Annotated in this window: 89 protein-coding genes and 6 tRNA genes (1 of these 95 running past the window's edge); 56 read left to right on the plus strand and 39 right to left on the minus strand. The window is 44.0% G+C overall.

All coding sequences use genetic code 11. The features are described from left to right. Window positions 1-110: 110 nt before the first annotated feature. Entirely contained in the window at window positions 111-374 is a 264-nt protein-coding gene (locus FAM09_RS25940) for a hypothetical protein (RefSeq protein WP_136580088.1), read from the minus strand. A 61-nt stretch (window positions 375-435) separates the two neighbouring features. Here FAM09_RS25940 and FAM09_RS25945 point away from each other — a divergent pair, with 61 nt between their 5' ends. Further along, complete coding sequence (locus FAM09_RS25945; protein ID WP_136580089.1) at window positions 436-1,857, plus strand: glycoside hydrolase family 125 protein; 1,422 nt, start codon at window positions 436-438, stop codon at window positions 1,855-1,857. Window positions 1,858-2,064: 207 nt separating this feature from the next. On the opposite strand, the gene FAM09_RS25950 is transcribed toward FAM09_RS25945, so the two are convergent. Then, window positions 2,065-4,710 carry an alpha-L-rhamnosidase gene (locus FAM09_RS25950; protein ID WP_136580090.1) on the minus strand — a complete coding sequence of 882 codons (2,646 nt, stop codon included), beginning with the start codon at window positions 4,708-4,710 and terminating at the stop codon, window positions 2,065-2,067. Window positions 4,711-5,023: 313 nt separating this feature from the next. Between FAM09_RS25950 and FAM09_RS25955 the strand changes: the two genes are divergently transcribed. After that, complete coding sequence (locus tag FAM09_RS25955) at window positions 5,024-6,058, plus strand: DUF6528 family protein (RefSeq protein WP_136580091.1); 1,035 nt, start codon at window positions 5,024-5,026, stop codon at window positions 6,056-6,058. Between the two features lie 58 nt (window positions 6,059-6,116). Here the strand turns inward: FAM09_RS25955 and FAM09_RS25960 are convergent, their stop codons facing one another. Continuing rightward, window positions 6,117-6,890 carry a response regulator transcription factor gene (locus FAM09_RS25960; RefSeq protein ID WP_136580092.1) on the minus strand — a complete coding sequence of 258 codons (774 nt, stop codon included), beginning with the start codon at window positions 6,888-6,890 and terminating at the stop codon, window positions 6,117-6,119. Between the two features lie 5 nt (window positions 6,891-6,895). Further along, entirely contained in the window at window positions 6,896-10,036 is a 3,141-nt protein-coding gene (locus FAM09_RS25965) for a ligand-binding sensor domain-containing protein (protein WP_136580093.1), read from the minus strand. Between the two features lie 199 nt (window positions 10,037-10,235). On the opposite strand from FAM09_RS25965, the gene FAM09_RS25970 reads away from it, so the two are divergent. The 5 genes from FAM09_RS25970 to FAM09_RS25990 all read left to right on the plus strand — a co-directional run bounded on the left by FAM09_RS25970 (window position 10,236) and on the right by FAM09_RS25990 (window position 20,421). After that, window positions 10,236-13,385, plus strand: coding sequence for a SusC/RagA family TonB-linked outer membrane protein (locus FAM09_RS25970; RefSeq protein ID WP_136580094.1), 3,150 nt, complete (start codon window positions 10,236-10,238; stop codon window positions 13,383-13,385). A gap of 24 nt (window positions 13,386-13,409) precedes the next feature. Next, on the plus strand, window positions 13,410-15,305 hold the full coding sequence (locus FAM09_RS25975) for a RagB/SusD family nutrient uptake outer membrane protein (protein WP_136580095.1): 1,896 nt from the start codon (window positions 13,410-13,412) through the stop codon (window positions 15,303-15,305). Window positions 15,306-15,516: 211 nt separating this feature from the next. Then, window positions 15,517-16,212 carry a DUF3823 domain-containing protein gene (locus tag FAM09_RS25980; RefSeq protein WP_208025661.1) on the plus strand — a complete coding sequence of 232 codons (696 nt, stop codon included), beginning with the start codon at window positions 15,517-15,519 and terminating at the stop codon, window positions 16,210-16,212. Window positions 16,213-16,398: 186 nt separating this feature from the next. Next, complete coding sequence (locus FAM09_RS25985; protein WP_136580097.1) at window positions 16,399-18,246, plus strand: glycoside hydrolase family 2 protein; 1,848 nt, start codon at window positions 16,399-16,401, stop codon at window positions 18,244-18,246. Window positions 18,247-18,369: 123 nt separating this feature from the next. Next, window positions 18,370-20,421: a beta-L-arabinofuranosidase domain-containing protein gene (locus FAM09_RS25990; protein ID WP_136580098.1), complete on the plus strand. Its 2,052-nt coding sequence runs from the start codon at window positions 18,370-18,372 to the stop codon at window positions 20,419-20,421. A gap of 20 nt (window positions 20,422-20,441) precedes the next feature. Here the strand turns inward: FAM09_RS25990 and FAM09_RS25995 are convergent, their stop codons facing one another. Beyond that, window positions 20,442-21,569, minus strand: coding sequence for a multinuclear nonheme iron-dependent oxidase (locus FAM09_RS25995; protein ID WP_136580099.1), 1,128 nt, complete (start codon window positions 21,567-21,569; stop codon window positions 20,442-20,444). An 8-nt stretch (window positions 21,570-21,577) separates the two neighbouring features. Continuing rightward, window positions 21,578-21,760 (minus strand): chryseobasin-related MNIO class RiPP peptide, encoded by a 183-nt coding sequence (locus FAM09_RS26000; protein ID WP_136580100.1) that lies wholly within the window; start codon window positions 21,758-21,760, stop codon window positions 21,578-21,580. Between the two features lie 214 nt (window positions 21,761-21,974). Here FAM09_RS26000 and FAM09_RS26005 point away from each other — a divergent pair, with 214 nt between their 5' ends. Beyond that, window positions 21,975-23,396 (plus strand): polysaccharide lyase 6 family protein, encoded by a 1,422-nt coding sequence (locus FAM09_RS26005; protein ID WP_136580101.1) that lies wholly within the window; start codon window positions 21,975-21,977, stop codon window positions 23,394-23,396. Between the two features lie 185 nt (window positions 23,397-23,581). On the opposite strand, the gene FAM09_RS26010 is transcribed toward FAM09_RS26005, so the two are convergent. The 5 genes from FAM09_RS26010 to FAM09_RS26025 all read right to left on the minus strand — a co-directional run bounded on the left by FAM09_RS26010 (window position 23,582) and on the right by FAM09_RS26025 (window position 26,720). Then, window positions 23,582-24,241 (minus strand): DUF6266 family protein, encoded by a 660-nt coding sequence (locus FAM09_RS26010; RefSeq protein ID WP_136580102.1) that lies wholly within the window; start codon window positions 24,239-24,241, stop codon window positions 23,582-23,584. A gap of 198 nt (window positions 24,242-24,439) precedes the next feature. After that, the gene (locus tag FAM09_RS26015; protein ID WP_136580103.1) at window positions 24,440-25,075 is read right to left on the minus strand and encodes a DUF6266 family protein; all 636 of its coding nucleotides are present in this window, start codon (window positions 25,073-25,075) and stop codon (window positions 24,440-24,442) included. A gap of 459 nt (window positions 25,076-25,534) precedes the next feature. After that, complete coding sequence (locus tag FAM09_RS26020) at window positions 25,535-26,095, minus strand: hypothetical protein (protein ID WP_136580104.1); 561 nt, start codon at window positions 26,093-26,095, stop codon at window positions 25,535-25,537. A 12-nt stretch (window positions 26,096-26,107) separates the two neighbouring features. Further along, window positions 26,108-26,260: a hypothetical protein gene (locus tag FAM09_RS30810; RefSeq protein WP_153825476.1), complete on the minus strand. Its 153-nt coding sequence runs from the start codon at window positions 26,258-26,260 to the stop codon at window positions 26,108-26,110. A gap of 91 nt (window positions 26,261-26,351) precedes the next feature. Continuing rightward, complete coding sequence (locus tag FAM09_RS26025) at window positions 26,352-26,720, minus strand: hypothetical protein (protein WP_136580105.1); 369 nt, start codon at window positions 26,718-26,720, stop codon at window positions 26,352-26,354. Between the two features lie 298 nt (window positions 26,721-27,018). On the opposite strand from FAM09_RS26025, the gene FAM09_RS30815 reads away from it, so the two are divergent. The 10 genes from FAM09_RS30815 to FAM09_RS26070 all read left to right on the plus strand — a co-directional run bounded on the left by FAM09_RS30815 (window position 27,019) and on the right by FAM09_RS26070 (window position 41,918). Further along, window positions 27,019-27,177, plus strand: a complete 159-nt coding sequence (locus FAM09_RS30815; protein ID WP_153825477.1) for a hypothetical protein — start codon at window positions 27,019-27,021, stop codon at window positions 27,175-27,177. Between the two features lie 749 nt (window positions 27,178-27,926). After that, entirely contained in the window at window positions 27,927-28,517 is a 591-nt protein-coding gene (locus FAM09_RS26030) for an RNA polymerase sigma factor (RefSeq protein WP_136580106.1), read from the plus strand. A 182-nt stretch (window positions 28,518-28,699) separates the two neighbouring features. After that, window positions 28,700-29,980, plus strand: coding sequence for a FecR family protein (locus FAM09_RS26035; protein WP_166437274.1), 1,281 nt, complete (start codon window positions 28,700-28,702; stop codon window positions 29,978-29,980). Window positions 29,981-30,367: 387 nt separating this feature from the next. Further along, on the plus strand, window positions 30,368-33,703 hold the full coding sequence (locus FAM09_RS26040) for a SusC/RagA family TonB-linked outer membrane protein (RefSeq protein WP_166437275.1): 3,336 nt from the start codon (window positions 30,368-30,370) through the stop codon (window positions 33,701-33,703). 31 nt (window positions 33,704-33,734) lie between these two features. Next, window positions 33,735-35,261 carry a RagB/SusD family nutrient uptake outer membrane protein gene (locus FAM09_RS26045; protein ID WP_136580109.1) on the plus strand — a complete coding sequence of 509 codons (1,527 nt, stop codon included), beginning with the start codon at window positions 33,735-33,737 and terminating at the stop codon, window positions 35,259-35,261. A 566-nt stretch (window positions 35,262-35,827) separates the two neighbouring features. Beyond that, entirely contained in the window at window positions 35,828-37,597 is a 1,770-nt protein-coding gene (locus tag FAM09_RS26050; RefSeq protein ID WP_136580110.1) for a thioredoxin family protein, read from the plus strand. A 185-nt stretch (window positions 37,598-37,782) separates the two neighbouring features. After that, a complete protein-coding gene (gene tnpA / locus FAM09_RS26055) occupies window positions 37,783-37,974 on the plus strand; it encodes an IS66 family insertion sequence element accessory protein TnpA (RefSeq protein WP_136580111.1) in 192 nt (63 codons plus the stop codon). A 69-nt stretch (window positions 37,975-38,043) separates the two neighbouring features. Further along, on the plus strand, window positions 38,044-38,280 hold the full coding sequence (locus FAM09_RS31620; protein ID WP_136580112.1) for an IS66 family transposase: 237 nt from the start codon (window positions 38,044-38,046) through the stop codon (window positions 38,278-38,280). Continuing rightward, window positions 38,250-38,405, plus strand: a complete 156-nt coding sequence (locus FAM09_RS31625) for a transposase domain-containing protein (protein WP_166437276.1) — start codon at window positions 38,250-38,252, stop codon at window positions 38,403-38,405. The genes FAM09_RS31620 and FAM09_RS31625 overlap by 31 nt, the downstream gene beginning before the upstream one ends. Window positions 38,406-39,119: 714 nt before the next feature. Further along, window positions 39,120-41,918, plus strand: coding sequence for an alpha/beta hydrolase family protein (locus FAM09_RS26070; protein ID WP_166437277.1), 2,799 nt, complete (start codon window positions 39,120-39,122; stop codon window positions 41,916-41,918). 390 nt (window positions 41,919-42,308) lie between these two features. On the opposite strand, the gene FAM09_RS26075 is transcribed toward FAM09_RS26070, so the two are convergent. The 9 genes from FAM09_RS26075 to FAM09_RS26115 form a co-directional block, all read right to left on the minus strand. Continuing rightward, entirely contained in the window at window positions 42,309-42,584 is a 276-nt protein-coding gene (locus FAM09_RS26075) for a hypothetical protein (protein WP_136580114.1), read from the minus strand. Window positions 42,585-42,767: 183 nt separating this feature from the next. Continuing rightward, entirely contained in the window at window positions 42,768-43,265 is a 498-nt protein-coding gene (locus tag FAM09_RS26080; protein ID WP_136580115.1) for a TlpA family protein disulfide reductase, read from the minus strand. A gap of 15 nt (window positions 43,266-43,280) precedes the next feature. Further along, window positions 43,281-44,825, minus strand: a complete 1,545-nt coding sequence (locus FAM09_RS26085) for a hypothetical protein (RefSeq protein WP_136580116.1) — start codon at window positions 44,823-44,825, stop codon at window positions 43,281-43,283. A 155-nt stretch (window positions 44,826-44,980) separates the two neighbouring features. After that, complete coding sequence (locus tag FAM09_RS26090) at window positions 44,981-46,522, minus strand: hypothetical protein (protein ID WP_136580117.1); 1,542 nt, start codon at window positions 46,520-46,522, stop codon at window positions 44,981-44,983. Between the two features lie 53 nt (window positions 46,523-46,575). Continuing rightward, on the minus strand, window positions 46,576-47,043 hold the full coding sequence (locus FAM09_RS26095) for a MauE/DoxX family redox-associated membrane protein (RefSeq protein WP_136580118.1): 468 nt from the start codon (window positions 47,041-47,043) through the stop codon (window positions 46,576-46,578). A gap of 57 nt (window positions 47,044-47,100) precedes the next feature. Next, the gene (locus FAM09_RS26100) at window positions 47,101-47,961 is read right to left on the minus strand and encodes a glycosyltransferase family 2 protein (protein WP_136580119.1); all 861 of its coding nucleotides are present in this window, start codon (window positions 47,959-47,961) and stop codon (window positions 47,101-47,103) included. Between the two features lie 80 nt (window positions 47,962-48,041). Beyond that, window positions 48,042-48,443, minus strand: a complete 402-nt coding sequence (locus FAM09_RS26105; RefSeq protein ID WP_136580120.1) for a helix-turn-helix domain-containing protein — start codon at window positions 48,441-48,443, stop codon at window positions 48,042-48,044. 622 nt (window positions 48,444-49,065) lie between these two features. After that, a complete protein-coding gene (locus FAM09_RS26110; protein WP_136580121.1) occupies window positions 49,066-49,449 on the minus strand; it encodes a helix-turn-helix domain-containing protein in 384 nt (127 codons plus the stop codon). 62 nt (window positions 49,450-49,511) lie between these two features. Next, window positions 49,512-49,922 (minus strand): helix-turn-helix domain-containing protein, encoded by a 411-nt coding sequence (locus FAM09_RS26115; RefSeq protein WP_136580122.1) that lies wholly within the window; start codon window positions 49,920-49,922, stop codon window positions 49,512-49,514. 607 nt (window positions 49,923-50,529) lie between these two features. On the opposite strand from FAM09_RS26115, the gene FAM09_RS26120 reads away from it, so the two are divergent. Then, window positions 50,530-52,800: a PA14 domain-containing protein gene (locus FAM09_RS26120; protein WP_166437278.1), complete on the plus strand. Its 2,271-nt coding sequence runs from the start codon at window positions 50,530-50,532 to the stop codon at window positions 52,798-52,800. Between the two features lie 4 nt (window positions 52,801-52,804). Here the strand turns inward: FAM09_RS26120 and FAM09_RS26125 are convergent, their stop codons facing one another. Together FAM09_RS26125 and FAM09_RS26130 are read right to left on the minus strand one after the other, a co-directional pair. Continuing rightward, window positions 52,805-53,746: an alpha/beta hydrolase gene (locus tag FAM09_RS26125; RefSeq protein WP_136580124.1), complete on the minus strand. Its 942-nt coding sequence runs from the start codon at window positions 53,744-53,746 to the stop codon at window positions 52,805-52,807. A gap of 464 nt (window positions 53,747-54,210) precedes the next feature. Further along, window positions 54,211-54,281, minus strand: a tRNA-Gln gene (locus FAM09_RS26130). Window positions 54,282-54,441: 160 nt separating this feature from the next. Here FAM09_RS26130 and FAM09_RS26135 point away from each other — a divergent pair. Next, window positions 54,442-55,746 (plus strand): aminotransferase class V-fold PLP-dependent enzyme, encoded by a 1,305-nt coding sequence (locus FAM09_RS26135; RefSeq protein ID WP_136580125.1) that lies wholly within the window; start codon window positions 54,442-54,444, stop codon window positions 55,744-55,746. A 164-nt stretch (window positions 55,747-55,910) separates the two neighbouring features. Here the strand turns inward: FAM09_RS26135 and tyrS are convergent, their stop codons facing one another. After that, on the minus strand, window positions 55,911-57,155 hold the full coding sequence (gene tyrS / locus FAM09_RS26140; RefSeq protein ID WP_243751785.1) for a tyrosine--tRNA ligase: 1,245 nt from the start codon (window positions 57,153-57,155) through the stop codon (window positions 55,911-55,913). A 357-nt stretch (window positions 57,156-57,512) separates the two neighbouring features. Here tyrS and FAM09_RS26145 point away from each other — a divergent pair, with 357 nt between their 5' ends. The 4 genes from FAM09_RS26145 (at window position 57,513) to FAM09_RS26160 (ending at window position 66,657) form a co-directional block, all read left to right on the plus strand. Then, window positions 57,513-58,622 carry a putative type IX sorting system protein PorV2 gene (locus FAM09_RS26145; protein WP_136580127.1) on the plus strand — a complete coding sequence of 370 codons (1,110 nt, stop codon included), beginning with the start codon at window positions 57,513-57,515 and terminating at the stop codon, window positions 58,620-58,622. A 36-nt stretch (window positions 58,623-58,658) separates the two neighbouring features. After that, complete coding sequence (gene porU2 / locus FAM09_RS26150; RefSeq protein ID WP_136580128.1) at window positions 58,659-63,764, plus strand: putative type IX secretion system sortase PorU2; 5,106 nt, start codon at window positions 58,659-58,661, stop codon at window positions 63,762-63,764. 48 nt (window positions 63,765-63,812) lie between these two features. Then, the gene (locus tag FAM09_RS26155; RefSeq protein ID WP_136580129.1) at window positions 63,813-65,348 is read left to right on the plus strand and encodes a ZIP family transporter; all 1,536 of its coding nucleotides are present in this window, start codon (window positions 63,813-63,815) and stop codon (window positions 65,346-65,348) included. Between the two features lie 172 nt (window positions 65,349-65,520). Then, window positions 65,521-66,657: a radical SAM protein gene (locus FAM09_RS26160; RefSeq protein ID WP_243751786.1), complete on the plus strand. Its 1,137-nt coding sequence runs from the start codon at window positions 65,521-65,523 to the stop codon at window positions 66,655-66,657. A gap of 3 nt (window positions 66,658-66,660) precedes the next feature. Here the strand turns inward: FAM09_RS26160 and FAM09_RS26165 are convergent, their stop codons facing one another. Then, entirely contained in the window at window positions 66,661-67,707 is a 1,047-nt protein-coding gene (locus FAM09_RS26165) for a Gfo/Idh/MocA family protein (protein ID WP_136580131.1), read from the minus strand. Window positions 67,708-67,720: 13 nt separating this feature from the next. Further along, window positions 67,721-68,317, minus strand: coding sequence for a riboflavin synthase (locus FAM09_RS26170; protein WP_136580132.1), 597 nt, complete (start codon window positions 68,315-68,317; stop codon window positions 67,721-67,723). A gap of 95 nt (window positions 68,318-68,412) precedes the next feature. Here FAM09_RS26170 and rpsU point away from each other — a divergent pair, with 95 nt between their 5' ends. The 11 genes from rpsU to nusG all read left to right on the plus strand — a co-directional run bounded on the left by rpsU (window position 68,413) and on the right by nusG (window position 73,974). After that, on the plus strand, window positions 68,413-68,610 hold the full coding sequence (rpsU, locus tag FAM09_RS26175; RefSeq protein WP_081169111.1) for a 30S ribosomal protein S21: 198 nt from the start codon (window positions 68,413-68,415) through the stop codon (window positions 68,608-68,610). A 99-nt stretch (window positions 68,611-68,709) separates the two neighbouring features. Continuing rightward, window positions 68,710-69,606 (plus strand): tyrosine-type recombinase/integrase, encoded by an 897-nt coding sequence (locus FAM09_RS26180; RefSeq protein ID WP_136580133.1) that lies wholly within the window; start codon window positions 68,710-68,712, stop codon window positions 69,604-69,606. A 292-nt stretch (window positions 69,607-69,898) separates the two neighbouring features. Continuing rightward, window positions 69,899-70,198: an HPF/RaiA family ribosome-associated protein gene (locus FAM09_RS26185; RefSeq protein ID WP_136580134.1), complete on the plus strand. Its 300-nt coding sequence runs from the start codon at window positions 69,899-69,901 to the stop codon at window positions 70,196-70,198. A 644-nt stretch (window positions 70,199-70,842) separates the two neighbouring features. After that, window positions 70,843-70,915, plus strand: a tRNA-Thr gene (locus tag FAM09_RS26190). Between the two features lie 45 nt (window positions 70,916-70,960). After that, a tRNA-Tyr gene (locus tag FAM09_RS26195) sits at window positions 70,961-71,043 on the plus strand. 96 nt (window positions 71,044-71,139) lie between these two features. Further along, window positions 71,140-71,212, plus strand: a tRNA-Gly gene (locus FAM09_RS26200). 40 nt (window positions 71,213-71,252) lie between these two features. Then, window positions 71,253-71,324 (plus strand) — tRNA-Thr (locus FAM09_RS26205). Window positions 71,325-71,634: 310 nt separating this feature from the next. Continuing rightward, the gene (tuf, locus tag FAM09_RS26210) at window positions 71,635-72,822 is read left to right on the plus strand and encodes an elongation factor Tu (RefSeq protein WP_136580135.1); all 1,188 of its coding nucleotides are present in this window, start codon (window positions 71,635-71,637) and stop codon (window positions 72,820-72,822) included. Between the two features lie 193 nt (window positions 72,823-73,015). Next, window positions 73,016-73,086 (plus strand) — tRNA-Trp (locus FAM09_RS26215). Window positions 73,087-73,213: 127 nt separating this feature from the next. Beyond that, window positions 73,214-73,405 (plus strand): preprotein translocase subunit SecE, encoded by a 192-nt coding sequence (gene secE, locus FAM09_RS26220; protein ID WP_136580136.1) that lies wholly within the window; start codon window positions 73,214-73,216, stop codon window positions 73,403-73,405. Beyond that, complete coding sequence (gene nusG / locus FAM09_RS26225; RefSeq protein ID WP_243751787.1) at window positions 73,405-73,974, plus strand: transcription termination/antitermination protein NusG; 570 nt, start codon at window positions 73,405-73,407, stop codon at window positions 73,972-73,974. Before secE ends, nusG begins: the two co-directional genes overlap by 1 nt. A gap of 216 nt (window positions 73,975-74,190) precedes the next feature. Here nusG and FAM09_RS26230 read toward each other — a convergent pair whose 3' ends face one another. Beyond that, entirely contained in the window at window positions 74,191-74,769 is a 579-nt protein-coding gene (locus FAM09_RS26230) for a hypothetical protein (RefSeq protein ID WP_136580137.1), read from the minus strand. A gap of 501 nt (window positions 74,770-75,270) precedes the next feature. Next, window positions 75,271-75,588: a hypothetical protein gene (locus FAM09_RS26235; protein ID WP_136580138.1), complete on the minus strand. Its 318-nt coding sequence runs from the start codon at window positions 75,586-75,588 to the stop codon at window positions 75,271-75,273. 177 nt (window positions 75,589-75,765) lie between these two features. Here FAM09_RS26235 and rplK point away from each other — a divergent pair, with 177 nt between their 5' ends. From rplK to FAM09_RS26295, 12 genes are all read left to right on the plus strand, one after another. Further along, window positions 75,766-76,209, plus strand: coding sequence for a 50S ribosomal protein L11 (rplK, locus tag FAM09_RS26240; RefSeq protein ID WP_014221090.1), 444 nt, complete (start codon window positions 75,766-75,768; stop codon window positions 76,207-76,209). Window positions 76,210-76,254: 45 nt separating this feature from the next. Next, on the plus strand, window positions 76,255-76,950 hold the full coding sequence (gene rplA, locus FAM09_RS26245; RefSeq protein WP_136580139.1) for a 50S ribosomal protein L1: 696 nt from the start codon (window positions 76,255-76,257) through the stop codon (window positions 76,948-76,950). 68 nt (window positions 76,951-77,018) lie between these two features. Then, window positions 77,019-77,561 carry a 50S ribosomal protein L10 gene (gene rplJ / locus FAM09_RS26250; protein WP_136580140.1) on the plus strand — a complete coding sequence of 181 codons (543 nt, stop codon included), beginning with the start codon at window positions 77,019-77,021 and terminating at the stop codon, window positions 77,559-77,561. A 176-nt stretch (window positions 77,562-77,737) separates the two neighbouring features. Next, window positions 77,738-78,115, plus strand: a complete 378-nt coding sequence (gene rplL / locus FAM09_RS26255) for a 50S ribosomal protein L7/L12 (protein WP_136580141.1) — start codon at window positions 77,738-77,740, stop codon at window positions 78,113-78,115. 131 nt (window positions 78,116-78,246) lie between these two features. Next, entirely contained in the window at window positions 78,247-79,281 is a 1,035-nt protein-coding gene (locus FAM09_RS26260; protein ID WP_136580142.1) for a LacI family DNA-binding transcriptional regulator, read from the plus strand. 426 nt (window positions 79,282-79,707) lie between these two features. Beyond that, window positions 79,708-83,511, plus strand: a complete 3,804-nt coding sequence (rpoB, locus tag FAM09_RS26265) for a DNA-directed RNA polymerase subunit beta (protein ID WP_136580143.1) — start codon at window positions 79,708-79,710, stop codon at window positions 83,509-83,511. 170 nt (window positions 83,512-83,681) lie between these two features. Next, window positions 83,682-87,974 (plus strand): DNA-directed RNA polymerase subunit beta', encoded by a 4,293-nt coding sequence (gene rpoC, locus FAM09_RS26270; protein WP_136580144.1) that lies wholly within the window; start codon window positions 83,682-83,684, stop codon window positions 87,972-87,974. Between the two features lie 132 nt (window positions 87,975-88,106). Next, window positions 88,107-88,700: an OmpH family outer membrane protein gene (locus FAM09_RS26275; RefSeq protein ID WP_136580145.1), complete on the plus strand. Its 594-nt coding sequence runs from the start codon at window positions 88,107-88,109 to the stop codon at window positions 88,698-88,700. Window positions 88,701-88,980: 280 nt separating this feature from the next. Beyond that, window positions 88,981-90,414 carry an APC family permease gene (locus tag FAM09_RS26280; RefSeq protein ID WP_136580146.1) on the plus strand — a complete coding sequence of 478 codons (1,434 nt, stop codon included), beginning with the start codon at window positions 88,981-88,983 and terminating at the stop codon, window positions 90,412-90,414. 125 nt (window positions 90,415-90,539) lie between these two features. Then, window positions 90,540-91,535, plus strand: a complete 996-nt coding sequence (locus FAM09_RS26285) for a bifunctional heptose 7-phosphate kinase/heptose 1-phosphate adenyltransferase (protein ID WP_136580147.1) — start codon at window positions 90,540-90,542, stop codon at window positions 91,533-91,535. A gap of 144 nt (window positions 91,536-91,679) precedes the next feature. After that, window positions 91,680-92,537, plus strand: a complete 858-nt coding sequence (locus FAM09_RS26290; protein ID WP_136580148.1) for a fructosamine kinase family protein — start codon at window positions 91,680-91,682, stop codon at window positions 92,535-92,537. 213 nt (window positions 92,538-92,750) lie between these two features. Continuing rightward, window positions 92,751-93,662, plus strand: coding sequence for a ribonuclease Z (locus FAM09_RS26295; protein ID WP_136580149.1), 912 nt, complete (start codon window positions 92,751-92,753; stop codon window positions 93,660-93,662). 110 nt (window positions 93,663-93,772) lie between these two features. Here FAM09_RS26295 and dapA read toward each other — a convergent pair whose 3' ends face one another. Both dapA and FAM09_RS26305 read right to left on the minus strand, forming a co-directional pair. After that, window positions 93,773-94,657 (minus strand): 4-hydroxy-tetrahydrodipicolinate synthase, encoded by an 885-nt coding sequence (gene dapA / locus FAM09_RS26300; RefSeq protein WP_136580150.1) that lies wholly within the window; start codon window positions 94,655-94,657, stop codon window positions 93,773-93,775. 287 nt (window positions 94,658-94,944) lie between these two features. Next, on the minus strand, window positions 94,945-95,922 hold the full coding sequence (locus FAM09_RS26305; RefSeq protein ID WP_136580151.1) for an acetyl-CoA carboxylase carboxyltransferase subunit alpha: 978 nt from the start codon (window positions 95,920-95,922) through the stop codon (window positions 94,945-94,947). A gap of 397 nt (window positions 95,923-96,319) precedes the next feature. On the opposite strand from FAM09_RS26305, the gene FAM09_RS26310 reads away from it, so the two are divergent. Further along, window positions 96,320-96,799: a CinA family protein gene (locus FAM09_RS26310; RefSeq protein ID WP_136580152.1), complete on the plus strand. Its 480-nt coding sequence runs from the start codon at window positions 96,320-96,322 to the stop codon at window positions 96,797-96,799. A gap of 43 nt (window positions 96,800-96,842) precedes the next feature. Here the strand turns inward: FAM09_RS26310 and FAM09_RS26315 are convergent, their stop codons facing one another. Next, the gene (locus tag FAM09_RS26315; protein ID WP_136580153.1) at window positions 96,843-97,088 is read right to left on the minus strand and encodes a hypothetical protein; all 246 of its coding nucleotides are present in this window, start codon (window positions 97,086-97,088) and stop codon (window positions 96,843-96,845) included. Between the two features lie 149 nt (window positions 97,089-97,237). Next, window positions 97,238-99,292 carry a DNA ligase D gene (ligD, locus tag FAM09_RS26320; RefSeq protein ID WP_136580154.1) on the minus strand — a complete coding sequence of 685 codons (2,055 nt, stop codon included), beginning with the start codon at window positions 99,290-99,292 and terminating at the stop codon, window positions 97,238-97,240. 58 nt (window positions 99,293-99,350) lie between these two features. On the opposite strand from ligD, the gene FAM09_RS26325 reads away from it, so the two are divergent. Then, window positions 99,351-99,548, plus strand: a complete 198-nt coding sequence (locus FAM09_RS26325; RefSeq protein WP_136580155.1) for a KTSC domain-containing protein — start codon at window positions 99,351-99,353, stop codon at window positions 99,546-99,548. Window positions 99,549-99,558: 10 nt separating this feature from the next. Here the strand turns inward: FAM09_RS26325 and FAM09_RS26330 are convergent, their stop codons facing one another. After that, window positions 99,559-101,172, minus strand: a complete 1,614-nt coding sequence (locus FAM09_RS26330) for a Na+/H+ antiporter (RefSeq protein ID WP_136580156.1) — start codon at window positions 101,170-101,172, stop codon at window positions 99,559-99,561. A gap of 133 nt (window positions 101,173-101,305) precedes the next feature. Then, a complete protein-coding gene (locus FAM09_RS30820) occupies window positions 101,306-101,479 on the minus strand; it encodes a hypothetical protein (protein ID WP_153825478.1) in 174 nt (57 codons plus the stop codon). 399 nt (window positions 101,480-101,878) lie between these two features. Between FAM09_RS30820 and FAM09_RS26335 the strand changes: the two genes are divergently transcribed. Together FAM09_RS26335 and FAM09_RS26340 are read left to right on the plus strand one after the other, a co-directional pair. Beyond that, window positions 101,879-102,637, plus strand: coding sequence for a TerC family protein (locus FAM09_RS26335; RefSeq protein ID WP_136580157.1), 759 nt, complete (start codon window positions 101,879-101,881; stop codon window positions 102,635-102,637). A 121-nt stretch (window positions 102,638-102,758) separates the two neighbouring features. Beyond that, window positions 102,759-104,291 (plus strand): DUF1565 domain-containing protein, encoded by a 1,533-nt coding sequence (locus FAM09_RS26340; protein WP_166437279.1) that lies wholly within the window; start codon window positions 102,759-102,761, stop codon window positions 104,289-104,291. Window positions 104,292-104,385: 94 nt separating this feature from the next. Here the strand turns inward: FAM09_RS26340 and FAM09_RS26345 are convergent, their stop codons facing one another. Next, the gene (locus FAM09_RS26345; RefSeq protein ID WP_136580159.1) at window positions 104,386-104,799 is read right to left on the minus strand and encodes a winged helix-turn-helix transcriptional regulator; all 414 of its coding nucleotides are present in this window, start codon (window positions 104,797-104,799) and stop codon (window positions 104,386-104,388) included. Window positions 104,800-104,951: 152 nt separating this feature from the next. On the opposite strand from FAM09_RS26345, the gene FAM09_RS26350 reads away from it, so the two are divergent. Next, window positions 104,952-105,614 carry a DUF2306 domain-containing protein gene (locus tag FAM09_RS26350; protein WP_136580160.1) on the plus strand — a complete coding sequence of 221 codons (663 nt, stop codon included), beginning with the start codon at window positions 104,952-104,954 and terminating at the stop codon, window positions 105,612-105,614. Window positions 105,615-105,789: 175 nt separating this feature from the next. Beyond that, window positions 105,790-107,403: an alpha-amylase family glycosyl hydrolase gene (locus FAM09_RS26355; RefSeq protein WP_136580161.1), complete on the plus strand. Its 1,614-nt coding sequence runs from the start codon at window positions 105,790-105,792 to the stop codon at window positions 107,401-107,403. Here FAM09_RS26355 and treZ read toward each other — a convergent pair. Beyond that, complete coding sequence (gene treZ / locus FAM09_RS26360) at window positions 107,395-109,254, minus strand: malto-oligosyltrehalose trehalohydrolase (protein ID WP_136580162.1); 1,860 nt, start codon at window positions 109,252-109,254, stop codon at window positions 107,395-107,397. The genes FAM09_RS26355 and treZ overlap by 9 nt on opposite strands. A 122-nt stretch (window positions 109,255-109,376) precedes the next feature. Here treZ and FAM09_RS26365 point away from each other — a divergent pair, with 122 nt between their 5' ends. Together FAM09_RS26365 and FAM09_RS26370 are read left to right on the plus strand one after the other, a co-directional pair. Continuing rightward, window positions 109,377-110,168 carry a helix-turn-helix domain-containing protein gene (locus FAM09_RS26365; RefSeq protein ID WP_136580163.1) on the plus strand — a complete coding sequence of 264 codons (792 nt, stop codon included), beginning with the start codon at window positions 109,377-109,379 and terminating at the stop codon, window positions 110,166-110,168. Window positions 110,169-110,262: 94 nt separating this feature from the next. Further along, on the plus strand, window positions 110,263-111,102 hold the full coding sequence (locus tag FAM09_RS26370) for an NmrA family NAD(P)-binding protein (protein ID WP_136580164.1): 840 nt from the start codon (window positions 110,263-110,265) through the stop codon (window positions 111,100-111,102). 67 nt (window positions 111,103-111,169) lie between these two features. On the opposite strand, the gene FAM09_RS26375 is transcribed toward FAM09_RS26370, so the two are convergent. From FAM09_RS26375 to FAM09_RS26385, 3 genes are all read right to left on the minus strand, one after another. Beyond that, window positions 111,170-111,493: a hypothetical protein gene (locus FAM09_RS26375; protein WP_136580165.1), complete on the minus strand. Its 324-nt coding sequence runs from the start codon at window positions 111,491-111,493 to the stop codon at window positions 111,170-111,172. Window positions 111,494-111,612: 119 nt separating this feature from the next. Next, entirely contained in the window at window positions 111,613-113,748 is a 2,136-nt protein-coding gene (locus tag FAM09_RS26380) for a xanthine dehydrogenase family protein molybdopterin-binding subunit (protein WP_136580166.1), read from the minus strand. Window positions 113,749-113,919: 171 nt separating this feature from the next. Next, the gene (locus FAM09_RS26385) at window positions 113,920-114,294 is read right to left on the minus strand and encodes a DUF2784 domain-containing protein (protein WP_136580167.1); all 375 of its coding nucleotides are present in this window, start codon (window positions 114,292-114,294) and stop codon (window positions 113,920-113,922) included. A 110-nt stretch (window positions 114,295-114,404) separates the two neighbouring features. On the opposite strand from FAM09_RS26385, the gene FAM09_RS26390 reads away from it, so the two are divergent. After that, the gene (locus tag FAM09_RS26390) at window positions 114,405-114,980 is read left to right on the plus strand and encodes a DUF4256 domain-containing protein (RefSeq protein ID WP_136580168.1); all 576 of its coding nucleotides are present in this window, start codon (window positions 114,405-114,407) and stop codon (window positions 114,978-114,980) included. A 19-nt stretch (window positions 114,981-114,999) separates the two neighbouring features. Here the strand turns inward: FAM09_RS26390 and FAM09_RS26395 are convergent, their stop codons facing one another. Further along, window positions 115,000-115,343 carry the end of a DsbA family protein gene (locus FAM09_RS26395; protein WP_243751788.1) on the minus strand. 352 nt of this gene lie beyond the right edge of the window, so only the last 344 of its 696 coding nucleotides appear in the window; its start codon lies beyond the right edge, outside the window; its stop codon occupies window positions 115,000-115,002.

A 115,343-nucleotide genomic window follows, 5' to 3' on the forward strand; every position in this document is an offset into this window, starting at 1 on the left:
ACAACAATGCGGGAGAGTAGGTAGCTGCCATATTTATTGAAAAAGCCTTTCAACTTGTGTTGAGAGGCTTTTTTGTTTTTAGGAATACAGGGGAAGCTGCAAGCCATAAGCTATAAGCCGTAAGCCGTAAGCCGTAAGCTGCAAGCCGGCGCGGCAACGCTTACTCGTTGCCTTGTTGTCTTTTTGCCTTCAGTATTGCTTGCAGCTTGAAGCTTGTAGCTTGCAGCGTGTAGCTCACGCTGCTTTACTCGTTGCCTTGTTGCCTTTTTGCCTTCTGTATTGCTTGCAGCTTGAAGCTTGTAGCTTGCAGCTTGAAGCTTGAAGCCTGCAGCCTGAAGCCTGAAGCCTGCAGCGTACAATTCTTCATTGAACATTCGATATTCAGTATTCAATTACTTGCTAAATACATAGCTTTACTTCCAAACATATGCTCATATGAAAAGAAGGAGCTTTATTCAAAACACTACTTTAGCCGGCGCCGGTTTACTGCTTGGTAACCTGCGCGGCTTCTCAGCAGAAGATCAATTTGAACAATTCCCCGTGGTACGCACCCCGGCCGATAAACGGAACTTCACCAGCGAAGCCGTAGAAAAAGCGATCAAAGAATTTCAGGCCAATGTGAAACAACCCGAATTAGCCTGGTTATTTGAAAACTGTTTCCCCAATACACTCGACACCACCGTATTTCACACCACACAGCATGGCCGGCCCGACACCTACGTGATCACCGGTGATATCGACGCCATGTGGTTGCGCGACAGCAGCGCCCAGGTGTGGCCTTACCTCGCGTTTATGTTGCAGGATAAACCGCTGCAACAACTGGTTGCCGGCGTTATCAACAAGCAAACGGCCTTTATCTTAAAAGATCCCTATGCCAATGCGTTTTATAATGATCCCGAGAAAAAGAGCGAATGGGAGAAAGACCATACCGACATGAAACCCGGTGTGCATGAACGCAAGTGGGAGATCGATTCGCTGTGCTATCCTATCCGCCTGGCATACCGCTACTGGAAGTTGAGCGGCGACACCACGCCGTTCGATGCACAATGGCAACAGGCAATCAAGTCTATTCATACCGTCTTTCGCGATCAGCAACGCAAGAACGGGAATGGAGCATATAAATTTGAACGCACCACCCCGAAGGCTACCGATACCTTGCCAATGAACGGCTATGGGTACCCGGTAAAACCGGTTGGCCTCATCTGCTCGGCATTCCGGCCAAGTGATGATGCCACCGTATATTCATTCCTTATTCCATCCAACTTCTTTGCAGTAATAAGTTTGCGGCAGGCGGCTGAAATGTTTACGGCAATTGTAAAAGATACCACCACCGCCGCGCAATTAAATGCACTGGCCAGTGAAGTGGAGAAAGCCCTGCAGCAATACGCTACGGTCAATCACCCAACGTTTGGAAAAATATATGCCTATGAAGTGAACGGCTTTGGCAGTTATAACCTCATGGATGATGCCAATGTGCCCAGTCTGCTCGGCATGCCGTACCTCGGTTCGGTAAAAGCCACTGATCCGGTGTATCTGAATACGCGCCGCTTTGTATTGTCGAAGGAGAATCCTTTCTTCTTTAAAGGCGCGGCCGGTGAAGGCATTGGCGGCCCGCACGTTGGGCAGGATATGATCTGGCCCATGGGCATCATTATGCGCGGGCTTACCAGCACCAGCGATGCAGAGATCAAAAGCTGTATTCAATCATTGCAGAAAACCCATGCCGGAACAGGTTTCATGCATGAGTCTTTTCATAAAGATGATCCAAAGAAATTCAGCCGTTCCTGGTTCGCCTGGGCGAATACGTTGTTTGGAGAGTTTTTGTGGAAAGCGTATAAAATGAATAAGCTAATGTGATAATATGCTAATGTGCTAATGGAATACAGCTGCAAGCTGCACGCTGCACGCGAATACAAGCTGAAAGCTTAAGGCTGAAGGCCTAAAGCGGAAAGCGGAGTGCGGCAGATAAAAGCCGAAAGCGATTATATTTTGCTTTCGGCTTTGCTTTTATGCCTCGTTGCCTTTATGACCTGGCGCCAGCCCCTACTCGCCACTAGCCACTAGCTATCTGCTTCTACTTACATCAAATGAATATCTCCCCGATACCAGTTCATGCACTTTATTACCCAATGTAAGCGTAGCGGTAGAATTAGGGGGTACTACAACGGTATAAACTATTTTTCTGCCGCTTCTTTTCCACGACGACACAATTGTGCCATAGGGCGATTCATGCGTAACTTCCACCTGGTTCAAACTTTTTATAAAATACGGTTGTAATAAAATGTGTTTAAAACCGGCACTGCCGGCATCCGGTTTAATACCGCCCAATGCTTTGTACAACCAGGCGCCAATTTCGCCAAACATAATATGGTTCATTGAAATATCATTTGCGGCATCTATCTTCCAGTTCTCATACAGTGTAGTGGCGCCATTTACGATCCACCAGCCCCAGGAAGGATAGGTTTCACGCGCCGCTAATGTATACGCCAATTCCGCATAACCATTTTCACTCAATGCATTCAGGATCGATTTGGTGCCCAATAAGCCTACGTCCAGGTGATTGCTGTCGGCCTGTACGCGCTTCGCCAGGTTGGCCGCTACTTTCGATACCAACGTATCCGGTACCACGCCCCAGCATAAAGGAAAACTTAATTCGGTTTGTACGCCATTGCCATAAATGCCTGTTGCTGCATTCAGGTATTTGTTGTTGATCGCGTTCCTGATCTTTGTTGCTAATGCTGCATATTTTTCAGCATCTGCCTTTCGGCCAAACATACCCGCTGCTTTCGCTAATATCCTGGCATCTGTAAAATAGTAAATGGAAGACGTAAGCTCAACCGGTGATTTTGATTTCACCGGCACCCAGTCGCCCAGTCCCCACGTAGTTAAGCCGGTGGGGTAGAGCTGGTCGATGTGATCAACATAGCGTTTAATGTTTTCATAACAACGGGATAACAACGTGGTATCACCATAGAACAAATAAATGTTCCAGGGAATAATGGCAATGGTGCTGGTCCAGTCGGGACCATTGGCCCATTCATAACCCCAGCCACTGGTGGGAATAATAGCCGGCAACACGCCGTTGGCCTGTTGTTCATCCTGGTGATCGGCCAGCCATTTTTCATACACGGTAATTCCGTCAAAACTGTACAGGCCCGTCTCCACGGCTATATGCGCGTCGCCCGTCCAGCCATTCTTTTCCCGTTGCGGACAATCGGTAGGATATCCATACAGGTTCGACAGATACGAATTATTCGTCGCGCGCCAGATCTTATTAATAGTAGGGTTAGAAGTAGTGAATTGTCCAACCGGCGGTACATCGCTGTGCATAAAATAGCCTGTCAAACTTTCTTTGGTTAATGTCACCGGTGCGCTGGAGGTTACTTCTACATATTGAAACCCTTTGTAATTAAAGCGGGGCTCAAAGCTTTCATTCTCTTTACCACTGGTAATAAAAATATCTGTACCAAATGGATCGGCTGTTCCTACCGGCCGGTAGTGCACATCGATGTTCGACAAGTCAACATGTCCATCAGGCCGTAAGCGCTCGCCATGCTTTAATCGCAGCACCGTACCCGCTGGTGCTTTTACGGTAATGTTACTTACTCCGGCAATATTCCGGCCCAGGTCAAATACATAACACGTATCATTAAATACACGTATTGATTGTGCAGGGATGGTTTCAACGGCACGCACCGGTTGCATTACCTGTGCCACTATATTGGTAGAAGGCGCAGACCGGTAGATCACTTCTTTCCATTTTTTATCATCAAAGCCGGGTTCACTCCAACCCGGTTGTTCCAGTCGCGCATCATAATGTTCGCCGGTATAAATGCTGTTGAAGATGACCGGGCTTAATGCTGTTTTCCAGTCTTTACCACTGGTGATCGTTTCCACACTGCCGTCCTCGTACGTTATGCGCACATCCATACAAAACGTTGGCCGGTTGCGCCAGGGTGCTTCATGAAAATACCATACGGCGGTTGACTGATGATTGTACCACCCATTGCCCAACAATACGCCAATGGCGTTTTTACCGTTTTGCAATTGGCTGGTGATATCGTGCGTTACATACAACGTACGGCGGTCGAACCGGGTGTACATAGGGTCGAGGCGGTGATCGCCGATCTTCTTTCCATTAAAATATAATTCATATAATCCGGCCACTGCAATGTAAGCGCGGGCCGATCGTATCTTCTTACTAATGGTAAACGTCTTTCTGAAATAGGGCGCTTGTTTAATGGCAATGTCGCGACTGTCGCTGATCCAAGCGCCTTGCCAGCCATGTGCGCCCCCTGGCGGATTCATCATGCCGGTCTCAAAACTATTGACCGTTGCCAGTGGTGATGGCTGGTTATTGTGGTCCCACACCTGTACCGTATAATAATACCGCGTGAACGGTTGCAGAGGTTCACCCTGGTAAGTTGTCAATTGCGCCGCAGATGCTACCTGTCCGGTTTGCCAGCTGTTACCTGTGCCTTTACTAACGGCCAATGAGTCGGCGCCAACGATGAGTTGCCAGGCGGTTTGTTTAGCACCGTTGCGGGTATCCTGCAGCTTCCACGATAACCGGGGATGCGCCACATCGATACCTAATGGACCTTTTAAATATTCGCATTGCAGATCCACGGGGATACAATGTTGTTGTGCAAAGGAGGTAACAGGCAGCAGTAATAAAATAATATATTTCAAACGGATGGCTGATTGCATGATGCTGTTATGTGGTTTTAAGCGAAATATAGTGAATTAGCAAATACCAGGTAGTAAGCAGATTTAAGCCCTGCTAGCTACTTGCCACTAGCTACTAGCTTTTCACAAACCTGTATTGCCAATTTCTGCATGCCACGTTTTTAAACCACACTGTGTGGCTTTTACTATTATTAAATTATTTACTACTGCGTAACAAATCCAGCCGTAACAACATCCCTTATGTGCAAATCTTTGGCATGAAATTTCGCTATGGGTAAGCGCATTTTAAATAGTATGCAGTGCATAACACCTTATTATGACTAAACTATTATTCATGAGAAAAAGCATTTCCGTATCACTGTTCCTTTCCCTGTTCTTTGCATTAGGATGCACCCGGGAAATGTCACAGACACCTGCTACCGATGATGGTACCGGATTACTCACTACAGAAGCGCTTGCCGTTGAGGAAGCTACAGCCAAAGAAATGATCATCTGCGATCAGAAGAATGGCCGGATCGTAATGGTTGATGTTGCCAACAGTAATAAAATAACCTGGGAATGGAAACCCACCGCATCTTATGCTGCTATACGTTCAGGTGCGCAGGGCTGGTTCAGCAACATCAGCGAAGCCAAACCCATTTACAGTGGCAAATATATACTGGCCACTGCATCAGGCGGTGGTGTGGCCATCATCAATGTATCTACTAAAAAAGCCATCTGGTACGATTATGCCGGTGGCAATACCCACTCTGCAGAAGTGTTGCCCAATGGTAATGTGGTTACGGCATCTACAACCGGCGGTTACCTGTTGATCTTCACCGTTGATTCACATATCAATGATGACAGTAAACAAGGCGGCAAGGTCTCCTTCGAAGATGTGCACAACGTGGTATGGGATAAAACCAATAAACTGTTATGGGCAGCCGGTAAAGATAAATTGAAAGCATTCAGCTATAACAATAGTTGCGGTAGTCCGGCCCTCACTTTGAAAAAGACGTATACCATGCCGCAGGGCAATGCGCATGACCTGTTCCCGGTGCATGGCAGTACCACTGAGCTCTGGTTATCGAACAGCAACCATGTTTATAAATTCAATGTATCTACCGGTACGTTTACACTCATTAAAAATTCAGCAGGCGCTAATATCACTAAAGTAAAATCCATCAGCAGTGGCCCCAGTGGTTATACTACTATTATAGATGCGGCCAATGGCAAAGGTGGTGAAAGCTGGCGTACCGATGTGATCACCGATCTCAATGGCGCTACCGTTTTCAAGAACACCAGCTTCGGCATGTACAAAGCACGCTGGCGGCTCGTCAACTCTTTCAGCTATCCCGGTGGCGATAGCTTTCACGAGTGCACACACTAGGTTATAGGTGTATGAAAGATAAAGGCCTGGCGCGTAATAGTGCCGGGCCTTTCTTTTATTACAACTCTTTATGCTTTTGAACGGCATAATCCGTTGGCGTTACCCCAAACTGCTTATGAAAATTACGGGCGAAATTGCTTTGCGAACTAAAGCCGGTCATGGCGGCAATCTCATACATTTTGTAATCGCCGGCGGCCAGCAGCCCGGCGGCTTTTTTTAATCGCGTAATGTTTATCAGTTCGATGGGCGTAAGGTCGCTGATCGCTTTTATTTTTCTGTACAGTGTAACCCGGCTCATATTCATATGCCGCGCCAGTTGCTCCACATCCAGCTCCACTTCTTCTATGTGCTCCATAATGGTATTGTGCAGAGAGGCTAAGAAATGTTCATCCGATCGCGTGTGTGCCATACTATTGATGTGCACGAGTGGTGAACTGGCAAAATATTCCCGCAGCGTATTGCGGTTGGCAAGCAGGCTGGCAATCTGCGCCTGCAAATGTTCTTTCGAAAAAGGCTTTTCAATATAGGCATCGGCGCCCAGCTCCAGTCCCTGCACTTTTGCCTGGATGGTGTTCTTCGCCGTTAACATAATGATGGGGATATGCGAATGCTCTACATTCGATTTAATGATCCTGCATAATTCAAACCCGTCCATGTCCGGCATCATCACATCGCTGATGATCAACTGCACGGCATTCAACTCCAATGCCTGTAAGGCTTCCTTTCCATGCTGCGTTTTCAGCACGGTGTATTTCGGTTGCAGGATCCTTTCCAGGAAATCAAGTATTTCTTCTTCATCGTCTACTAATAATATTTTTGGTAACGTGGTCATGGTAGTTATTTCTTTTTGGCTGTTGGTTGTAATGGTAAACAAAGCACGAACGTATTCATGGCAACAGGGCTGTCTTTTACAAACAGACTGCCCTGGTGTAACTGCGTCAGCGAACGGGCCAGGGTTAAACCGATGCCTGTTCCTTTTTGTTTGGTATTTTCTTTAATGCGGTAGAACGGTTCAAAGATGCGCTCCCGCATGGCAGTGGGTATGAGCGCGCCATCGTTGGTGATGGCTATCGTAAATGTCGTATCCTCTTTCTGCACGGGAAATAATTGCGCCGTTACCTGTTGATCGGCATATTTCACTGCATTGCTTATCAGGTTGCTGAGTATCTTGTTTAAAGCGTCTTCATCTACGAGCGCAATAACCGGCGTTTCTGGTAACACCAGGTTATACTGCAGGTTCCGCTTTTTAGCCAGCGGTTGAAAACTGGTATACACGTCTTGCAACAGGTCGGTGATGTTTACCTTGGTAAAATCCAGGCTAAACCCTTTCGCTTCTGTTTGCCGGAAATCAAGGATCTGCGTGATCAGCGTCATCAACCGGTTCGTATTTCTTTCCATCGTGTTCACATCAGCGGCAATGTCGGGTAGTTCATTGATCTTTTCTATCAGGTTCTCTACCGGTCCCTTTATCAACGTAAGCGGCGTTCTTATTTCGTGGGCTACATTGGTGAAGAACTCAAACTTGGCTTCGTAAATTTCTTTCTCTTTTTTAACCTGCGATCGCTTGAGATAAGCCTGGGTCAATGAATACACGATAGCCATTACCACCGCCGCATACACCAGCCAGGCCCACCAGGTATTCCAGAAGGGTGGGGTAATGGTGATCAGCAATTGTTTCTCCTGGCTCCAACGGCCATTGGTAGCTGCGGTTAACCGGAATGTATATTGTCCCGGCGCCAGGTTGGTAAAATACACTTTACGGTTCGTCGGCAAATAGGTCCAGTTCTTATCCAACCCTTCCATCGTGTATTTGTATTCGGTTATTTCCGGACTGGTATAACTCAATGCCGCGAAATCTATGCTGAAAGATGATTCATCATATGGCAATGTAATTTCATTGGTGTATAAAATGGATTGCTGTAAGGTCGAATGCTCCTTTTGTATCAACAGTTCTTTGTTGTGCACCTGGAAGCCGGTAATATATACCGGTGGAAGATAATGGCTGGACTCAAAATCTTCAGGCCGGAAAGCGATCATACCCTTGATGGTGCCGAAATACAATTTGCCTGTAGCATCCTTGTAACCACTGTTGTAATTGAACTGATCGTACAGCAAACCGTTGGCGGTGGTGTACAGGACCATTTGCTGCGTAGCGGGATCTAATTTTACCAAACCTTTCGATGTAGTGATCCACAGCCGCCGGTTATTATCTTCTACCACCTTGAACACAAAATTACTGGGCAGACCGTTTTGCATGGTATAGCGCGTAAACTTTTGCCGGCTTGCATCCACCTTACACAAGCCACCACCTTCAGTGGCGATCCATAAGTTTTCCCGGCTGTCTTCACAAACCGCATTGATATCGTTGATGGATAAGTTATTGGTGTCTTGCAGATTGTTCCGAAACCGGCCCCAATGCCGGGTCAGCGGATCATAATATAACAGTCCTTTACCATGCGTTCCTGTCCAGATAATGCCTGCATGATCTTCTGCGAGGCAACTGATAAATGCCCCGGCGGGCGTTTCGTGTAACCACTCAAAATCAGCGGTTGCTTTTCGATAGCGATACAAGCCACCACCGCTGCCCGCATAAATTTCGCCGCGACTGCTTTGCAGCAGGGTCACAATAAAATCATTCCGGAACGTATTGTCGCGGATGTCGCTGCCATAATGTTTAATTACTTTCCCGGTTTGCCGGTCCAGGATGTCGAGTCCATGATCGAGCGTGCCGATCCATACTTCATTGCCCAGGATCAGCAGGCCATGAATATTGTGGTAAGCAATGCCTGTGGGCGTACCCGTTGGTTTAAAATGCGTAAAGGCGCCCGTACGTATATTCAACTTATTAAGCCCGGCGTCTTCCGTACCGATCCACAAATGGCCATCGGCGTCCTCGCTCATTTCACGAACGGCACTGCCGCTGATGGTTTGGGTAGTGCGATCGGGATAATACTTCGTGAATGGCGTGTAAGGTTTGGGATAATAATTCACGCCGCCGAAATACGTACCGGCCCAAAGGCCGCCTTCCCGGTCTTTACAAAGCGTATAGACCGCATTATCCGCTAAAGAATATGGATCTGAGAATTTCTTCTTCAGGTTCGTGAATTGCCGCGTAATGGTATTATAAATAAAGATGCCCGACTCGGTGGCAAACCAGTATTCATTGTCGGTGTATTGTAAAATATCCCGCACGTAGATCGTTGTTTTATCGGCGCTGTAGATAATCAGGTCGGTGTAGGTATTTGTAGAGATATTATACAACTTAATGCCCTGGCAGGTAGTGCCGATAAAGATCGCGTCTTTTCCTGCAGGGTAGATCTTTTTTATAAAGCAGGTAGGCAGGTGTGGTGAATGCGAAAAGACATCCTGCCCTTTGAAGGTTTGCGTAACCGTATCAAACCGTTTCACATAACCATCCATGGTGCCAAACCACATGTCTCCTGTTCCGCTCATACAAAGCGCCGTGGCATGAATGGTGCTATCTGGCGGAAATGTCGTCAACCGGCGTGTACTAAAATTGTATCTACAAACGGTATTGATGGAGCGGAACCACAGTTGTCCTTTTTGGTCCATTTGAATGTCGTTGATCTCCGGTAGTGAATCAATAAAACGAACCAACCGTTCCTTAGCATAATCAAATTGATAGAGCCCATCCTGCGTTCCTACCCATAAACGACCGCCGGGATCAGCAAACAGGCAGTAGATAAAATCATTTTTCAGCGGGCGATTGTTCTCGTTAGCCGATTTAAATAATTTAAACCGGTAACCATCAAACCGGTTCAACCCTTCCTTGGTGCCAAACCATAAAAAGCCTTTGTTATCCTGGATGCTGCAATACACCGTATTGTTCGACAAGCCATTCTCTACCTGGTAATGTTTAAAATAGTACGACTGACCACTGGCCATACTAACGTACAATGGTAGAACCAAAAATAGCAGGCATCGTAAAAGGCGTAAATGGCGTAATGAGCAGTTCATCCGGTTTTATATTATCCGTGTCACGGTTATCCGAAGTAATTTAAGCAAGAATGGTTCACGAAAAAACAAAATGTAACAAATTGAACAAATTCTGAAACGCAGGGAATAAATGGAGTGCGCAAGAAGAATTTATTTCATGGCACGATTCACAACAAAGGGATTCACCCTTTGAAGCCATCCTAAACTAACATTGATTGCCATGAAGCCATTAACCAAAAAATTACTGCGTAAACTTCTTTTATTCAAGTTTTTTTATTGCATTTTATTCGTGCAGGCAGCGGCGCAGCCAAAAGCTGGCATGGTGGTGTCGGGTCTCGTAAAAGACAGCGCCGGCGTACCTGTTGCCAATGCCACCATTTTGGAAAAGGGTACGAAGAATGCGACTACCACCAACAACGATGGCGCGTTCAACATCAAAGTATCGAATGACCAGGCCGTGCTCGTCATTTCTTCCGTTGGCTTTGCGAACCAGGAAATACCGCTGAACAACCAGTCTTATTTAAATATTTCTTTACAAAAGCTACGGCACGACCTTGGCGAAGTGGTTGTGATCGGGTATGGCACGCAAAAAAAAACATCTTTAATTGGCGCAATTGCCGTGGTCACCGATCGTGATATTGGCATGGTGCACGGTGGCGCTACCGTTAGCACCAGCCTGGCAGGTAAATTATCGGGCGTATCGTTCCGCATGCCCGATGGACGACCGGGCGCCAGCGCCAATATACAGGTGCGCAACATGGGCGATGCCTTGTTTGTAATTGACGGCATCCAGCAGGATGCGGGGCAGTTCAACAACCTGGCGCCAAATGATATTGAAAGCATTACTGTTTTGAAAGACGCCTCGGCGGCGGTATATGGGGTACGGGCCGCGAATGGCGTTATTGTCGTAACCACCAGGCGCGGCAAACTGGCTACGCGCAATGCAGTAAATGTAGATGCGTATACCGGGTACCAGAACTGGTCGCGCTTTACCAAGGTACTTAACAACAGTTACGATTATATGCGCTATCGCGCCGAAGCCGAGATCAACCGGTACGGCAGCACCACCATTACACCGGAAGAACTGGAGAAATACAAAGCGGGCACCGAACCCGGCTACCAGAGTTTTGACTGGAAGGATTTTATTATTCAAAAGAACGCGCCGCAGCATTCGATGAACGTGAATGTCACCGGCGGATCAGATAAGATCAATTATTATTTATCGGGCACGCACCTGTATCAGAACTCCGTACTGGGCCGCGAGTTTAAATTCAACCGCACCAATATCCAATCGAATGTAAGCGCGAAGATCCGGGACCGGTTGAAAGTGGGCGTGAACATCAACGGGCGTATCGAGAGTCGCGACAATCCTGGCGTACCGGGGTTTGATGACTACTGGCTGGCGCGCTTTGCCGTCCTGCGCAATACGCCATTAGAGCGGCCATATGCCAATGACAACCCCGCGTACCTCAATGATATCAAACACAACGAAACCAACTGGGCTTACCTGAACAATAAGAATGCCGGTAAGTACCGCAACGACTGGCGTGTGCTGCAAACCAATTTCAATGCAGAGTACCAGGTGCCGTATGTAGAGGGCTTAACCATCAGCGGCGTGTACTCGTATTATTTAGCCGACTATATCCTTAATAACCACGAGTACACCTACAACACGTATACCTATAATCCCACCGATCAAACGTATAAAGCAACCGGTGGCAGCACCAATCCCTGGCGCGAACGCGAGCAAACTAAAGTGATCAACATTACACAGCAATTAAAACTCAACTACAGTCGTACGTTCGGACTGCACTCCGTAGGCGCGCTGGTGGTGAATGAACGCATCAGGAACCAACGCTTGCGCAACTGGATCCATTCTGTGCCAAGCACCAATGCGCTTACGCTTATTTATTTCAATACGGCCGATACGTACCAGGACAGCGACGATCGCGAAGCGCGTATCGGGTATATCGGCCGGCTCACGTATAGCTATAACAACAAATATTTCCTGGAAGTATCTGCCCGCCGCGATGCGTCGTATTTGTTTGCACCGGGCAGGCGCGTGGGGTATTTTCCATCGGTGTTTGCCGGTTGGCGCATTACGGAAGAACCGTTCATGCAAAAATGGTTGGGCGGAAACAATCCATTGACAGATCTTAAAATTCGCGGTTCGTATGGTGTATTGGGTGATGATGGCACGCAACTCGGTTTGCCGGCGTTCTCTTATGTGGAAGGCTACAACTACAACCAGGGTATAGCCATCTTAAGTGGTGTGGCTATTGTGGGATCGAGAGACCGGGGCGTGCCCATCACCAATATTTCCTGGTTGAAAAGCAAGATCACCGATCTTGGTTTTGATTTCAGTTTACTGAATGGAAAGATCACCGGTACCTTCGATTACTTCTATCGCAAGCGGACGGGACTGCGCGGCCGTAAATCGAATGTGTTAGTGCCCAATGAAATTGGTTATGGCCTGCCCGATGAGAACATCAACAGCGATGCGCAGTTTGGCGAAGAAGGATCGATAGCGTATAACGGCACATTCAGGAAACTGAAGTTCATGATCAGCGGCAACCTGTCGTATTCCCGTTCAAAATTTATTTCTTCCTACAATCCCGTGTTCTTTAATTCGTGGGACCAGTATCGTTATTCAGGCGAGAACCGGTTCACGAAGATCAATTGGGGGTATGACGTGACCGGTCAGTTTACTTCACAGGAGCAGATCGATAATTACCCGGTGAATATCGACGGGCAGGGAAACCGTACTTTGTTGCCCGGTGATCTTATTTACAAAGACGTCAACGGCGACTTAAAGATCGACGGCTACGACGAACGGCCGATCGGCTATGGCGCCGGCACGCAGCCCAATATCAACTACGGCATCAGCATTGCGCTGGCGTATGAGAACTTCGATTTCCGGGCCGACTTCTCCGGTGCGGCCGGTTATACCTGGTTCCAGAATTACGAAACCAAATGGCCATTTCAAAATGATGGCAACCTGAACACCATCTTCCTCGATCGCTGGCGTCGCGAAAATCCCTTCGATCCCAAGAGCGGGTGGATCCCCGGCAAGTATCCGGCGTTGCGGTTCAACCAGGGCGGACACAGCAATTACAATCGCACGTCTACTTTCTGGGCGCATAATATCAAATACCTGCGGGCGCGCACGCTGGAGTTGGGTTATTCGCTACCAAGAAAGCTCATCAGCAAAGTGAAGATGGAAAGAGCGCGCTTCTATGTGAACGCCTACAACCTGTTCTCCATCGATAATGTAAAAGAATACAATATCGATCCAGAGATCAATGACGAGAATGGACTGCAATTTCCGCAGAACAAATTTTTGAACGTTGGTGTAAACCTTTCTTTTTAACCGCACCGGATTTTAATACATACCATGAAAAAGATATTACCCATCCTATTCGCCATCGCGCTGTTGTATACAGCCGGTTGCACCAAAGACAGCGATTTTCTGAATGTACAACCTACGTCGATCCTCACCAATGAGCAGGCATTTTCCGATCCGGCACAGGTGCTATCGATCCTCGCAGACTTGTATAACCGCCAGCTCGACTTTTCCGGCCTCGACAATGGCTGGGCGTCATTTGCGGATTTTAGCGAAAGCTTCCCTTCCGAGAATGGCAGCGCCCACATTGTGCAACGCAATGAGTGGGGCTTCGATGCCTGGAATACCTGGGACTATGGTTACATCCGTGATCTGAATTTATTTATAGAACGCGCTACAGTAGCTAAGGCATTGTCGGATGCAGATAAAACACGCTTTCTTGCAGAAGCCCGCTTCCTGCGCGCCAGCTATTATTTTGAAATGGTAAAACGCATGGGTGGTGTGCCGTTGATCACGGAGTCGTTGTTGTACGACTTCAGCGGCGATCCCACGTACCTGCAACATCCCCGCGCCAAAGAACACGAGATCTATGATTTTGTGATCAGCGAAGCAGAAGCGGTGAAGAATAATTTGCCGGAGAATCCCAATGAAAAGAGCCGGGTAACCAAAGGCGCGGCGCTGGCAATGATAACAAGAGCGGCCTTGTACGCCGGTTCTATTGCAAAGTATGGCGCCACCACACCACAAGTAACCCTGCCAGGGTTGGAAGTAAGCATACCCGCATCCATGGCAACCGGTTATTATACAAAAGCACTGAATGCCGCGAAGGAGCTCATCAGTGGCAGCGCCGGCTCATATGCTTTATACAATAAGAAGCCCGAACTGGCGGAGAACTTTGCTTCCATCTTTCTAGATAAAGGCAATAATCCCGAAAGCATTTGGGTAGAAGATTTTAAACTGAAGAGTGGTCGCGTGCAGGGTTTCACCGTATCTACCCAACCGCGCTATGGCGCCGAAGAAGAGGAGGGCGGTCGTATCAATCCTTCGCTGAACCTGGTGGAGTCGTTCGAGAAATTAGATAATACCTATGCGCCTGTTCCCATAACGGATGCGGCGGGCAATCCTATATTCTATAACAACCTGTCGGAAATTTTTGCCGGGCGTGATGCCCGGTTGCATGGAACAGTTATACTGCCTGGTTCTTCCTTTAAGGGCCGGCCGGTAGACATTTGGGCCGGTTACCAGTTGGCAGATGGCAACATCATTACCGGGGATGATCGCGGCGCGCAAAAGACATTGCCCGGACAAACGGCGCCCGTACAGGTTGTTGGTTTTGACGGACCTGTCAGCTCCAAAGAGTTCACGGCGCAGTCGGGATTTTATTTACGCAAGTATGTTGATCCCACCCCGGGCGCCGGCTCGCGCGGTACCAATAGTGAAGTGCCCTTCATCAGGTACCGCTATGCCGAAGTATTGTTGAACGCCGCCGAAGCGGCTTTTGAATTAGGGCAAGCCGACGCAGCAGCCGGGTACATGAACCCCGTTCGTGCCCGCGCCGGGTTAACCATTCCCCTAACGGCCGCGGACATTTCTTTTGATCGCATTGTACATGAACGCCGGGTAGAGCTTGCCTTTGAAGGCCACATCTTATTTGATATGAAGCGGTGGCGACTGGCGCACATCGTGTGGGATGGAAACAAAATGACGGTGGCCGATCTGCTCGGTAATATCGGTTCCGCTACCAAGCGCAATACGCAGCCTTATGGCTTATGGCCGTACCGGTTGCATGATGCCGCCAGCGTTAACAATGGCAAGTGGGTGTTCAGGATCGTATTACCGGCGCTGGTCACCGGCGCCAACCGCTTCCGCCTGGGGAATTATTATTCTTTCATTGATGATAATATACGGGCTAATAATCCGAAGATTGTTAGGCAACCGAATCAGTAGTAGGCAGCTATAAGCTATAAGCTGTAAGCAGAAAGCAGAAAGGCTGCAAGCTATAAGCTGTAAGCTGTAAGCAGAAAGCAGAAAGGCTGCAAGCTGCAAGCTATAAGCTGTAAGCAGAAAGGCAGAAAGTTGTAAGCTTAAAATTGTATTTGCTTATAGCTTAAAGCTTAAGGCTTACGGCTCACATTCATAATTCACAAAATAAATGCTTATGACAATAGATCGTATAATATTGATAGTGGTCGTTATCACAACTATCTCTTGTAAAAAAGATAACTATGACTCTCCGAATGCTCATCTTCACGGTCATGTCGTATACAAAGGCGAGGCCATTGAACTGGAGTATGACCAGGTGAGGTTTGAGCTGTATCAGTATGGATTTGGAAAAACGGGACCTATCTCCGCCGTATTTGCACCCGATGGTTCGTATTCAATGCTGTTGTTTAACGGCGAGTATAAATTCATCATCCCTAACGGACAGGGACCATTCAAATGGAAACAAACACCGCAGGGCGCACCGGATACTACGGTCATTACCATGAACGGAAGCCAGGAACTCGATATAGAAGTAACGCCGTATTATATGATCCGTAATCCGCAGGTGACTGCCTCCGGGGCTACCGTATCAGGCGTGTTCAAAATAGAAAAGATCATCACCGATGCCTCGGCCAAAGACATTGAAAGCGTGAGCCTGTACATCAATAAAACCCAGTTTGTATCAGGCGCCGATAATGTGGCGGTGAAAACGTTAAACGGTAAAGACATCGCCGATCTAAATAACGTACATTTAAATGTAACCGTTCCCAATCTTAACCAGACTTATTTATATGCACGGGTTGGGTTGAAGATAGCTGGAATAGAGGATAGGATGTTTTCTCCCGTAACTAAATATCCCTTTAGGAAATGAAAAATTAAAAACAGAGAAATGAAGAATGAGAAAGTAAATACACAGGGAAATGAAAAATTAAAAACAGAGAAATGAAGAATGAAAAAGTGAATGCACAATAATAGGGGTATTTACTTTTTCATTTTTCATTCTTCATTCTTCATTTCACATTCTTCATTTCTCATTTCAAAAAAACAAATCTAGTATATGAAGAGATCGTTTTTGTTTTATGTTGCAAGTGTAGTAGCAATGCATTCTTTTGCCCAGCCTTCCTGGAAACCAGCCGGGGACAAGATCATGACCAGCTTTGCGGCAAAGGTAGATCCCCAACAGGTATTACCCGAATATCCGCGACCTCAGTTGGTGCGCAATACCTGGCTTAACCTGAACGGACTTTGGCAGTATGCCGTGTTACCCGCTTCCACGCAAACCATTCCAACAACATATGAAGGTAATATCCTCGTGCCGTTTGCCATTGAAAGCGCGCTCAGTGGTGTTGCTAAAACAGTAGGGAAAGACAATGCGCTGTGGTACCAGCGCAGTGTTACCATGCCGGCCACCTTTAAAAATAAACGCGTGCTGCTGCACTTCGGTGCGGTAGATTGGTTGTGCGATGTATATGTAAATGGAAAGAAAGTGGGCATGCACCAGGGCGGGTACGATCCGTTCTCGATGGATATTACTGCAGCTTTAAACAAATCTGGTAACCAACAATTGGCGGTGCGCGTGTGGGACCCAAGTGATGAAGGTCCGCAGCCCCGCGGCAAACAGGTGAACAAACCCAACAGTATCTGGTATACGCCGGTGACCGGTATCTGGCAAACGGTGTGGCTGGAAGCGGTGCCGCAATCTTATATCAGCGATCTCAAACAAACGCCGGATCTCGACAAAAGCGTTGTGCAGGTAACAGCACAGGTAGAAAATGCACAGCCTGGTGACCAGGTAGTTGTTTCAGCATGGAAGGGTACGGAAAAGATCGCCGAACAAACCGTTGCACCCGGTGCGGAAGTGGCGCTCTCCATTCCCAATGCTGAGTTATGGTCGCCCAAACATCCTTTCCTGTATGATCTGAAAGTATCGCTGTTGCAAAAGAATAAAAAGACCGATGAGGTGAGCAGTTATTTTGCCATGCGCAAGATCTCGGTAGGGATGGATAACAACGGTATTCAACGCATGTTACTGAACAATGAATTTGTATTTCAGTATGGTCCGCTCGACCAGGGGTGGTGGCCTGATGGCTTGTACACCGCGCCCACCGATGAAGCGCTGAAATATGATATAGAACAAACAAAGGCCATGGGCTTTAATATGATCCGCAAGCATGTAAAGGTAGAACCCGCGCGCTGGTACACGTATTGCGATCGGTTAGGTATGTTGGTATGGCAGGATATGCCCAGCGGCGATCTTGGCAACCGGTGGGAATCCCGGCCCGGTGTGTATGGACATGCCAGCGATAAAAACCGTACGGCGGAATCTGAATCTATTTACCGCAACGAATGGCGCGCCATTATGCAAAAGCTGTATCATTTCCCCAGTATCATAGTGTGGGTGCCATTCAATGAAGGATGGGGGCAATTCAAAACAAAAGACATTGTGCAGGTGACGCAGCAGCAGGACCCTTCGCGCCTGGTGAACAGCGCCAGCGGCGGCAATTTTGAACCGGTAGGGCATATCATGGACCTGCATAACTATCCCGATCCGCTCATGCCCGACCCGGCGTTGTTCGGTTCTAAACAAGTGCTGGTGCTCGGCGAGTTTGGCGGTTTAGGTTTACCGCTGGAAGGTCATACCTGGCAGCAAAAGAACAACTGGGGATACCAGAGCTTTAAGAGTAATGAAGAGTTATTGAAACGGTATGAAGAATTTGTAAACCGCATTCCGCGACTTATCAAAAGCGGTTTGTCGGCTGCGGTATATACCCAAACCACCGATGTGGAAGTGGAGACGAATGGATTGATGACGTATGATCGTAAAGTGATTAAGATGCCGGTAGAGCGTTTGCATTCGGTGCATGGGAAGTTGTATGAACCAAATGAGGTGGTGATAACGCCGTGAGAGGTGAGTGGTGAATAGTGAGTTGTGAGTGGTGAGTTTCTGGCCGGCTTGGCGTGATGTTAAAATTTTCGCGAGGTTTCTACTCACCACTGACAACTCTCAAAAAGCAATCATAGAATGCTAATGAAACAGATACGACTACTAACCTTACTAATAATAAGCTTCCTGCCGGTAACGGCGCAACAAATGGCTGTTGCTACGAAAGACCATTTAAAAAGGAATCAAACAAACAGCTACTACATTGGTAACAAATCTCCATTAAAACCTTCTCCTTTTATCAAACTACCCGTCACTGCTTTCAGACCCAAAGGGTGGTTGCTTAATTTTCTTAAGCTGCAACGCGATGGGCTTACCGGTAACCTCGGCAAGATCAGCGCGTGGCTGGCAAAGACCGACAACGCCTGGCTTACCAAAGATGGCAAAGGAAAATGGGGGTGGGAAGAATTACCCTATTGGTTGAAAGGCTATGCGCACATCGGGTATTTGCTGAATGATCAGGCGATGATCCATGAATCGAACTGGTGGATCAATGCCGTGCTCAACAACCAACGGGCGGATGGCGATTTCGGTCCGGTCGTATTGCGCAATGGCAAGCGCGACCTGTGGACCAACATGCCAATGTTATGGTGCTTGCAATCGTACTATGAATATTCGAACGATGCGCGGGTGCTGGGCTTTCTAACCAATTATTTCAAATGGCAAAATGCTTTGCCGGATAGTATGTTTTTAGAAGACTATTGGGAGAACAGTCGCGGTGGAGATAATATGTACAGCGTGTATTGGTTGTACAATCGTACCGGCGAAGCCTGGCTGCTGGACTTCGCCACGAAAATAGACCGTAATACCGCCAATTGGCGACAAAAAGACAATTTACCGAACTGGCATAACGTAAACGTAGCGCAATGTTACCGCGAGCCGGCTACATATTATATGCAAAGCCACCATCCGGCCGACCTGGAAGCCACGTATAATAATTTCAAACTGATACGCGACCTCTATGGACAAGTGCCCGGCGGTTTGTTTGGCTCAGACGAAAATGCGCGCAAGGGATATGATGATCCGCGGCAGGCGGTGGAAACCTGTGGTATGGTAGAGCAAATGACCAGCGATCACTTGTTGTTGCTGTTTACCGGTGATGCTATGTGGGCCGATAATTGCGAAGACGTAGCTTTCAACATGTTTCCCGCGGCGTTCATGCCCGATTACCGGAGTCTGCGCTATTTAACCGCGCCCAATATGGTGGTGAGCGATAGCAGGAACCATGCGCCGGGTATTGCCAATGAAGGACCGTTCCTGATGATGAATCCGTTCAGCAGCAGGTGTTGTCAGCACAATCATTCAGCGGGCTGGGCGTATTATGTAGCGAACAGTTGGATGGCTACACCCGATAACGGACTGGCGGCGCAACTGTATACGGCCGGCGACATAACCGCCAAAGTAGGCGATGGAACGGAAGTTACATTATCCAGCGAAACGCATTATCCGTTTGAAGAAACGATCGACATCACGGTAAAAACCCCACGCGCAGTGCATTTCCCTTTGTATTTACGCATTCCCGGCTGGTGTACAAAAGCGACGATAACCGTAAACGGAAAACCAATAGCGACGAAAACGACACCCGGTACGTATGTGCCTGTAACACGCACCTGGGCTAACGGCGATAAAATAAAACTGCAACTGCCCATGCAGTTGCAACTGCGGCAATGGACGCGTAACAAAAACAGTGTAAGCATCAATTACGGACCGCTCACATTCTCTTTACAAATAAAAGAAGAGTACAAGCGGCGGGATAGTAAAGAAACCGCCATATATGATTCACGCTGGCAGGAGAATGCCGATGTAACCGCCTGGCCATCGTATGAGATCTTTGCCGCATCTCCCTGGAATTATGCATTGCAGGTTGATCCGAAGCAGCTCAGTAAATCATTTACAGTGAAGAAAAAGCCGTGGCCGGAGGATGACAATCCATTCACCAATGCCACTGCGCCGATAGAACTTATTGCCACTGGTAAACAAATTCCCGGCTGGACGATCGATCAGTACGGCCTATGTGCGGTGTTGCCGCAAAGTCCGGTAGCGGCGAGTGGCGCACTGACAACACTTACCTTAGTGCCGATGGGCGGGGCGAGGCTGAGGATTTCAGCGTTTCCGGTAGTGAAATCCCTAAATCCCTAAATCTCTAAATCTTCTTCTTCCTACTCTCCCTTCCACTTCCGCGCAATCTGCATGGCCGTCTCCAGCATGGCAGGGTTCCAGTTCTCGATGTTCCAGACGGAGTTGGCGAGGGAGGAACGGCGCAAAACTGTCACGGCTTCATTGTAGGGAATGTCTGATTCAAGTATGCGTGACAGTTCGCGCTGTTGTTGAAACAGGAATTCATCTTCGGGTGGTGGGTTGGTATTTAATACATGTAGCGGTAAGAAATTATTTTGACTATTACCATGGCGCGATTTATTCTTCTGCTGCAGGACCTTTTCCATTTGCAGGAAATCATTATAGAACTGTTGCCGGCTGGCAGGCGTTTTCAATCCGCTCCCCACTTGTTCAAGCACCACGTATTTGCACTCCGCACAACGATCAATAGCCATCTCCAATAAGGAGAACACTTCGGCAGGCACCGCATCATCATGTGTGTCTCTGCGAATGCGACGGTCCCGATCACACGCTACCGGTTCCCAACTGCCACCGGAGATATGGATCTCGCGCACTTTATGTAATGGATATAATGCCAGTAACTCATTCGCATCGATCCCGAAATTTTCCAACTGGCAGTACACATTATGCAGGTCAAGGATGATGAAACCATTTACCGGTTCAATCAAATCATGTAAAAAATAGCCATGCCGTTTCACATCATCGCTCGTATAGGCGAAGGCGAGATTTTCCAACCCCACCGGGCATTGCGCTGCATCCTGGATGCGGCGCAGGCGATCGCGGCCAATGCGCAACGTGGTAGCCGAGTAAGGGATGGTGAGCGGCGCGCCTGCATGGAAATCTTTCCCGGTCATGAAACCAAAATGTTCAGTGACCTGTTCCAATGGAAATCGCTTTGTGGTGGCACGCAATGTTTCCAGCCATTGCGCCTGTTCGGGCAACCATTTACCGGAAAAAAGCGAAAAGAACACGCCGTGGCCGGTGAGCCTTTTCGCCTGGCTATAGGCGTGTAATAATTCTTCAAACCAGGGTGGCAAGACGTTCCGATTGAACAAGACGTCGAACGACCACTCAATGGCCTGTACCCGTTCTTCGGCGAACAACGGATAACAGGCGTTGAGTATATCTGAGTCAAGATTACAGGCGGCTGTAGCAAGTAGTGTAGTCATGCAAAATTTTAACCTTGTCCGCAGGCCGGGCAGTTATATGGAACGGTGGGCGGTTTAGGCTTACCCTTGCCTTCTTCCTCTTTTTCCTTCTCTTCTTTGGAAGGACCATCCTTATCTTTCGTGCAGGACTCAAGCCCCTGCAACGTGATGCCGGTGAGAAGGGCCGCAAGAAGTGTTTTTGACAGTTTCATGGTGCGTGCTTTGGTTTTTGGTTGCATGTTTGACCAGCGATGTGAGGGGAACGTTGCATGGGTTATCATGTAGAATTAGTAAACTGTATTGCTTTCGGCTTATAGCTTATAGCTTTCAGCTGTATTTCCTGCCAAGAAAGCTCAATAAATAGTAAAAGCCCACTACCAGGGGTCACAAGACAATATTATATTTGCCAAAACGCTGATATCCGTTATGAAAGTTATTGTACGCCCCTTGCACACATTGGCCGGCATTATGTTACTTATCCTGACCGGCACGCAAACCACTTCTGCCAAAACTATTGTTGTAAAAACCATTGGCGCTTTGCAAAAAGCGGTGAATGAAGTCAATGCCGGCGACACGGTGTTGGTGACCAATGGCCTGTATACCACCGGAACGGATATTACCATTACGCGCGAAGGCACAGCGGAGAAACCCATTACCATAATGGCGGAAACTAATGGCCAGGTAGAGATGACCGGCCTTGGTGGCTTCAGCATCATGAGCCCCGCAAAGTATATTGTGATCACCGGGTTTAAATTTACGCACGCCGCATCGAGGGCACGCACCGGAACAGGTACCAGCTTTTGTCGCTGGACGCACAATACTTTCGAGAATGAAGCCGACGGTGAGGACCTGGCCATTGCCGGTAGCGATCACCAGATTGATTATAATACATTCAAAAATAAAAACGCCATGGGCCGCTTCCTGGCTATTCGTGGCGATGGCAAACAGATCGCCGAGCGTATATGGGTCCATCACAATTATTTTTACAATCATACCAACCAGGGCGGGAAGAACGGCGCTGAAGCATTGCAGTTTGGACTGAGCGGATTCAGTATGTCGAAAAGCAACAGCATAGTAGAGTATAATTTGTTCGAAGAGTGCGAAGGGGAGAATGAGCTGATCTCCATAAAGGCATCGGCGGTGACGCTGCGATATAATACCATTCGAAATTGCAAAGCGCAGTTCACGTTGCGGCATGGCAACTTCAGCCAGGTGTATGGCAACTATTTCAACAATACGCCCGGACTGCGCATCTTTGGCGACGATCACTTAATTTATAGTAATTATTTTGAGGCTTGCCCGGTAGGCATTAACATAGGTAATGGCGACGGCGAAGTAGCGGATGGAGCAGCATTGACTTGTCACGACCGGCCCGACCGCGTACTGATCGCTTTCAATACCATCATCAATTGCAAAGGCGGAATTACACTGGGCGCACGCGACAAGGGAATGGGCGCAACAAGCATTACTGTAGCCAACAACATCATCAAAGGCGGCGTTACGGCTGTTACCATTGCCGGTCCTTATACCAACCCGGTGTGGGAAGGGAATATTATTTTCGGAGCAGAAAACAAAGGCGATGTGCCCGAGGGCACCTTCACGATGACCGATCCCAAACTGGGCCGCGATGCGAGCCAGGCGATACATTTGTTGAAGGGAAGCCCGGCCATCGATGTGGTTGTTTTGCCCAAGGGCAAGAAAGTGGAGAATAAATGGGCCGCTATCGCTACTGACATGGACGGACAAACGAGAACAATGCCGCTCGATGCAGGCGCCGATGAAGTAAGCACAGCCCCGGCAAAAGCAAAATTGCTGAACCCGGCGGATGTGGGGGTGGATGGGAAGTGAAATGAGAAATGAAGAATTAAGAATGGAGAATGAGAAAGGAAAGGCAAGAGTGAATATCGAATATTGAATGTTCAATGTAGAAGGTAGAGGACGTCTGGGTGCTTTAAAACAAGAAGGGACTGCACGAAAACAGTCCCCTGGTTTGTAGCTTTTATGTCGCATAAAACAATAAGGTAGGAGCGAACCTAAGTAACATATAATGCTCCTGTGTAATCTGATAATTTTACAGCGCCGGTATAAGTGCTTTTCGAGATCTGTTTGCCATCGGCTGATATAAAGCTTAACCATGTTTGTACGGTGTGGCCATGGAATTGAGGTACTTCCAGAATAGCTTCTTCATCCTGCCGCCTGGCTCCCCAGGTAGTATAAATACATTTGTTCAATGCTTCGCAATAAGCTACCAAAATCGCTTTATCGCTACCTTGTCCTGTACGTGAACATTTATAGTGCTCCCAGGTAAAATGAATGGTGCTCAGGGATGCTTTCACGTGCACCAATATTCCGCCCGGTAAATTGCCCTGGCTTACCAATACTTTGCTGTAATCGATGTTGAATTCGGGGCCGGTACAGGATAAGCCATTTTTGAAGATGTCTGCCATGACGAAGCTGATGTCATTAGCCCTTTTAACAAAACGGGTGCTGGTAACCAGGAATGGGAAAAGGCTAAGTACAAACTCCGACAATTTTACAAACATGGTTTGTTGTGCAAACTGCAGGGTGGTAAGGTTTCGGATATTATTCGCCAGGTGCTTGCTGAACAGGTAATAAGGATTGTCTTTGTTGCTTTCTTCAAATGTGCTGTTGAATAGATCAGCGGATGATGCGTTAATAATTGCGTGTAACATAAATTGTGTTTAAAAGTTGTTTAATAAGATTGTTAAATCAGCCGTTACCGGCTTTTTTAAATGCTACCCCGAAAATCCACGGGGTAGCATTTGGTTTTAATTGGGCGTTTTGCCCTTCCCGATAGGAACCGGGATTATTTGGCCGTAAATAATTACGGCTTATTGTCTTCCCCCGATACAGCCCGGGCGTTGTTCCGGTTAGGTAATGGTTACCGAACCGGTATACACACTGGTGGCCATCAATTTTCCGTTGGCCGACATGAACGTGAGCCAGGTATGTACCACTTTGCCCTTGAATTTGGGCACATTGAGCTCAGCACTTTTGTCTTCGCGGGTTGCTACTGGTTTAAACACTGTTCGGTTAAGCTCCGGACAGTAAGCAACCAGTATGGCCAGGTCTGTGGGCTTTTCCCTGCCGTTTTCCTCAGTGCCAGTCCAGGTAAACTGAACGGTACCGGTCTTTGGCGAAGAAACTGCCGGCTCTTCTACATTGGGTAATCTACCCTTACTCACTACTACACGATCATAAGCGATCTTGAAATCGGGATTCGTACCGTCGATGGCGTTTTTCACGATATGCGACAAACCGTAGTTCGCGCCCGTCATTCTAACAGCCTGGTCCTTGAATCCAAGCAAGAGCAGATCATGCATGCTTAGTGCGAAGTCAGAGGCTGTTTTAAATTTAGCCTGCTGTTCTTCCTGTTTAGGTGTTTTGGCTTTTTTGCTTTTTTTAGGTGTGCTCTTTACAACAGCAACACCATTCCAGCTACTACCAACCACCTTTCCTACTTTTCCTGAGTAATCGCCCAGGATTCCGTTTGTTTGCTTTCCCATAATTGAAACGTTTTAAAATGTGAATGAATAATTGTGAATGCACTTAGCACATGTTCATAACCGGTATTTGATCATTTGCCTTGTGCGATACAAATGTAAGGTCAATGAAATATAAAAAACAACAGTGATGAATATCCCACAGCCGTAAATGGTACGATTGAGCCGAAATGGTTCATAATAGCCGAAATTGTACAAAACAGCCGTTTTTGTTCAGTTCAGATGCAGTACTTATAGTATGAGGGCTGGAAGTATAGTATGTTCTTGTAGAAAGTAAGTGTTTATTATAAGAGGAAATGGGAGGGTGGAAATAGTCACGTATTTCGAATGTGACTTACTGAATTCTTCGGATTTTGTTCGGATCTTCCCAAGTGATACACTGGGTTTTCTTCGGGAATTTGCGAAGAAGATCCGAACACATCCCATAGCAGACCCAAAGCAGACCCGAAGAAAGTTGTTAATTTACCTGAGGTATGGAATGATCTCTTCTTTAGGAATATTTTTGTGCTTACAAAACTCACCTACTGTAAGGAGATGGTGTTTTTCTTTTCCCAGCAGTTTAAGAATTTTTGAGTGAACACGACGTGCATTACGAGGGGTAAGGTGCATGAATTTTTCCAGATCACATGGTTTTATAATACCGCGATAATCCGGCGCCGGTTTGCTAGCCCTCAGTATTCCTTTCGGGTTATTCAGCTTATATAATCTGAGTGCTTCCTTTTTCTTTGCACCACGTAGTTTTCTTTTATCCGGCTTATCCTTTTCTAATCGCTCCAACTTGATCTTTTCAAAATATTTACCATTGGGCAGTTTTGCTTTTCGGGGTTTTACTTTTGGCGGCGCTGGTTTGGCTTTTGTGCGGTGATAGCGTACAAACCGGCCTGGCTTAATAATGGCAAGCTTAGGATCCTTGTTTCTGCGATGGCGGAGTTTACACTGGTCCCTTGGATCAGGTGGTGGCGTAGTAAGATCAGGCGGCCACCTCCTTACAGTAGTTGTAATTTTAAGTGGAAGGAAGGTCATTGGCAGCGCTTTTTAATTTGCATGAATAGATTGTTGTCGGGCGAAAAGCAATGCGTTACTCCATAATCTTTGTTTAATGCGTTGCTTTTTATGGATGGAGATCGTACTGCGTTTCTTTTTCATGCTGGTGCGCATCAGCACTTTTTTCTTTTTGAATGTTGACATGGTAGAATGGTTTGAAATAATGATTAGAGAATATGGATAAAGCCAGCCACGCTTATCTGTATTGACAAGGAAATTGGATGGTGGCTGACGGTTATTTATGGATTAGTTTGTCTGCTCTTTGCTGAAATTCATAGGCTTCCATGTGGAAGAAATATTCCTGGATAGATTCCTCATCCATTTTATGATATTTACAAATGTCCTTAACAGTAATAACGTTAAGGGCGGGCCTTTTATATTCCTGTTGTATTGTTCTGATCAGTTTAAGGGCAGTGGTGCGATGGATGCGAAACATATGCGCCAGCTCATCTATGGTAACTGTTTTATGCGGCTGGAATATGTCTAGCTCGTAAAAGTAACAGAATACATCAGGCACCGTTTTGTCGCCGAGACCGAGATAGTTAACAGCGCGGGAAACCTTGATAGCGTAAGCGGGTTTCTTTTTCTTGTTGAACCTGGACATATGATTAGTTTAAGGGTCTTTTCCATTGCATATACGTTGGAAAAGATGATCAGGTTATAAAAGATAGGAGCAAGGTTATAACCTACTAATCAAAACCGGAAAGTGAAAGGTGGTGTTCATGGGGTGGTATAACGGGTAGCAATAGGATTGCAAGATATGTTTTTAGGCGAAAGTTGAAAATAGTTAAATAAAAGTTTTGGCTGACCGTTAAGGTTTGAAGAGAATTTTTTGATTTAAATCAATTGGTAATAAGTAAAAGCTGACTTGAGTTTAAATCAAGGGTGCATATATTTGTGTAATGAAGCAAACAGAAAATAAATCAACAGAATTCGTCAAGGTCTCGAAGGCGGGGCTTATAGCTTTGATTGCTTCACAAATAAAAGGGAAAATCCTTTTCCCCAAAAAAATGGAAGAGGCAAAAAAAATGCTTGACCATGCCCGTTTTGTAAAAAAGTAAAAGACTTATTACTGATAAATTATCTGGCGCTCTATTGGGTGCCTTTTTTATTATTGGGAGTTTCAGGTACCCGCCCTCTGCATTTAAGAAGTTACTAAATTCACTGAGACGTTTTTTCATCTCCAAGAAACGTTTATGTATTTCCCCACTCGCTACTAGCTACTCACTACTAGCTGTTCTTCTAACTATTCGCTTGCCCCTAACCACTAGCTTTTCCACTTTCCCTTTAGTTAATTCTACATACTTTTTGTTTAAATAGTATACAATTGCTCTGATCCCGACCTTAAAGTCTTCTATCCCTTTTAGTTATCTTTTGCACAAAACCCGCAAATGATGGCTAAATTTTGCATTTTTGACAGCAATCAAGTATTTTGAGTGCTGGTATGAGTAGTGTTATACTCACCTCGTATTGTGTTTTTTACCTTATCTCCTTGTCCGAAAATCCCAAACGCATTTTCAAGCATCATAATATCTTCCCCTGATCGGTTCCTGCCTGCCGGCGAATGCTGTGCAGGGTAGGCGAAGTGCAGGGTGAAGCCCGAACACAAAGGCTCTGGGCGTTCTGCCGATGCGGAACGCAAAAAGTAAGTTGTACAACCATTGAGATTCCCGAACCAAACGCAACTTACTTATGATAACAACCTCCCGCTTTAAAAACGGGGATGGTTGTAAGAGCCGTTTTGTGCAGACCCACCAACAGATTGTGAGATAAACAGAGATATGAAACAACACAATCAACGGCGTTCCCGATGAAGCAACTGACTGATGAACTGCTTAACGAATTTAGCCAGGGCAGCCCGCATGCATTTCAAACTATATTCGATAGTTTCAGGATGCGTATTTTTTATTTTGTAAAGAAACTCATTGATGATCGCCTTATTGCAGAAGAAATTACATCCGACACATTTGTAAAACTGTATCGCTTACATGACCGGTTCAATACACTTAATAATATACAGGCCTTCCTATTTATTACTGCAAGAAATGCTTCGCTAGATTATTTAAAATACCGGCAACGGCAACGACTGAACCTGGCTGAGTTGCAGGCGCATGAAGAACAGGAGATCGACTTTCCGCTGTTTGCCGAAACCAATATTCAGGCAGATGTACTACAATTTATATATGAAGAAATAGAGAAGTTACCCCAGCGTAGCAAGACTATTTTTAAGCTGTTTTATATAGAAGGGGTGCCGGTACGCGACATCGCCAACATGATGAAGATCAGTCCGCAGACCGTGGCCAACCAAAAGCACACCGCCCTTAAATTATTGCGAATGAAAGTGTTGGACAGGCCCGGCTTGTTGTTGTGGCTGTTGTTTTTAGCAGGGGAGAAGCGTTGAATAAAAGAAAGTAAGATCCCAGTATAATTTTTTTGTTAATTCTTTGGTATAAGTGATTGTTCATGTCGTTTCAATATATATGTGTACCCGGTTAAACAGACACGATGTATGTCCGGGCCAGCGAATCGGAGCGCCAGAAATGTCAGCGGTGCCCTTTATCATTAATTAATGCCATTAACCTGATGCCTCAAGAAAGCCACATAACCCGGTTAATAATAAAACATCTGCAGGAAACGATCACGGCAGATGAAACGCTCGACCTGCAGCAATGGATTGCGGAAGATGAGCAGAACCGGAGACAGTTTGAAGCGTTGACCACGAATGAAACGTTGCGGAATGAGTTGCTGGCATATAGTGAAAGCGAGCAACGAATTAAAGCGCAGGTATATGCGCAGTTACCGGAAGTGCAGAACGTGCTTAATGCGCCACCCAAAAGGATCTGGATGCGATATGCATCCGTAGCTGCGGCGATCCTGGTGCTTGTGGTTACCAGTATCTGGTATTGGTTACCGAAGGAAGCCGCAAAAACAACTACAACAACAGAACAAACGCCGGTGGCCGCCAATATCCCGGCCGGTGGAAACAAAGCTACATTGACGTTAGCAGATGGAACAGTGATAGATCTGGATAAAGCAGCGAATGGAGAGATTGCAAAACAAGGTAAATCATCGGTGACTAAAAGAGAAGACGGGCAACTGGAGTATCAATCGGTCCCGAAAGCTTTCGGGAGCAATCGTGAATCGTCAATTACGTATAATGTTTTAAGTACCCCAAGAGGCGGACAGTACCAATTATTATTACCCGATGGAAGTAAGGTTTGGTTGAATGCCGCTTCGAGTATTAAGTATCCGACGGCGTTTAGTGGAAGTGAGCGAAGGGTAGAAGTAACCGGCGAAACCTATTTTGAAATAACGAAAAACCCTGGTAAGCCATTTAAGGTAAATATACTTCCCTCTGCTGAGGGAGGCGGCCGTGGGGGAGAAATACTTGTTACGGGAACAAGTTTTAATGTAAATGCATACGGAGATGAGCAGCCTATTGTGGCCACGTTATTAGAAGGGAAAATAACAATCTCGGAAATTGCGATAATGGGAACGCAATCGGGTGGCTCAGCAGTGAATAACCACAAACCTCAAACCACAAACCACAAACAATTGCTTCCTGGTGAAGAAGCCCAAATAAAAGACAAAGCAGGCATTGTGATCAGAAAGAATGTAGATACGGAATCTGCTGTTGCCTGGATGAAAGGCTTCTTTGATTTTCACAATGCCGGCATAAAGACGGTGATGAAACAAGTGAGCCGTTGGTATAACGTAGATGTTCAGTATACAGGAGCCGTACCGGCACAGACCTTTGAAGGTTCGTTAGACCGGAACATACCCTTGAATGAATTGCTTGCCTCGCTACAACAAATGGGAACAACAAAATTCCAGATAGAAGGAAGGACCATCAAAGTAAAATAGATAAGACTATTGAAATAAATCTTGCCTATGCTATCCCGACCGGGATACTACGTTGTTTGCCTGCGCTAATCAACCATAGATCATTAAACCCTTACAAACTATAATATAGGAACCTCTTCCAGGTTAACCGGCTTCATGCTGTCTGTAATGTAATGGTATATCATTATTAGGAAGCGGGCCAAGGGTTGGAAACTGAGACTTTACAGAAATAACCGGATTCTGATTGCGGCAGAACCCGGTTGTTAGGAGGTTAACTTTTTAAATGCGCGAAACATTTTTATTAACCAACAACTGACCAAAGGTATGAAATTAACTGCTAATCCGGCTTCAGGGTCTTCGACTGCTCAAAAGCGGGTTCGAAGCTTTGGGGCACAACTACTGCGCGTTATGAAGTTAACCACTATCATAATTCTAGCTGCCTGTTTGCACACCAGTGCGAATGGGATCGCCCAGCAAACGGTAACGTTCTCCGGCAGGGAGGTGAGCCTGGAGAATGTATTTACGGCGATAAAGAAGCAAACGAACTACCGGTTCTTTTTTAATACCGACATGCTACAGCGTGCCACCAAAATATCAATTGAGGTAAAGAATGCGTCCATCGATCAGGTGATGAACCTGGTGCTCAAAGATCAGCCATTGACCTTTGCTATCAAGGGCCGCACCATCTTCATTATGAAGAAGCCCGAAGAAGAAAAAAAGACCAGTCAGAATGTGGATATGACCGGCGACCCGGTGACGGTGAGTGGAAAGGTGACGGATGACCAGGGACAACCCCTCGTTGGCGCAAATGTGAAAGTAAAAGGTAGTAACACGGGTGTTACTACCGACAACCAGGGCCGCTTTACATTAACCAACGTTGACCCCAATGCGACGTTGGAAATTTCATTCGTTGGCCATGAAACACAACTCCTTTCGGTGAAAGGGAAAACTTTGTTTACGGTAGCGTTGGGGCAGAAAATTAGCACTTTAGATGAAACAATTGTGATTGCTTATGGAACTACATCTCGACGATTTACAACAGGTAATGTAGCTACAGTAAAATCTATTGATATAGAAAAACAACCGGTGCAAAACCCTTTGTTAGCGTTGCAAGGAAGGATTCCGGGATTATTTATAACGCAAGAAACTGGTGTCCCAGGAGGGGCCGTAACTGTTAGGGTGCAAGGTAGAAATAGTATAGTAAGTCGTAATTCACCGTTATATGTTGTTGATGGAGTTCCTTTTTTTTCACAATTGCCTGTTATGGGTAATGATGTTGTGCTTGGAAATTCACCTGATGGGTTAGGGGCGAGTCCATTGTCATTTATTAACCCTTCTGATATTGAAAGTATTGATGTTTTAAAAGATGCTGATGCAACAGCTATTTACGGATCAAGAGCTGCAAATGGTGCTATTCTGATTACTACTAAGAAAGGTAAAGTAGGTAAAACGAAATCAACATTTAATGTTCAGCATGGATTTGGTAAAGTGACTAGACTTAATGAAATGTTAGATAGAAGACAATATCTTGACATGCGTTATGAAGCTATTAGAAATGACGGGATTGATTTAAATAAAATATTACGGACAAATGCTCGTTATTATGATTTAAAAGTGTGGGATACGACAAGATATACTGATTGGCAAAAATTACTAATTGGCGGGACTTCAAATTACACAAATGTAAGTGTTGGCATTTCAGGAGGAACAGAATCTGTTCAATTTCTTATTGGCTCCACTTATAACAAGTCAACTACAGTGTTTCCAGGTGGGTTTTCTGATCAACGATTATCTACTCATTTTAATATAAAAAGCACATCAGCTAATAAAAAATTTCATCTTGAATTTACTGGTAACTATATGTATGATGATAACCGATTGCCAAGTACAGATATGACATCTTCCGCAAATACTTTGGAACCGGTTGCGCCAAACGTTTACAAGGATGATGGGACATTAAATTGGGCGCCAGATTCTTTGGGGTCTTCAACATGGGATAATCCATTCGTTAGTATAGTTTACCGCAATTTTTATGCTAAAACAAATAACCTTATTAGTAACTTAGGGTTAAATTATGAACTAATCGACGGCCTTTTCCTTAAAGCAAGTATAGGATACAATTCATTGCAAGTAAATAATTTTTCTGGTACTCCATTAATGTCAATAATGCCAGAACGAAGAGTCAATTCGGTTAGTAGTGCAACATATGGTAATTCAACCAATAACACTTGGATAGTTGAACCTCAAATTCTTTACAATAGAACTTTAGGCAGAGCAAAACTTGAAGGAATAATTGGGTCAACTATACAGCAATCAAAATCGACAGGGAGAGTATTGAACGGGCAGAACTATCCCAATGATGAAGTATTACAAGACTTCAAAGCAGCATTAACACTCCAAGCAGGACCTTCAACTGTATCGCAATACAAGTATAATGCACTGTTTGGTAATGTCAACTTTAAATGGGATGAAAAATACATTATAAATATGGTTGCCAGAAGGGATGGTAGTTCACGCTTTGGCATTAATAACAGATTCCAAACTTTTGGGAGTATAGGGGCTGCTTGGATTTTTGGAAGTGAGAAATTTATTGAAAAGACCTTTCCTTTTTTAAGCTTTGGTAAAATTAAGGGTAGCTACGGAACAACTGGAAATGATGGAATTGGCGATTATTCCTATTTAAGTCTTTATAGTTATCTTACTTCAGGCATACCATATCAAAATTCGGCTTCATTAAATTCTGGAAATCTTTCTAATCCCTACGTGCAATGGGAGGAGACCCGAAAATTTTCATTGGGAATTGATTTGGGATTTTTAAACGATAGAATTTTAATTAATGCTGCATTTGCTAAAAATAGATCTTCCAATCAATTGCTAGAATATAACTTACCTATTATTACTGGCCGATCCTCAATAATTGAGAATTTCCCAGCAACTATTCAAAACATAAACTGGGAGTTTTCTCTTAATAGCACAAATATTAAAACTGCAGCAGTAAAATGGACTTCTGCCTTTAATTTAACTATTCCACGCAATAAGGTGGCTTCTTTTCCTGGAATAGAAAATACTACTTATGCTTCAGGCTCTGCTGGAGTAATTATTGGAGAGCCTTTAGGGATAGTTAAGAGATATTTATTCAATGGAGTTGATCCTTTAACTGGTAATTATCTTTTTATTAATAATAACGGAGATATTACAGCGTCTCCAACTTCCGCAGATAGAATTTCTTTAAAGTCAAATGCTCCAAAATTTTATGGCGGATTAGAGAATATAATTAATATTAAAAACTTTGAAATTAGTTTTTTATTTCAATTTGTAAAACAGGAAGCTCGGAATGCTTTTTATAGTAATGGTATATCAGCTTATGGGCCTGGTGTATTTGTATCTGGGTATAGTAATCAACCTATTACTGTCCTTGATAGATGGCAAAAATCTGGCGATGAGGTAACTGTAGCGAAGTTTAAATCTAGTTTAACTGCTAATTCAGTGTCGCTTGCATATGTACAAGGAAGTACTGCTGGATTTACTGATGCATCATTTGTTCGGCTCAAAAATATTAATCTGCTTTGGTCATTTCCAAAACAGTGGTTAAGGAAAGTCAATGTTGATAATGCGCGAATGTATTTACAGGCGCAGAATTTACTAACAATAACCAATTTTGCCGGACAGGATCCAGAAAATATAGGTTCGGCTGTATTGCCTCCTCTTAGGTTGGTAACAGTCGGAATGTTTATCGGTTTGTAAAAAGAGATTTATTACTAGGAAAAAAATACTTATGCGCAGATATATTACAATGCTTCAATCAAATACCAATATGACAAGATTGTTGATGATGGTCTTGTTTGGTTGCCTTGCAGTTTTCGAAACGGGTTGTAAAAAGCTTGTTGAAATTGATGCACCTGTAACAAGTGTTAATGAGGAAAATGTTTATAAAAGCGACAAAGAAGCAACGGCTGTTTTAACTGGTTTATATAGAGGTATAGGGGCTAGTGGTTCAATTTTCACCGGGAAAACTGGAATTTCTCTACTTTCAGGTTTGTCTGCGGATGAATTATCGCTTTTTAGTGGGTCAACAGATAATACGTTGTTAGCATATTACAAAAATAAGTTGAATGGACTTGATGTTAATCAGCAGGGCGCACAAGCATGGGAGGCATTGTACACCAGGATTTATACATGTAATGCTGCCATCAAAGGAATAAGTGAATCAAATACAATTACCGAAAGGACAAAGCAACAATTGTTGGGAGAGGCAAAATTTTTGAGAGCTTTTTTTTATTTCTATTTGGTTAATTTATTCGGTGATATCCCTATGGTTTTAACCACTGATTATAAGGTAAATTCTTTATTATCCCGGTCATCAAAAAATGAAATATATGATCAAATTATAGTGGATTTAGGTGAGGCTGAATCAACTTTGAGTGATGATTTTTGGGATGCAAATTTACAGCCTTATACAGGTGTAAAAGAAAGGGTGAGACCTACAAAATGGGCTGCTGCAGCTTTGTTGGCAAGGGTTTATTTATTTAAAGGAGATTATAATAATGCAGAAAGTAAAGCTACGTCCGTTATAAACAATACTAGTTATTTTTCTTTACAAAGTTTAAAAAATGTATTTCTTAAGAATAGCCAGGAAGCTATTTGGCAAGTGCAACCAACACGATTGTACTATAACACTGAGGACGCAATTGCATTTGTGATTCCTTCAACTGGGTTTAGTACCAATTCTCCAGTCTATTTGCCACTGCAGTTACTAAATGAGTTTGAACAGGGGGATGAAAGAGTAAAAATTGGGAATTGGGTATCAAAAACTAATTTAGCTGGAACGGATTACTATTACCCCTCTAAGTACAAAGTAAATACTCAAAATACAGCTGTGGTTCTACCTTCCAATTTAACAGAATACCTTATGGTACTTCGTCTTGCTGAACAGTACTTAATACGAGCAGAGGCAAGGGCAAAGTTAAATAATATTCAAGGGGCAGTGAGTGATATTAATGTTGTTCGGAAAAGAGCAAGATCCAATCCTTCAGTGGCTTTGCCAAATCCTTTACCTGATTTATCAACATCCTTATCTCAAGCAGAAGTGGTGAAAGCTGTTATGCATGAAAGACAAGTAGAATTGTTCACGGAGTTTGGTCATCGTTGGCTAGATTTAAAAAGGTCAAATTCGATTGACGAAGTAATGGGAAAGGTGACGCTCTTAAAAGGGACTAATTGGGAGTCATATCAACAATTGTATCCTCTTCCATTTTCAGATTTGCAAAGAAATCAAAATCTCACTCAAAATCCGGGGTATTGATTTTAAAGTATCGAAAATTATATGAGGGTGTTACGAAGTTATAAGTATAATTAATAGCGCTTATGGCCTTTTTATTATTATGGTAGTTTGATGATTCAATCATGGTGATTTTTGTTAATGGATTAATCATCACTACCTGAGTTGGAGATAACATTTGTTTTTATGAACAATCCAGCTAGTGACTGGTGTCAATATACGAGCTTCCGTCATCGAATTGCTAACAGATGCAATAAAATGAATTCATTGCTTGTCCATTATTACCATAATATTTAAGTAATGTGTGGAGCCCATAGTTCTTGGATTTGAAATAAAATTATCTTCAAATATAACAGACCATATTATCTGAAATTGGTCGGATATTATAATAGTAGTCCATTTTCCTAAAATATCTGATCAAGCAGAATAATGATAAGGTAGTGATTGATTAACAGAAAATCTTTCAGTAGTTAGTAATATTGTCCTAATCTGTTTATTAATTGTTCTTTTATTAAAAGCGTGACCAAACTATAAAAAGAGCAAGGTGTTTTGATATTAATTTTTTATGGACGTTAAAATTGATGTTTTAAATGGCACAAAGGTTTTTGATTTGGCTAATAATATTTGGCTGGCTATTAGTTTGCCCTGCATTTAATTTTGCTCAAACCATATCTAATGATGGAAACGAAGGTTTATCCTTCAATGGTATTCGTTGGACAATTGCAGACTCATGGGATAAGGTTATAGAAAAAGCCTCAAAAGACAATAAATTCATATTTGTGGATTGTTATGCTACTTGGTGCGGTCCTTGCAAAAAAATGGATAAAGAGGTTCTCATAAAAGAGAATGTCGTAAATTTAATGAACAACAAGTTTATTTGCCTTAAACTTCAACTAGACAAAACAAGTAAGGATGATGAAAATGTGAAGAAGTGGTATCTCGAGAGTGAGAGACTTAGCAAACAATATCAAATCATTTCGTTTCCAACTTATCTTTTTTTTTCTCCTAAGGGTAAACTGGTACATAGGGGCACCGGTTTTAATGCTGAAGCAAGTTTTCTTTCATTGGCCAAAGCTGCGTTAAATCCTGAACATCAGTTTTATACACTTATTGAAGATTATAAGAAAGGGAAGATCAATTATGATGCAATTCCTTACTTGCTTACCGTCGCGCAAAAATCAGGTAATAGGGTACTTGTTGAGTCGCTTAAAGGTGATTACAATAAGCACCTCAATAGCTTGCCAAAGGAAAAGTTATATACAATAAGTAACATTGAATATCTCAATGCTAATTTGAAAAGTACAGGATCCCCCTTTTTTCAATTATTTTATCCTGATGGGAAAAAGGTTAATGAAATAATGAAACAAAGTGGCTATGCTCGGCGTACTGTTGATAGTGTAATATCAAGGGAGTTTATTTATCCTGTTTTGAGGTTTACTCCTGAAAATAAAGAACCAGATTGGAATATGATGAGTAGAACTATTGCGCAAAAGTTTGGGAAGTCATATGCGGAAAGGACTATTTTATGGGCTAAAGCTAAACGGGTGGATAGAGAGCTTTATAGGAATGATTTTCTATTTTTGAAATATTTTTTACAACTTGTAAAAATTGGAGGGTTTGATACTTCTTTCTATCGTTCAGATGTTTGGTTAAATGTAGTTGCATTTGAAAAAATATTTAAGAAAAGCAATGATTATTTTCAAATAGATGCTGCCATAAAATGGATGTCAGGTGTTGTTCGCCGTAACCCCACTGAATCATATTATATCGATACATATATTAGATTATTATATAAGGCTGGCAGGAAAGAAGAAGCTGTCCTAACATTGAAGCAATATGAAAACTACGCAATTAAAACAAAGAATAGTGGAATGTTATCTTTAACCAAAAATTTAATAACTGCGATTGATGATGATAAGCCAATTTGGCCGCCTACAGATTTTTCCGGAATATGGATATTGAAAGATATCAGGAAATTGAATGGGTATGAAATTTCAGACGCGATTTTAGCTGATTTAATATCGATTTCTCAAGATGGTACAAGTAAATTAAAGATTGAAAGGAAGATGAAGAAAAATAATCAAATTGTCACAACAACTGAAGAATTTTTAGAGGACAAGTCTGTTGAAGAATTTACAGCTCTTAAGCGAAGAAAAGTTTCCCAGATAAAATGGGCTTCGGATTTGAAAAGTCTTGTTCAAAGGAGTGTTTATTTTGAACCAGATTCAAATAATGAAGAATATACTACTAATGATGAATGGCATCTTGAGCAGAATGGGACAGTTTTACTTATATATAGAACTCGCACCTTTAAATCAGGTGTTATAAAAAAATGGGTATCTACATATTATAAGTTGTAAAAATTGACTTACTTATTAGGAGTTGCAGATTCACTCCACGCTATTGCTAATACTTGTATAACCCTGTACGGTCACCTCTATCTTGAAAGAAGCATAGCTCTTTGAAAAGTAAACGCCCAAGCAACTACAAGTCCAAATAATTGGCTATTAAAGAATAGCTTTGCTCTTTGACATATTGGTTAATTATGGAACAAATTCAGAAAGTGGCTGGTGGCAAGTCAATTGTGCGCCGGTCAGAAGAAGAGATACAACGGTTCCTGAATGAACAGGAGCAAAGCGGGCTCACGGTAAAGGAGTATTGCGAGATGTATGATATAGTGGAGCAGACATTCTATGGCTGGGTAAATCGCTACCGGAGTAAGGGTGTGATGGATTAGCGGCCCTTATCTTAGCCGCCTGGGTGCGAGAAGAAATTCCCAGGTTAACCACCACCCTTCGAAGTCCGATTGGCAAAGCGATGGCATATTTTTTCTGAGCGGGAAAAGCAACTCGGCATGTACCTGCATGATGGCATGTTGCTTATGGATACTAATCTTATCGAGAGCACCATCCGGCCGATAGCGCTTGGCCGAAACAACTTCATGTTTGCCGGATCCCACAGCTTGTCCCGCTCCGCGGGAATGCTGCTCAAAACGTCGCCATTATATATTCTTTGTTTGCTACTTGCAAAATTCACGATGTAAATGTCTATGAGTGGCTTAAGTATGTGCTCACAGCCATGCCTACGTTCCCATCAAGCGGATCAAAGAACTGCTGCCGCAGAATTGTTCCCAGCTGTGCAGACGAGAAACTCATCAATGAACCATAGTTACCAATATTAAAAAATTAAACTGCAGAGCTTTTGGGCAATGCCCAGCAACCCTGTAGTTCAGAATTATCTGGATTAAAAATAAATATTTAACCAAATATAGCCGGCCAATATAGCTTAATACCTGTAGTTGGCCGGGTGATTACCTTTCTTGCTGTGTTATTTGGCTACTCGATTCGTTTAAGTTCTATGTGAAAGAAATAAAAGATGTCATCGAAAGTGTTGCAATGTGGGATTTTTCTCTAGCTCTTGATAGTGGGCGAAGGTTAGAGGTAGATCATTTAACTGGAATAACATTATCAAGACTGAAAATCTATCAGGAATAGCCGCCGTTATGAAGTGAATAACAGTGTTGTAATGATATTTATGAAATTGACTACTGCGACAATGCGTCGTTAAGAGTTGTTCGTTCCTTGCTTATTAATATTAAAAAGGGTAGTATAAGTGAAATATAATTCTAATGGATCTTTATTTAGTTTACAGATTCATGTAACCAATAAGTATTCAAAGCATACATGACGGCTTCTCTTGATTATCACATACTGCTTTCATTTATATGATTTTTATTTTCGAAATAATTATCAGGTGCTCGAGTATATTGCCCATTGTATTTTTATTATGCTATAATATTTATCCGAAGTGAAGGCTATTATTTCGTAACTTAAAGATAGACATACCATTACTTAAATATTAAGACTCATTTTAATGTTAGTTATGAAATACTTAATTATTTGTTTGCCTTTTGTGTGCCAGTTTCTGGTAGGTTATTCTCAATCAATTGCCGTTGACAACGTATCTTCAGAAAAATTCACAACAATACCATATTCTATTCTCGATAGCTCTGCTATAGAAAATTGGTATGGATTTTATTCCGATGAGGATGTTCGCATTAGTTCTAATGGTAAATTCTTTTCGTATTCAATATCAAATAAGCCCAAAAAAAGGAAAACGCTTGTTGTTGGAACTGTGGTTGGTGGATGGAAAAAAGAGGTTATCGGTGGATCAGCGATATGTTTTTATGAGAATAATAAGAAGTATGTATACGTAATAAAGGATAGCCTCTACTTTTTAGATCTTACAAATAAAAACGTGGAAGTAATCGGTATAAAAAAGTGGATTCAACCCAAAAATTCTATAGGGAAATGGCTGGCTTGGCAAACAAGCGACGAAAAGGATGAATTGGTAGTAAGAAACTTAATAGATGAGCATGAGTTCAAGTTAGGACATTCTAATTTTTGTAGTTTTGACGAAGAGGGAACGGTGCTTTGGTATACAGTAATTTCAAAGGAGGGGGCACAGGTTGTTACCTCAGTAATGAGAATAAAGCTAGATAATGGAAATGCTACAAGGGTATGGCAAAATACTAATAGTGAACAGAAACTACTAGGTTGTGTGCTGGACGGTTCTGGTAAAAGAATTGCAATCAATATATCTGAGAAAGGAGATGGGAATTCTATATGGTATTACACCGAAGGAATGCCGAATGCTCTTCCAATTGCAAATCAAAAATCGCCTGGAATAAGCGGTGGATTACAATTGGCAACTGCTTTCGATTTTAGTCCGGACGGTCATTATGTTTTTATAAATTTAGAGAAGCCAAAAATAGGCCGCATGCCTGATAGTCTAAGTAAGCTAAATATATGGAGTTATAGAGATACGGTATTACAAAGTAAACAACTGCAGAGACCTTTTGATAATGACTTGGAATCTCCTATATTGAAATCTGTTATTTCAGTTAATGGAGATAGTGTGATTCAACTCAAACAAGGGTTTGGAGATTTAGTAGATGCATTTCCAACTAGTATTTCACGTTTTGTTGTAATAAAGAAAGATGCGAATGGGGATCGATTGTGGCAAGCAAGAGAGAATCCTGCTTCATTCTGGCTAGTGTCACTACAGGACGGAAAGAGAAGTTTGCTGCCTATTAAAGGGGCGAATAGTAAAACTTGGTTCTCTCCTGATGGTATTTATTTATTGTATTACGATTCAGAAAAGCAAGGCAACTATTTTAGTTATGAGTTAGCTACCGGAAAAACGATTAATTTAACTGGTATGTTACCTTCTTTTCTTTTTTCAAAAGAAGAAGATAATTATTATCCAGCTGGATATGTTTTTCCTTTTCCTTCTCCTGTAGGATTGGCTGGTTGGCTTAAGGACAAGTCTGCTGTTCTTGTTTATGATAATTTTGACATTTGGCAATTAGATTTACAAGGGCAAAAAAAGCCTATAAATCTTACAAATGGTTATGGACGCCAAAGAAGAATTAAACTGCGTTTGACAATTAGCGCTCAAGAGACACTTATATGCTTAAATGATGAGAAGCCGTTGCTACTTACAGCTTTTAATATGCAAAGTAAAGAAAACGGTTTTTACAGAAAGAAAATTGGAGTTAAGGGAGACCCTGAACTTCTTACAATGGGGCCATATACATATTTTCACTCTGATTTAGCTGTATATCAGTTCCCTCTTCATAAAGATCCAGGTATGGTACCTTTAAAAGCAGCAAAGGCTGATGTTTGGATTATTAAGAGGGGTAGTGCTACAAATGCACCTAATTATTTTTTAACCAGAGATTTTAAAAGCTTCAAACAACTGACAAATATTCAACCTCAGATAAGGTATAACTGGCTAACAGCTGAATTAATAAGCTGGTCTCAACCAGATACTATAATTGGTCAAGGTATATTATATAAGCCTAGAAATTTTGACTCAACAAAGAAATATCCAGTTATTATTTCTTTTTATGCCTTACCTTTTTCTCAATGGTTAAATCAGTTTCCTGTTCCTCACTATACCAACGACGGATTTATTGATATACCATGGTTTGTAAGCCGTGGGTATTTAGTTTTAATTGCTGATGTTATCTTCAGGCAAGGCAAAATGACGGAATGCGGCTACAATACATTAGTATCAGGAGCTGAGTACCTTTCTAAATTTCCATTTGTGGATGCAAATCGAATTGGTATAAGCACTCATAGTCGTGGCGGGCAAATAGCTTATTATACGGTTACACACAGTAGTTTATTTGCTGCTGCTTTTGTTGGTGCCGGTGCTAGTGATATGGTAAGTTCTGCATTGGAGTTGTCTGGCGGAATTAAAAAGACAAATTCTAGGTTCTCAACTTCAGAGACCTATTACGGAGGTAATATTTGGCAGCGAAGGGAAAGGTATCTTTCTGAATCTGCGGTACTAAATGCTGATAAAATTACAACCCCTTTGCTCATATTTCATTGCATGAACGATATGACAATGCCTTGGGAACAGGGTATGGAAATGTATTTAGCTTGCTGGAGATTGAACAAAAAGTGTTGGTTACTAGAATATGATGGAGCTGGAGCAAACCATAGTGTTGCAGGAAAAGATGCAAAAGATTTAACAATACGAACTACTCAGTTTTTTGACCACTACTTGAAAGGACTTCCTGCTCCAAAGTGGATAACGAGTGGAGTAAGAGCATCTCGTAAAGGATTTGAAACTGGATATGAGTCAGTAGAATCAAGTATTAATCCGTAAAGCTCTTGAATAAAAAGCATGTAGTCGGTTTAAGTTGCAATCTTAATTTAACTATGTGGACGATATTCCATGTTCAGCATTTTTTATGTAGGTCATTTTGACAGATCTCTATTCTTAGAAATATTTTATTTTGAATTAATCTAAATGAACAACTGTTAATATAAACAATCGATAAGTTAAAACAGTAAATTGCAGATTATCGAGAATATGGTTTTCATTGGAATATAAATTCATTTAGATTATTCTAAAACAAGGTTAATCATGAGTAGTAGTGCATGTTAAGTGATCATAAATTAATTGACTGGGCCTAAGCGGTTCAAAAGGAAAGGGAGCCGCAGTTAAAGCAGCTCCCTTAGTATGTATTTTAATTCTTACAATCCTAGCTTCTTCTTATTCATCTTCTAAGGTTGTAGAAACTAAGCAGCTTGTCTGAGAACAATCAGACAGAGCATCAACAGCTTCTCCATTGATTGATGTAGAAGTGTATGAAGTTGTAACATTCCGATTAAAGAATACTGGTATTGGAGTATCATCACAAGTTGTTATAGCTGCATCCAATGTTCTGTAGCAAGTAAATGTTCCATAATTTTTTGCTTTAAAAGCAAGTGCGCCCGCAACTACTGCAATAACTCCAATAGAGAGCAACATGATTTTTGCTTTTTTCATAATGAAAGGTGCTTTTTTAATCAAAAAGCTAAACTTTTGTATTTAAATGATTGCCTACTTTTTTATACTGGTTTTCGGCTATTCCAGGTTTTCACAAAGGACGATGAGTGTAATGCCAGTTCCTATGTACACTAAGAACAACAATAACTCATTCTGCCGGGCCAAGGCAGGTGCGCGCAAACATTATTCAAAGGCAATATCTTTAATTAGATTGGTGCTAATCTTTCCCATCATTACTTGTTTAAGCAATCCGTTTTTACCATAAATTGCAATGCATGGTACACCTGATGAATTATAGTATTTATTAAAATATCCTTCATAATCACGTCCAATCGTTATGTTTGGGTATTTTGTGAGTTGATATTTGTTAGAAATTTTTTTTAAATCATCTATAGGAAAGGCTGAGAGAAAAATAAATTGAATTTCTGTAAGTCGTTTATTCTCATCAATAATATCTTTCATCATAGCATTGCAAAAAGGACAGTACGGACTAATGTCGATTAGTACAACCGGTTTTCCGTTTGAAAAATCTTTTGCGTTAATATTAGTTATGCTATCTGTTAACATTAAATTGAGTGATGGAATAGGTTTGCCTTCATGCCCGGAATTCAAACGAGGTTCTTTACCATAACAACTAGCCAGAAAGCAAATAATGATGATTATATGAATATAGGTTTTCATAAAAAAGTGTATTTATTACGACATTATTTGGTTTACATTGTTAACAACATTATCAGTCGTGGCATCAGTATTTGTATGTTGTATTATTATCATTTTTTGAATTATGTAACTAATGAAAGTAACTGAGCAAACGAGACTAATAATTATTTGAAATAATTCATAACGTAATTCAATAGGAGCCGAAAGTATACTGAACAATGAATTGCTTAGCCAAATGATAAGAATATACTTTATTATTTTTCTGCAGGTTGGGCTACATTTTTTTAATCCTGCCAATGCAACAAAAGCAAGTAGGCTTGTAATATAAAGAATATTGATGACAGGTGTGATCAGTGTAAAAATATTTGCAACAATAATGTATTTACTATCTGTATTTTTCTTTATAAACTTGTTTTTCCATCCAAACCACTTCATTGCTATTGGCTCTACTGTATACCCTCCCATATTATATATGCCCATAAAATAGCTCGGCGGTAAATAAAAATTTTTGATATTGGACCATATGAAATTTTTACAAAATTGGGTAGGATGCTGCATTATTAAGTATTGACCATATTTTGCATATAGAGGAGCCATTGATGCCCACTTTTTAAGGAAAGAAGTACTATCTTTTGGCCATTGTTGCTCCATAAAAATTCGCAATGGTGATTTATAATCCCACATGTAATAAATGCCCACTTCCTGGTCAGGTCGTAATGTCAAATGACGTAGAGAATCCATATGATGATTTACTATGTTATGTACTTTTCTAAACTTTACAGGGATCTTTTTTTCACTTATAGGGTCTGCAAAGGCGTATCCGTAAAGTGCATTGGCTGCAATTTGCCATCCTCCAAATGCTGAGTATTGTACAGTTTGCGTTTTTACAAAGTATTCGTACTGCGTTCGGCTAATAAAAGACAATAGTAAAGTAAACATGACTCCAATTCCTAGCCACTTGTGTATTTTAGAGGCATTACTAAATATTATTACAATAGCACTTATTACAGGGTAAAATAATGCGTTATGGCGAACTGTAAAGGCGATCAATACAATTGTCGTGTGGAGTAGGATTAATTTTATACTGGGTTGATGAATAATCCAAAGTAACTGAGTTAGCCATAGCAAGCTAAGTGTTAAAAACAAATTGTCACTAGATATTGAATTTGCTATTTGTGGTAATAAAGGGTTTGTTAAAGAGATAAAAAGCAATATGCGGAAAAGCCATGTTCCTGGTGAAATTAAATAACGAAAAGTAAATAAAAAATACAGTAAGCTTAATTGCAACAATATGTATTGTATAAGAACGAGTATGAGATGTGATTTACTGAAGCAGCTTACAAATCGTAAGAATTTTGAGTATCCTATTGGCCATATCCCAATATAGCTGTTAAAATATGCGGTTTCAAGGTAATTATAGGAGTCTGGCGGCATAAAATTCGGATAAGGATATTTGAATTTTAGCCAAGTAAAGGAAATAAGTATTAGCGTTATAGAAAGGATAAATATTCGTTTATTCTCTTTATTCAGCAAAAGCCATTGTCTAAAATCTAAAGGTGATATGGTTCTTTCGAAAAGCATACTTGAACACTAGTTTAATTATCCTTTATTGCTATTTTTATTCGAACATCTTACCCTGTAATTTGAATCAAATTCAGCGAACAATTGAGTTTGTATGACTAATATTACGTGGTTAATTGTTAGTAACGATTGAATTAATGGCATTAATTATGAATTTATTGTGCAATGGTTAAATCTTTGTTTTCAAAATTTAATTGTAGAACATCTGGTTTCAAAGCTGATTTCCATAACCAATCTAGTAATAAGCAAGTAAACATAGTAGTAAGGGTGATAGGAAATGATTGGAATCGTAATGCTGCTGAAGATGCAAAAATTGTAAAAAAAGCGTTAAGTACCCAAATGGTTGTACCTAATAAAACACCTTTTTGTAACATTGGTGCATTTTTCCATCCTTTAAGCATTGAATAAAATATGAGCAAGAAAAACATTATAGCATTAATGATACCAGAGAAGATTGGATAGAAGTCGAGTGTAATTGTTTGTTTATTTTTAAATCTAGTTACTACTTTTCGACTTGAATAATCAAACCATTCTTTTGCTATCGGAGCTACACTGTCCTTTCCTGAATTGTAGTTTTCCAGAAATTCAACAGGTGGTGCATAATATTTTAAACTATTAGGCCATATGAAATTTTCCATAAAATGAAGAGGATATTGGCGAATGATGTACAAACCATAAGATTTATAAAACGGACCCATACTAGCCCATTTTTTTAATTCGCTAGCTTTTTTGTTGTTATTAAATAAGCTATCACGATATTTAAACATAGGTAAACCCGGACTCCACATATAGTATGTGCTAGCTTTTACAGCTTCGATTGGAAACTTTTGTGTGTCACGTGTGGAGTCGAAATATGCGCGTAACATATTGTCAAAAGCAACGAATTCTTTTTTTACAGGCTTACGTTTTAAGCTGTCGACATATCGATAAGCATACATAGCATTATTGGTAAGTTGCCAACCGCTAAAAGGCGAGTATTGCCAATAGCCAGTTAATTTTTTATATTTAAAACTAGTATAACCAATAAACAAACCGCAAAAGAGTAAGCTAGCTACTGCTCCAATTAATCTTTTGTGCAAGTGTAGTGGTGATAGTGTGAATGCCGCAATAGACAAAAATGGATAAATTAGTGCATTATAGCGAATCGTAAAAACAACAAATAGCAAAACTGTGTGCCAAACTATTATTTTTGTTGAAGGCTTGTGAATAATCCATAGTAGAGAAGTAAACCAAACAAGGCTGAGGGCTGTAAAGATGCAATCACTACTTACTAAATTGGCGAGATGTAAGAAAAGCGGATTAAATGTCATGAATGTTAAAAGTAGATATTGTAGTACTCGGCTAGGCGAATAAAAATAGTATATAGAAAAAAGCATACAGAGAGCTCCAAAATGAATCAATAAATACTGAAAGGCTGTAAGGAAAATATCGGATTTTGTAAGAACACTTAATAATCTTAAAAAATTAGAATAACCTACCATGTATGTATTAATTGCCAAGTTTTTAGAGGCAGCATTGAGATATGAAAATGAATCCCCGTGGATATAACTGGCGTAAGGATAGAAATATTTAAATATCCCAAACTGAATAACTATGGCTATTGCAACAAACCATAATGTAGTCCGGTTTTTTTTATTCTTAATCAAAAATTCTTTAAACGATACTTCTTGTGAAGCCCAAGTAGTTCCTTGATTCATCTCGTTAAATTGAATGTCAATAAAAATTCTTTTTAGCCTTCTTTTTATTCTACTTATGAATGAGAAATGCTGTAATTTATTTCGACAGCCCAGCCTTTGTTAAATTCTTTTTTTTCCTTTTTGAGAAGGTAGATTGCCCATCCATTGAGGAGAATAGATGCACTGTTGAATATGATATGTTGCTCCCAAGAAAGCTGTTCCATTATCCCCCCACAACTACAAGGCATCTCCGGCGCAATAATAAACATCGCAATAATATAGACAGTGAATAATGTCATGATCCCAAACGAAGCATACAACCCTTTCAATCGCCACCTGGGAATAACAAGCATTAATACGATGGCGAATTCTACAATTGGTAACATGATAGCTACAGGCTTTGCAGCCCACGATAAAATAGGAGAATCAGCCAATTGCTCCTTAAACACACTATAATCCATTATCTTGGCAATGCCGGTGTAGAGGAAAAGAATTATATTAAGCACAGTAATTATCTCAATGATAGTTGTACGCTTGATCATTGCTAACCAATTTAAAATTGTGAGAATAGTAAATGAGAACAGTCTTTTGATAGAATATTATCCAACTGTTTGTGCTGGTACTTTTATATCTGTTTGTTTGCGGAATAGCTGATTATTAAACAACCCATACTTCAGTATACAATAGATCGCCCGCACGCCATCCTTCCACCCGATTTTCTTTCCCTCGGCAAAAGTTCTTCCGTAGTAACTGATACCTACTTCATAGATCCGGATGCCGGGTACCATGGAGATCTTGGCAGTTACTTCCGGTTCAAACCCGAAGCGTTTCTCGTGTAAGTAAATGCGTTGAATAATGGAGGTGCGGAATAACTTATAACCTGTTTCCATATCCGTTAGGTTCAGGTTGCTGAACATGTTCGACAGGAAGGTGAGGAACCGGTTACCGATAGAATGCCAGAAGAACAGGATGCGGTGTGGATTGCCGCCCATAAATCGCGAGCCGTATACCACATCTGCCGAGCCAAGCACTATTGGTTTTAACAAAGTGTTGTATTCGCCCGGGTCATATTCCAGGTCGGCATCCTGTACCAACAGGTAATCACCGGTTGCCTGGGCAATTCCTGTATGGATAGCCGCACCCTTTCCCTGGTTTATTTCATGCCTGATGTATTGAAAGTAGTTAATGGTTAACGGCGTAGCATTGGCAAAATATCGCTGTATCACTTCTTCCGACCCATCCTTCGAACAGTCATTCACAATGATCACTTCCTTCTCTATATTCCCGATCAGCTTCACCTCGTTTATCTTGTCTAACACGATCGCAATCGTCTTCTCTTCATTATACACAGGAATAATAATCGATAATCGCTGTATAGGCGCCTTTGATGTGGTGTTACCTGTTCCGTTTTGTGCGGTGATTTCAGCGGCCAATTTGTTTTCGATCAAAATGCTGCTCATAAGGATAAGTTGAAAAAGTGTGTGAGATGTCTTACTGAACTGTATGCAAGTTAATTCATAGAAAGTAGCGAGTTGGTTTCCTAATGTGGCGAATCGGAACTTTGCATTATCTCCTGCAAAAGCGAATTGATGTCATGCTTCGATATGTTATTACGCCATTCCTTAGGCGTAGTACCCGTCAGCTTCTTGAAGCTCTTGTTGAAATTGGTTTTGTCTAACCCTATCTTGTCTGCTATCAGTTTGATCGGGTAATCTGTTTCTGCCAGGAACAATTTCGATTTTTCAATTCGTACCAGCGTAAGGTATTCATGCAAGGTCCTTTGGGTTACCTGCTTGAAGCCAAGCTTTAGTTTTTTTTCATTCGTACAAACAAAACGGGCCAGGTCCTTTTGGGTATAATGCCTGTGATATTCTTTCTCAAGAATATTTTTTACAGCCACTATCTTTTCCAGGTCCTCTCTTTTTAAATTAATAGGTTGCATTTGGAAAGGTTTATTTATGTTAATGTTACTCAAGATGCCTACGGTGTAGGGAAAGGGTCCCGGCTTGCTGATGAAGGTTTGTAGCGACCTGTCTTTTTAACTAATAGAAATTAGTTAAGCAGATGAACACCACCCGCCGGGCCCTATGTTGGGTATGAAAGTCCTTAGTTTATATAAACGCTGTGTATAATTAGCTGGCGTAGGAGTTGTAATTGTTGAATAGGAAAATGAAAATTCGATTCACGGTCTGGCAATAACTGGATGGTTCCCGGGTTGAACGGGCGGTTGAATAAGGTTTCCATGTTCTATCTATTGTTTAGATAAATTAATGGTTGTCCAATCTGGTAATGTGTAAAATAAAAATCTACTGTTACTATATTCTTCTGGTTATCTTCCGGCTGACAAAAGTGCCGGAGCAATCATTCATTCTGTAGCAATTTACACCGTGATCATGCGAAAAAAAAGAGATTTCAATTTATACTTGGCGCTACTTATTTATACTTTGCACGATTTTAGTTCTTAGTTAATGGTTCTTAGTTTTTTGTTCGCTTTGCGCGTACATCTTGCCGTAAATTTTAAAATTTATTTTCTTTTTCAGTAAAGGTCAATAGCTGCATTGGTGTTACTGCTTGTTGCCCTGTTGCCTTTCTACCGCTATGCCTTCTTTACTAAAGTCGAACATCTCTTTGGGTGTTACGCCCCAGTACCGCTTGAACGCATTATTGAAAGCACTGGGATTACTATAGTGCAGGATAATGGAGATCGCCTTCGCATCTTTGCCGTCTGCGAGTAATTGCCTGCCCAGTTCCATCCGTCGTTTCATCTTGTATTCGCGGATGCCGAGGCCGAATTCTTCTTTAAAGGATTTTTGTAGCACGTTGCGGCTGATCTGATGCGCCGCCGCCACATCATTGGCGGTATTGTCGTCTGCCTGGTTTTTATCAAAGATTTCTTTGGCAGCCGTTATGGCTGTTACCACATGCTTCTTTAATTTCCGTTTGTGCATGGGAGGTCGGTTTAATGATTATTGAATACATACAGGTGCGTCCTTAACCGGGTATGCCTGTATTATTTGGTAGCGTATGAGATAAACGGTTCTTTCATGATCCAGGGGTAAGTGCCCCGGGGGTTATTGAGTTGTAGTTTTTGCCAGGGCGTGGGCGCCATGCCCGTTACTTTTTTAAACATCCGCGAAAAGGACTGCGTGGTGGTATACCCGGTTGCCCTTGCAATTTCGTTGATCCGCAATTTATTTTGCAGTAACAAAATAATGCCTTCGCTGGCCCGTAGCTCAATATAATATTCCTGGAAACTTAGATAATGTACCTTTTTAAACTGGCGCGATAGCTTGCGGGGGTCCATCTTTATCTTGCGGGCTACATACGCAAGCGTCAAGGGTTTGTTGAATTCATCATGAACGATCTCCTTGGCCTTTATTATTTTTTTCAGGTCAGTGTCTGCACTTGATTTTTTTTTCATAATATAGGTTAAGGTATAGTGAACAGATGTGGTTATACTATTCCCGGTACAGCTGGTATGTTGCCATGCCGGCCGTTTATTGCTGCCTTCCCTTACAGGAAGTATAAGGTCGGGTCATTTCAGTAAATTAAGGTTGTATCATGGTCGCTGAGCTGTTCCGCATCGATCTTCAGTCTTCCAAAGGGATAAATATAACCGTTAGTATTCTTGCTCGTCGTATAATCAGGCTCGTTCTGCTTTGTAAATGTAGAGAACAAACCAAATGCGCTTCAATATTTATATTGGCTCTATGTATTTTCCTGTAAATTAATAATGTGCATTTTCGAATTTTGCCAAAACGGCGAAACATGATAGGAAAAGGCAATAAGGCAACAAGGCATAAAGGCGTAAAGGCAGAAAGGCAACGAGGGAAACAATTGGCAATGGGCAATAAGCAATTGGATCGGTTTTCCGCTTTCCGCTTTAAGCCTGTATTTGCGTGCAGCGTGCAGCTTGAAGCGTGCAGCTTGAAGCGTGCAGCTTGAAGCGTGCAGCAGCGCTTTATACCTCTATGTCGTTTCTTAAGAAAAAAGTAAATTTGTATCACCCTGCAAACCTAATTTTTACTATGCAATCGGTTCCGCTCTATGTTTTTTATTTCGTGTTGATGTTGTTGGGTACCCAAAGGCCGCCGGAGCGGGTAATTTCCTGCGCTCCCGCAGTTACCGCCTTCACCGGTTCCATTACCAGTGTGCGCAACGGCAACTGGAGCGACCCGGGTACCTGGGGCGGGCGGGTGCCTGGCCCAAAAGACGCGCCGGTGATCGCCGATGGGCATATTGTGCAGGTAGATGCCAATGTAGTAGTGGCCGGTATGCAGGTGGCCGGTCAATTGACGTTTGATCCCAGCCGGTCAATTACGTTTTCTTCTTCTAAAAATATCCTGGTCACAGGCCAGTTGCAGATGAAAGCTGCCAGCCCGGTTATCACCCATACCCTTCGTTTTACCGGTATTAATGAGAATAATTTTGAAGGCGGTGGTATGGATATGCTCGACAGTGATATCGGTTTATGGGTGATGGAGATGGGCCAGCTACAACTGCAGGGGCAGGAAAAAACGGCGTGGACAAACGCAATTGGCGCAATTGCCGCCGGGGCAACGACTATTACAGTGCGGGACGCCACCGGCTGGCGGGTAGGGGATGAGCTCCTCATAACCCCTACGGCCGCGAATGCGCGGAATGTAGACGTTCGTACCATCACCGCAATAAAAGGCAATACCGTTTCGGTGAATGCCGCTACCACGGCGCACCCGTTGATCAATAACCTGTGGACTGCCGAAGTGGGCAACCTCTCGCGCAATATTCGTGTTGAAGGCTCCGCCACTGGTAGATCGCATATATTCATCCGCTCAGCCATTCCCCAAATGGTAAAACACGTAGCGTTCCGGTATTTAGGCCCGCGTAAGAGCATGGGTAGAACCGAAGTGAAAGACCAGGTGCAGGGCCGGTATGGACTGCATTTTCACCATTGCAATGATGGCAGCGACGGATCGATGGTGGAAGGCTGTGTGATGCGCGATATCGATAACCACGCCTATGTGCCGCATGTAAGTCATGGTATTACCATGCGGCATAACATCGCCTACAATTGTACGGATGCGCCGTTCTGGTGGGACCTGCCCGATGCTACCCACCGCACCGTGTGGACGCATAACCTGGTGGTAGCACCGAAATATGTGCAGGGCGCTTTGTCGCTCGACACTAAGGGTTCGCCCACATTCGGTACGCATGGTTTTGTGCTGAGCATGGGCGACGACAACCGCTGCGATAGCAATGTGGTGGCCGGGCAGCAGGGATTGGAAACGGTGAACGCGGCCTACGATTGGGAAGAAATGCCCATTGAATCGGCCTGGATCTTCAAAGGCAACATCGCGCATAATTCCGATTGCGGCATCCGAAGCTGGCAGAACAATGGCAAGAACCACGTGCTGGAACAAACGATCATTTATAATTGCCGCGTGGGCGTAATGCATGGCGCGTATGTGAACAACTATACTTACAACGGCGGTTATTTATACAACAGCGTGTTTGAAGACCATGCGGCCAGCGGCGCCAATGGGGTGCGTATTGAGAATATGATCCTGGACGGGGACTCGCAAATTCCATATCCATTTACCATGGTAGAAGGGCCGGCGAAAGGCGAGCGGCCCGTATTGCTGCGGAACTGTACCATTAAGGGCGGCACCAAAGGCGCGATCCTGAACGGCAGCAGCAATGCGGTAAAAAGCCTGGATGTAGTGCAATGCGATATTCGGGGGCACATTACCCTGGCGCCCAATGCAGGTAAGGAAGAAGTGATCCGCGTGCAGCCGGTAAAAGGGGCGGCGTACACCATTACGAAGTCGGGCAAAAAAGAAGGAACGGCTTTTGCGCCGCTGATCTTGGGTTCAGGCGCCGGATTGAAAGGCGCGTATTATAATGGCACAGACTGGAACGATCTGGTGGAGGCGCGCATTGATCCGTTGATCAGTTTTCCCGAGTGGCGGTTGCCCATGCCGGGCCTGGCCACGGGGGTGCATTACAAGATAAAAGATACGCGGTACAGCATTCGCTTTACCGGTTTTATAGAACCCCAGTATACAGAGGAATATATTTTTTCTACGGAAGTTGCCGGCGGGGTGCGGCTATGGGTGAATGATACATTACTTATCGATCGCTGGCGCGATGAATATACTACGACGCACACATCACCTGCCATTGCTTTAGAGGCAGGAAAAAAATATGCCATCAGGCTGGAGTATTTCAACCAGGACGATCGCTCATCTTTATACCTCTTCTGGCAAAGCGCCTCCCTGCCCAGGGAATTGGTTCCACAGAGCCAGTTGTATGGGGAGTAGGGGATTAATCCACCACCACCTTATTTACAATTACCTCACCCCTGCATATCTGCTTAAAGAAAGCGGCCGTCCGCGGCATGGTAAAACCCGGACCATATTGATCTGGACCATGACCAGCACCTGTTTTCAAATAAAGCTGGTAAGGAACATGTACGGCATGTAGTCGCCGGGTTAAACAGGCAGCACCAAATTCCAAAGCATAGTTAGAGCACTTGTTGGCATAACCGAAATCATACGGTACTACATTATCACTGGTTCCATGAAAAGAGATCATGGCACGGGCGGTAACTGCAGTTACCAGGCTGGAGTCGGGCAGGGCGCCCCACAAGTTAGCTACCCCTTTTATGGTAAATCCATTGGTGAGGCTGTTGCCACTGGTATTAAGGGGGCCAAGCAAAGTCCGTTCGGTGGGGGTTAACTGCTGCGCCACCGCATCAGGAATATAGGCAGTCGTAAGTGCCGTACCGGAACCCGCACTGGAGCCGCCAATAAAGATCCAGTTAGTATCAATGGCATAGCTGTTGGATTTGGAAACCAGGAAACGTAAGGCTGCATTGGCATCCTGTATGGCGCGATAAACAGCCAGTCGTTTGGAAGCGGTATCGCCATTGCAGGAACCCGATCCGGTCCGCCAGCCTAAACGGTAATTGATAGAAGCGGTCACAAAGCCGGAGTCTGCGAGTATGCGGCAATGCGTCTTTATATCATTTTTATCGCCTGAAGTAAAACCACCGCCGTGGATCATTAAAACCAATGGATATTTATCAGCTGTAGTAGCGCCGGCGGGAAAGTAGAGGTCCATAAGCAGGGAAGTGGTTTGGCCGCCGCTGTCGGCTGCCGAGCCATATTGAACATTTTGTAGTGCAGTTAAAGGTTGTGCAGGATCATCATCATTTTTAGAACAGGAAAGAACAAGCAGTAACAGGGCATAGGGTAATAAACGCATAGCGACAAGGGATTTAAGTTGCCGTAATAGATTGTTAAAAGCGGCAAAGGTTTAAATGGGGACTGGCATATTTTAGCCTGATTGCCTGGATTGCCTGCGGCGATCCACTCCGCACTGCATTAATCAAAATGGATTGCCTGGATTACTTTCAGTGATCCACTCCGCACTGCATTACCCAAAGGCCTGCCAACCGCTTCGCGGTTGCGGCTTTTTTATTTGTCTGCTTTTGCGAACAAGTTCGCAACGCCGCCAAAAAATAGGATTGCCTTCGGCGATCCACTCCGCACTGCATTAATCAAAATGGATTGCCTGGATTACTTTCAGTGATCCACTCCGCACTGCATTACCCAAGAAACCTCGCCCCGCCGTTGGCGGGACGGTTTTGTTTTTCTGTCTGCTTAGCCGAGCAAGCTCGGCACGCTGCCAGAAAAACAAAACCCGCAGCTTGCGCTGCGGGTTTCTTGTTGCCCGACCTGGATTCGAACCAAGACAAACAGAACCAAAATCTGTCGTACTACCATTATACTATCGGGCAGCCTGTTGTCCTTTTAGAAAGGAGTGCAAAAGTAAGGGCTTCTGTCCTTTTCCCCAAATGAAAATGCCAATTATTCTTTATTTTTCCCCAGAAAATATTTTTACCATTAACACATATCATTTTCTATTTAACCAATCAACCTTGTCAAAAAAAAGGTCACATGTCAAAATTTAATCGCCGCTCCTTTTTACACACTTTTAAAGCCCTTTCTGCCGGAACTTTACTCTCGGCCATTTCCCAGCCCGCATGGAGCCGCAACCTCCATCGCGCCCTGGAAAACGCCAGCCTGAAATCACCCGATCAACTGGCCTCCGATGACGATTTCTGGTACTTCATCCAACAATCCTATACCGTTTCTCCCGGTCTCATCAATTTAAACAATGGCAACGTGGCGCCTTCCCCCAAAACCGTACAGGACGCCATGAAACGCAATTTCGACCTCACTAACGAGGCGCCCAGCCATTTTATGCTGCGCGTGCTTGACCTGGGGCGGGAACCCCTTCGCCGCAACCTCGCCCGTTTGGCGGGCTGCTCTGCTGAAGAGCTTGCCATTCAACGTAATACGTCGGAAGCCCTGGAGGCCGTCATCTTCGGCCTGCCCCTTAAAGCGGGCGACGAAGTGGTGCTCACCAAACAGGACTACCCCAATATGATCAACGCCTGGAAACAGCGCGAAATGCGCGATGGCATTAAGCTGGTATGGGTGAACCTGGAACTCCCCAGCGAAGACACCGACTACCTGGTGAAAGCCTATACCCAGGCCTTCACCCCCAAAACCAAAGTGGTGCATGTTACCCATGTTATCAATTGGAACGGTCAAATTATTCCCGTGAGGAAAATTGCCGATGCCGCTCATCAAAAAGGCATTGAGGTAGTTGTTGACGGCGCCCACAGCTTTGCCCAATTTCAATTCACGGTGCCTGAACTGGGGGCCGATTATTTTGGCACCAGCCTGCATAAATGGCTCAGCGCCTGCATCGGCACCGGGTTCCTGTATGTTAAGAAAGAAAAGATCAAAAACCTGTATCCCCTGTTTGCCGCGCCGGATGCGCGTGCCGACGATATCCGAAAGTTTGAACACCTGGGTACCCGGCCTTTCTTTATTGAACAGGCCATCGGTAATGCCATTGAGTTTTATGAAATGATCGGCGCCGAACGCAAAGAAAAACGCCTGTTCTACCTTAAAAACTACTGGATGGAAAAGGCAAAAAACATTCCGGGGGCCAGGCTGGGCACTTCCATGAAACCTGGTTTTGGCTGTGGCATCGGCCTGGTTGACCTGCCCGGCAAAAAAATGCCAGAACTGGAAGCGTATTTATGGTACCATTATAAAGTGCACGCCTCTGCTGTTGTGTTGGAGAACATCCATGGTTTACGCGTAACCCCGAATGTGTATACGACCACTAAACAATTGGATGTGCTGATAGAAGGAATTAAAGCATTTGTTGAAGCTAGTAGTAAGTAGTAAGTAGCTAGTGGCGAGTAGGGGGCTGGCGCCAAGGCATAAAGGCAACAAGGCATAAAGGCAACGAGGCATAAAGCCAAATGTCAAAAGCCGAAAGCAAAATGTATTCGCTTTCGGCTTTCAGCCTGTATTCGCTTGCAGCGTGTAGCTTGCAGCTGTATTAACTACACCGCTTTTACCAAATAATAATTCTTCTTCCCTTTTTGCACCAACATATATTGTCCGTGTAACAACAGCGAGGAGTTGAGGGTGAACCCCGCATCTTCCACCTTCCTGCGGTTGATGCTTACGCCGCCGCCCTGTACCATTTTGCGGGCTTCGCCTTTGCTGGGGAAGATATTGGTTTCTGCCAGAAAGGTTACCACGTCAACGCCTGTTTGCACTTTCGATAATTCATAATCGAATTTCGTTACGCCATCCATGCTCTCCAGGTCTTCCAGGCTCAGCGATTCGGCAGGGGCTGTCTTCTTTCCGAAGGTGAGAGCTGTGGTCTTCAATGCCTCCTGGTAACCTGCTTCACCATGTACAAAGACGATTACTTCTTTGGCAAGTGTTTTTTGCAACAGACGAGCGCCTTTGTCCTTGTGGTGCTCTTCTATTAACTGGTCAATGGTCTCTTTGGATAAGAACGTAAATATTTTTATCCATTTTTCAGCATCTTCATCTGAAGCATCGAACCAGAACTGGTAAAAATCGAATGGTGAAGTTTTGTCGGGAGCCAGCCACACATTGCCTTTTTCACTTTTTCCGAACTTGCTACCATCGGCCTTGGTCAACAGGGGGCAGGTCATGGCAAAAGCTTCTCCGCCGGCTTTGCGTCGTACGAGTTCTGTACCCGTAGTAATGTTACCCCATTGATCGCTGCCGCCCATTTGCAGTTTACATTTCTTATGCTGGTACAGCCAGTAAAAATCATATCCCTGCATCAACTGGTAAGCAAATTCGGTATAACTGATGCCGGTGTCGCCTTCAATCCGTTTTTTTACGCTGTCTTTGGCCATCATGTAATTCACGGTAATATGCTTGCCCGTATCGCGCAGGAATTGAATGAACGACATGTTTTTGAACCAGTCGTAGTTGTTCACCATTTCTGCCGCATTGGGTTTGGCGGCATCGAAATCGAGGAATTTCTCCAGTTGCTTTTTAATACCATCCAGGTTCTTCTGCAATTGTTCTTCACTTAAAAAATTCCTTTCTTCACTTTTGCCTGAAGGGTCGCCGATCATGCCGGTGGCGCCGCCCACCAGGGCAATAGGCTTATGACCGGCTTTTTGTAAGTGTACTAACAACAAGATGGGTACCAGGCTTCCAATATGAAGACTATCCGAAGTTGGGTCGAAGCCGATATAGCCGGTAGTCATTTCTTTGCTCAACTGATCTTCAGTTCCGGGCATAATATCTTGTATCATACCGCGCCATTGTAATTCTGCAACCAGGTTCATATTATATTGACATTAAACGTGTAATAAATAGTTTTGCCATTGCCCGCACAAAGGGTTTACATTTGTGCTACCCCTACATAATTCAACTGTTTTTTGTACATAGTTTCATGTAGTAAATCAATGAATTATGCAAATGTAAGGATTGCCGCAACTTTGCTTAAAAAATGCAATATTTTAATTGTAAAATCGTTTGGAAGTGTTGACCCTGACCCGTTAAAAAAGGCTTCCTATCAAAATCATATATTAAGCTCGCTACCAACGGGTGCAGCCAATATCCTAAAGAAATAGTCTATTCATAAGTTGCTTATTTCGAAAATTGGATCAATGAAAAGGACCCGTTTTTACGTTACCCTGGTTGTGTTATTAATACAGCAAATTTCCTATGCTCAGTTTCGTAAATATTCGAATGAATTTTTGAACATAGGAGCCGGCGCCCGGGGATTGGCTATGGCCAGCGCCCAGGTTGCTTCGGTTAATGATGGCACAGCCGGTTACTGGAACCCTGCCGGGTTGGTGTATGTGAAAGATAATCCCCAGCTTAATTTAATGCACGCCGAATACTTTGCCGGTATCGGCAAATACGATTATGGCAGCCTGGCCATCCCGTTAAAAGACAATAAGCGGGTGCTGGGATTGTCGTTATTACGGTTTGCCGTAGATGATATTCCCAATACCATTTTCCTGGTAGAAGCTGATGGCTCCATCAATTTCAATAATATTCCAACCTTTTCTTCAGCCGACTATGCCTTCCTGGTTTCCCTGGCCCAACAAATAAAAACTTCTGGTAAAAGCAGGATCAATGCAGGTATCAATGCCAAGATCATTCACCGCAAGGCGGGCGACTTTACTTCGGCCTGGGGTTTTGGGTTTGATGCGGGCATCCAGATCGTAAATGACAAATGGAAGATCGGCATTATGGCCCGGGATGTTACTACCACCTTCAATGCCTGGTCGTTTAACCTGACCGAAAAAATGCGCGAAGTTTTCTATGTAACCAATAACGATATCCCGGTTAAATCAACCGAGTTAACCGCTCCCAAACTGATCCTGGGCGGTGATTATATTTTTAAACTGAACAAGAACCTGAACCTGATGGCCGAAGCCAATCTCGACCTCACGTTCGATGGCCGTCGCAATACCGTGATTAGTTCCAGTGTAGTGAGTTTAGACCCCAAGCTCGGACTGGAAGCGTCGTGGAAGAATGTGTTCTTTGTTCGGGGCGGGATCAACAACTTTCAAAAGGCATTGGATGATGACGATATCACCAACACAAAAAAGGTATGGATCTATCAACCGGCCGCAGGCGCAGGTTTTAGACTGAACAATGTGTTGATCGATTATGCCTTTACCAACTTAGCCAATCAATCGAATCCGTTATATACCCATGTGTTTTCGTTGAGAGTGGACCTGGTGAAGAAGGGAAACAAAAAATAAAGTACCCTATAGAAAGGAATCTGAAACTTGTATATTATGAGGAAGATTTTTACCCTGTTGCTGTTAGTAGCGGGCTTTGCTGCTACTGCCCAGCAATATAATAATGAATGGATACAGTTCAATCAAACGTATTATAAATTCAAGATAGCCAAAGATGGCGTATATCGCATTCCTAAATCCCTGCTGGATGCGAATGGCCTCGGCGGTACGCAGGTGCAATTTTTAGAGCTATGGCGCAATGGCGAGAAAGTACCGTTCTACCCATCTGTTTCAAGCGGCGTATTGCCTTCCAACGGCTACCTGGAGTTCTGGGGCCAGGCCAATGATGGAAAACCCGATAAATATTTATATAGGGACACGCTGTATCAGCATACCACGAAACACAGTTTGCAATCAGATACCGCCGTTTATTTTTTAAGTGTGAATACCAGCCAGGCGGGTTTTAGATACACTGATGTAACTAATAATGTAGCAGGCAATGTGTTGCCGGCAGAGTCTTATTTTATGTACACGGCGGGTAATTATTATTTCGCACCTTATACCCCCGGCGTTTCAACGGGCATGCCTAACGCGGGGTTTGCATCTCTGGTAGGGGTGTATGTATATTCTTCTTCGTACGATAAGGGCGAATTTTTTAGCAGTGGTGATATTGGCCCGGGAGCCGGGCTTACCACACCTATTAACAATTTGAATGTGTATAGCAGCGGTCCGCAAAGTTCCATTAAGTTTGGGGCCACGGGTAATGCCATCAATGCCCGCAATATAAAAGTGCGTGTAAATGGTACTGAGGTGAAAGACACCGTGATGGATTATTTTAACGACCTGGTTACCACTGCTCCTGTTGATAATAGTATAATCAGTTCCGGCAGCGCTGCTGTAAATTTTATCAATACGTCGGGCAACTCCTCCGATCGTATGCAGGTGTCGTTCTTTGAACTTACGTATCCGCGTACATTTAATTTCAACAACCAAACGAATTTCACATTTGAATTGCCGGCTAAACCCGGCGGCCATTTTCTGCAGATCAGCAATTTTAATTATGGCAGCGCCCAGCCGGTGTTATATGATGTTAATAATGGCGAGCGGTATGTAGGCGATATTGCTGGCGGTATAGTGCGGTTTGCCTTGCAGGAAACGACTAAGAACAGGCGACTGATATTAGTGAGCGGGGAAGCCGCCAATATTACCGAGGTAACGAAATTGACCAGCCATAATTTTATAAATTATAACACTGCTGCCAACCAGGGCCGTTATATCATCATCAGTAACCCTGCGCTGTATACCGGTACGCACGGTAATAATCCCGTAGAGGATTATAAGAACTACCGCGCATCGGCGGCCGGTGGCGGTCATTCTGTAATAATCGTCGACATTAATGAACTGGTTGACCAGTTTGCTTTTGGTATAAAAAAGCATCCTTTATCTGTTCGGAATTTTATCCGGTATGCGCGGGCAAAGTTTACCGCGAAACCTGAAAATGTATTCCTGATCGGTAAAGGGGTAACGTATCATGAATACCAGCGGGGCGATAGAAACCCGAACAATTTTCCTTTATACGATAAACTGAACCTGGTTCCCACATTTGGCAACCCGGGATCGGATAATTTGTTAAGTTCAGAAGACCTGGTCATTCCTGTGGCTGCAACGCCCATTGGCCGTTTATCGGTGGTAACCGGTAATGAAATTGAAGATTACCTGGAGAAAGTGAAGGAATATGAAGCCGTGCAAAAGAATGCCCCCAATTCAATTAGTGGCCGGCAATGGATGAAGAATGTAGTGCATGTAACCGGGTCGAGCGATGCGTACCTCGGCACTGTTTTGTGTAATTACATGGATATATACAAACAGATCATTGAAGATACCCTGTTCGGCGGTAAGGTGAACATGTTTTGTAAAACATCCACCAACCCGGTAGAACAGGTGTCTGCTGCCAAATTAACCGACCTGTTTGCAGAAGGTATTTCCTTCCTTACTTATTTTGGTCACTCATCTTCTACCACGCTTGAATTCAATATCGATAACCCGAATGCATATAATAACCAGGGAAAATATCCTGTGTTTTTTGTGAATGGCTGCTATGCGGGTAACTTCTTTACCTACTATCCGCAGCGTTTTACGGCCAATGAAACCCTTTCGGAAAAATTTGTGCTGGCCAAACAGCGTGGCTCCATTGCCTTTGTGGCCAGTACGCACTATGGTATTGTTAATTACCTGAACCTGTTTTTAACCTACCTGTATGGCAGCATCAGTGGCGGTGATTTTGATAAAACATTAGGAGAAACAATGCGGGATGGCCTGCATAGTATGCTCAATGCTACAGGGTCGTATGATTATTACTCCCGGTTGCATGCAGAGGAAATGACCTTGCATGGCGACCCGGCTATCTTTATTAACGCCCAGCCCAAACCGGATTATGTAGTGGAAGAATCGCTGATAAAGATCAACCCGGTTTTTATATCCCTGGCAGAAAATAGTTATAAACTTAAAGTGAAAACGGTGAATCTGGGTAAAGCCACACCAGATTCTGTTGTGCTTGAAATAAAACAGCAATACCCCAATGGCAGCATTGGTGTAATATACCGCCAAAAAATACATGGCGTTCGCTTTGCCGATTCACTGGAACTGGATGTGCCAATTGTAGCTTCCCGCGATAAGGGACAGAATAAGGTCATTGTTACCATCGATGCTGATAATACGGCAAATGAGATCGCGGAAAACAATAATACCGCCAGCAAAGACTTCTATATTTTTGAAGAAGAGGCGCGGCCGGCTTTCCCATATAATTATGCGATCATCAGTAACCCCACGCAAAAGTTAATAGCATCTACGGCTAACCCGTTGAGTACTTTGCGTGACTATGTGATGGAGATCGATACCACGGAAAAATTCAATTCTTCGTTAAAGGTCACCCAATCTGCATCTTCCATAGGTGGGGTAATTGAATTTAATTCAAACCTCACTTATAAAGACAGTACCGTGTATTACTGGCGCGTGGCGCCTGTACCCACACCGGGTAATATTTACCAGTGGTCGAACAGTTCGTTTATGTACAAACCCAACACAAATGGATATAACCAGTCGCAATATTTCCAGCACGTGGGTTCAACAACACAACGCCTTATCCTGGATTCCGCTTCGCAAACGTGGAAGTTCGGAGTCAATTATGGCAACATATTCGTTAAGAACTGTATTTACCAGACCCTTGTTTGTGCTACCGATGGCGATTTTACCGTCACCGTTAATGGTATAGATAATATCAGAAGCGCCTGCGTGGGGCGTTCAGTAATATTTAATGTATTCGATAGTGTTACATTGGAGCCCTGGAAAAATGTGGATGCGAATGGTAATCCTTTGTACCTGTATGGTAGTGGCAATTCGGTGTGTGGAAGAGGCGGCCGGGAATACAATTTCGAATATTCTTACATGACGCCGGCCAGCCGTAAACTGGCCATGGATTTCATGGACCTTATCCCTGACGGCGCCTTTGTGGTTGTGCGTAGTTTTGATACCAGTAAACCGGCATCGTTTGCGCCAACCTGGATGGCCGATACCACTTTATACGGCAGTAATAATTCTTTATATCATAAACTGCTGGGGGCCGGTTTTGTGGGCATCGATTCTATTGACAGAGGCCGGGCCTGGATACTGGTGTATCAAAAAGGATCGAGTTCAACATTTATTCCGAAATACGACTATGGACAAACGACAGCTTCAAGAATTAACGTATCGGCTGATGTGACCATGCCCGATACACTGGGTTTTATCAGGTCGCCGAGGTTTGGCCCTGCCCGAGGCTGGAAGACGATGGCATGGGATGGCGCCTCTCTGGAAAGCCCGTCGTACGATGAACCAACGGTGGATATCATTGGCATAGACTATAATAATGTAGAAACCAAACTGGTAACTCTCGATAAGAACACCCACAACTATGATCTGTCGGCTGTGGATGCCAGGCTGTATCCGTATTTAGTGCTTAAAATGCGGAATACCGACCCGAAAAACCTTACGCCCTACCAGTTAAAATACTGGCGTATTTTCTACGACCCCATACCGGAAGGCGCCATTGCTCCTAACCTGTACCTGGTGGCCAGGGATACCATGGAATTGGGTGAAAAAATGAAATTTGGAATAGGCTTCAAAAATATCAGTTACACCGACTTCGACAGCATGACCGTCAAGGTCACCATTATTGGCCAGAACAACGTAACGCATACGCTGCCTGTAACGAAATATAAACCTATCATCAGCGGCGATACCATCAAAGTAGATGTAGAGGTAAATACCGAGCTCTACCCGGGCAATAACGTGTTGAATGTAGATGTAAATCCAGAGAACGATCAACCGGAGCATTATCACTTCAACAACTTTGTGTACAAGAACTTTTACGTGCGGCCCGATAACACCAAACCGTTGCTGGATGTTACATTCGATGGGGTGCATATCCTGAATGGGGATATCATTTCAGCTAAACCACATATTCAGATCAAACTGAAAGATGAAGCGAAGTACATGTTGATGAACGATACGTTGCTGAGCAGCGTGCAGATCAGGTATCCTGATGGTACGTTGCGCACATATAATTTTGCTGATGGCGATACCTTGCGCTTTATTCCTGCTACCAGCGGATCGGACAATACCGCCACGATTGAATTTACGCCGCAGTTCACTACCCAGAGCGACCCGAATGGTGATGATTATGAACTGATCGTTTATGGAAAGGATAGAAGTGGTAACAAGGCGGGTGAGATCGCTTACCGCGTAGGTTTCAAGATCATTACAAAACCAATGATCTCAAACATGTTGAACTATCCCAATCCGTTCAGTACTTCTACCGCCTTTGTGTTTACGATAACAGGTAGTGAAGTTCCGCAGAACATCCGGATACAAATATTAACAGTGACCGGTAAAATAGTTCGGGAGATCACCATGAATGAACTGGGCCCGTTGCATATTGGCCGGAACATCACCGAGTTTAAATGGAACGGTACCGACCAGTATGGTCAAAAACTGGGCAACGGGGTGTACCTGTACCGGGTTATTACGTCCCTGAATGGCAAGTCAATGGAAAAATACAAAGCCACCAACGACGATACCGATAAATACTTTAATAATGGTTACGGAAAAATGTACCTGATGCGATAATTTCGGCAATCAATAGTAAATAATGACAATTTTCAAAAGTTCTGGTAAATGACCTTATTACAATTAAGCACATTACCGGAGAAATGGTTAGGGAAATTTGCGAAGCTGTCGTGGTGGAAGCAATGGGGAATTACAAGCGTTCTTGCGCTGGTTTTATATTGGCCGATTTTGGGAAATTCGTTTGTGGCGGATGATTTTATCGTTCTTAAAAAAGTTTGCTTAGATAAAAAGCTAAATACTGATGGTTTTTTTCGCCCGTTATCCGATATCACGTTGTATATAAACTTTATGGTTAACGGGTTTCAACCTGCTGGCTATTATTTATGGAACATTCTCATTCATGCGCTGGATACCGTGTTGCTGTTCCACTTTTGCCTGCTTTGGAAATGGACCTATAACGAGTACAAACAATTGATAACAGCAGGGCTTGGCGCCTTGCTGTTCCTTTCTTACCCTTTTCATAGTGAACCCGTTGTTTGGGTGTTGGGCAGAGCTGCCCTGATGGGCAATACGTTTGGCATGCTGGCCCTGGTATGTATGGTCAGCAACCGGGCAACCTATCAGAAAATGGCCGGGGTTGCAATTTGTTATTTTATAGGTATGACAGGTTATGAATCGGTCATAGTGTTACCAGCCATGGTATTTGTGTGGTTACAATCAACATCGGCGCCCATTAAAAAGCAACTGGCCTGGATGGGTTGCATGCTATTTACCTTTTTATTACATGTTGTGGTTCGGGTAAATGTTTCGGGGACCGTTACTGGTGATTACGGTACCAGTTTTTTTAAAGTGAGTGTATTAGACATATTGGCTAAATCGGCTAAATCACTGGAGCGGCTTTTTCTGCCACCTATGGAAGATGACCGGGTTATAGTAGCGCTTTTTTCAATGCTTGTTATATTGATAGGTGTAGTTTTATACAGGCTTTGGAAAAAGATGGAGGGTAACCGGAAAGAGCTGTTTTTCTTTTTACAAATGCTGGGTTTGCTGTTCATTGCCCTGCTGATACCCTTTCTTTTTGGCGTTAGCACCCACACATCGGAAAGTGACCGGTTCCTTCATTTCCCTTCATTCTTCTTCTGTATCCTGGTCAGCTTTTGCCTGGTGAATTTGTTGCACAACAAGCGGAGCTTCGCAGTAATTGTTTCGGGTATAGTAATATATAATATATGTTTTCTTGAAACTACCAACTATAACTGGACACGCGCTTCCCGGGCGGTTTCAACTCTTTTGCAAATTGCTCACGATCAGGCCGGTAAAGGAAAATTGTATATAGTAAACCTTCCCGATGAAATAAATGGCGCCTACATATTCAGAAGCGGCTTACCCCAGGCGTTGATACTGCATAAGCTCGATACCGCTTCTGTACGCATAGTTAACCAGGTTAAACGGGATAGTTTGCTGGTATTACCCGAAACCATACAACCCCGGGCAGAAAAGAGTTGGGTATTCATTCCCCCACGGGTTGTGGTCAACAGGTCAACGACCCCGCCTGTAACAGATAAAAAAGCGGTTATTACTATTTCGCCCCTGCCTGCAGATCTGACCGTTTATTGGAATAATAAAAAGTGGGTCACGCTTTAATACCGGCTGCTGAAAATATTGTATAGCTTTGCCTGTTTCTCCGGCCATTTTATTTTATATTCAGTAATAGTACTTTACGATAAATATGTATAACCTGTCAAGTTATATAAAGCGGGGTCATCGGTTTGTTCATAATCAACTTTTTCCGGGTAATAAAAAATTGTCGACATTGATGATTTATGCAACGGATCTGTGTGATTCCGCCTGCAAGCATTGTCTTATCTGGGCTAAACGGCCTGTGCATTACCTGTCTTTTGAAAAGATAAAAGAGATTATGCAAAGCAGGTGTATAACAAAGGATACGGCGGTAGGGCTGGAGGGCGGGGAGTTTATGCTGCATCCGGAGGCAGAGCAAATACTGGAATGGTTCCATCAGCATCACCCCCAGTTTGATCTGTTATCGAATTGCCTTAAGCCGGAAAAACTGATCCAGGCCGTAAAAAAATTCCCACCTAAACGATTATTGATCTCATTAGATGGCACCGCCGAGACTTATTTATATATGCGTGGCAAAGCAGGATATGAAAGTGTGCTTACCGTTATTGAGCAGTTGCATACTGTGTTGCCCATTTCGGTTATGTTTACGCTGTCTCCTTATAATGATTTCGAAGACATGCGGCATGTTGCAAATGTTTGTAAAAAATTCGGCATCGATATGCGGGTTGGGATCTACAACGATATCGCCTTTTTTGATACCGTAGATAAAGCCCATGATACGGAAATTGGAAGTCATAAAGGAGAAGATCAGTTGCAATTTGCCGATGTAAAAGATCTGAAAGCGGCTGGCGTCTTTGAAAAAACAAAAGCGCAAAAGCAGCTTGAGCTTACGGGCGATTTATCGGTGCCTAAACACGATTTTATGCGATTGCGGGAAAATTTTACCGAAAAGATCCCCGCTATTATTAAAGAGTTCAGTGAAAATTATGATTTCCTTGTTTTGTATAACGAATGGCGGCAGAACAATTTGAAAATGCGTTGCTACAGTATTTTAGATAGCCTGGTGATACTGCCCGACGGAGCGGTGCCAATTTGCCAAAACCTGGACCTTAAAATTGGTAACGTTTTTGAAAAAAGCCTCGATGAGATCTTTAATGGAAAACCCACCCGCCAGTTACAGAAGCATTATGTTCAGAATTGCAACCAATGCTGGCTTAATTTTCATCGTAAATACGATGTGATCCTGTACCGCACTTTTGAAAAGTATTTCGGTAAATTCCTTACCTCCAAATTATTTGGTTATTATCAATGGGAAGCCGACAGGCATGTTACTTACAAAGAATATTTTAACAAGCCGGAGAATAAGGGTTAGCTACTATCTGTTGCCGATACCCGTTTTTATTTTTTCAAGCACTTCATAGGTAGTTACCAGGCTTTGCAAGCTATGCTGCTCGCTGTATTTGCTTTGCTCTACACTGTTTGTAAAATGAGCAATTTCTCCTGAAAACCCCTGCATGGCAAGATTGTTTTTACCGGCTACTGGTATAAAGCCGGTATTGTCGAGATGAACTTTTTTAACAACAGGCGTTTGGAATATTTTTTCGAGGGGTATATTCAAGAACCGCGACGACTTTTCTATACTGATCAGTTTATTGGGGTAGGAGGCCTGAAAAATGGCGCCTGGCGTATTCATTTCCAATTCATCAACAGGAAACTGCCACGAATGATCTGTTGACAAATGTACCATGCCCGTTATTCCGTTCGTATGTTGAATAGATAAAAAACAGGTTATATTGTTTTTCAGGGAGGTATTAACCTGAATGTTCTGTATGTTGCCAAATAACCGGATGCAATTATCAACAGGGTGAATGAATAATTCAAATACGGCATCGCCTTCGGGGTACGCTCCGGTAAGGTAACGGTAACAATAGGTTGTTGTTTTTAACCGGAAAGGTTCGAGTAGTTTATTGATAGGGCTGAAACGCTTCTGTAACCCGGGCATGCCATGTTGAGGCCCCTGTAGTTTTATAAGGTTTTGCAACTCCTGTAACGAAAAGCATGGGGGTTTTTCAACAAACACATGTTTGCCTGCCAACAGCAACTCCCTGGTGATAGCGGCATGGTTTACAGGGGTGGCGCATACAAATACCCCTTTGATTGCCGGGTCATTAATGATATCTGCAAGCCGATCGGTTCCTGCACAGCCGGGAAAGCGGGCGGCCATTTTTTGGGCGTGTTCCAGGTGCCGGGTACAAATGGTCTTTAACGGAATGCCCAGATAATGGATGGCTGGGTATAGATTACTGAAACTATGCTGTCCGGTTCCTATAAAAGCATATTGGTGTTTGTAATTGAAGGGTTGGTTCAGGAATGATGTTTTCCTGTACGTTTTATAGCGATCGATCAAACGTTGAATAAGCATGTTGTTAATTTATTCAAAGGCCGGTGCGTGATTGCGTTATGCGTGCTACGTATTTTCCTACCATATCAAACTCAAGGTTTACCGTTGTTCCCGGATGTATATTTTTAATATTGGTATGCTCGAAGGTATAAGGGATGATGGCTACTGAAAACTCATCTTTGGTAACGTTGAATATGGTGAGGCTGGTGCCGTTCATGCTGATGGAACCCTTTTCAATGACCAGGTTGGTAAAGGTGGCGGGAAACCGGAACCTGAACTCCCAGCTGCCGTTCAGCTCCTTCCGGTTGATGCAGGTGCCGGTGGTATCAACATGGCCCTGCACAATGTGCCCGTCGAGGCGGCCATTCATGGGCATACAGCGTTCCAGATTTACCAGGTCGCCGGTTTTCCAGTGCCCGATGTTGCTTTTTTGCAGGGTTTCGGCAATGGCAGTAACCTGGTGGCGGTTGGCTTGCACCGCTTCTACCGTGAGGCACACGCCGTTATGGGCTATGCTCTGGTCTACCTTTAATTCCTGGGAGAGGGGAGAGGAGATCCAAAACGTTTTATTGGTGCCTGCGGCTACTACTTCTTCAACCAGACCTATTGTTTCTATTATTCCTGTAAACATGGGAGCAAAAATCGGTTTTTTGGAGGTATTTTGTATGTTTTCGATTTTTCGGCTATATTTGCAGCCCTAAAAAGCCTTAAAGGAGGTATATAATTATGCTGATTATAGATTCAAAAGATTGCGAAAATATCGACAAAGCCCTCAAAAAATACAAAAAGAAATTTGAGAAAGCTAAGATATTGGTGCAGTTAAGAGAGCGTCAATCTTACACTAAGCCTTCGGTAAAACGTCGTAACGAGGTGTTGAAAGCTGTTTACAAGCAGAAGGTTGCCAGCGGCCAGATTGAAGGATAATCTTTAATTGCTGTTACAATAAATAATTAAAGATAGCTGCAGCGCTTTTTGGCTCGTTGCGGCTATCTTTTTTATTTTATATGGTGTAGTTTTGAGGTCATGATTCAACCTTTTTTAGATTACCTCAAATTTGAGAAAAGGTACTCGCCGCATACGATCCTGGCATACGAGGAAGACCTGCGCCAGTTGTTTACCTTCCTGAACGAACAGTTCAATATGCAGGCGCCGGCGTTGTCGGAGATCTCCGCTACTTTTATCCGCAGTTGGCTGGCTTCGCTGAAGGAGAGTAAGAACAGCGCCAGGACCATTAACCGGAAAATATCTTCCTTAAAGTCATTCTTCAAATACTATTTACGTACGGGTCAGTTGGAGCAATCGCCCATGACTACGATCATCTCGCCTAAAACACCTAAAAGATTGCCGGTGTATGTTGAGCAAAAGGACACCAATACCTTATTTCAGCATGTAGAATTCCCCGATACCTGGGAAGGGAAAACCGATCACCTGATCCTGGCTATATTTTATAATACCGGTATGCGGTTATCGGAACTGGTGAACCTGAAAGAAAGCCAGGTAAATACGGCTGCCAATGTCATTAAGGTATTGGGTAAAGGGAATAAGGAACGGGTTATTCCGGTGAGCCCGGCATTGATAAAAGAGATCAATGAATACATGGTGCTAAAATGTTCAGCAACTGAATTGCCCAACCGCGTTTATTTACTGGTGAATGATAAAGGCCGGAAGTTATATACTAAATATGTATACCTGGCAGTTAAGAAATATTTAAGTGTCGTTACTACCATTGATAAAAAAAGCCCGCACGTATTACGGCATACGTTCGCTACGCATTTAACGAATAACGGCGCCGATCTGAATGCCGTGAAGGAACTGTTGGGCCATTCGAGCCTGGCCGCTACCCAGATCTATACGCATAATTCCATAGAGAAGCTGAAGGAAGTATATAAGAAAGCGCATCCTAAAGGTGGCGCACAATAAGTGTTGGGGTAACAGATAAGGGCAATAAGTGTTTATCTGCACCGGTTATTTATAAAACATTTAAGCATCTTAAGTTGGGTTGTTAACCATTGGTTTTTGATACATATTTTATTTGGAAAAAACAGCTTGTTGTATTATCTTCATAGGGATTAAATATGGTGCTTATGTAGTAGAATCATTTCCTGCGTTTTACCACCTGTTTTACTTTCTCTCTCATCATGATTTGGTGGTCACTAAAAAGATCTTTCATTTATTGTTTAAATAATTGTTTCACTGTTAAAATGCGATTGTTATGAACGTAAACATTCAGTCTGTGCGGTTTACTGCTGATTCAAAATTGATCGAATATGTTAATCGTAAACTTCAAAAAATCACCACTTTTCACGACCGCATTATTAAGGTTGACGTATACCTGAAATTGGATAATGTGGTCCATAATATAAAAGACAAAATCGCAGAAATTAGAGTCCAGGTCCCACGCCACCAGTTCTTTGTGAAATCAAGTTCCAAGTCATTCGAAGAGTCGTTCGACAATGCCCTGGAATCGCTGGTTAACCAGGTGAAAAGGAAGAAAGAAAAACAAGCTGCCTAAATTCTTAAAAATATTATTTAAAACATTCACCCTTACAAAACCTCCCCCGGGAGGTTTTTTTTATGCCCCTGCCGGAAGGGAAGTGGCCATTTTGAAAAAGAGGGTTTCTGTTGTGAAAAAGGAAGATGTGTGTTGTGAACAGGAAAGACTTGAAGAAAGAATATGGTTGGTTGACTAAAAGGTCATTACTTTGCACTCCCTGATTGAGCAGATCTTCTTTTATTGAATCTCCGTAGGAATTGCATTCGGAACCGCAGGTATAACGGTGTTCCCTGAAAGATTTTGCAATTCATTGAAAACAAGCAAAAAAAATACGGGTCAAAATTTTTGAATTACACAAATTCATTTACCTTTGCCTTCCTCAAAAAATAGCAGGGTAAGAAAAAGAGGTGCGAAAAGTTCTTTACAGGCTTGAATTTCAAGTGATTTGCCGGGTGGTTTTTGGCAAAAAATGAGATAATTCAATAACGATAACAGCAAATTAATATTGCTGGAATTGCTAGCCCGTTGAGGTAGCTTATTGAGACGATAAGTTAAAAAAGTTTTTTGATATTAGCCACTTTAGCTCAGCTGGTAGAGCATCCCGACTTGCAGTCGGGAAGGTCGAAGGTTGAAAGCGACAAGTTTTAAGTTTTTTGATATTAGCCACTTTAGCTCAGCTGGTAGAGCAACTGATTTGTAATCAGTAGGTCGTTGGTTCGATTCCGACAAGTGGCTCAGGCAATTTCACATTGCACTTTTAATTTCTTCTTTTGTTTTCAAGGGCAGGTTCCAGAGCGGCCAAATGGGGCGGACTGTAAATCCGCTGTCTTTCGACTTCAGAGGTTCGAATCCTCTCCTGCCCACATCGCCCGCCGTAGCTTTAGCGAAGGCGGGCATCGTCCATGAAGGAGTTCTTAAATTTATTCATCCACCTTCGCCAAAGCTTTGGTGGATACCATGCGGAAGTAGCTCAGTTGGTAGAGCGACAGCCTTCCAAGCTGTAGGTCGCGGGTTCGAACCTCGTCTTCCGCTCGAATGGGTTTTGAGATTTTTTTGCCTCACAACTCTATCAGCCGTTGTAGCTCAGTGGTAGAGCACTTCCTTGGTAGGGAAGAGGTCGTGAGTTCGATTCTCACTAACGGCTCATAAGTTATTTGAAGCAGTTTATAGTGTTGGCTCAGTGGTAGAGCATCCCGACTGTGGTCGGGAAGGTCGCCGGAGTTCGATTCTCACTAACGGCTCATAAGTTATTTGATAACTTTCATCTATACCGGCGTCGGACCGTGTGGTTGACGGAATGAAGCACAGCCTGGTATAGATCCAAACGATGAAGTGTGCGACGCAACAGAAGTTTCATAGGCTTTCTGTCGCCGGTTACATAAATCCTTTTTACCGAAATGGTTATGAAGGACGTATTTAATTATTTGTAAAACCACAACTAAAAACAGATAACGATGTCAAAAGAGACTTTCAAGAGGGATAAACCTCACGTTAACGTTGGTACCATTGGTCACATTGACCACGGTAAAACCACTTTAACTGCCGCCATCACCACCATTTTGGCTAAATCGGGATTGGCGACAGCAAAAAAATATGACGAGATCGATGCAGCTCCTGAAGAAAAAGAGCGTGGTATCACGATCAACACCGCGCACGTGGAATATCAAACTGCAAATCGTCACTATGCACACGTGGATTGCCCCGGTCACGCTGACTATGTGAAGAACATGATCACCGGTGCTGCCCAGATGGATGGTGCTATTCTGGTTGTGGCTGCTACAGATGGTCCTATGCCCCAAACTAAAGAACACATCTTGCTTGCCCGTCAGGTAGGTGTTCCCCGTATGGTGGTATTCATGAATAAAGTTGACCTGGTTGATGACCCAGAGTTACTGGAACTGGTTGAAATGGAAATCCGCGAGCTGTTAAGCTTCTACGGTTTCGATGGTGATAACACACCAATCATCCGCGGTTCTGCTACTGGTGCTTTGGCCGGTGAAGAAAAATGGGTTGCCGCTGTTGTTGAACTGATGGCTGCCGTTGATTCTTACATTCCTTTACCTCCCCGTCCGGTTGACCAACCGTTCCTGATGTCTGTTGAAGACGTATTCTCAATCACTGGTCGTGGTACTGTTGCTACCGGCCGTATTGAAAGAGGTCGTATTAAAGTAGGTGAAGGTGTTGAGATCGTAGGTCTGGTTGAAAAACCATTGACTTCTACTGTAACTGGTGTTGAAATGTTCCGTAAACTGTTGGATGAAGGTGAAGCTGGTGACAACGCAGGTCTGTTACTGCGCGGTATTGAAAAGAAAGATATCCGCCGTGGTATGGTAATCGTTAAGCCTGGTTCTATCACTCCTCACACTGAGTTCAAAGGTGAAGTTTACGTACTGAGCAAAGAAGAAGGTGGACGTCACACTCCATTCTTCAACAAATACCGTCCTCAGTTCTACTTCCGTACTACCGACGTAACCGGTGAAGTAGAATTACCTGCTGGTACTGAGATGGTAATGCCTGGTGATAACACCAACCTGCAAGTAAAACTGATTCAGCCTATTGCGATGGAAAAAGGTCTTAAATTCGCGATCCGCGAAGGTGGCCGTACAGTAGGTGCAGGTCAGGTTACTGAAATCCTGAAATAATGCGCACACCAATCCACCTGCTGGTGGAAAGAGTGTTAAGCGTTTAGTATATTTGCAAAGTACTTGAGCCTTTAACGTTCAGGTACTTTGTTTTCTTAATACGAAAGTTCTTTTTACGCGGAACGCAAAATGCGAAACGCCTAACGCCGGTTTTAAAGCGTTAAGCGTTCAGCCTTAAGCATTCAGCGTATATACGGGCATAGTTCAACGGTAGAATAGAGGTCTCCAAAACCTTCGATCTGGGTTCGAATCCTAGTGCCCGTGCTACTTTAATTTGAAAATGTATTAATTTGAAGATTTGAAAATGAGGATCGCTTTGTGTTGAGCGAGTCCCGGGTTGCTGAAAGCCTCATTTTCAAATTAGTATATTTTCGGATTTCAAATTGCATTTATGAATAAAATATCAACATACCTCAGGGAATCATACCGGGAATTGGTTGAGAAGGTGACCTGGCCTACCTGGTTGCAATTACAGCAATCTACTGTAATTGTACTGGTAGCTACCTTATTAATCACCGGAGTGGTTTGGGTTATGGACCTGGTTGCCCAGTCGGCCCTTCACTTTATTTACTCACTATTCTAATGATGGAACAAGCTACTCAACAACAAGAAACTAAATGGTATGTGCTGCGGGTGGTGAGCGGCAAAGAGCGCAAGGTAAAAGAATACCTTGATAAGGAGATCTCCCGCGGTGGTTGGGGCGAGGTGGTTAAGCAAGTGTTTCTGCCTGTGGAAAAGGTATACAAGGTGCAGAATGGAAAGAAGGTAATGCGTGAAAGAAACTATTACCCAGGCTATGTAATGATTGAAGTGCTGGAAAATAAACTGTCAGACGATTTACGGGAAGCAATTAAAAATACGACCAATGTGATCCATTTCCTGGGTAAGGATAATCCTATTGCCCTGCGGAAAGCCGAAGTAAACAAAATGCTCGGTAAAATGGATGAAATGGCTGAGACCGGCGGGGTAAGCATGAGCGAGCCATTCATAGTTGGTGAAACTATTAAGATCATCGAAGGACCGTTCAATGACTTCAATGGTATTATTGAAGAAGTGAACGACGAGAAGAAGAAACTGAAAGTAACGGTGAAGATCTTCGGACGTTCTACGCCGGTAGAACTGAACTATATGCAGGTTGAGAAACTGGCTTAATTTGCTGATGTGATCTTTAGCTAATGTGCTAATTGAAACGCATCGCGCATTAAAAATACTTAGTAAAACATCTACCTCAGGGTGGATGTTTTTTTTTGCCCAATGAGTATGGTATACAAAGGGGGAAGATCTGACCTGTTATCAGCATGCATAAAAAAACCTTTCCGCATCGGGAAAGGTTAATCTTTTTTGTTGTAGCAAAACACCTGGAATTGCTTAAGCATGCTCATCCTCATCCTCGTCTTCATCATCCATGTCTTCTTCAACAGTTTCTTCGATGGTTTCATCGTCTGAATCAGTGTCAACATCTATATCATCCACATCAACGTCAACGTCTGTATCGGTATCATCGGTGTCAGTATCAATATCAACATCGGTATCAACATCTGCATCTGTTCCCTCTACATCTTCATCCAATACAGGAGGTACGATCATTGGTTCTTTTTCCTGAATGGGTTCTGGCTTAGATACAGCTCTTTTCTTTTTAGGCGCTTTTTTGGCGGCCTTTTTAGCTGGTGATTTTGAAGCTACTTTTTTAGCGGCTTTCTTGGCTGCTTTTTTAGGAGCTGCTTTTTTTGCTGCCTTTTTCGTTGCTTTCTTGGCAGCTTTTTTTGCTGCTTTCTTAGCTGCTTTTTTAGGAGCCGCTTTTTTAGCCGCTTTCTTCACAGCTTTCTTGGCAGCTTTTTTCGCAGCCTTCTTTACGGCTTTCTTCGCCGCTTTTTTGGCCGGTGATTTTTTCTTAGCTGCTTTCTTAGGAGCGGCTTTTTTTGCTGCTTTTTTCTTTGCTTTGGCCATAGTGTTGATGTGTTTTTTGTTGTTGGTTAATTTCTATAAGAAGAAGCGTTATGTATAATTAAACGCAAAAGCTACGTATAAAAATTCAAAAAATAAAAAACTACTACCATTTTGCTAACAGTACCCCAACTGTTAGGTGTGTAAATGGGTTGTTATTCGTGTTTGTTCTTGCAAAATTCCGGCCATCATTTACAGGTTGCGATGATGTGTTTTAGGTAGCCGGTTGCTATGATCATCATGTGGCAGCCTGTCATATTTAACAATGGCTTCATGTGCCGAAACCCTTGCCCATACCGGGTTTCACGCAAAGGTCATACCGGCTGCGCAAGCAGGTTGCCCCGTAAAACAAGCTGGAAAATGCCCGCATGATGGCAACCTTTGGGTAGATAATGAGGGCTTGTGTTGCAAAGGTATGGACTGCATACATTATCATAAAGCGTTTAACCGGCAGTTGTAATAATGTTATGGTTAAAATTGTAATGAACATAGATGCATAAAGGGTCATGAAGGTTTAGAGGCAACGAGGAAGAAAGGCATAAAGGCAGAGAGGCATAAAGGCAACGAGGAAGAAAGGCATAAAGGCAACGGGGCATCGAGGCCTGCAACCTGTAACCTGAAACTTGGAACCTGCAACCTGAAACCTGTAACCTGCAACCTGCAACCTGAAACCCGGCACCCGGTAACCGGTAACTGGTAACCGGCATCCGGCACCTGTACCCTGCAACCTGAAACCTGTACCCTGCAACCTGGAACCCGGTATCCTGGCTCCCCCGGCACCCGGTAACTGGTAACCAGCCCCCGGCCTACTTTGCGATTCATTTTTTATATTCAAATGAAGATATTTTCAAAACTTTCGTTACCTTTGCGTCCCCAAAAGAAAGTTCTTTCATTGTCCGCCGAAGTTCAGCGTAGGCGGAAACCGATAGAATTTGGGAGATCAAGTAATTACGCCAAAAGGCATGATGAACGATCGTTTGAACCAATAAATCAGTAAAAATGGCAAAAGAAATTACCGGCTTCGTAAAGCTACAGGTAAAAGGCGGCCAGGCAAATCCGGCTCCTCCTGTAGGTCCTGCACTGGGTTCCAAGGGTATCAATATCATGGAATTCTGCAAACAATTCAACGCCCGTACGCAGGATAAAATGGGAAAAGTTCTCCCAGTTTTAATCACCGTTTATTCCGACAAATCATTCGAGTTTGTAATTAAAACGCCTCCTGCAGCCGTTCAGTTGCTGGAAGCCGCCAAATTGCAAAGCGGTTCTAAAGAACCTAACCGTAATAAGGTGGGTAAAGTGAACTGGAACCAGGTAGAGGCTATTGCTAAAGACAAAATGCCCGACCTGAATTGTTTCACCCTGGAAAGTGCTATGCGCATGGTGGCTGGTACCGCCCGCAGCATGGGTCTTACCGTTGACGGCAAAGCTCCCTGGGAAAATTAATTGTTCACTGTCCCGGTAAGACGGGAATTTTAAAACTGAATGACAATGGGAAGAATTCCTAAAAAAAGAAAAGTAGCTGACGCTAAAGTCGATAAAAATAAAGTGTATTCACTGAAAGAGGCTTCCTCTATCGTGAAAACCGTTAATACTACAAAGTTTGATGCATCGGTAGATCTACACATCCGGTTAGGGGTTGACCCGAAGAAAGCCGACCAGGCTATTCGTGGTACTGTTACCCTGCCGCATGGTACCGGTAAAACCAAAAAAGTACTGGTATTATGTACGCCCGAGAAAGAAGCAGATGCAAGATCAGCCGGCGCCGATTTCGTAGGCCTGGATGAGTTTGTTCAAAAAATTGAAGGTGGCTGGACTGACGTAGACGTTATCATCGCTACGCCTTCAGTGATGCCTAAAATTGGTAAGCTGGGTAAGATCTTAGGTCCCCGTAACCTGATGCCTAACCCTAAAACAGGTACCGTTACCAATGATGTAGCTGCAGCAGTAAACGAGGTGAAAGGTGGTAAGATAGCTTTCAAAGTTGATAAAGCTGGTATCATCCATGCTTCTATTGGCCGCGTAAGCTTTAGCCCTGAAAAAATTGCCGAGAACAGCCATTCGCTGATTGATGCAATCATCAAGGCAAAGCCTTCTTCTGCAAAAGGCACTTACCTGAAAAGCGTGTTCATGGCCAGCTCCATGAGCCCTGCTATTGCAGTTGAAACAAAATCTTTAATGAACTAAACTTTAATAACGCGACGAAGTAGTCCGCCACGGCGGATTATGAGCGAAACCAACAAAAATTTAGCGTTATGACAAAACAGGAAAAAAACGAAGTAATTGAAGCGTTGAAAGAGAAGTTCTCTCAATACAACAATTTCTATGTTACCAATACAGAATCATTAACGGTTGCTCAGGTAGGTAACCTGCGCCGTGTATGTTTCAATAAGCAGGTTGAAATGAAAGTGGCCAAAAATACCCTCATTCGCAAGGCGCTTGAAGCCCTGGATGAAAAAAGGTATTCCGGCATGTTTGAATCACTGAACGGTGTTACCGCTTTGTTGTTCAGTGAAAATGCCAAAGAGCCTGCGCTGATCATCAGCGATTTTCGTGCCGCCAACACTAAAGGAAAAGTTGTTGCCACGAAGCCCGAATTGAAAGCCGCGTTTATCGATGGCGATGTATTCATGGGCGACGATCAACTGAAGACCCTGACCACCCTGAAAAGCAAAAACGACCTTATCGGGGAAATCATTGGCTTGTTGCAATCACCTGCGAAGAATGTTATCAGCGGCCTGAACGCTGGCAACAAACTGGCTGGTTTGGTGAAAGCTTTAGAAGACCGCGCACAGTAAGATTGCTGATTTAGTGATTGCGGGATTTCAAGATTTAAATCCCAAAATCTCAAAATCACTCAATCTCAAAATATTAACTCTGGCCTGAGAGTTATGTAAACACAAATTTTTTTAAACATCCGCCGGAGTCCCGATCAGGCTATCGGAAACAATGAAGGCGGGAAAAATTTACAACAATGGCAGATTTAAAAGCATTTGCAGAACAGTTGGTAAACCTGACTGTAAAAGAAGTTAACGAGTTAGCAAAAATCCTGAAAGAAGAATACGGCATCGAGCCTGCAGCTGCTGCTGTAGCTGTTGCTGGTCCTGCTGCTGGTGGTGCTGCTCCTGCTGCTGAAGAAAAAACTGCGTTCGACGTTATCCTGAAAAATGGTGGCGCTAACAAACTGAACGTTGTGAAAGTGGTTAAAGAATTAACTGGTCTTGGTTTGAAAGAAGCTAAAGACTTAGTTGATGGCGCTCCAAAAGCAGTTAAAGAAGGTATCAGCAAAGCTGATGCTGATGCTCTGGTAGCTAAGCTGAAAGAAGCTGGCGCTGAAGTAGAAGTTAAATAAGGAAAACTTCCAACTAGTTATAATTACCCCGGTGTTTACACCGGGGTTTTTTTATTATATGGGGTAAAACCGTTTTGGTAAGTTTTATTTTCATAGTTTAGTAGTCTCCTTTATATAACATATAAATAAATATGAAACGGGTCTCCCTCAAAGATATCGCTCGCATTGCCGGTGTTTCGCCCTCAACTGTATCGTTTGTATTGAATGGCAAGGCAAAGCAAATGCGGATCAGTGAAACGCTTGCCAGTAAGATCATGGAAGTGGCTAAAAAAGAAGGCTATCATCCCAATCCCGTCGCCGTTAGCTTACGAACTGGAAAATCACAAATACTGGGACTGATCGTTGAATCTATATCGGGTAACTTTTTTGCTTCCCTGTCACGGATCATTGAAGAAGAAGCCGCCCGGTTTGGCTATAAAATAGTATATACAAGCACTGAAAATAATCGCCAGAAGGGTAAGGAACTGATCGGCATGCTGTCGCAGCGACAAGTAGATGGCTATATCATTACACCTACGCCTGGTATGGAACAGGACATTAAAGATCTGATCGCCGATAATAAACCTGTTGTGCTGATGGATAGCTATTTCCCCGGCATAGATGTGCCGCATGTGCTGGTCAATAATTACGAAGGGGTGAAAAAGGGCATGAACCACCTCATTGAAAAAGGTTATCGCCGTATAGGCTTCGTTACCGTAGACCTGCACCTGGTGCAAATGGAAGAGCGGTTGAAAGCCTACCAGGATAGCATGCACGAGGCCGGATTGGCTACCGATAACCTGGTGCTGACCCAGAAGTACGAAGAAGAAAAAGAGCTCGGCATTCAGCAGGTGACTTCCTTCATTCAAAACACGCCCGACCTGGAAGCCGTGTTCTTTGCTACCAATTACCTGGGTTTGCTGGGGCTCGAAAGCATTCACCGCCTGGGCTTAAAGCTGCCCGACGACCTGGCCATGATCTGCTTTGATGACCACGATGTGTTCCGCCTGTACCCGCCGGGTATTACCTGTATTCGCCAGCCGGCCGAAGAAATTGCCAGAAAGGCCCTTGAGTTGCTGATGGACCAGTTGGGTAAAGGGAGTAACACCGGTGGCGAAACCAAGATCGAGATCTCGCCGGGGCTGGTCATTCGCGGAACGACGGAGTATGTGCAGAAGGTGAAGTAGGGGCGTAAGCCCGAAAGCCGTAAGCTGTAAGCCGCAAGCTAAAAGCAAACCCGAGACCCCGACTACGCTCGGTCTCCTGGGAAGTCCTTCGACTGCGTTCAGGGCGGCTCCGGAAAAGCTCACGTTAAATATCAATTAATTATAAACGGTAAATAATATACATGAGTGGCGGCCGGTATTTGTGAATAAATTCTTGCCTGAATTGGTATATTTCTTACCTTTGCCCTCCATTTTTCACAAAAAGCTAATTAGCAGAGGTACGTTGATACATGGCCAATTTAACATAACTGCCTCTTTTTTAATTCTTTGGGAGTTTAACCTTCGAGTTCCGGCATGAACAAAAAAGGGTTAGAATTCTCAAGGAAAATTTTTTTGTATATAGATGGTTGGTCGATCGAACAATAAAAAAAACCGGTTTTAAGCAATATGTCTTCAACAAAACTGTCAAACAGGGTCAACTTCGGTAAAATTAAAAATCTTGCTGAAGCACCTGACTTACTCGAAGTACAAATTCAATCGTTTAAAGAATTTTTCCAATTAGAGACCACACCCGACAAGCGTAACATTGAAGGGTTGTTCAAGGTGTTTAAGGAAAATTTCCCGATTACCGATACACGAAACATATTCGTGCTCGAATTCCTGGATTATTTTATTGACCCGCCCCGCTACACCATCGAAGAGTGTATGGAGCGCGGTTTAACATATGCTGTTCCGTTGAAAGCAAAGCTCAGGCTGAGCTGTAACGACGAAGAGCACGTTGACTTCCAGACCATCGTTCAGGATGTGTTCCTGGGTAACATTCCTTACATGACCCCCCGCGGTACCTTCGTGATCAACGGAGCTGAGCGCGTGGTGGTTTCTCAATTGCACCGTTCTCCTGGTGTATTCTTCGGCCAGTCAATTCACCCCAACGGTACCAAGATCTATTCTGCCCGCGTAATTCCTTTCAAAGGTGCGTGGATGGAGTTCGCTACCGATATCAACAACGTGATGTATGCGTACATCGACCGTAAGAAGAAATTCCCGGTTACCACGCTGTTGCGCTCTATCGGGTACGAAACCGATAAAGACATCCTGGAACTGTTCGGTATGGCCGATGAAGTAAAAGGCGATAAAAAATCACTTCAAAAATATCTTGGCAAACGCCTCGCTGCCCGTGTATTGAGAACATGGGTTGAAGACTTTGTAGACGAAGATACCGGTGAGGTAGTGTCAATTGAAAGAAACGAAGTGGTGTTGGAGCGCGATACCGTGCTTGATGAAGAAGCAGTAGATATGATCGCCGACATGGACGTGAAGAGCGTATTCGTGCAGAAAGAAGATGTAGGCGGTGACTACGCTATCATTTACAACACCCTCAACAAAGATACTTCGAACAGTGAGCTGGAAGCCGTTCAGCACATCTACCGCCAGTTGCGCGGGGCCGATGCGCCGGATGATGAAACAGCCCGCGGTATCATTGATAAATTATTCTTCAGCGACAAACGGTACGATCTGGGTGAAGTAGGTCGCTACAAGATCAACCGCAAGCTGATGCTGAATCAGCCGCTTGATCAAAAAACATTGACCAAAGAAGATATCATCGAGATCATTAAATACCTGGTTCGTTTGACCAACGGTAAAGCGGAAATTGATGATATCGATCACCTGAGCAACCGTCGTGTACGTACTGTGGGTGAGCAATTGTATGCTCAATTCGGTGTTGGTTTGGCCCGTATGGCCCGTACCATCCGCGAAAGAATGAACGTGCGCGATAATGAGGTGTTTACGCCGGTTGACCTGATCAACGCCAGAACACTGTCGTCTGTGATCAACTCGTTCTTCGGTACTTCTCAATTGTCTCAGTTCCTCGATCAAACCAACCCGCTGAGTGAGATCACGCACAAACGTCGTATCTCCGCACTCGGACCCGGTGGTTTGAGCCGTGAAAGAGCCGGTTTCGAGGTTCGTGACGTACACTACAGCCACTACGGCCGTTTGTGTACCATTGAAACACCCGAAGGTCCGAACATCGGTTTGATCTCTACGCTTTGCGTACACGCCAAGATCAACGAAATGGGCTTTATTGAAACGCCATATCATAAAGTAGATAATGGAAAGGTTGACCTGAAAAAGCTCACCTTCCTGAGTGCAGAAGAAGAAGATAACGCCAAGATCGCCCAGGCAAGTTCGCCGCTCGATGAGAAAGGCCACTTCGTGGAAGAGAAGATCACCAGCCGCCAAACGGGCGACTTCCCGATCCTTGACCAGAACGAAGTGGAATTCATGGACGTAGCGCCAAACCAGATCGTGGGTTTGAGTGCTTCCCTGATCCCCTTCCTTGAGCACGATGACGCCAACCGTGCGCTGATGGGATCGAACATGCAACGTCAGGCTGTTCCGCTGATCCGTCCTGAGAACCCGATCGTGGGTACAGGGCTGGAAGCTAAAGCTGCCCGCGACGCCCGTGTACAGATCCTTTCTGAAGGCGAAGGTGTAGTTGAGTACGTAGATGGTAGTGAAATTCATGTTCGCTACGACCGTACAGAAGCTGACCGTTTGGTGAGCTTTGAAGATGACCTGAAAATTTACAAACTGACCAAGTTTATAAAAACCAACCAGGAAACCTGTATCAACCACAAGCCTGCTGTTAAAAAAGGACAACGCATGAAAAAAGGCGATTTCCTTACAGAAGGATATGCGGTACAGGGAGGTGAACTGGCACTGGGCCGTAACCTGAAAGTGGCGTTCATGCCATGGAAAGGGTACAACTTCGAGGATGCCATTGTGATCAGCGAAAGAGTAGCCAAAGAAGACCTGTTCACTTCTATTCACATTTCTGAATATGAACTGGAAGTGCGCGATACCAAACTGGGTGAAGAAGAGTTGACTCCGGATATTCCAAACGTATCGGAAGAAGCTACCAAAGACCTGGATGAAAATGGTATCATTCGCATGGGTGCCGCCATTAAAGAAGGCGATATCCTGATCGGTAAGATCACGCCTAAAGGCGAAAGCGATCCTACACCGGAAGAAAAACTGTTACGCGCCATCTTCGGTGACAAAGCCGGTGATGCCAAGGATGCTTCTTTGAAAGCGCCAAACGGAGTAGAAGGGGTAGTGATCGGTAAAAAGCTGTTCCAACGCGCCAAGAAAGACAAGAACGCGAAGATCCGTGAGAAAGCGGCTTTGGAAAAGCTGGAAAAAGTGCACGAGAAGAACGTGGAAGACCTGAAAGAAGAATTGTTGAACAAACTGCAGACCTTATTGAAAGATAAAGCCTCTGCCGGTGTAAACAACAACTTCGGTGAAGTGCAGATCGGTAAAGGCGCCAAGTTCAATCCAAAGAACCTGGGTGGTATCGATTACCAGAACGTAAACCCGCTGGGTTGGACAGGTGATGCACCTACCGATGATGCCATCAACACCTTGTTGCACAACTACAATATCAAGTACAACGAAGAACTGGGTAGATATAAAAGAGAGAAGTTCAACATTTCAATCGGGGATGAGTTACCTGCCGGTGTGTTGAAACTGGCTAAAGTATACCTGGCTGTTAAGCGTAAGCTGAAAGTGGGTGATAAAATGGCCGGTCGCCACGGTAACAAAGGTATCGTTGCCAAGATCGTGCGTGCAGAAGACATGCCGTTCCTGGAAGATGGTACGCCGGTTGACATTGTACTGAACCCGCTGGGGGTACCTTCCCGTATGAACCTGGGCCAGATCTATGAAACTGTATTAGGCTGGGCCGGTTTGAAAATGGGAGTGAAGTTCGCTACGCCGATCTTCGACGGGGCCACTACCGAAGAAATTGCTCAACACATCAATAATGCAGGCTTACCAAGCTTCGGCCATACGCACCTGTATGACGGTGAAACCGGTGACCGTTTCCACCAGAAAGCAACCGTGGGTGTGATCTACATGATCAAACTACACCACATGGTTGATGATAAGATGCACGCCCGTAGCATTGGACCCTACAGTCTTATTACACAGCAGCCGCTGGGTGGTAAAGCACAGTTCGGTGGTCAGCGTTTCGGTGAAATGGAGGTGTGGGCCCTGGAAGCGTACGGTGCATCGAACATTCTGCAGGAATTGCTCACCATTAAATCGGATGATATTATCGGCCGTGCAAAAACCTACGAGGCCATTGTTAAAGGCGATAATATACCAAGAGCCGGCATTCCTGAGTCGTTCAATGTATTGGTGCATGAATTGAGAGGTTTAGGTCTCGATCTGAAATTTGAATAGTTTATGGTTTATAGTTTATTGTTTATGGTTCTTTAAAGTCGGGATCGCTTGTACAATTTGAATTGCTGAGCAGCGAATAGAAAGTACAAGTGAGTGACACAACAAAAGCCGAGCAATGAACAGAAAGCCTACAATAAGAAACAAAAAACTAGAAACAAGAAACCTGAAATATGGCTATTAAAAAAGATAATCGTCCCAGAGCCACATTTTCTAAGATCACTATCGGGCTGGCTTCACCGGATTCCATTTTGGAACGTAGCTATGGTGAAGTATTGAAACCTGAAACCATAAACTATCGTACGTACAAGCCCGAGCGTGATGGTTTATTCTGCGAACGTATTTTCGGACCGGTAAAAGATTATGAGTGCGCGTGCGGTAAGTATAAGCGTATCCGTTACAAAGGGATCGTGTGCGACCGTTGCGGTGTTGAAGTAACAGAAAAGAAAGTACGTCGTGAGCGCATGGGCCACATTAAACTGGTGGTGCCTGTAGTACATATCTGGTATTTCAAAAGCTTACCTAATAAAATCGGTTATCTGCTGGGTGTTAGCTCCAAGAAACTGGAGAGCATCGTTTACTACGAGCGTTTTGTAGTAATTCAGGCCGGTATCAGGGAAGATCGCGGATTAAAATCAGGCGATCTGTTAACTGAAGAAGAATACCTGGAAATACTGGAGAACCTGCCTAAGGAGAACCAGTACCTGCCAGATGATGATCCGCAAAAGTTCATTGCAAAGATGGGTGCCGAAGCGGTACACGATCTGCTGCAAAGAATTGAGCTCGACAGCTTATCATTCGACCTGCGTAATGCCGCCGCTACCGAAACTTCACAGCAACGTAAAGCCGATGCATTGAAGCGTTTGAGCGTAGTGGAAGCTTTCCGCGAGGCCAATAGCCGCATCACCAACCGCCCTGAGTGGATGGTAATGCAATACATTCCGGTTATTCCGCCCGAACTGCGTCCGTTAGTACCTCTGGATGGTGGCCGTTTTGCCTCATCTGACCTGAATGACCTGTATCGCCGCGTGATCATCCGTAACAACCGGTTGAAAAGATTATTAGAGATCAAAGCGCCTGAGGTGATCCTGCGTAACGAAAAACGTATGCTTCAGGAAGCGGTTGACTCTCTGTTCGATAACTCACGTAAATCAAACGCCGTAAAAGCCGAAGGTGGTCGCGCATTGAAATCACTGTCGGATGTGTTGAAAGGTAAACAAGGCCGTTTCCGTCAGAACCTGTTGGGTAAACGTGTTGACTACTCTGGTCGTTCTGTTATCGTGGTAGGTCCTGAGTTGAAACTGCACGAGTGCGGTTTACCGAAAGATATGGCGGCTGAACTGTTCAAGCCGTTCATCATTCGTAAACTGATTGAAAGGGGTATCGTAAAGACTGTAAAATCGGCTCGTAAGCTGGTAGATAGAAAAGAAGCGGTTGTTTGGGATATCCTTGAAAATATCCTGAAAGGGCACCCGGTAATGTTAAACCGCGCCCCAACGCTCCACCGTTTGTCTATCCAGGCCTTCCAGCCTAAACTGATAGAAGGTAAAGCGATCCAGTTGCACCCGCTCGTGTGTTCTGCGTTCAACGCCGACTTCGACGGTGACCAGATGGCGGTTCACGTTCCGTTAAGTAACGCGGCCGTTCTGGAAGCCCAACTGTTGATGCTTTCTTCACATAACATTTTGAACCCGCAGAATGGTGCGCCAATGACCCTGCCTTCACAGGACATGGTGCTTGGTTTGTACTACATTACCAAGGGTAAAAAATCTACCGAAACCGAAAAGATCCGCGGGGAAGGAAAAGCTTTCTATAGCACTGAAGAAGTTATTATTGCGTACAATGAAGACCGTATTGACCTGCACGCTCACATCAAAGTGAAAGCGGATGTACGTAATAACGACGGCGCTATTGTTAAAAAGCTGATCGATACAACCGTTGGCCGGGTGATCTTCAACGAATTTGTTCCCAAGGAAGTTGGCTACATCAACGCCCTGTTAACAAAGAAGAGCTTGCGCGAGATCATCGGCGACATCATCACCATTACGAATGTGCCTAAGACAGCCAAGTTCCTCGATGATATCAAACAACTTGGTTTCCGTACGGCCTTCAGAGGTGGTTTGTCATTCAGCATCAATGACCTCATCATCCCGTCTATCAAAGGCGATGTGCTCGATCAGGCAAAAGGTGAAGTAGACGAGGTATGGGATAACTATAACATGGGTCTTATCACCAACAACGAGCGGTATAACCAGATCGTAGACATCTGGTCGAGGGTGGATACCCGCATTACCGAAACGTTGATCCGTGAATTGAGCAGCGATAAACAGGGCTTCAACTCTGTGTACATGATGCTTGACTCCGGAGCCCGTGGTTCCAAACAGCAGATCAAACAGCTGTGCGGTATCAGAGGTCTGATGGCGAAGCCCAGAAAATCAGGTTCAACCGGAAGTGAGATCATCGAAAACCCGATCCTCTCTAACTTTAAAGGTGGATTGAACGTATTGGATTACTTCATCTCTACGCACGGTGCCCGTAAAGGTTTGGCCGATACCGCCTTGAAAACAGCGGATGCCGGTTACCTGACCCGTCGTTTGGTTGACGTAGCACAAGATGTGGTAATTACAGAAGAAGATTGCGGTACGCTGCGTGGTATTGCCACCAGTGCACTGAAAGATAATGAAGAGATCGTAGAGCCATTATACGACCGTATCATTGGCCGTACTTCACTTCATAACGTATACAACCCCCAAAACGATCAACTGATCGTTGAGGCTGGAAAAGAGATCAACGAAGAGATCGGCAAACTGATTGAAGAAGCCGGTATCGAAACCGTTGAGATCCGCTCCGTACTTACCTGCGAAAGCAAACGCGGGGTGTGCGTAAAATGTTACGGTAAGAACCTGGCCACAGGTAACCGGGCACAGAAAGGTGATGCTGTAGGTATCATTGCTGCCCAGTCAATCGGTGAGCCTGGTACACAGCTTACCCTGCGTACCTTCCACGTGGGTGGTGTTGCCGGCTCTGCATCAGTAGAATCTTCACTGAATGCTAAGTTCGACGGTACCATTCAGTTCGACGGTTTGCGTACTGTAGGTTCGGTGAACAATGAAGGTGATCCTATTCAGGTAGTAATCGGTCGTACCGGTGAGATCCGTAACGTGGACCTCAAGAACGATCGTTTATTGAATGTGGTGAACGTTCCTTACGGTTCAACCCTGTTCGTAAAAGATGGTCAAAGTGTGAAAAAAGGCGATACCCTGTGTACATGGGATCCGTTCAACAACGTAATCGTGGCCGAGATCGTTGGTCAGGTGAAATTCGAGAATGTAATTGAAGGTATTACTTACCGCGAAGAGGCCGACGAACAAACCGGTCACCGCGAGAAAGTGGTAATTGAAACAAAAGATAAAACCAAGATACCTACCCTGATCGTAGAAGGCAAGGATGTAAAACAATACAACCTGCCGGTAGGCTCACACATTGTGGTTGATGAATCAGAAGATGTGAAAGCCGGTCAGGTGTTGGTGAAAATACCTCGTACGCTGCGGATGCAACGCGACATCACCGGGGGTCTGCCTCGTGTAACCGAGTTGTTTGAAGCACGTAACCCGGGTAACCCCGCCATCGTGTGCGAAATTGACGGTGTGGTAGCCTTTGGCGCCATTAAACGTGGTAACCGCGAGATCGTGGTTGAAGCGAAAGACGGCGTTATCAAAAAATACCTGGTACCGTTAACCCGCCAGATCCTGGTACAGGACGGCGACTTTATCAAAGCCGGTGCGCCGCTATCTGACGGACAGGTTTCACCAAGCGATATCCTCTCTATTAAAGGTCCATTCGCTGTACAGGAGTACGTGGTGAATGAAATTCAGGAGGTTTACCGTTTACAAGGTGTGAAGATCAACGATAAACACATTGAGGTGATCGTTCGCCAGATGATGAAAAAGGTTGAGATCGTGGATCCGGGTGATACCCGCTTCCTGGAGGAAGATCTGGTTGACCGCTTTGACTTTAACGACGAGAACGACTGGATCTTCGATAAGAAAGTTATTTCTGAACCAGGAGAAAGCGCTCGTTTGAAAGCCGGTCAGATCGTGAGCCTGCGTGAAATTCGCGAAGAGAACTCACTGCTGCGTCGTACAGACAAAAAGCTGGTTGAGTACCGCGATGCCAACCCCGCTACATCACATCCTGTGCTGTTGGGTATTACCAAGGCTTCACTGGGTACACAAAGCTGGATCTCGGCTGCATCGTTCCAGGAAACAACCAAAGTACTGTCATCGGCTGCTATACAAGGTAAGACCGACGATATGCTTGGCTTGAAAGAAAATGTGATCACAGGTCACCCGATACCGGCAGGTACTGGTTTGCGTGACTTTGAGAACATGATCGTTGGTAGCAAGGAAGAATATGAATTGCTGCAAACTACCCGGGAAGCGATGAGCTTTGACGAAGAAGAATAATGCAATAATTAATTAAACGTAATACAAAGTAGGAAGCTAATCCCTTCCTACTTTTTTATTATTACTGTTCCCCTGTTAAAATTTTTAACATTCTCTTTTAGACTTGTATTCTATCTTGCAAAAAAGGCGTTCATGAAAAATATTTCTACTATATTAAGTGCTCTGGCCCTTGCTCTCATAGGTATACTATTTTACTTACATTTTGCCCATGCTCAAAAACAGAACAAGGTATCAGTAACAGCAGATAAAAATGCATCCTCTTCTTTTGCCATTGCCTACTTTGACATTGATTCCCTGCAGGAGCATTATGAATATTTCAAGGACGTATCGAGCGATATTAAGAAGAAAGAGAACGCGATGAACGCCGAGTTGACCGATTTAACGAACAAGTACCAGCGCACCATTCGCAAATGGCAGGAAAAAGGCAATGCCATTACGCAGGCGGAAGGCGAAGCGGCCCAACGGGAAGTTGGTTTGCAGCAACAGCAATACCAGCAACGTAAGGGCGAACTGGAGCAGGAAATGCAAAAGCTGCAGGTTGATCGCATGACCGAACTGCGCAAGCAGGTAGAAGAGTTTTTGAAAGAGTACAATAAATCGAAGAAATACTCCTATATACTTTCTTACGAGCCAGGGTTTATAATATACTACAAGGATTCGGCCTATAACATCACCGGCGATTTGATCACGGGGCTGAATACGCAGTATAAGGAGAAGAAGAAGTAAGTTACCGGTTGCCGGTTACCAGTTACCGGGGAATACTGGCCTAAAGCTGAAAACCGCACCAAAATACACACAGAGCCAAAAGCGAATACACTTTGCTTTTGGCTTTTTGCATTTGGCTTGCGGCTTGAAGCTTGCAGCGTGTAGCTTGAAGCTTGCAGCTTTCTGAACATTTCCGTCAATATCAGTTAAATGTGTGGAAATTTGGATTAACCACGATTCAAGTTAGTTTCCTTATCTTGGGACGGTTAAAACCTGATTTTCTTACTCTTATATAACCAATATGGCAGAACAAGCTTCTTCTTTTAAACCATCGCTCAGTTTAGTGGATGCTACCATGGTGGTAGCCGGTTCTATGATCGGTTCAGGTATTTTTATCGTTACATCAGATATAACAAAAGATGTGGGCAGCGCCGGTTGGGTTATTGCGGTATGGCTGATCACCGGTTTTATGACCATTGTGGCAGCGGTAAGCTATGGTGAGCTGAGTGGGATGTATCCCAAAGCCGGTGGCCAGTATGTTTATCTCAGAGAAGCCTTTAACCCCCTGGCCGGGTTTTTATACGGCTGGAGCTTTTTTTCCGTAATACAAACGGCGACCATTGCAGCTGTAGCGGTGGCATTCAGCCGGTTTACTTCTTATTTAATACCCGAAGTGGGGGAAGATGTTTTTCTGCTAACCATCGGAACATTTAAAATATCCGCCGCCCAGGTGCTGGCCATTTTCCTGATCATATTTCTTACCTATACCAACACCCGTGGCATCAAAGGCGGCAAGATCATTCAAACCGTTTTTACCAGCGTTAAACTCTTCTCTTTATTTGGCCTGATCATTTTAGGGTTTCTGCTTGTAAAAAATAGTTTTTGGGCCGAGAACCTGTCGACAGGTATGAATGCCATGCATTTTACAAAGACCCCCGGGGCTACTGTCCCCAATCATGGCTCCTGGCTGCCCATTACTGGTATTGCTTTAATAGGAGCCATTGCCTCTGCCATGTCTGGTTCTATTTTCAGCAGCGATAGTTGGAACAACGTCACCTTTATTGCTGGTGAAATAAAGAATCCTAAAAGAAATATCGGATTGAGCCTCTTTTTGGGTACGCTGATCGTGACCATCATTTATGTAACGGCCAACCTGATGTATCTGAATGTGCTACCCCTGCACGACATTGCGTTTGCACCTTCAAGACGGTTAGCGGTAATTTCGGCCGAATCTATATTTGGACCAAATGGCGCCTATGTAATAGCCGTGATGATCATGATATCGACTTTTGGTTGTAACAACGGACTGATACTGGCCGGCGCCCGGGTTTATTATACCATGGCAAAAGATGGCTTGTTCTTTAAAAAGACTGGTACGCTGAATAAAAATGCCGTACCTGAATTTGCTTTGTGGATTCAATGTGCCATGGCCAGCATACTTTGTTTGAGTGGGAGCTATGGCGATCTGCTGGATATGATTGCCTTTGTAGCGGTGCTGTTCTATGCGCTGACGATTTTGGGTATTTTTATCTTACGCAAAAAACGTCCGGATGCAGAGCGGCCATATAAGGCTTTTGGTTACCCGGTATTGCCTGTCATTTATATCATACTCGCATTAACGTTTTGTATATTCCTTATTAAAATGAAGCCTTTGTATGCCGGTGTTGGCCTGGGAATTGTTTTAACAGGTGTTCCTTTATATTATCTTGCAGTGCGAACAAAGAAAAACGCATAGTTGCCGGTTGCCGGTTCCCGGTTTCCGGGCAAAAAATTGGAAGATCCCGATTATTTGCAGAGGGATCAAAATTCAAGTCCTGGCAACGGGTAACTGGCAACTGGTAACCTGTAACAGATGAAAATATGAGTAAAGTAGATTTCGATAAACTATTTGCCGGTTTTTCAAATATCAAAGTTGGTGTCGTAGGCGATGTAATGCTGGATATTTACTGGTGGGGACATGTGGAAAGAATATCGCCGGAAGCGCCCGTACCTGTAGTGGCATTGGATAAAAAAGAACACCGCATAGGCGGGGCAGGCAACGTAGCGCTGAACCTGGCTGCATTGGGCGCGCAGGTTTCCATACTTTCTGTGATGGGGGATGATGAAAACGGCCGCACCTTAACGGAGCTTTTCAACGAACATCATATTAATACGACCTGGATAGCGCAACAACCATCGCGCATTACCACGGCCAAAACCCGCATCATCAGCCGTAATCAGCAAATGATGCGACTGGATGCGGAGATAACCAGGGACCTGAGCATCGATGATGAGAACGCCCTGATTGAAAAAGTGCGCCTGTATATTACCAGCGAACAACCGCAGGTGGTCATCTTTGAAGATTATAACAAAGGCGTGCTCACCGAACGGGTGATCAGGGAAATAACAGCCTTGTGCAAACAACATGGCGTGATCACAACGGTGGATCCTAAACGAAAAAATTTCTTCTCCTACGAAGGCGTAGATATTTTTAAACCTAATTTGAAAGAAGTAAAAGACGGGCTCAACCTGCTGATTGATGAAATAAACCTGCCTACGCTCACAGATATTCATCAGCAATTACAAAAGAAATTACGCCATTCCATTTCATTCATCACGCTGTCGGAAAAAGGCGTTTTTTACCAGGAGAACAGCACGTCGAAGATCATTCCTTCCCATTTACGAAATATTGCAGATGTGTCGGGCGCCGGTGATACCGTGATAGCCGTGGCATCATTGATCTATGCCGCCACCAAACGTATTGACCTGATGGCCGAAGTGGCCAATATTGCGGGCGGACTGGTATGTGAGGAAGTAGGTACGGCTGCGGTGAATAAGGACAGGTTGTTGCATGAATGTAAGGAGTTGCTCGGGTAGTGTAGGGCGTTGGCAAAATAGGTGCAAGCCGTAAGATTCTGTAAGCTGTAAACAGGAAGCTGAAAGCCCCAGCCTAAAGCAAATACGTCGCAGGCCTGGAATAGAAGAACCACAAACTATAAACCACAAACCAGAAACTGTGGCATGCTTACCGCAGCGGTTCAATCATTCATAGAACAATTATTAAACCACACCTGTACGTTCACTTCTGTAGGCGGTGGCTCCATTAACCATACCTACCGAATACGGGCAGGCAGTTCCACTTTCTTTTGCAAGGTCAATAGCCTTTCTGCCTTTCCTGCTTTATTCGACACCGAACAACAAGGGTTAACCTTGCTGGCGCAACAACAAGTGATCCGCATTCCCCGGGTAATTGCTACAGGCCATGCCGGCGATAGCCAGGTATTGTTGCTGGAGTGGATTGAGCAGGGCTTAAAGACCGATGCTTTCTGGAAAACATTTGGCGAACAACTGGCCGCTCTGCATCGGATACAGGGCTCTGCCTTTGGATTGGCTACCGATAACTATATGGGCGCCCTGCCGCAAAACAATAAACTTGCTAACAACTGGATTGAATTTTTTATACAGCAACGATTGCAACCGCAGGTGCAACTGGCCGTTAACCGTCAATTGCTGGAACCGGCACAGGCGCAGTTGTTTGAAAAACTATATCAAGGGTTGCATAATATATTTCCTGCAGAACCGGCTTCGCTGTTGCATGGAGACTTGTGGAGCGGTAACTTTTTGTGCGATGATAGGGGGAAACCCGTATTGATCGATCCGGCGGTGTATTATGGGCATCGTAGTATGGATATGGCCATGACCACCTTGTTTGGCGGCTTTGATGCGCTGTTTTATGAAAGCTACCAGTATCATTTTCCCCTGCCAGCCAATTACAGGCAGCAATGGGAGGTTTGTAATTTATATCCATTGTTGATCCATTTGAATTTATTTGGTAAAAGCTATCTGGCCGACATTTTGAATACAATCCGGCGGTATTGATTTACGTTATATTAAAGCTGAACGCCATAAAGGTAAATTGGAGAGCCCGGGCCGAAAGCGGGTAAGTTGCAAGTATTATGTAATAGGAGGTAAGTTATAGGTAATAAGTGGGTAGTGATCAATGCAGGTGATTCTATAAATTTGTGCAACGAAATGCAGCAGAATAACTTATATGGCCGTCTTAAACAAAGTGATAACCTCTTAACGAATTGAATGCTGGCTGTTACTATACTGGGAAATAACTCTGCCTTGCCGGCGTACGACCGGCACCCTACGTCGCAGGTAGTGACGCTGGATGATAGTATATTCCTGGTAGATTGTGGGGAAGGCACGCAGCAGCAATTGGCGAAATACCGCATTCGCTGGTCACGCATTAATTACATCTTCATCTCGCACCTGCACGGCGATCATTATTTCGGTTTACCGGGTTTTTTGCACAGCATGGGCTTGTTGCATCGCGAGCACGACCTGCATTTATTTGCGCCGGCTCCGTTAAAACAAATACTCGATCTGCAACTGGAAGCCGCTTCCAACCTGTTGCCATACACCTTGCATTTTTATCCGCTGGAGAAAGAAGGGGTGATCATTCAAAACGATAAATTTAAAGTAACCTGTTTTGCCACCAAACATCGTATTCCGTGCTGGGGGTTCCGGTTCGACCAGGTACGCGCCCCACGCCGGGTGAATCCCGAGAAGGCGATTGAATATGGGGTTCCGGCCGCCTTTTACGACCGGTTGAAATGGGGGGAAGATTATACCAACAAAAATGGCGATTTGATAAAGAATGAATGGGTGACCAACCCCGGTGCGAAGCCATTATCGTACGCATACAGCGCAGATACTATTTTTGATGAATCATTGATAGAAAAAGTACAGGGCGTTGACCTGTTGTACCACGAGACCACGTATTTAAAAGACCTCGAAAAAAGGGCGGCGCTTCGTTTTCATTCTACCACAACCCAGGCTGCCTGCATAGCCAAAAACGCCAACGTGGGCCGGTTGCTCATCGGTCATTTTAGTTCGAAGTACGACAAGCTGGATCTCTTTGAACAGGAAGCGTGTGAGGTATTCCCTAATACGAGCCTGGCGTTGGAGGGAGTTACTTTTAGAGCGATTCCCAGGTAAATATTGAATATCGAATGTAGAATATCGAATGCTGAAGTTAAAGGCAAAAAAACAAATGTCGAATGCGATACTTCGACATTCGACATTGAGTATTCAATATTCGATATTTCTTATTTCCCTTTAAGGAACTCCTGTACTTGTTTGTACACCCCTTCACTCAAAGGAACCATGGGCAATCTGAGGTTGTTTTCGAGCAATTCCAGTTCGGCCATAAAGGCTTTTACGCCGGCAGGATTGTTCTCAACAAACATCAGGTCGTAGGCTTCAATCAACACATCGTTGAGTGATTTAGCGGCTTTAAAATCGCCTTTTAAACACTGGCGAACCATGTGGGTGAATTGTTGAGGGAATGCATTGGCAGCTACACTGATAACCCCATCCATACCACAGGCAATTTGCGGTAATACCAGGGCGTCGTCGCCACTCACTACCAGGAAATGCTCAGGACGATCGCGGAGAATTTGCATGCATTGGCCCATATCGCCGCTGGCTTCTTTAATACCCCCGATGTTTGGAACCTCGTTAGCGAGGCGCAGGGTAGTGGCAGCGGTCATATTGCGACCGGTACGGCCGGGCACATTGTATAATAAAATAGGTTTGGGCGATGCGGCAGCCAGTGCTTTGTAATGCTGGAAAATACCTTCCTGCGAAGGTTTGTTGTAATAAGGGCTGGCGCTTAAGATAGCGGTTGCTTTATCTAAAGGAAAAGTTTGCAGTTCATTAATTACTTCAGGCGTATTGTTACCACCAATGCCCACTACCACAGGAACACGGTTGTTCACTTTTTCGTAGGTGAAGCGGATGATGGCGATCTTTTCTTCTTTGCTGAGGGCAGGCGTTTCGCCGGTGGTGCCGAGCGTAACCACATATTCAGTACCGCCATTGATTACGAAATCTATGATTTTGCTTAACGCATCGAGATCAACTTCCCCATTTGATTTGAACGGTGTGACCAATGCCACGCCGGTGCCGTATAAAGATTGACGAAGAGACATAAAACTTGTGATATTTAATCCCGATAGCTATCGGGAGCATATTTTAGGTTGAGGCTTTTCCGCCTTGCGGGACGGAAAGCCCGTTTAAATTTGGTAATAGCTGAATAGAGATAAGGATGACCAAGTGAGTGACACAACGATGTTGAGCAGAATTACTACAGCCGGTCTCAAAATCATCAACGTTTCGACCCTTCGACCCTTCGACTTCGCTCAGGACGCTCAGGGCGCTCAGTGTATGAACCTTGCCATTCGACTTCGCTCATGACCGATCAATGTTACCCGGGCGGTTAGGAAGCTATTTCATCCCAGAAGCCCATCTTGTTAAACTTATCGATCCGCTTTCGAACACGTTCTTCGGGATCCATCTGTTTCAGCTCCTTGATGGTGTTAATGAGGTATGGCTTTAATAAAGTAGCGGCTTCATCGTAATCCCAGTGTGCGCCGCCAACAGGTTCGGGAATAATACCATCAATTAATCCAAATTCATACATATAGTCGGCAGTGAGTTTTAGCTGTTCGGCTGCTTTTTCTTTCTGGTCCCAGCTACGCCAAAGAATAGAGCTGCAGCTTTCAGGAGAAATAACGGTGTACCAGGTATTTTCGAGCATATACACTTTGTCGCCCACACCGATGCCCATAGCACCGCCGGAAGCGCCTTCACCAATGATCACACATATTACAGGTACTTTAAGCCGCATCATTTCATAAATATTACGGGCAATGGCTTCACCCTGGCCCCTTTCTTCAGCCTCAAGGCCGGGATAGGCGCCGGGCGTATCGATAAGGGTAATGATCGGTTTATCGAATTTCTCAGCCAGCTTCATCAGCCTCAGGGCTTTGCGATACCCTTCGGGATTGGCCATACCAAAATTACGCAACTGGCGTGCCTTGGTATTGATACCTTTTTGCTGGCCTATTATCATTACGGTTTGACCATCGAGGGACGCGAAACCGCCCACCATGGCCTTATCGTCTTTTACATTCCGGTCTCCAAACAACTCCACAAAATCGGTGGTCATTTTGGAGATGTATTTCATTGTATACGGACGGTCGGGGTGACGGCTCAACTGCACTTTTTGCCAGGGCGTAAGGTTTTGGGTGATGGCCTTACGGGTCTCCAGCACACGCTCTTCCAGTCTCTTAATATGGTCAGTTAGATCAAGTTTGGTCTTTTCGGCCTTTTGTTTAAAGCCTTCTATATCTTCAAAAAGATCTTTTATTGGTTTTTCAAATTCCAGAAACTGACGGTTTTTATCTTGCGGCATAGGCAGTGATAATAAGCTGTAAAATTAAGGGATGAAGGATTTTTAATAAAAGTTTTCTATAAACGCCCGTTTACCTGCTCCTCCCTGCAAAATCCATGATTCGCCGGTAGTCTTGCGCTCCGATACAGAACTCATTGTTACTGAGCAGGTATCAACGCATTTTCGGGGCATTTTATGATACACTTTCCGTTTAAAGGCTGCAAATGTAGTTCGAAAACCGCAATAAATACCCCACCGCCCCCCAAAGGGGAGAAATCAGTGGCCGGTTTGTTGTTACCGGGTACCAGGTTCATTTTACTTTTTCGGCAAAATAACTGCCTGCCATGAGCTGCAAAGCCATTGAAAAGGTAAAGCGACAGGCACAAATTTTTAATATTTCCTGCAAAGGAAAAAGAAGATGCCTGCGGATATCATTCAATCAATTGGAGAAATGCTGATCAACCGGCAGCAAAGCATTGCCGTGGCGGAAAGCGTTACATCTGGTTATATGCAGATGGCTTTATCCACCGCGGTAGACGCTGCCAAATTTTACCAGGGTGGCATTACTGCGTACAATCTCGGACAAAAAAGCCGGCATTTGCATATTGAACCAATTCATGCCATGGCCTGCAATTGTGTGTCGGAGCAGGTGGCGCATGAAATGGCCTTGCAGGTATGTAATTTATTCAATAGTCATTGGGGATTGGCCATTACCGGTTATGCATCCAGGGTGCCGGAATCGAACAACGAACTGTTTGCTTATTATGCCATTGCCAATGCAGGTATAATAATGAAATCAGGTAGAATAGAACCGCCTGATGGCGAGTCTGATCAGGTGCAATTATATTATACAAAGGAGTTGTTGAAGAACCTGGAAGTTGTGCTCGAACATGCGTGAGCTTTGCATGCGTGTTCAAAATAGAAAAATAGAAGTAGTGCAATTAAAATGCATAATGCTTTTCAATTTCTTTACCTACCCGCTTTATTAATCCTTCAGGGCGATCTTCATTTGCTGTCCATTCGTTATTGTTCAAAGATAAATAACCAAAGGAGGTGTCGTTCAGCACTACATGAAAAGAAGCCGGAAACCCGGAGTCGTTGGTTTTATCAGATGGGTTTACCCAGCCTTTATACTTTGTGCCGTCTGCATCAAATGCGATATCAAAAATGTTTTCTTCTGAAGCCATTTTCCGGAAGTGTTTATTATATGGATATAATATTTATACCAGCGTGGGGGCAGTCAAAGGCAATACACAATGAGCAACTGGCAAAGTACCATTGGTTTCTTTGCTGGTGCTTATTGTAGAAAACATTCCCCTACGCGGCACAGGAAAGCTTATTTAAACAGCTTTTGTAGCGCCGTGATGGCTGTTTTCATATTAATGCCTTTGCCTAATACGGGTTTGAAAATATCGCCCTCGTCCTTTATGCGGGCCACGGCATTGTGAATGGTGAAGTCTTTCATTTTAAGTCCTTTCTTTACTTCTTCCCAATGCAAAGGCATAGATACGGTAGCGCCGGGTTTGGGTCGCAATGAATAAGCAGCTGCCAGCGTAGCCTGCGGCCGATTCTGTAAGAAATCGATATATAATTTCCCTTTGCGGTCGGCGGTAGCGCGTTCAATACTCGTGAAGCGGGGAATTTGTTTATGAACTATCGTGGCTATCAACCGGCCAAATTCCCTGGAGTCTTCATAAAGATATTTTGCGCCCAACGGAATATAAATGTGAATGCCGGTTGAACCCGATGTTTTGCAATAACAGGGAATGTCGGCGCTTTGCAACACCTCACGCGTAACCTGTGCTGCTTTTATTACCTGGTTGAACGGATTTTTATCGGGATCAAGATCGATGATGCACCAGTCGGGATTGTCGGGTTTTTGTACCCGGCTGCTCCAGGGGTTCAATTCAATACAACCGAGCGAAGCCATGTACAACACATCTGCTTCCCGCACGGGCACTAAAAAACTTTTTTTAATGCCTTCACTGGTGTAGGGGAAGGTGTTGATCCAGGGCGGTATTTTACCCATTACATTTTTCTGGTAGAAGCTTTCACCATCGATGCCATTGGGGAACCGGTTCAGCGATTGCGGTCTGTCTTTCAGGTAAGGCAATATTACCGGCGCTACCTGGTAATAATAGTTCAGCATATCCCGTTTGGTGATCTTTTCTTTGGGCCAGTATATTTTGTTGAGGTTGGTGAATTTTAACGTGTGCCCGTTTATAGAGCGTTCCTGTTGTTTTTCGCCGGGGTTCAATAGTGTTTTGCGTTCACCGGGTTTTCTGCGGGTGATTATTTTTTCCTTATGCAGAATAGATTCTTTTACTACTTTCTTCGTGGGCTTTGCTTTTTCCGCTTTCACCTCCTTTGCATTTTTATCAATACGCATGCCTTCAAATGAAGGATGCCGCATAACGCCATCGCTGGTGATCTCAGCAAAAGCCACTTCGCAAACCAGTTGTGGTTGTAACCAGGTAGCTTTTGCTTTCGGGGGATTCGGCCTGAACCGGGATGGTTTATTATAATCAGGCTCAACATCAAACGGGCAGGTAGATCGGATCAACGGTTTGAATTGCGCTATCATGGCGCGCTGTTCTTTATCGGTAAAGCCGGTACCGATCTTACCCGTATAATGCAATTCGCCATTTTCGAATACGCCTACCAGCAAGGAGCTGAATAATTTGGTAGTGCCTTCGTTGCGGGTAAAGCCGCCGATCACTACTTCCTGGCGTTTGGCGATTTTTATTTTCAACCAGTCTCTCGTTCGTACGCCTGGTGTATATACGCTATCGGCTTTTTTGGCAATGATGCCTTCCATGTTCATCTTCCTGGCCACTTCGTAAAAGGTGGTGCCGGGCGCATTAAAGCTTTGACTAAGCTGGATCGGGGGATGTGCCGGAAGTATTTCATTCAATATTTCCCTGCGTTGTTGCAACGGCACATCGAATAGTAAGTAACCATCCAGCCATAACAGGTCAAATACATAATACAACAACTCGCCATCGGCTTCGCTGCGCCAGTTCTGCAGATCGCCAAAGCTGGAGATGCCTTCTTTATTGGAAATAATGATCTCACCATCGAGCACCGCACTCAAATTTAGTTTTTCGAGGGCTGTTGTAATGGGGTAGAATTTTTCGTTGAATGATTTATTGTTCCTCGAAATAAGCGACACGTTGTTTTTATTGCAGAAGGCGAGCGCGCGATACCCATCCCATTTAACTTCAAACAACCAGTTGTCGGCATCAAAAGGTTTGTCAACCAGTGTAGCCAGCATAGGAGAGAACCGCTCAGGAAATGGGGCTCTTATGCCTGCTTTCCGGCTGCTGGCTGGTGTTTTCCGCTTGCGGCCTGAGCGAACCGGTCTTTTCTTCCTGTTGGAAATTAATGCCATAATAGAAAGAGCATAATTTTTATGCCATGACCGGGCATAGTTTTTTTGAGCGTTGTATATGCCTTCAACCGTAATAGCCCATATGGTTTATTACCCCGAAATTGCTACGCTTCGGATAACTTATGTTTCAGGTGAAATATATGATTACAAAAAAGTGCCTGTCGATATTTATAAGGCTTTGAAGCTGGCTCCTTCCAAAGGGGAGTACCTGAATAAAGTTATTAAGAAGCATTATCCCTATAAAAAGGTTTCATAGATCATAAGGCTTATGACGCGTCGTCAACCAGCTTTTCCCGGATCTTGAATTCTTCCATATCGATCAAGGATAAATATTTTCTGATCAGTTCTTCATCGTATTCTGTTTTATGGTTCATGGCAAGCAGCGCTTTGCGTTGCTGTTCCAGCATTTCCAGGTAAACGAGTTGAAAGTTTTTCAATGTATTCTCATTGGCGTTAGCTGACTCTTCCAGTTGTTCGGTAAAGAATTTCAGGTCTAATGTAAATCGTTCGTGCAGGTTCTTCAGATGGTCATTCTTCCGCCAGTGTTCCCCAAACTTTTCTTCCAAAAATTGTATAGAGGTTTTTACAATTTTATGTTGCATTTTCAATTCCTGTTTGTGGTCGGGGATTGTATTATGCGGTGCTGTGGGTTTTACTTTCCTGATCAACCAGGGAAGCGTTAGTCCCTGGAATACCAGCGTAACGAGTATAACAATAAATGTGATGAAGAGGATCAGGTTGCGATAAGGGAAAGGGTGATCTCCATTGATGAGCAATGGAATGGAAAGGGCTGCGGCCAGCGATACCACGCCGCGCATACCTGCCCAGCCTACTATAAGCGGGTTTCGCCAACCCGGCTTTGCCTCGGCAACAGTAATAAACCGGCTCATGAATGTTGTGAAAACAGAAGCGCCCAGTGTGCAAAGTATCCGGGTAACGATCAGCGCCAGTGAAATGATCAATCCATATCCAATAGCGCTGCCTAAGCTGATATCACCCAACTGGCTGGTAATGGCAGGCAATTGAAGACCGATGAGCATAAAGACAAGTCCGTTCAATACAAACACGAGACTGGCCCACACATTCACGCCTTCTATGCGGGTGCGATAGGAGAACATGCGGTGTCTCTGGCTTGATAACAACAGACCGCCGCTGACAACGGCCAATACGCCTGAAAAATGGAACTGCTCTGCAGCATAATACATGCAATAAGGCGTTACCAATGTTAGAATAATATCTATACCGGGCGTGGTAGGCAACCAGTGATGGATGGCAAAGAAAATGGCGCCAATGGCGAGTCCGATAAGTGTGCCCATGATAATGACCAGGAAAAAACTGCCGATGGCTTCCTGGAAATGGAATTGCCCGGTGATCACAGTGGCCAATGCAAAACGAAATACAATAAGTGAAGACGCATCGTTGAGCAGGCTTTCTCCTTCAATAATGCTTACCAGTTCTTTATGCACTTTTACCTGTCGCATGATGGTGGTGGCGGAAATGGCGTCGGGCGGAGAAATAATACCACCTAACAAAAATCCCAATGCCAGGGTAAAACCAGGAATAGTGGCATAGGATACATAAGCGATCACACACGAAGTAATGATGACGATAGGAAATGCAAAACTGGTAATTACCCTTCGCCACTTATAGAACTCTTTCCAGGAGGTTTGCCAGGCTGCTTCATAAAGCAGGGGCGGTAAAAAAATAAAGAAAACCAGTTCGGGGTCAATAGTAATATGCGAGAAGGTGCTGGTGAAACTGAGCGCCAATCCGCCCAATACAAGCACGATGGGGTAGGCCAGGCGAAGCCTGTTGGCGAACATTACCAGGGCCAGGATTATTAAAATAAGAAAAATGTATTGAATGAACAGGTTGTGCATGAAATGGGTGTTGGCCGTAAAAGTAATTATTTGGCCGAAATTTCGTAGGTTGGGTATTGTAGCTGATCAGCCAATCAACCATAAAAATACATCCATGAGAAAAATAATATTATGCCTGGCAGTTTCTTTACTACTAATCCTCCTCATATAAAAAGCCGCAGATCAACAGCAACGGAATGGTAATCCATAACAGCGAATACCATTCCGGATCGGCTACCATTCCATCTTGTAATGCAATAGCGCTTATCAGGACTAACTGTATAGCAATAGCCTTACCAATCGAAACAGGTCGTTGATTCCGGTACATGACAAATGTTTTAACCGTTAATACTGGAGATTATTACAAAGCGATCAATAATCCCAATCCATTAAGCGGATCAGGCAAGGGTTAACCGGTTGAAGTCTTTAAATGTAGAGAAGTAATAAAGCCGCGGACAAAATGGTACAAATTCGGGAAATGACCAGGTAACACAATTGCTTATATCAAGTATAATATACCTGACAAAGCGAGTAATTTGTGTATGTAAGGAAATACCTGTCATTTAACCAAACTTAATGAATAAAAATCACTACCCCAACATGAAAACATTAATACTTAGTTAATTATTGAAGAGGAAGGCCTGTCAATTGCATGGTAAAATAGAAAAGCCTATAATAGCGGAAAAATGGATTAAAAACATCCTTTTTACAGCTTAAACAAGTACATATGGAAGTAATAATTGCGTTGCTGACTTTGATATTATTAGAAGTGGTACTGGGCATAGATAATATCATCTTCATTTCAATAGTTACATCGCGGTTGCCGCTAAACCAGCAAAAGAAGGGAAGAAGGGTAGGGCTGTTATTAGCCATGGTAATGCGGTTGTTGTTGTTGACCGTCATATCCTGGGTGCTGAAACTGGAGGGCAACCTGTTCACGATCTTTTCAACAGGGATATCCGGTAAAGACCTGATATTAATTGCCGGTGGCCTATTCCTCCTATATAAAAGTGCATCGGAGATCTATCATAAAATGGAAGGAGTGCCAGGCGACACGTCAAAGACAATTAAAGTGACCGGGTTTAGAAGCGCCATTGGCCAGATCTTAATTCTTGACCTGGTGTTCTCTATAGACAGCATAATTACAGCCGTAGGTATGGTAGATGAATTATGGGTGATGTATACCGCGGTGATCGTAAGCGTAGCGATCATGTTGGTTGCTGCAGAACCTATAAGCCGGTTTGTAAATAAGCATCCTGCCTTTAAAATGCTTGCACTTAGCTTTTTATTGCTGATCGGCTTTGCGTTGATCGGCGAAGGGCTGGGCCTTCACATCCCTAAAGGGTACATTTATTTTTCTATGGCATTTGCCTTGTTGGTAGATGTCTTCCAAATGAGAATGAGCAAACAAAAAGCTGAGACCATTCAAACACATGAACATTACTTACCGGGTGAAGCAGAAAAAGTGAAGGACGTTCTTAAGTAAGGGCTTTGGGTAATCTTTAAAATTTTTAATTACCGGGTTTAGCTATTATACTTACTGGCATATTCATTGTAAACGTATATCGTTTATTTAATTACTGTACCTAATGAAAATAGCTCAATCTATGAGGAAAAAATTTACTGTATTTACCTGCCTGTTAGTTGTTATATGTTTGTCATTGACCTCCTGCAAGAAAGATAACGATAACAATCCGAAAGAACCACCCGGTTCAACAAATGATAATCCAAAGCCGGGTGATAATCCCCCCACAGTTGCCAACCCCACGAATGTGTATGATGTTGAAGTAGTTAAAGGTGTAGGCACCGGAGCTACGCTGTATGTAGCCACCGATGGCAATGATGGCGCAGCGGGCACCATTACCGCACCACTGAAAACACTCAACAAAGCGGTATCGCTGGTGAAACCCGGCGGTATAATAATAATGCGTGCCGGCACTTACCAGGGAGCTGTTATTAATACGGGGTTTGGTACTGCCGATGCATGGGTTACCTTAAAGGCTGCGCCGGGTGAATCGGTTACGTTGCAGGGAAACCCGAGAGGCAGTTCCGTTGCAACCATTTATTTTTATACCAGTAGCTGTGATGAATATGCACCAGCTGGTTCAGTGTGCGCATCAGCCTATTGGCGTATTAAAGGGTTGAAGATCATGTCAACCTCAGCCGGTGGAGCAGATGCCAATGCCGTGAAGATCGATATGCCGCATGTGCAGATCGACAGTTGTAATTTATGTTGTGCCGTTCCGGATATTATAAAAATCGTTCGTACTGCCAATAATGTGGCCATTTTAAATTCGGAGATCTACGCCGATCCCGCCATTGTTAAACCTGGTGGTAATTCGCAAGGCATTGATATTACCGGCGCTGATAATATTCGTGTTATCGGTAACTATTTGCATGACCTTCCTGATGTAGCCATGTATGCAAAAGGAAATGCCCGTAAGCCCATCTTCGCCTGCAATCGCATCAACAATACAGGTTTTGGCTCCGCCAGCGGTGGGTATTGTGCCATCATGCTTGGACAACAAACAGACGAAAATCGCCTGGTAGATGGTCCTTATGAATCGTATGACGGACTGGTTGTTAATAATATCATCAGTAATGTTTCCGGAGCCGCACTTGCCGCCAGCTCCAGTTCCAATTCGCGCTTTTATCACAACACCTGTTATATGACCGCACTTAGAAGCCACAGCGGCATGTTGATCAGTACGGAAGGCGGTATTGGCTATACGCCGAACAAAGGAATTGAGTTTGTAAATAATGTTTTTATACAATCAGCTACGCGTCCACGAATAATAACCAGTACCGACCGGGAATATACAAAGCCAACAGAAGGGCCGCTGGTTTTCAAGAACAATATTTACTGGAGTTCCGGCACAGCGCCTACTTTTATCTGGATCCCCAAATTTTATAATGAAAAGCCTTTCGATCAATGGCAGGCTGCGTTTAAAGATATTTATGGTGGAACAGACTTAAGTTTAAATAATGTGAATCCATTGCTGACGCTGGCGCCAAATAATTTTGAACCACAAGCCGGAAGTGCGGCCATTAAAGGAGCCGCCACCGGTTATGCCACCTATGATTACTCAGGGAAGAAGCGAACCGGTACGCCTACCATTGGCGCTATTGAAATTAATTAAGCGGGCTCAACGCACCTGATGCGGATCTATAATAAAAGTTATCGCCATGCTGGTGATAACTTTTTTGTTTTGTAGTACTTGCATTGCGGGTGTGTCATTGACAAACGGAGCTGACAGTGCTCCATTTGTTTTTCTTATCAGTCAGATCTTCATTAACATTTTGTTGATTGCTGACCTTCTTTACTATCTCTTTGTTTTTGATTCCCCATTCATTTAACCGGGCTAAAATAGGTAGAATGCTTTCTCCCAATTCAGTCAGCGAATATTCCACGCATAAAGGAAAACCAGGATGAATAGTTTTTGAGAGAATTTCGTAAGCTACCAGCTCACTCAGTTGCATATCGATCACCCGGGGACTTGTGTTAGTTATTTCGCGATGCAATTCACTGGGACGTTTAGCACCCCGGCTAATGGCATCTATGATGCAGGGTTTCCATTTTGCGCCAAATACTTTCATGGCCACGATGATGCCGCAGTCAAGGTCTTCCTGTATCTTTCTTTCGTACATCTTTTTATTGTTAAAATTAACTTTTTCCTGAATTAATTACCCGGCTTTTCATACCGAAAAATTATTCGGTACCTGAAAATCAATTCGGTTATTTTATTTCTTGGACCAGCATGCGAATTTGCAGGCAATTATTCACTTTTCAAGTTTATACTATGCCTGAAATTTTGAAACCTTCCGATACGGCAGGATCTGCCAAACGTATTTCGTGGTTCCGTTTGATCACTATTCGCCAGTTCTTATTCTGGGTAGCCATCTTTGTTGTTACCCGGCACTTCATGAGCGGCGCTGATCATTTCCTACAATTGACGCCGGAAGCATTGGGAAAATATTTTAACTATAAGTGGGTGCTGATCGCGCATATTACGGGCGGCGGCGGTGCGCTGGTACTGGGACCTCTGCAATTCTGGAGCAGGTTCAGGGCGCGTTATATCAAATTACACCGGTGGGTGGGCGTTGGTTATTTGTTGGCAATACTGGTAAGCTCAATATGCGCCGTAATCCTCAGCTTTACTACGGTTTATGACGTCAACTGGGCTTATGCATTTTCTGCGCAAGTATGGGTAAGTGTCTGGATCATTTCCACGGTCATTGCCTATCGTGCGGCACTGCAAAAAAAGTTTAAACTACACCAGGAATGGATGACGCGGAGTTATATCGTAACCCTGGCATTTATTGTTTCAGGTCTGACGCTAAAATTCTTATTGAAGATAGGGTTCGGGACTTTCGAAGCTATTTCTCCCTCGCTTTTCTGGATGGGATGGTCAGTGCCGCTTTTTATTTACCAGGTAGTTTTAAGTTGGAAAGCAAACAAATGAGCCTCCTTATGGGGGCTTTTATTTTTAATGCATTCTCTATTGGTTCAGTGCATTCAACTGAATATTCCCCTCAGTCCCTGGCATTAAATTTTCTGTAACTCATTGAATAAGTCCTGTCCTGGCTCTTGTAGCGTAGTACAATTCCTCATCACGAATCGCATAATACGATATAACAATGGCGCAGGAAAAGTTTCTCTGGTGGCAACAGGATGTTATTTACCAAATATATCCCCGGTCTTTTCAAGATACAAACGGTGATGGTATCGGCGATCTAAAAGGGATCATACAAAAATTAGATTACCTGTCATGGCTTGGTATAGATGTTATCTGGCTCTCGCCTGTTTATCCATCGCCCATGAAGGATTTCGGTTATGATATTTCCAATTATACAGATGTGCATCCGGTATTTGGTTCCATGGAAGATTTTGAGCTATTGGTTGCCCGCATCCATGCGCTTGGGATGAAACTGATACTTGACCTGGTTCCCAATCATACCTCCGATGAACATCCCTGGTTTATTGAATCAAGATCGAGCCGCGATAATGCTAAAAGAAATTGGTATATATGGGTAGACCCGCGTGAAGACGGCAGTGCACCCAATAACTGGCTTAGCGTTTTCGGCGGTGATGCCTGGCAGTGGGATGAACATACCCGGCAGTATTACTATCATGCTTTTCTGAAAGAACAACCCGACCTCAACTGGCGCAATCCGCAGGTGCAACAGGCCATGTTGAACGTTATGCGATTCTGGCTCGATAAAGGGGTAGATGGTTTTCGGGTGGATGTGATGTGGCACATGATCAAAGACAGTCAGCTTCGCGATAACCCACCTAACCCGGATTATACTGAGCTGCAACCCGATTACAACAAATTATTGCCGGTTTACTCAACCGACCAGCCGGAAGTGCACGACATTGTTCGGCTAATGCGAAACCTGGTTGACAGTTATGGTAAAAAAGTAATTATAGGAGAAATTTACCTGCCTATTGAAAAACTGGTAGTGTATTATGGGGTAAACAATCTGGGAGCACATTTACCATTTAATTTTCAGCTACTCACGCTGCCATGGCAGGCCACGCAAATTGCAACAGCCATTGACCTGTATGAAGGTGCATTGCCGGTGAACGGCTGGCCTAACTGGGTGCTCGGCAATCATGATCAGCAGCGTATAGCCAGCCGCGTAGGAATGCATCAGGCCCGGGTTGCTGCCATGTTGCTGCTTACACTCAGAGGCACGCCAACCATATATTACGGTGAAGAAATAAGCATGATGGATGTTCCTATAGAAAAGGAACAGATTCAGGACCCGCAAGGGCTCAATATGCCTGGCAAAAACCTGAGCAGAGACCCGGCACGAACACCAATGCCATGGGATGCCAGTGATTTCGGCGGCTTTAGCAATGCAACCCCCTGGTTGCCGCTGGGCAGGAATTATAAGCGGGTGAATGTACAGGTGCAGCAAAATGACCCGTATTCAATGCTTTCGTTTTATCGCAAGCTCATACAGATCCGTAAAAAAGAACCTGCCCTGCGAATTGGCAACTACCGGCCCGTTCATTCAGATCATCAGCTCATTTCATACACCAGGGAGTGGGAAGAAGAAAAGTTTCTCGTTGTACTTAATTTAACCCATGCAGTAAGTTATTTTGATCCTCCTCATGTACAGATCAACGGAACCATTGTAGCATCTACGCATAATGAACTGGAAGGGATGTATGTAAACGGCGCCATTTATTTAGGCGGCGATGAAGGAATACTGGTGAAGTTGAACGACATATCGTCATTGTAGCATGGATGCATATGCTACAACACAATATGGAGGCAGCTGTACTTTCTCATTGCCATTCATTTGCAGAACAGGCTTATAATTTTCTGAGGTGTGTTGATACTGCCATTGAGGTTGTTTTGAATGCAGCAGTAAATGCCAGGCCGGTTGGCTTGAAGGCAGATGATAATGCAATTCCTTTTCAGAAAGATTGAATAAACATATTAAATGATGTGCTGCGTTTTCGCTGCGCCGATGAATTGCTAATCCTTTTCCACCAAACACTTCCGCGCTTATATATTTCTTATCTGTATACTGAAAGATGGAATGGCTGTTGCGAAGGCGGATCAATTCCTTATGCCAGTTGAGTAACATCTTGTATTTCCCTTCATGACGTTTATGCCATTGTAGTTTACATTTCATAAAAGTTTTTTCCGCCTGCGGATCAGGAAATATCTCTCCCTCATTAAGGAATGAGGCAAATTCTTTTTTTCTGCCCTCCTTTACTGCTTCAACCAGTTCTTTATCGGTATGGCTTACAAAAAAATAAAAAGGAACATCTTCGCCATATTCTTCGCCCATAAATAACAACGGTACATAAGGAGAAAGCAGGAGAGCCGCCGCTGCCAGTTGAAGTTTTTCAACATCTACGAGCATAGATAATCGTTCTCCCTGTACCCGGTTGCCAATCTGGTCATGGTTCTGATTGTGTGCTATAAATTTATTTCCGGGAACACCTTTGGAAGATACGCCGAAATGTTTTTTTCGAAATTGCACCCATTCTCCGCTGTGCACGAAACCATCTGTAAACGCTTTGGCCAACTGTTTCATGGTCCCAAAATCGTAATAACGCTCTTTCCCTTTTTCATCGAGCAGCACATAGAGCGCGTGATGAAAATCATCGAGCCATTGTCCGTCGAAACCGTACCCGCCCAGTTCGGGCGGTTGAACAACTTTGGGACTATTCAAATCGCTTTCTGCGATCAGCAAAAAAGGCCTGCCAAGCTTTTCTTCCAATGCTTTTACCTTTTGATGTGTATACTCCCAGAAGTTTACAGCTCCGTTATCAAACACAAAATGTATGGCATCACATCGAAGTCCGTCAATATGAAAATGCTCAAACCAGTACAGGGGGTTATTGGAGAAATATTCCCGTACACCATCACTCCATGCGTCATCAAAATTAAGCGCCTTTCCCCAGGGGGTATTATACTTGTTTGTAGTGTAAGGACCGAAACTGGAAAAATAACAGCCTTCAGGCCCAAGGTGATTATAAACAACATCGAGGATAACTGCAATGCCTTCGCGGTGACAGGCATCAACCAGTTTTTTCAATCCTTCAGGCCCGCCATAGGTATTTTGAACAGCATAAGGATAAGCGCCATCGTAGCCCCAGTTGCGATTGCCTGCAAATTGCGAAACGGGCATTAGTTCAATGGCATTTATACCGGTTTCTTTCAGGTCGTGCAGCCGGCTGATGATTGCTTCAAACGTCCCTTCTTTTGTAAAGGTGCCTACATGCAATTCATATAGGATCATATTTTGCAAGGGTATGCTTTTCCACTGCTGATCAGTCCAGGCAAACAATTGATGATTTACCACTTGTGAGTGACCATGTACACCCTGGGGCTGAAATTGAGATGCCGGGTCGGGATAATCTTTTTCACCATCAGGTTTAAAAAAGTAAGTGGCATTATCGGGGAGATCATCTATTGATATTTTCCAGTATCCTTCTTCGTGCTTTGTCATTTCCATCTCCTTATCATGAGGATGTACCAGGTGCAGCACCATTCGATTGCATAATGGCGCCCAAACAGAAAATGTGGTTGTGTTATTGTTTTTTTCTGTTCCGTGTAATGTTGAGGTAATGAGCATTTTGTACTTATATTCAATATTCATGCCCGGGCATGGGAGATACGCATTGTTCTATTTTCGGCTATAGAACAACTTTACCATTAATTAATTGGTTAACTTGTGTATGTATAATCTGAAGTGTAATGAATTTCCAAACATTTGCACCTCCTGAAAACCTGACGCCTTTCATAAAAAGCTTCTGGGCGCTTAGCAGCGGCATCGATACGCCTGTTATGACACTCAGGGCATTCCCGGATGGATGCCCCGGTGTGATCATGGTTGAATCGGAAAGCGCCGTTTGTGATATTCATAAAAAGAAATTACCCGGGATCTATTTGCATGGCCAATCAATTAAAGCATCTGAACTTACTTATTCGGGTAAGTTTTCGGCAATAGGGATCAACTTTCAGCCGCATGCTTTGCGATCTGTTTTTGGTATTAATGCGAACGAACTGACCAATACCGGTATTGATATTACATCCCTTCAAACTAAAAAAACTGTAAGCTTTTCCGAGCAATTTATTAATGAAGAAACAATAGAAGGCAGAATAAAAATGCTCGCTGATTTTTTATTATTGCAACAGCAAAATAATACCAGGCAAACAGATGAGGCGGTCAGGTATGCCATAGGACTGATCGTTCAATCAAAAGGAAATCTGTTATTAAAAGAATTACATAAAAAACTCCAGCTTTCCGAGCGCACCCTCGAGCGAAGGTTTAACCAGGCGATTGGTATCTCACCCAAATTATTCTCCAGAATTTGCCGCTTTCAGGAAACGCTTCATCAATTACGTTCAAGCAGCTACGATAAGCTTTCAGATATTGCTTACGAAAATGAATACTTCGACCAGTCTTATTTTATCAGGGTATTCAAAGAGTTTACCGGATTTTCTCCACTTGAATTTAAGAAGACCATGCAGTCGCAAGGATATTAAAACCTATTTATATCTGTTGGGAAAAATGGCTCCTGTCGGTTTCGTACAATTTTAAAAAATGTGCTGCCGCTAGTTTTGATTAAAATTTAAAACTATGAGCAACACAACAACAGAACACAAACAAATTCTTGTAACCGGTTCAACCGGTAAAACCGGACGCAGGGTTTTACAAAGGCTATTAGATCGTGGAATTCCTGTAAGAGGCGTTTCGGGTTCCGGTAATCCCCGGTTTGATTGGAATGACCCTGCTACCTGGGAAAAGGCATTGAACAATATCAGGTATGTGTACATCTCTTATTATCCCGATCTGGCTGTGCCTGGCACCGGTAAAGTCATGGAGGCCTTTACTAAAATGGCTGTAGAGAAAGGAGTGCAAAAACTGGTATTGTTATCTGGCAGGGGAGAAGAGGAGGCGCAAGTGTGTGAGAAGGTAGTGATGAATACCGGAGTAGATTGGTCAATTGTACGGGCCAGTTGGTTCTGCCAGAATTTTAGCGAAGGCAGTTGGTTGGAACCGATCCTGGCTGGTCATATGCCGCTTCCTGTTGGTGATATTGGCGAACCATTTATTGATGCCGATGATATTGCCGATGTAGCGGTTGCGGCACTAACGGATGAAAAGCACAATAAAAAGTTGTATGAGGTTACAGGCCCACGCTTATTGACGTTTGAAGAAGCCATCAAAGAAATAGCCCGGGCCACAGGCAGGAAAATTACGTTCGAACGCGTACCGATAGATGCGTATTCAGCTATCCTGGCCGATTATGGATTGCCTAAAGACGTGATCTGGCTGGTTACCTACCTGTTTACAGAAGTATTGGATGGCCGCAACGAATCCATTGCCGATGGTGTTCAGCAGGCGCTGGGAAGAAAGCCAAACGATTTTAGTGAATTTGCCCGGAAAACAGCCGCTTCAGGGGTATGGGCGCAATGAGTGAATAGCCTGAAACAAAAAAGGACCATCGTTGCTGATGATCCTTTTTTGGTATTGGCAGCATTATTTAATCAACATCTGTTGGTACGAAAATAACTTCTACTTCCTGTCCGGTGTACTTAATTAGTTTATCAGCTACTTCTTCTACAATTGTCCTGGCTTTTTCAAATGTGATCTCCGCATTGAAGGTCATTTTTATTCCGGTAGTTTCCCTGGAATAGGAAAATTCATCTTTACCAACGGTGTAAGCGGTAGCGTCGTTTTTGGAAACTTTTGCCCAGGGCAGGGAGTCTGGTGTCATCAGCTTGTCAAAGTCCTCCGGTTTAATTTCTATATCACCTGGGGTAATTAAAAAATCGAAGTCTTTACCTTTCATGTGTGTTGATCGCATTGGACTAGCGGTTAAATTGACAGAGAGCGTAACTCCCCGGATGACGATTCCAATTTCCTTCCAATCGCAAAGGTAAGCTTTCTTTTAGCCACGATAACATTGTGTCAAAGTGATCTGTTCTACTTTAAACGTAAAGGTAAATCTCTAAGTCGTTGTCCGGTTGCTGCGAAGATGGCATTTGCCAAAGCCGGAGCAATAGGCGGAACGCCCGGTTCGCCGGCGCCGCCCATTTTCCCGGTGCTGGGAACAATATGAACTTCAATGGCGGGTGTTTCATTCATTCGCAACATTCTGTAATTATGAAAATTGGATTGCTGAACGCGACCTTTTTCAAGTGTTATTTCGCCATACAAGGCTGCGGTTAAACCAAAGACAATGCCGCCTTCCATTTGTGCAATGACGCCATCGGGATTTACTGCCACGCCGCAATCAATAGCGCAAACGACCCGATGTACCCGGATGTTTTTATTTTCAATTGATATTTCTGCTATTTGTGCTACATAGCTTCCCATTGCTTCGTGAACCGCAACGCCTCTATACCTGCCCTGGGGTAATGGTTTGTGCCATTCCGCTTTTGCTGCTGCCAGGTTTAATGCGGCCAGGTGGCGCGGATGATCCTTTAACAACCTGCGCCTGTATTCAACAGGGTCAACGTTTGCCAGAGCGGCCAGTTCATCTATAAGAGTTTCTATAACAAAGGCGCCATGTGTATGGCCCACTGATCGCCAGGCTAAAACGGGAACGCCGTTAGTGGTGGTCACTAATTCAAAAGACTTGTCAGGAATGGCATCTGCATAGGGGTAGCCTGTGGTAACAGAACTATAATCGATGCCATTATGAACGATGTATTTTTCCAATGGGCTGTTTACAAAAAGCGATTGACCTACGATGGTATGTTGCCAGGCAACAGGAAAACCTGCTTTATCAACCCCGATCTGTACCCGATGCAAATAAACAGGGCGGTAATAGCCGCCTTGAATGTCGTCTTCTCTTGTCCAGATCAATTTGATAAGCTGCCCGCTAATTTTTGCGATATTCACTGCTTCCATAACCCAGTCGAGACTAAATGAACCCCGCCGGCCAAAACTTCCGCCAATGTAAGGGGTATTGAATTCAACTTGTTCAGGTTTCAATCCTAAGAAAGCAGCTACTTCCAGTTGATGTAATAATTGCGATTGGGTGCCGGCCCAGATCTCGCATTTATCCTGCGAAATTCTAACCGTACAATTTAACGGCTCCATGGGCGCATGCGCCAGATAAGGAAAAGTAAACTCCGCATTGATTGACTTCGCTGCATTTTTTAATGCTGCAATACAATCGCCTTTTTGCACAATTGGAATGCCCTTTGTTGTTGACAATTTTCGATATTCATTCAATTGGCTTTTTGTGTCAATGTTCTCATGAACGCCATGTTTCCATTGAATTATTAAGGCATCCCGCCCTTTTTTCGCTGCCCAGAAATTATCTGCAATAACAGCAATGCCAGTGGGAATTTGTAAAACCTGTTTAACACCTTTTATCAATTTAGCTTTGCTTGCATCAAAAGAAGCAACTTGTCCGCCAAAAACAGGCGCGTGGGCAACCACGGCTGTAAGCAAACCGGGAAACTGAACATCTATTCCATATTTTGCCGAGCCATCTAACTTTTCGCGTGCATCTAACCGTTTTTTAGATCGGCCTATAATTTTCCAGTCTTTGGCTTCCCGAAGTTGTACGGTTGGCACGGGTAATAAAGACGCTTCATTTGCCAGGTCGCCATAAGGGACCCGTTTTTCGCCAATTATAACAAATCCATTTTCCGTTTTACAGTCGCTGGCCTTAACTCCAAATTTTTGAACGGCAGCATTTACCAGCATGGTGCGGGCGGTAGCGCCCACCAGGCGATAATTATCAAATTCTGATTTGGTTGTTTCTGATCCGCCGGTAGATTTCAAAATGGGTTCTGAATAATCGGTTGCTGTTCCGGGTGGGCTGTGCTCAACTATAATTTTATTCCAATCGCAATCCAGTTCTTCTGCAATGAGCATGGGTAAAGTAGTCCAGATGCCTTGTCCTATTTCTACTTTCGGTATCGAAATATGGATGCTGTTGTCTTCGCCAATGCGTAAAAAAGGATGCAGTCTGAATTTATTGGCTGGTGCAATTGCCGGGGTCGGACTTTCCGCGGGTGCAGGGATCACAAAAGAAATGAGCAGGCCGCCAGTTGCCGCCGTACTGATCTTAAGAAAGTTCCTTCTGTCAATTTTACCAGCCATATTTTTCGGAGGTTGTTTTTCCAAAGTACAAAACAGGGCTCTGGTGAAAAGGTTAATTATGAAAAGCCCGCAAAAATCGTTTCAAGCGGTCTGATTGCTATATCGGAGTACATTTTCAGCAGGATGGATAACTGTTAGCAGGTATTGGAAATAATTATTTATGTATCGTTTTTAGCGCCGGCCCTTGTTCCGTTTTATGAAATTAACATATACTGAAAGCAGAACGGCTGCCAGGAAACACACCAACGTTACCTTGTTAACGAAATCATCGGTGAATTGGCGGCCGGTAATTTTATTGGCGAAATAGGTGATAAATGATCCCGGTAAATTACCTTCTCCCAACTTTTCTTTTACCTCCCATTGCCAGTGGGTGATAGGGCAATACCCAATGCCAAACCATATACCCAATATAAACCAACTGCCTGCAGTGAGCATGATAACGATAAAATGAAGTTTCCTGGTAGCGGGAAAGATCCAGCCGAATAAATTAAACCCGATGATCAACAGATGGAGTACCGTAAGCAAAGCATCAACAAGGGGGAGCATCGTTTGTTATTGTTTCCTAAAGATCGGAAGAATAATGATGGCGCCGTTCACAAAAAACATCCGTTAGGGAAGGGAATAAATGATTAATATAGCAGTAGATAATAAGACATATGAAAAATAGCAATGGTAATAAAAAAGCGTTGTCATCGGCACAACGGGAAGCGTTACTCAAAGCGTTAAAAGTTCGTTTTGAAAAAAATGGGAACCGTCATAAAGGTCTTGACTGGGCTACCATACAAGCAAAGCTGGAAGCAAATCCTAAAAAGCTGTGGTCGCTTAATGAGATGGAAGAAACGGGTGGTGAACCGGACGTTGTTGGTTATGATAAAAAGACGGGCGAATACATTTTTTATGATTGTTCAGCGGAAACCCCGAAAGACCGCAGAAGTATTTGTTATGATGGAGAAGCGCTGGAATCGAGGAAAGAACATAAACCGAAAAACAGTGCTGTTGATATGGCAGGTGAAATGGGCATTGAGCTGTTAACGGAACAGCAATACAGAGAACTGCAGCAACTGGGAGAATTTGATAAGAAAACGTCGAGTTGGGTAAAAACGCCTGATGATATCAGGGAACACGGCGGCGCTCTCTTTTGCGATCGACGTTATGGTCATGTGTTCGTGTATCACAATGGTGCAGAATCTTATTATGCTGTTAGAGGATTTCGTGGGGTGTTGAGGGTGTGATTGAATTAAAAATCCGGGATCAACCCGGATTTTTAATTATAGAGATCAAGAGATCTGCAGGTTTGTATCCTGTGATCAGGATCGATTGTTGACCGGCACGCTGTATTAACAATGCCGGAAATCGTTGAATGGAACGATATTTCACCTCCTGTATATCTTTACGGAATGCTTCCAGTCCATTGCCATTTTTCATGTCGTCATAAAAGCGAACAAGATCAAAGCTGGCCATCGCTGCAGCAACCTGTTCAGCCACCTGCTGCAATACTTCATATTGCGCAATATTCAGGCTATGTACCATGATCGCTTCCTGTACATAGTGGAAATATAGCTCACCAAGGGCAGGGGATTGAAGCATGGCGCATT

Source organism: Niastella caeni (assembly GCF_004834005.1).
GTDB classification, from domain to species: domain Bacteria; phylum Bacteroidota; class Bacteroidia; order Chitinophagales; family Chitinophagaceae; genus Niastella; species Niastella caeni.

Excerpts from the sequence above, each read along its gene's own strand:
- FAM09_RS26160 (WP_243751786.1), top strand. The coding sequence starts at position 65,521 with ATGATTTATGCAACGGATCTGTGTGATTCCGCCTGCAAGCATTGTCTT.
- FAM09_RS26040 (WP_166437275.1), top strand. The coding sequence starts at position 30,368 with ATGAAGTTAACCACTATCATAATTCTAGCTGCCTGTTTGCACACCAGT.
- FAM09_RS25960 (WP_136580092.1), bottom strand. The coding sequence starts at position 6,890 with ATGACCACGTTACCAAAAATATTATTAGTAGACGATGAAGAAGAAATA.
- FAM09_RS26095 (WP_136580118.1), bottom strand. The coding sequence starts at position 47,043 with ATGATCAAGCGTACAACTATCATTGAGATAATTACTGTGCTTAATATA.
- porU2 (WP_136580128.1), top strand. The coding sequence starts at position 58,659 with ATGAGGAAGATTTTTACCCTGTTGCTGTTAGTAGCGGGCTTTGCTGCT.
- rpoC (WP_136580144.1), top strand. The coding sequence starts at position 83,682 with ATGGCTATTAAAAAAGATAATCGTCCCAGAGCCACATTTTCTAAGATC.
- rpsU (WP_081169111.1), top strand. The coding sequence starts at position 68,413 with ATGCTGATTATAGATTCAAAAGATTGCGAAAATATCGACAAAGCCCTC.
- rpoB (WP_136580143.1), top strand. The coding sequence starts at position 79,708 with ATGTCTTCAACAAAACTGTCAAACAGGGTCAACTTCGGTAAAATTAAA.
- rplA (WP_136580139.1), top strand. The coding sequence starts at position 76,255 with ATGGGAAGAATTCCTAAAAAAAGAAAAGTAGCTGACGCTAAAGTCGAT.
- FAM09_RS26305 (WP_136580151.1), bottom strand. The coding sequence starts at position 95,922 with ATGCCGCAAGATAAAAACCGTCAGTTTCTGGAATTTGAAAAACCAATA.
- FAM09_RS26180 (WP_136580133.1), top strand. The coding sequence starts at position 68,710 with ATGATTCAACCTTTTTTAGATTACCTCAAATTTGAGAAAAGGTACTCG.
- tyrS (WP_243751785.1), bottom strand. The coding sequence starts at position 57,155 with ATGATACAAGATATTATGCCCGGAACTGAAGATCAGTTGAGCAAAGAA.
- FAM09_RS25975 (WP_136580095.1), top strand. The coding sequence starts at position 13,410 with ATGAAAAAGATATTACCCATCCTATTCGCCATCGCGCTGTTGTATACA.
- FAM09_RS26000 (WP_136580100.1), bottom strand. The coding sequence starts at position 21,760 with ATGAAACTGTCAAAAACACTTCTTGCGGCCCTTCTCACCGGCATCACG.
- FAM09_RS26100 (WP_136580119.1), bottom strand. The coding sequence starts at position 47,961 with ATGAGCAGCATTTTGATCGAAAACAAATTGGCCGCTGAAATCACCGCA.
- FAM09_RS26345 (WP_136580159.1), bottom strand. The coding sequence starts at position 104,799 with ATGTACGAAAGAAAGATACAGGAAGACCTTGACTGCGGCATCATCGTG.
- FAM09_RS26355 (WP_136580161.1), top strand. The coding sequence starts at position 105,790 with ATGGCGCAGGAAAAGTTTCTCTGGTGGCAACAGGATGTTATTTACCAA.
- FAM09_RS26170 (WP_136580132.1), bottom strand. The coding sequence starts at position 68,317 with ATGTTTACAGGAATAATAGAAACAATAGGTCTGGTTGAAGAAGTAGTA.
- FAM09_RS26145 (WP_136580127.1), top strand. The coding sequence starts at position 57,513 with ATGAAAAGGACCCGTTTTTACGTTACCCTGGTTGTGTTATTAATACAG.
- FAM09_RS26295 (WP_136580149.1), top strand. The coding sequence starts at position 92,751 with ATGCTGGCTGTTACTATACTGGGAAATAACTCTGCCTTGCCGGCGTAC.
- FAM09_RS25970 (WP_136580094.1), top strand. The coding sequence starts at position 10,236 with ATGAAGCCATTAACCAAAAAATTACTGCGTAAACTTCTTTTATTCAAG.
- FAM09_RS26010 (WP_136580102.1), bottom strand. The coding sequence starts at position 24,241 with ATGTTACACGCAATTATTAACGCATCATCCGCTGATCTATTCAACAGC.
- FAM09_RS26115 (WP_136580122.1), bottom strand. The coding sequence starts at position 49,922 with ATGAAAAAAAAATCAAGTGCAGACACTGACCTGAAAAAAATAATAAAG.
- FAM09_RS26165 (WP_136580131.1), bottom strand. The coding sequence starts at position 67,707 with ATGCTTATTCAACGTTTGATCGATCGCTATAAAACGTACAGGAAAACA.
- FAM09_RS26260 (WP_136580142.1), top strand. The coding sequence starts at position 78,247 with ATGAAACGGGTCTCCCTCAAAGATATCGCTCGCATTGCCGGTGTTTCG.
- FAM09_RS25980 (WP_208025661.1), top strand. The coding sequence starts at position 15,517 with ATGACAATAGATCGTATAATATTGATAGTGGTCGTTATCACAACTATC.
- FAM09_RS26365 (WP_136580163.1), top strand. The coding sequence starts at position 109,377 with ATGAATTTCCAAACATTTGCACCTCCTGAAAACCTGACGCCTTTCATA.
- FAM09_RS25965 (WP_136580093.1), bottom strand. The coding sequence starts at position 10,036 with ATGAACTGCTCATTACGCCATTTACGCCTTTTACGATGCCTGCTATTT.
- FAM09_RS26030 (WP_136580106.1), top strand. The coding sequence starts at position 27,927 with ATGAAGCAACTGACTGATGAACTGCTTAACGAATTTAGCCAGGGCAGC.
- FAM09_RS25950 (WP_136580090.1), bottom strand. The coding sequence starts at position 4,710 with ATGCAATCAGCCATCCGTTTGAAATATATTATTTTATTACTGCTGCCT.
- FAM09_RS26050 (WP_136580110.1), top strand. The coding sequence starts at position 35,828 with ATGGCACAAAGGTTTTTGATTTGGCTAATAATATTTGGCTGGCTATTA.
- FAM09_RS26080 (WP_136580115.1), bottom strand. The coding sequence starts at position 43,265 with ATGAAAACCTATATTCATATAATCATCATTATTTGCTTTCTGGCTAGT.
- FAM09_RS26035 (WP_166437274.1), top strand. The coding sequence starts at position 28,700 with ATGCCTCAAGAAAGCCACATAACCCGGTTAATAATAAAACATCTGCAG.
- FAM09_RS26325 (WP_136580155.1), top strand. The coding sequence starts at position 99,351 with ATGCCTTCAACCGTAATAGCCCATATGGTTTATTACCCCGAAATTGCT.
- FAM09_RS26025 (WP_136580105.1), bottom strand. The coding sequence starts at position 26,720 with ATGTCCAGGTTCAACAAGAAAAAGAAACCCGCTTACGCTATCAAGGTT.
- FAM09_RS26015 (WP_136580103.1), bottom strand. The coding sequence starts at position 25,075 with ATGGGAAAGCAAACAAACGGAATCCTGGGCGATTACTCAGGAAAAGTA.
- FAM09_RS26090 (WP_136580117.1), bottom strand. The coding sequence starts at position 46,522 with ATGAATCAAGGAACTACTTGGGCTTCACAAGAAGTATCGTTTAAAGAA.
- FAM09_RS26375 (WP_136580165.1), bottom strand. The coding sequence starts at position 111,493 with ATGCGATCAACACACATGAAAGGTAAAGACTTCGATTTTTTAATTACC.
- FAM09_RS26380 (WP_136580166.1), bottom strand. The coding sequence starts at position 113,748 with ATGGCTGGTAAAATTGACAGAAGGAACTTTCTTAAGATCAGTACGGCG.
- FAM09_RS26310 (WP_136580152.1), top strand. The coding sequence starts at position 96,320 with ATGCCTGCGGATATCATTCAATCAATTGGAGAAATGCTGATCAACCGG.
- FAM09_RS26105 (WP_136580120.1), bottom strand. The coding sequence starts at position 48,443 with ATGCAACCTATTAATTTAAAAAGAGAGGACCTGGAAAAGATAGTGGCT.
- nusG (WP_243751787.1), top strand. The coding sequence starts at position 73,405 with ATGATGGAACAAGCTACTCAACAACAAGAAACTAAATGGTATGTGCTG.
- tuf (WP_136580135.1), top strand. The coding sequence starts at position 71,635 with ATGTCAAAAGAGACTTTCAAGAGGGATAAACCTCACGTTAACGTTGGT.
- FAM09_RS25955 (WP_136580091.1), top strand. The coding sequence starts at position 5,024 with ATGAGAAAAAGCATTTCCGTATCACTGTTCCTTTCCCTGTTCTTTGCA.
- FAM09_RS26285 (WP_136580147.1), top strand. The coding sequence starts at position 90,540 with ATGAGTAAAGTAGATTTCGATAAACTATTTGCCGGTTTTTCAAATATC.
- FAM09_RS26330 (WP_136580156.1), bottom strand. The coding sequence starts at position 101,172 with ATGCACAACCTGTTCATTCAATACATTTTTCTTATTTTAATAATCCTG.
- FAM09_RS26075 (WP_136580114.1), bottom strand. The coding sequence starts at position 42,584 with ATGAAAAAAGCAAAAATCATGTTGCTCTCTATTGGAGTTATTGCAGTA.
- rplK (WP_014221090.1), top strand. The coding sequence starts at position 75,766 with ATGGCAAAAGAAATTACCGGCTTCGTAAAGCTACAGGTAAAAGGCGGC.
- FAM09_RS26275 (WP_136580145.1), top strand. The coding sequence starts at position 88,107 with ATGAAAAATATTTCTACTATATTAAGTGCTCTGGCCCTTGCTCTCATA.
- dapA (WP_136580150.1), bottom strand. The coding sequence starts at position 94,657 with ATGTCTCTTCGTCAATCTTTATACGGCACCGGCGTGGCATTGGTCACA.
- tnpA (WP_136580111.1), top strand. The coding sequence starts at position 37,783 with ATGGAACAAATTCAGAAAGTGGCTGGTGGCAAGTCAATTGTGCGCCGG.
- FAM09_RS26020 (WP_136580104.1), bottom strand. The coding sequence starts at position 26,095 with ATGACCTTCCTTCCACTTAAAATTACAACTACTGTAAGGAGGTGGCCG.
- FAM09_RS26005 (WP_136580101.1), top strand. The coding sequence starts at position 21,975 with ATGAAAGTTATTGTACGCCCCTTGCACACATTGGCCGGCATTATGTTA.
- FAM09_RS30815 (WP_153825477.1), top strand. The coding sequence starts at position 27,019 with ATGAAGCAAACAGAAAATAAATCAACAGAATTCGTCAAGGTCTCGAAG.
- FAM09_RS26085 (WP_136580116.1), bottom strand. The coding sequence starts at position 44,825 with ATGCTTTTCGAAAGAACCATATCACCTTTAGATTTTAGACAATGGCTT.
- FAM09_RS26125 (WP_136580124.1), bottom strand. The coding sequence starts at position 53,746 with ATGCGTTTATTACCCTATGCCCTGTTACTGCTTGTTCTTTCCTGTTCT.
- rplJ (WP_136580140.1), top strand. The coding sequence starts at position 77,019 with ATGACAAAACAGGAAAAAAACGAAGTAATTGAAGCGTTGAAAGAGAAG.
- FAM09_RS25940 (WP_136580088.1), bottom strand. The coding sequence starts at position 374 with ATGTTCAATGAAGAATTGTACGCTGCAGGCTTCAGGCTTCAGGCTGCA.
- FAM09_RS26335 (WP_136580157.1), top strand. The coding sequence starts at position 101,879 with ATGGAAGTAATAATTGCGTTGCTGACTTTGATATTATTAGAAGTGGTA.
- FAM09_RS26350 (WP_136580160.1), top strand. The coding sequence starts at position 104,952 with ATGCCTGAAATTTTGAAACCTTCCGATACGGCAGGATCTGCCAAACGT.
- FAM09_RS26230 (WP_136580137.1), bottom strand. The coding sequence starts at position 74,769 with ATGGCCAAAGCAAAGAAAAAAGCAGCAAAAAAAGCCGCTCCTAAGAAA.
- FAM09_RS26340 (WP_166437279.1), top strand. The coding sequence starts at position 102,759 with ATGAGGAAAAAATTTACTGTATTTACCTGCCTGTTAGTTGTTATATGT.
- FAM09_RS26370 (WP_136580164.1), top strand. The coding sequence starts at position 110,263 with ATGAGCAACACAACAACAGAACACAAACAAATTCTTGTAACCGGTTCA.
- FAM09_RS26135 (WP_136580125.1), top strand. The coding sequence starts at position 54,442 with ATGTCAAAATTTAATCGCCGCTCCTTTTTACACACTTTTAAAGCCCTT.
- FAM09_RS26390 (WP_136580168.1), top strand. The coding sequence starts at position 114,405 with ATGAAAAATAGCAATGGTAATAAAAAAGCGTTGTCATCGGCACAACGG.
- FAM09_RS30810 (WP_153825476.1), bottom strand. The coding sequence starts at position 26,260 with ATGTCAACATTCAAAAAGAAAAAAGTGCTGATGCGCACCAGCATGAAA.
- FAM09_RS26385 (WP_136580167.1), bottom strand. The coding sequence starts at position 114,294 with ATGCTCCCCCTTGTTGATGCTTTGCTTACGGTACTCCATCTGTTGATC.
- FAM09_RS25995 (WP_136580099.1), bottom strand. The coding sequence starts at position 21,569 with ATGACTACACTACTTGCTACAGCCGCCTGTAATCTTGACTCAGATATA.
- FAM09_RS26235 (WP_136580138.1), bottom strand. The coding sequence starts at position 75,588 with ATGAATCGCAAAGTAGGCCGGGGGCTGGTTACCAGTTACCGGGTGCCG.
- FAM09_RS26070 (WP_166437277.1), top strand. The coding sequence starts at position 39,120 with ATGAAATACTTAATTATTTGTTTGCCTTTTGTGTGCCAGTTTCTGGTA.
- FAM09_RS25990 (WP_136580098.1), top strand. The coding sequence starts at position 18,370 with ATGAAACAGATACGACTACTAACCTTACTAATAATAAGCTTCCTGCCG.
- FAM09_RS26185 (WP_136580134.1), top strand. The coding sequence starts at position 69,899 with ATGAACGTAAACATTCAGTCTGTGCGGTTTACTGCTGATTCAAAATTG.
- FAM09_RS26280 (WP_136580146.1), top strand. The coding sequence starts at position 88,981 with ATGGCAGAACAAGCTTCTTCTTTTAAACCATCGCTCAGTTTAGTGGAT.
- FAM09_RS26315 (WP_136580153.1), bottom strand. The coding sequence starts at position 97,088 with ATGGCTTCAGAAGAAAACATTTTTGATATCGCATTTGATGCAGACGGC.
- FAM09_RS26290 (WP_136580148.1), top strand. The coding sequence starts at position 91,680 with ATGCTTACCGCAGCGGTTCAATCATTCATAGAACAATTATTAAACCAC.
- FAM09_RS25985 (WP_136580097.1), top strand. The coding sequence starts at position 16,399 with ATGAAGAGATCGTTTTTGTTTTATGTTGCAAGTGTAGTAGCAATGCAT.
- FAM09_RS25945 (WP_136580089.1), top strand. The coding sequence starts at position 436 with ATGAAAAGAAGGAGCTTTATTCAAAACACTACTTTAGCCGGCGCCGGT.
- FAM09_RS26120 (WP_166437278.1), top strand. The coding sequence starts at position 50,530 with ATGCAATCGGTTCCGCTCTATGTTTTTTATTTCGTGTTGATGTTGTTG.
- secE (WP_136580136.1), top strand. The coding sequence starts at position 73,214 with ATGAATAAAATATCAACATACCTCAGGGAATCATACCGGGAATTGGTT.
- FAM09_RS26155 (WP_136580129.1), top strand. The coding sequence starts at position 63,813 with ATGACCTTATTACAATTAAGCACATTACCGGAGAAATGGTTAGGGAAA.
- rplL (WP_136580141.1), top strand. The coding sequence starts at position 77,738 with ATGGCAGATTTAAAAGCATTTGCAGAACAGTTGGTAAACCTGACTGTA.
- treZ (WP_136580162.1), bottom strand. The coding sequence starts at position 109,254 with ATGCTCATTACCTCAACATTACACGGAACAGAAAAAAACAATAACACA.
- FAM09_RS30820 (WP_153825478.1), bottom strand. The coding sequence starts at position 101,479 with ATGTACCGGAATCAACGACCTGTTTCGATTGGTAAGGCTATTGCTATA.
- FAM09_RS26110 (WP_136580121.1), bottom strand. The coding sequence starts at position 49,449 with ATGCACAAACGGAAATTAAAGAAGCATGTGGTAACAGCCATAACGGCT.
- ligD (WP_136580154.1), bottom strand. The coding sequence starts at position 99,292 with ATGGCATTAATTTCCAACAGGAAGAAAAGACCGGTTCGCTCAGGCCGC.
- FAM09_RS26045 (WP_136580109.1), top strand. The coding sequence starts at position 33,735 with ATGCGCAGATATATTACAATGCTTCAATCAAATACCAATATGACAAGA.